83 protein-coding genes and 2 pseudogenes (1 of these 85 running past the window's edge) are annotated in these 94698 nt (G+C 43.0%); 9 read left to right on the top strand and 76 right to left on the bottom strand.

Features of this window, described 5'->3' with window-relative positions:
* The 7 genes from mutS to gatC all read right to left on the bottom strand — a co-directional run.
* Positions 1 to 1630: the 5' portion of a DNA mismatch repair protein MutS gene (mutS, locus tag FT12353_RS01700; protein WP_203617587.1), read on the bottom strand. The gene continues 1106 nt to the left of window position 1, outside the view; only the first 1630 of its 2736 coding nucleotides appear in the window; its start codon is at positions 1628 to 1630; its stop codon lies beyond the left edge, outside the window.
* A 93-nt stretch (positions 1631 to 1723) separates the two neighbouring features.
* Positions 1724 to 2320, bottom strand: coding sequence for a GNAT family N-acetyltransferase (locus FT12353_RS01705; protein WP_203617589.1), 597 nt, complete (start codon positions 2318 to 2320; stop codon positions 1724 to 1726).
* 66 nt (positions 2321 to 2386) lie between these two features.
* Positions 2387 to 3772 (bottom strand): 23S rRNA (uracil(1939)-C(5))-methyltransferase RlmD, encoded by a 1386-nt coding sequence (gene rlmD, locus FT12353_RS01710; protein WP_203617591.1) that lies wholly within the window; start codon positions 3770 to 3772, stop codon positions 2387 to 2389.
* 2 nt (positions 3773 to 3774) lie between these two features.
* Positions 3775 to 4839 (bottom strand): diacylglycerol kinase family lipid kinase, encoded by a 1065-nt coding sequence (locus tag FT12353_RS01715; protein WP_203617593.1) that lies wholly within the window; start codon positions 4837 to 4839, stop codon positions 3775 to 3777.
* A 153-nt stretch (positions 4840 to 4992) separates the two neighbouring features.
* On the bottom strand, positions 4993 to 6444 hold the full coding sequence (gene gatB / locus FT12353_RS01720; protein WP_203617595.1) for an Asp-tRNA(Asn)/Glu-tRNA(Gln) amidotransferase subunit GatB: 1452 nt from the start codon (positions 6442 to 6444) through the stop codon (positions 4993 to 4995).
* A gap of 11 nt (positions 6445 to 6455) precedes the next feature.
* The gene (gene gatA, locus FT12353_RS01725) at positions 6456 to 7919 is read right to left on the bottom strand and encodes an Asp-tRNA(Asn)/Glu-tRNA(Gln) amidotransferase subunit GatA (RefSeq protein ID WP_203617597.1); all 1464 of its coding nucleotides are present in this window, start codon (positions 7917 to 7919) and stop codon (positions 6456 to 6458) included.
* A complete protein-coding gene (gatC, locus tag FT12353_RS01730; RefSeq protein WP_047974212.1) occupies positions 7919 to 8227 on the bottom strand; it encodes an Asp-tRNA(Asn)/Glu-tRNA(Gln) amidotransferase subunit GatC in 309 nt (102 codons plus the stop codon). The genes gatA and gatC overlap by 1 nt, the downstream gene beginning before the upstream one ends.
* A 299-nt stretch (positions 8228 to 8526) precedes the next feature.
* Here gatC and rpsO point away from each other — a divergent pair, with 299 nt between their 5' ends.
* Both rpsO and rpsT read left to right on the top strand, forming a co-directional pair.
* A complete protein-coding gene (rpsO, locus tag FT12353_RS01735) occupies positions 8527 to 8796 on the top strand; it encodes a 30S ribosomal protein S15 (RefSeq protein WP_047974261.1) in 270 nt (89 codons plus the stop codon).
* 46 nt (positions 8797 to 8842) lie between these two features.
* The gene (gene rpsT, locus FT12353_RS01740; RefSeq protein ID WP_047974211.1) at positions 8843 to 9094 is read left to right on the top strand and encodes a 30S ribosomal protein S20; all 252 of its coding nucleotides are present in this window, start codon (positions 8843 to 8845) and stop codon (positions 9092 to 9094) included.
* Positions 9095 to 9236: 142 nt separating this feature from the next.
* Here the strand turns inward: rpsT and FT12353_RS01745 are convergent, their stop codons facing one another.
* The 7 genes and pseudogenes from FT12353_RS01745 to FT12353_RS01775 form a co-directional block, all read right to left on the bottom strand.
* The gene (locus tag FT12353_RS01745) at positions 9237 to 10160 is read right to left on the bottom strand and encodes an aldo/keto reductase (protein WP_203617599.1); all 924 of its coding nucleotides are present in this window, start codon (positions 10158 to 10160) and stop codon (positions 9237 to 9239) included.
* 179 nt (positions 10161 to 10339) lie between these two features.
* On the bottom strand, positions 10340 to 10567 hold the full coding sequence (locus FT12353_RS01750; RefSeq protein ID WP_203617601.1) for a hypothetical protein: 228 nt from the start codon (positions 10565 to 10567) through the stop codon (positions 10340 to 10342).
* Between the two features lie 131 nt (positions 10568 to 10698).
* Positions 10699 to 11055 (bottom strand): glycoside hydrolase family 68 protein, encoded by a 357-nt coding sequence (locus FT12353_RS01755; protein ID WP_203617603.1) that lies wholly within the window; start codon positions 11053 to 11055, stop codon positions 10699 to 10701.
* Positions 11039 to 12244, bottom strand: coding sequence for a glycoside hydrolase family 68 protein (locus tag FT12353_RS01760; RefSeq protein ID WP_203617605.1), 1206 nt, complete (start codon positions 12242 to 12244; stop codon positions 11039 to 11041). Before FT12353_RS01760 ends, FT12353_RS01755 begins: the two co-directional genes overlap by 17 nt.
* A 251-nt stretch (positions 12245 to 12495) precedes the next feature.
* The gene (locus FT12353_RS01765; RefSeq protein WP_203617608.1) at positions 12496 to 13224 is read right to left on the bottom strand and encodes a hypothetical protein; all 729 of its coding nucleotides are present in this window, start codon (positions 13222 to 13224) and stop codon (positions 12496 to 12498) included.
* Between the two features lie 384 nt (positions 13225 to 13608).
* Positions 13609 to 14527 (bottom strand): annotated as a pseudogene (locus tag FT12353_RS01770) (IS30 family transposase).
* Between the two features lie 182 nt (positions 14528 to 14709).
* On the bottom strand, positions 14710 to 19530 hold the full coding sequence (locus tag FT12353_RS01775) for a glycoside hydrolase family 70 protein (RefSeq protein ID WP_203617611.1): 4821 nt from the start codon (positions 19528 to 19530) through the stop codon (positions 14710 to 14712).
* A 228-nt stretch (positions 19531 to 19758) separates the two neighbouring features.
* Between FT12353_RS01775 and FT12353_RS01780 the strand changes: the two are divergent.
* Positions 19759 to 20683 (top strand): annotated as a pseudogene (locus FT12353_RS01780) (IS30 family transposase).
* A 77-nt stretch (positions 20684 to 20760) separates the two neighbouring features.
* On the opposite strand, the gene FT12353_RS01785 reads toward FT12353_RS01780, so the two are convergent.
* A complete protein-coding gene (locus FT12353_RS01785; protein WP_203617613.1) occupies positions 20761 to 25770 on the bottom strand; it encodes a glycoside hydrolase family 70 protein in 5010 nt (1669 codons plus the stop codon).
* A gap of 731 nt (positions 25771 to 26501) precedes the next feature.
* Here FT12353_RS01785 and FT12353_RS01790 point away from each other — a divergent pair.
* Positions 26502 to 27992 carry a putative glycosyltransferase family protein gene (locus tag FT12353_RS01790; RefSeq protein WP_203617616.1) on the top strand — a complete coding sequence of 497 codons (1491 nt, stop codon included), beginning with the start codon at positions 26502 to 26504 and terminating at the stop codon, positions 27990 to 27992.
* A 271-nt stretch (positions 27993 to 28263) separates the two neighbouring features.
* Positions 28264 to 29418: a DUF6056 family protein gene (locus tag FT12353_RS01795; RefSeq protein WP_275403532.1), complete on the top strand. Its 1155-nt coding sequence runs from the start codon at positions 28264 to 28266 to the stop codon at positions 29416 to 29418.
* A 36-nt stretch (positions 29419 to 29454) separates the two neighbouring features.
* Here FT12353_RS01795 and FT12353_RS01800 read toward each other — a convergent pair whose 3' ends face one another.
* From FT12353_RS01800 to recX, 27 genes are all read right to left on the bottom strand, one after another.
* Positions 29455 to 29877, bottom strand: coding sequence for a GtrA family protein (locus tag FT12353_RS01800; RefSeq protein ID WP_239061157.1), 423 nt, complete (start codon positions 29875 to 29877; stop codon positions 29455 to 29457).
* Between the two features lie 101 nt (positions 29878 to 29978).
* Positions 29979 to 30872 (bottom strand): glycosyltransferase family 2 protein, encoded by an 894-nt coding sequence (locus FT12353_RS01805; RefSeq protein ID WP_203617623.1) that lies wholly within the window; start codon positions 30870 to 30872, stop codon positions 29979 to 29981.
* Between the two features lie 148 nt (positions 30873 to 31020).
* On the bottom strand, positions 31021 to 32568 hold the full coding sequence (locus tag FT12353_RS01810; protein WP_203617625.1) for a glycosyltransferase-like membrane protein: 1548 nt from the start codon (positions 32566 to 32568) through the stop codon (positions 31021 to 31023).
* Positions 32569 to 32631: 63 nt separating this feature from the next.
* Positions 32632 to 34740, bottom strand: coding sequence for a hypothetical protein (locus FT12353_RS01815; RefSeq protein WP_203617627.1), 2109 nt, complete (start codon positions 34738 to 34740; stop codon positions 32632 to 32634).
* Positions 34741 to 34754: 14 nt separating this feature from the next.
* Entirely contained in the window at positions 34755 to 35696 is a 942-nt protein-coding gene (locus tag FT12353_RS01820) for a glycosyltransferase family 2 protein (protein ID WP_203617629.1), read from the bottom strand.
* 58 nt (positions 35697 to 35754) lie between these two features.
* Positions 35755 to 36945: a UDP-galactopyranose mutase gene (glf, locus tag FT12353_RS01825; RefSeq protein ID WP_203617637.1), complete on the bottom strand. Its 1191-nt coding sequence runs from the start codon at positions 36943 to 36945 to the stop codon at positions 35755 to 35757.
* Entirely contained in the window at positions 36945 to 37715 is a 771-nt protein-coding gene (locus FT12353_RS01830) for a DUF4422 domain-containing protein (RefSeq protein WP_203617639.1), read from the bottom strand. Before FT12353_RS01830 ends, glf begins: the two co-directional genes overlap by 1 nt.
* Positions 37712 to 39103, bottom strand: coding sequence for an O-antigen ligase family protein (locus FT12353_RS01835; protein ID WP_203617640.1), 1392 nt, complete (start codon positions 39101 to 39103; stop codon positions 37712 to 37714). The genes FT12353_RS01830 and FT12353_RS01835 overlap by 4 nt, the downstream gene beginning before the upstream one ends.
* A gap of 11 nt (positions 39104 to 39114) precedes the next feature.
* Positions 39115 to 39738, bottom strand: a complete 624-nt coding sequence (locus FT12353_RS01840) for a YveK family protein (protein ID WP_059393529.1) — start codon at positions 39736 to 39738, stop codon at positions 39115 to 39117.
* Between the two features lie 34 nt (positions 39739 to 39772).
* Positions 39773 to 40405, bottom strand: coding sequence for a sugar transferase (locus FT12353_RS01845; protein WP_203617642.1), 633 nt, complete (start codon positions 40403 to 40405; stop codon positions 39773 to 39775).
* Between the two features lie 64 nt (positions 40406 to 40469).
* Positions 40470 to 41912: a flippase gene (locus tag FT12353_RS01850; RefSeq protein WP_203617644.1), complete on the bottom strand. Its 1443-nt coding sequence runs from the start codon at positions 41910 to 41912 to the stop codon at positions 40470 to 40472.
* A 33-nt stretch (positions 41913 to 41945) separates the two neighbouring features.
* A complete protein-coding gene (locus FT12353_RS01855) occupies positions 41946 to 42986 on the bottom strand; it encodes an acyltransferase (RefSeq protein WP_203617646.1) in 1041 nt (346 codons plus the stop codon).
* Between the two features lie 175 nt (positions 42987 to 43161).
* Positions 43162 to 45888 (bottom strand): GDSL-type esterase/lipase family protein, encoded by a 2727-nt coding sequence (locus FT12353_RS01860; RefSeq protein ID WP_203617654.1) that lies wholly within the window; start codon positions 45886 to 45888, stop codon positions 43162 to 43164.
* Positions 45889 to 45982: 94 nt separating this feature from the next.
* Positions 45983 to 47029, bottom strand: a complete 1047-nt coding sequence (locus FT12353_RS01865; protein WP_203617656.1) for an N-acetylmuramoyl-L-alanine amidase family protein — start codon at positions 47027 to 47029, stop codon at positions 45983 to 45985.
* 38 nt (positions 47030 to 47067) lie between these two features.
* On the bottom strand, positions 47068 to 47484 hold the full coding sequence (locus FT12353_RS01870; RefSeq protein WP_203617664.1) for a GH25 family lysozyme: 417 nt from the start codon (positions 47482 to 47484) through the stop codon (positions 47068 to 47070).
* A gap of 471 nt (positions 47485 to 47955) precedes the next feature.
* On the bottom strand, positions 47956 to 49428 hold the full coding sequence (locus FT12353_RS01875; protein WP_203617666.1) for a GH25 family lysozyme: 1473 nt from the start codon (positions 49426 to 49428) through the stop codon (positions 47956 to 47958).
* Between the two features lie 15 nt (positions 49429 to 49443).
* On the bottom strand, positions 49444 to 49905 hold the full coding sequence (locus tag FT12353_RS01880) for a hypothetical protein (protein WP_168778151.1): 462 nt from the start codon (positions 49903 to 49905) through the stop codon (positions 49444 to 49446).
* Positions 49906 to 50093: 188 nt separating this feature from the next.
* Positions 50094 to 51461 (bottom strand): magnesium transporter, encoded by a 1368-nt coding sequence (gene mgtE / locus FT12353_RS01885; RefSeq protein WP_203617672.1) that lies wholly within the window; start codon positions 51459 to 51461, stop codon positions 50094 to 50096.
* Positions 51462 to 51543: 82 nt separating this feature from the next.
* Positions 51544 to 52449: an RluA family pseudouridine synthase gene (locus tag FT12353_RS01890; protein WP_203617673.1), complete on the bottom strand. Its 906-nt coding sequence runs from the start codon at positions 52447 to 52449 to the stop codon at positions 51544 to 51546.
* A gap of 89 nt (positions 52450 to 52538) precedes the next feature.
* Complete coding sequence (locus FT12353_RS01895) at positions 52539 to 53348, bottom strand: NAD kinase (protein WP_203617678.1); 810 nt, start codon at positions 53346 to 53348, stop codon at positions 52539 to 52541.
* 63 nt (positions 53349 to 53411) lie between these two features.
* Complete coding sequence (locus FT12353_RS01900) at positions 53412 to 53987, bottom strand: GTP pyrophosphokinase (RefSeq protein WP_203617680.1); 576 nt, start codon at positions 53985 to 53987, stop codon at positions 53412 to 53414.
* Positions 53988 to 54127: 140 nt separating this feature from the next.
* Positions 54128 to 55108, bottom strand: coding sequence for an ROK family glucokinase (locus FT12353_RS01905; protein WP_203617688.1), 981 nt, complete (start codon positions 55106 to 55108; stop codon positions 54128 to 54130).
* 190 nt (positions 55109 to 55298) lie between these two features.
* Positions 55299 to 55544: a YqgQ family protein gene (locus FT12353_RS01910; RefSeq protein ID WP_203617690.1), complete on the bottom strand. Its 246-nt coding sequence runs from the start codon at positions 55542 to 55544 to the stop codon at positions 55299 to 55301.
* Positions 55545 to 55641: 97 nt separating this feature from the next.
* Positions 55642 to 59652, bottom strand: coding sequence for a helicase-exonuclease AddAB subunit AddA (addA, locus tag FT12353_RS01915; protein WP_203617699.1), 4011 nt, complete (start codon positions 59650 to 59652; stop codon positions 55642 to 55644).
* Positions 59645 to 63232, bottom strand: a complete 3588-nt coding sequence (locus tag FT12353_RS01920; RefSeq protein ID WP_203617706.1) for a PD-(D/E)XK nuclease family protein — start codon at positions 63230 to 63232, stop codon at positions 59645 to 59647. The genes addA and FT12353_RS01920 overlap by 8 nt, the downstream gene beginning before the upstream one ends.
* Positions 63233 to 63305: 73 nt before the next feature.
* Positions 63306 to 63875, bottom strand: a complete 570-nt coding sequence (ntdP, locus tag FT12353_RS01925) for a nucleoside tri-diphosphate phosphatase (RefSeq protein ID WP_047975116.1) — start codon at positions 63873 to 63875, stop codon at positions 63306 to 63308.
* A gap of 241 nt (positions 63876 to 64116) precedes the next feature.
* Positions 64117 to 64917, bottom strand: a complete 801-nt coding sequence (gene recX, locus FT12353_RS01930; protein WP_203617708.1) for a recombination regulator RecX — start codon at positions 64915 to 64917, stop codon at positions 64117 to 64119.
* A gap of 217 nt (positions 64918 to 65134) precedes the next feature.
* On the opposite strand from recX, the gene FT12353_RS01935 reads away from it, so the two are divergent.
* Positions 65135 to 66094 carry a Dyp-type peroxidase gene (locus FT12353_RS01935; protein ID WP_168778144.1) on the top strand — a complete coding sequence of 320 codons (960 nt, stop codon included), beginning with the start codon at positions 65135 to 65137 and terminating at the stop codon, positions 66092 to 66094.
* A 51-nt stretch (positions 66095 to 66145) separates the two neighbouring features.
* On the opposite strand, the gene holA is transcribed toward FT12353_RS01935, so the two are convergent.
* The 14 genes from holA to FT12353_RS02005 form a co-directional block, all read right to left on the bottom strand.
* Positions 66146 to 67144 carry a DNA polymerase III subunit delta gene (gene holA / locus FT12353_RS01940; protein WP_203617710.1) on the bottom strand — a complete coding sequence of 333 codons (999 nt, stop codon included), beginning with the start codon at positions 67142 to 67144 and terminating at the stop codon, positions 66146 to 66148.
* Complete coding sequence (locus FT12353_RS01945) at positions 67113 to 67784, bottom strand: ComEC/Rec2 family competence protein (RefSeq protein ID WP_203617712.1); 672 nt, start codon at positions 67782 to 67784, stop codon at positions 67113 to 67115. Before FT12353_RS01945 ends, holA begins: the two co-directional genes overlap by 32 nt.
* A 69-nt stretch (positions 67785 to 67853) precedes the next feature.
* Positions 67854 to 68075, bottom strand: coding sequence for a hypothetical protein (locus tag FT12353_RS01950; protein WP_203617713.1), 222 nt, complete (start codon positions 68073 to 68075; stop codon positions 67854 to 67856).
* A 100-nt stretch (positions 68076 to 68175) separates the two neighbouring features.
* The gene (locus FT12353_RS08630; protein WP_373299304.1) at positions 68176 to 68337 is read right to left on the bottom strand and encodes a ComEC/Rec2 family competence protein; all 162 of its coding nucleotides are present in this window, start codon (positions 68335 to 68337) and stop codon (positions 68176 to 68178) included.
* A gap of 14 nt (positions 68338 to 68351) precedes the next feature.
* The gene (locus FT12353_RS01960; RefSeq protein WP_203617729.1) at positions 68352 to 69263 is read right to left on the bottom strand and encodes a ComEC/Rec2 family competence protein; all 912 of its coding nucleotides are present in this window, start codon (positions 69261 to 69263) and stop codon (positions 68352 to 68354) included.
* Complete coding sequence (locus tag FT12353_RS01965) at positions 69263 to 69733, bottom strand: helix-hairpin-helix domain-containing protein (RefSeq protein ID WP_203617731.1); 471 nt, start codon at positions 69731 to 69733, stop codon at positions 69263 to 69265. The genes FT12353_RS01960 and FT12353_RS01965 overlap by 1 nt, the downstream gene beginning before the upstream one ends.
* Positions 69734 to 69743: 10 nt before the next feature.
* Positions 69744 to 69980, bottom strand: coding sequence for a hypothetical protein (locus tag FT12353_RS01970; RefSeq protein ID WP_203617733.1), 237 nt, complete (start codon positions 69978 to 69980; stop codon positions 69744 to 69746).
* Positions 69981 to 70089: 109 nt separating this feature from the next.
* The gene (gene coaD / locus FT12353_RS01975) at positions 70090 to 70566 is read right to left on the bottom strand and encodes a pantetheine-phosphate adenylyltransferase (RefSeq protein WP_203617735.1); all 477 of its coding nucleotides are present in this window, start codon (positions 70564 to 70566) and stop codon (positions 70090 to 70092) included.
* 8 nt (positions 70567 to 70574) lie between these two features.
* The gene (gene rsmD / locus FT12353_RS01980) at positions 70575 to 71141 is read right to left on the bottom strand and encodes a 16S rRNA (guanine(966)-N(2))-methyltransferase RsmD (RefSeq protein ID WP_203617744.1); all 567 of its coding nucleotides are present in this window, start codon (positions 71139 to 71141) and stop codon (positions 70575 to 70577) included.
* Complete coding sequence (locus tag FT12353_RS01985) at positions 71141 to 71653, bottom strand: YlbG family protein (RefSeq protein ID WP_239061158.1); 513 nt, start codon at positions 71651 to 71653, stop codon at positions 71141 to 71143. The genes rsmD and FT12353_RS01985 overlap by 1 nt, the downstream gene beginning before the upstream one ends.
* A 10-nt stretch (positions 71654 to 71663) precedes the next feature.
* The gene (locus FT12353_RS01990; RefSeq protein ID WP_203617748.1) at positions 71664 to 72848 is read right to left on the bottom strand and encodes an FtsW/RodA/SpoVE family cell cycle protein; all 1185 of its coding nucleotides are present in this window, start codon (positions 72846 to 72848) and stop codon (positions 71664 to 71666) included.
* Positions 72848 to 73921: a glutamyl aminopeptidase gene (gene pepA / locus FT12353_RS01995; RefSeq protein WP_203617750.1), complete on the bottom strand. Its 1074-nt coding sequence runs from the start codon at positions 73919 to 73921 to the stop codon at positions 72848 to 72850. Before pepA ends, FT12353_RS01990 begins: the two co-directional genes overlap by 1 nt.
* A gap of 177 nt (positions 73922 to 74098) precedes the next feature.
* The gene (locus FT12353_RS02000) at positions 74099 to 74263 is read right to left on the bottom strand and encodes a hypothetical protein (RefSeq protein WP_203617752.1); all 165 of its coding nucleotides are present in this window, start codon (positions 74261 to 74263) and stop codon (positions 74099 to 74101) included.
* A gap of 18 nt (positions 74264 to 74281) precedes the next feature.
* The gene (locus tag FT12353_RS02005) at positions 74282 to 75358 is read right to left on the bottom strand and encodes a collagen binding domain-containing protein (protein ID WP_203617754.1); all 1077 of its coding nucleotides are present in this window, start codon (positions 75356 to 75358) and stop codon (positions 74282 to 74284) included.
* A 273-nt stretch (positions 75359 to 75631) separates the two neighbouring features.
* On the opposite strand from FT12353_RS02005, the gene FT12353_RS02010 reads away from it, so the two are divergent.
* Positions 75632 to 76153 (top strand): HdeD family acid-resistance protein, encoded by a 522-nt coding sequence (locus FT12353_RS02010; protein WP_059393553.1) that lies wholly within the window; start codon positions 75632 to 75634, stop codon positions 76151 to 76153.
* 262 nt (positions 76154 to 76415) lie between these two features.
* The gene (locus FT12353_RS02015; RefSeq protein WP_203617756.1) at positions 76416 to 77723 is read left to right on the top strand and encodes an NCS2 family permease; all 1308 of its coding nucleotides are present in this window, start codon (positions 76416 to 76418) and stop codon (positions 77721 to 77723) included.
* A 77-nt stretch (positions 77724 to 77800) separates the two neighbouring features.
* Here FT12353_RS02015 and recN read toward each other — a convergent pair whose 3' ends face one another.
* The 5 genes from recN to xseA are packed head-to-tail and all read right to left on the bottom strand — an operon-like array spanning position 77801 to position 82705.
* Entirely contained in the window at positions 77801 to 79483 is a 1683-nt protein-coding gene (gene recN / locus FT12353_RS02020; protein WP_203617758.1) for a DNA repair protein RecN, read from the bottom strand.
* Between the two features lie 25 nt (positions 79484 to 79508).
* Positions 79509 to 80339: a TlyA family RNA methyltransferase gene (locus tag FT12353_RS02025; RefSeq protein ID WP_203617839.1), complete on the bottom strand. Its 831-nt coding sequence runs from the start codon at positions 80337 to 80339 to the stop codon at positions 79509 to 79511.
* Entirely contained in the window at positions 80340 to 81218 is an 879-nt protein-coding gene (locus FT12353_RS02030) for a polyprenyl synthetase family protein (protein ID WP_203617760.1), read from the bottom strand. It lies immediately after the preceding gene.
* Positions 81211 to 81435, bottom strand: coding sequence for an exodeoxyribonuclease VII small subunit (locus FT12353_RS02035; RefSeq protein ID WP_203617762.1), 225 nt, complete (start codon positions 81433 to 81435; stop codon positions 81211 to 81213). Before FT12353_RS02035 ends, FT12353_RS02030 begins: the two co-directional genes overlap by 8 nt.
* 1 nt (position 81436) lies before the next feature.
* Positions 81437 to 82705 carry an exodeoxyribonuclease VII large subunit gene (xseA, locus tag FT12353_RS02040; RefSeq protein ID WP_203617764.1) on the bottom strand — a complete coding sequence of 423 codons (1269 nt, stop codon included), beginning with the start codon at positions 82703 to 82705 and terminating at the stop codon, positions 81437 to 81439.
* 375 nt (positions 82706 to 83080) lie between these two features.
* Between xseA and FT12353_RS02045 the strand changes: the two genes are divergently transcribed.
* A complete protein-coding gene (locus FT12353_RS02045; protein WP_203617766.1) occupies positions 83081 to 83332 on the top strand; it encodes a hypothetical protein in 252 nt (83 codons plus the stop codon).
* Between the two features lie 26 nt (positions 83333 to 83358).
* Here FT12353_RS02045 and FT12353_RS02050 read toward each other — a convergent pair whose 3' ends face one another.
* The 15 genes from FT12353_RS02050 to efp all read right to left on the bottom strand — a co-directional run bounded on the left by FT12353_RS02050 (position 83359) and on the right by efp (position 94393).
* The gene (locus FT12353_RS02050; protein ID WP_203617768.1) at positions 83359 to 83547 is read right to left on the bottom strand and encodes a hypothetical protein; all 189 of its coding nucleotides are present in this window, start codon (positions 83545 to 83547) and stop codon (positions 83359 to 83361) included.
* Complete coding sequence (locus FT12353_RS02055) at positions 83544 to 84062, bottom strand: hypothetical protein (RefSeq protein ID WP_203617770.1); 519 nt, start codon at positions 84060 to 84062, stop codon at positions 83544 to 83546. Before FT12353_RS02055 ends, FT12353_RS02050 begins: the two co-directional genes overlap by 4 nt.
* A gap of 76 nt (positions 84063 to 84138) precedes the next feature.
* Entirely contained in the window at positions 84139 to 85482 is a 1344-nt protein-coding gene (locus FT12353_RS02060; protein WP_203617772.1) for a dihydrolipoyl dehydrogenase family protein, read from the bottom strand.
* A 27-nt stretch (positions 85483 to 85509) separates the two neighbouring features.
* Positions 85510 to 86115: a YdhK family protein gene (locus tag FT12353_RS02065; protein WP_203617774.1), complete on the bottom strand. Its 606-nt coding sequence runs from the start codon at positions 86113 to 86115 to the stop codon at positions 85510 to 85512.
* A gap of 123 nt (positions 86116 to 86238) precedes the next feature.
* The gene (glmU, locus tag FT12353_RS02070; protein WP_203617776.1) at positions 86239 to 87615 is read right to left on the bottom strand and encodes a bifunctional UDP-N-acetylglucosamine diphosphorylase/glucosamine-1-phosphate N-acetyltransferase GlmU; all 1377 of its coding nucleotides are present in this window, start codon (positions 87613 to 87615) and stop codon (positions 86239 to 86241) included.
* A 6-nt stretch (positions 87616 to 87621) separates the two neighbouring features.
* On the bottom strand, positions 87622 to 88455 hold the full coding sequence (gene purR / locus FT12353_RS02075) for a pur operon repressor (protein WP_203617778.1): 834 nt from the start codon (positions 88453 to 88455) through the stop codon (positions 87622 to 87624).
* Positions 88456 to 88610: 155 nt separating this feature from the next.
* The gene (locus FT12353_RS02080) at positions 88611 to 89396 is read right to left on the bottom strand and encodes a metal ABC transporter permease (RefSeq protein WP_203617780.1); all 786 of its coding nucleotides are present in this window, start codon (positions 89394 to 89396) and stop codon (positions 88611 to 88613) included.
* Positions 89389 to 90111 carry a metal ABC transporter ATP-binding protein gene (locus FT12353_RS02085; RefSeq protein ID WP_203617793.1) on the bottom strand — a complete coding sequence of 241 codons (723 nt, stop codon included), beginning with the start codon at positions 90109 to 90111 and terminating at the stop codon, positions 89389 to 89391. Before FT12353_RS02085 ends, FT12353_RS02080 begins: the two co-directional genes overlap by 8 nt.
* 69 nt (positions 90112 to 90180) lie before the next feature.
* Positions 90181 to 90411 (bottom strand): Veg family protein, encoded by a 231-nt coding sequence (locus FT12353_RS02090; protein WP_047975277.1) that lies wholly within the window; start codon positions 90409 to 90411, stop codon positions 90181 to 90183.
* A gap of 94 nt (positions 90412 to 90505) precedes the next feature.
* Complete coding sequence (gene rsmA / locus FT12353_RS02095; protein WP_203617795.1) at positions 90506 to 91396, bottom strand: 16S rRNA (adenine(1518)-N(6)/adenine(1519)-N(6))-dimethyltransferase RsmA; 891 nt, start codon at positions 91394 to 91396, stop codon at positions 90506 to 90508.
* Positions 91380 to 91964: a ribonuclease M5 gene (gene rnmV / locus FT12353_RS02100; protein WP_203617804.1), complete on the bottom strand. Its 585-nt coding sequence runs from the start codon at positions 91962 to 91964 to the stop codon at positions 91380 to 91382. Before rnmV ends, rsmA begins: the two co-directional genes overlap by 17 nt.
* On the bottom strand, positions 91957 to 92751 hold the full coding sequence (locus FT12353_RS02105) for a TatD family hydrolase (protein WP_203617806.1): 795 nt from the start codon (positions 92749 to 92751) through the stop codon (positions 91957 to 91959). Before FT12353_RS02105 ends, rnmV begins: the two co-directional genes overlap by 8 nt.
* Before the next feature lie 143 nt (positions 92752 to 92894).
* A complete protein-coding gene (gene nusB, locus FT12353_RS02110; RefSeq protein WP_203617808.1) occupies positions 92895 to 93305 on the bottom strand; it encodes a transcription antitermination factor NusB in 411 nt (136 codons plus the stop codon).
* On the bottom strand, positions 93305 to 93754 hold the full coding sequence (locus FT12353_RS02115; RefSeq protein ID WP_203617810.1) for an Asp23/Gls24 family envelope stress response protein: 450 nt from the start codon (positions 93752 to 93754) through the stop codon (positions 93305 to 93307). Before FT12353_RS02115 ends, nusB begins: the two co-directional genes overlap by 1 nt.
* Positions 93755 to 93832: 78 nt before the next feature.
* Positions 93833 to 94393: an elongation factor P gene (gene efp / locus FT12353_RS02120; RefSeq protein WP_047975283.1), complete on the bottom strand. Its 561-nt coding sequence runs from the start codon at positions 94391 to 94393 to the stop codon at positions 93833 to 93835.
* Positions 94394 to 94698: the final 305 nt, after the last annotated feature.

Here is a 94698-nt window from a genome sequence, read left to right on the forward strand (position 1 = left end):
GACTGATTTCTTCCTTGACCTTGGCGCGGATAGCCAAGAACAAGTCATATTCACGGTCAAAGCGTTTGGTCTGCGCCGCAAAAATTAGGTCCTCGTGTTCCTTCAATTCAGGCGTTGTAAATCGCTCAGCATTCGTCAATGTCTGTTTGCGATGGTAACGTCCCTCTTCTAATTTATCGAGGTTCACCTTAGTCACTTCGATAAAGTAACCAAAATTTTTGTTGTACTTGACCTTTAAAGTCGAAATGCCAGTCGCTTCTTGTTCTTGCTTTTGATAAGCTGCTAGCCAATCTTGGTTATCGGCCAAGGCCTGGTTGTAAGAATCAACCAAATCATCATAACCCGGCTTAATTAAATCACCATCACGAACTGAAATTGGTGGTTCAGGAACAATGGCTTGGTCAATCAGGCTCGCCAAATCAAGTAATGGGTCGATTTCTTCCCCAGCAGCCTGCAAGATTGGGTTAACATGGTCAGCCTTCAAGGCAGCCTGCATGTCCGGTACCGCCTGAAGCGAGCGCTTTAGTTGCACCAAATCACGGGCATTAATCGTCCCTAAAGCAGCCTTAGCGGCTAAACGTTCCAAATCATAAACGTACTTTAATTGGTCCTGGACTGTTCCTCGGGTGAAAAAGTCATCCTTAAAAGCAGCCACGGCATCCTGGCGGGCCTGGATTTTCTCCAAATCCTTCAAGGGCTTAATCAGCCACTGCTTCAATAGCCGACCACCCATGGCCGTCTTCGTTTGGTCTAAGAGCGCAAAAAGAGAGCCAGTCTTTTGCTTGGTGCGCGCATTTTCAACCAAATCCAGGTTGACCCGTGTCACCTGGTTAAACACCAAATAGGCCTGGCGCTCATATGTTTGAACCGGCATAATGTGGTCCAAAGACCGCTTTTGCGTATCAAATAAGTACTGAAGGAGCAGCCTAGTAACCGTCTGCTTGGCAGTATTTTTTAAATCTTTCGTTAAATAAGTAATTGTAGCGGAAGGCTGAACGGGTCCCTGATAGGAAACGACCAGTCCCTTTTCGCCAATGGCATCCGCCAATGCTGGAGTTGAAAAATCGCCCTCTTTTGCTAAGACGACTTCCTTCACCTCCAAAGCGCCTAATTCATCTAAAACGGCGCTCTCATCCATCAATTCCGTTGCCTTCAGTTCACCGGTTGAAAGGTCGATATAAGACAAGGCAAAAGCTGCCTGGTCGGCATCCCCCGGACGTGATCCGGTTGCCACCACAGCAGCCAAAAAGTTATTATCCTTGCCATCCCCATTCTTTGAGGAGAGCTTCGTCCCCGGCGTAATTAACTGGACAACATCCCTTTTAACCATCCCCTTAGCCGTTGCCGGATCTTCCATTTGCTCAACAATGGCCACCTTATGGCCCGCATCGACCAAGATGTCGATATAGGCTGACACAGCATGGTGAGGAATTCCGGCCATTGGAATTGGTTCAGCCGAATTTTTATTCCGTGCCGTTAAAGTTAACTCGAGAATTTTGGCCCCTTTAATCGCATCATCTTCAAAGAGCTCATAAAAATCGCCCATTCGGTAAAACACGAAGGCGTCGGGGTATTGGTCCTTAATTTGATGGTACTGCACCATCATCGGGGTTGGTTCTTTTGTCGCCATGAATGGCCCTCCTCTTAACAGTTTTTAAACGATGTTACCGTTGTTCTTGCCTTTCACTGCCATTTGACGAGTCAGATTGACAAAAGACTTTTTTTATTCACTAATTTGATAACCATCTTTTAATAAATCAGCAAAGCTCACCACCGGCTTTGGCTCTGCTGGATAATCCAAAACCGCTTTTTGCATCCAGACCAAATCGTACCAAGTATCAAACTTATAGCCAATCTGGTCAAAGACGCCAACATAGCGGTAGCCCATGTGCTCATGAAAATCACGACTATTTGATGTCAGATGTTCATCATCGACCTTTGGCACGGCGATGCAGGCATTCACATTGATAATGTTTTGATCACGAGAAATTTGCTCAATAATTTTGTACAGGCGCTTACCTAAACCATGGTGACGCTCGTCCTGGCGAATATAAATTGAGGTTTCAACCGACCAGGCATAGGCTTGGCGTGAGCCCATCGGACTCGTATAAGCATAGCCCAAAATCACGCCATCCAAAACGGCCACGATGTATGGATGCGTCTTTAACGTTGTTTCAATCCGTGCTTGAAACTCAGCAACCGTCGGTACATCGTACTCAAAGGTGATGGCTGTTTCTCGAATGTAGGGCGCATAAATCGCTAATAATTCGGCCGCATCGGCTACTATTGCTGGACGGAAAATAATTTGATCTGTTGCCATGGTGATACCTCATCCTAAAAAGTATTTGAAATAAGAAAAGCCTACTTGTCAAACTGACAACTAGGCTTATTTTGTCAGCACTGCCACTGCTTCCACATGAGTTGTTTGTGGGAACTGATCAACCGGTTGGATAGCACCCTCAAGGGCATAGCCATGGTCCACCAAATCCTTAATATCACGTACCATCGTCGCTGGGTTACATGAGACATAAACCAAGCGCTTTGGGCTGATTTCACTAACGGCTTCAATAAAATCAGCTGTTAAGCCCTTGCGAGGCGGATCAACAAAGACAACATCCGCCTTGAGGCCTTCTTCAGCCCACTTGAGCATCTGACTTGGCGCATCGGCCGCAACAAAGTGGCTATTGGTGACCTGGTTAATGCGTGCGTTTTCCTCGGCATCGTTAATGGCTGCTTCGACCAATTCGACCCCATAGACTTCGGCCACATCGTTCGCCACAGTCAAGGCAATCGTTCCGATTCCACAGTAGGCATCAATCACGATATCGATTTTCTTCAATTCAGCCTTTTCCTTCGCCAACTGGTAAAGCTTAGCAGTCGTTTCGGGATTGACCTGGTAGAAAGAATTAGGGCCAATCAGGTACTTCTTGCCCAGCAAGATATCCTCAATGGCTGGCTTTCCCCACAAGACCTGATTTTGATAGCCCATAATCACGTTTGTTTGGGCCTTATTGACATTTTGAATCACCGATTCAAGCTTTGGCAAACGCGCCCTTAGTTCTGCTGCAATGGCCTCTGCTTCTGGTAACTTCTTGGTTTTCGTCACCAAAACAACCATTAATTCACCGGTTGCTTTACCAATTCGAGCCATGACATGGCGGATAACACCGCGGTCCTCTTCTTCATCGTAGGCAGAAATGCCAAACTCTTGTAAGACATCCCGTGTCACGCGGATTGCTTCATCCACGGCCGGGTCTTGGATATAGAAAGAATCGGTCGGAATCAACTTGTGCGATCCACGCCGGAAAAAGCCGGTTTCTAGGCGACCGTTAATCATTCGCGCCGGTACTTGCGCCTTATTTCGGTAGTGGATTGGGTCCGCCATCCCAATTGTATCGGCCACCTCAACGTCGAGGCGGGCCTTCTTAAATAATTCCTGTACCTGGGACTTTTTCCAGGCCAACTGGGCCGGATAAGCCAAATTTGCTAGCGGGGCAATTCCAGTCGTTAAGGCCAACTGATCCGTTAATTCAACTCGGTCTGCTGATTTTTCCAACAAACGTTGTACACGGGCAAAGCCGTAATTTTTTAGGACCTTTGTCACCAAAATTTCGGCCTTTTCACCAGGAAGAGCATCAGTTACAAAGAGCGGAAAACCATCCACCTTCGCCACGCCAAGGCCTTGATAAGTCAAATCGGTCACTGAAGCAGTGATGACTTCATTTTTATGGACCGGAGCGGCCTGTTTAATTGTGCGGTTGGCTTTAGCCATGCTTAGTTATTTTCCTTCTCATCTGCTTTTGGTTCGTGCTGGGTCGCCTCCAGGGCTTCAACCTGTTCCACGAACTCTTCTTGAATCTTAGCATTCGTTGCATCCACGTCAATAGCTGACAAATCAGCAACGAATTCAATGTGCTGTTTTAAGTTCTCAAAGGTCATCGGCGCATCCCCACCATACTCACCATCAAGGTTCACCTTGATTGGGTGGTCATCTGATAGTGGTGTGATTTTAACCTTTGACGTCTTCTTATAAATCAGCTGTGGGTTATTCACGTGTGAACCGTTCAAAACCTGAGCGGCCAACTGCGTAATCTGCCACAAGTTAGCGGCCTTAACAATCAATAGCGTAAATTGACCGTCATCTAATTTGGCATCGGGCACGATGGATTCAAAGCCACCAACCGAATTGGTCAGGGCCAAGAAAATCATCGAGATGTCGCCATCATACTCGCCGTCATCATAAACAACCTTGGCCTTCACTGGTTCCAACCGGGTCAATAACTCGGCCCCCTTAACCAAGTAGGCCAAGTAACCATAAAGTGACTTCATCACGGACGGTACGGCATAAGTTACTTCGGAAAGCGTCCCCAAGGCAGCAATATTCATAAAGTAGCGGGCATCGGCGGGGGCCGAAATTTGCCCTTCCTCTTCCACTAAGCCACCTCGAGTCGAAATCCGACCGATATCCATCTTAATCGTCTGCCCTTTCAAAATCACCTTGGCAGCTTCCAATGGATCATCACGAGAAACCTTCAGGGCTCGGGCGTAGTCGTTGGTTGTCCCAGCCGGAATAATCGCGATTTTAGGCCGACGCTTCAAGGGCGCAATCCCGTTGACAACCTCGTTGATTGTCCCGTCACCACCAGCAGCTACGATTAAATCAAATCCCTCGAAGGCGGCTCGGGTCGCTTCCTTTTGTGCTGAAAAAGGTTCCGGAGTGGTGGCATAGGTCGATGTTTCGTACCCCGCCTCTTCATACACTCGGATAATGCCTAACATTTCCCTTTTCGCTGTTTCCCGACCCGAACTGGGGTTATAGATAATTCGTGCTCGTTTCATGACTCACCTGCAAAGCTTCCCGACCATTCCTACAATCAGTAAAGCCTCGACTTCCTCCTAAAATATATGTACAAAAGCCCGCAATGCGGTGCTTTTATGACAGTAACAAGGCCAACCACTTTGGTCAACCGACAATTACTGCTTGATTATTGGTTAGCGCTTGTTCAACTCGGCTAACAAAAGCCTGTTCAAGACACCAGGGTTGGCCTGACCCTTGGACTTCTTCATCAACTGGCCAATCAAGAAGCCAGTTGCCCGGTCCTTACCACCCTTAAAGTCTTCAATTGACTGTGGGTTGTCATCCAAGACCTCATTGATCATTGGTGTCAAAACGGCTGGGTCAGAAATCTGAACCAAACCTTGTGCCTTAGCGTAGGCTTCGGGCTCTTCACCTTCCATGATGGCCTCAAAGACCTTCTTGGCTTGCTTAGTTGAGATGGTACCGTCTTCAATTAACTTCACCATGCCGGCCAAGTTTTCAGGAGTCAAATCAGTATCCTGCAATTCAACCTGGTTCTTGTTCAAGTAGGCGTTCACGTCGCCGATTAAGTAGTTGGCAACACGCTTTGCAGCTGATTTTGAATCGGCTCCAGCATTGACAGCGGCGTCAAAGAAGTTCGCCATTGCCAACGTTTGCGTCAAAACTTCGGCATCGTATTGTTCCAAACCAAGGTCTTGTACATAGGCCACTTGTCGGTCCCCTGCTGACTTTGGCAATTCAGCTTGAACACGGTCAATCCAGGCTTGATCAATGTGGATTGGTGACAAATCAGGTTCTGGGAAGTAACGGTAATCATCCGCTACTTCCTTAACCCGCATCAAAAGCGTTGACTTGGTTGGCTCATCGTAACGACGAGTTTCCTGGCGAACCTTGCCACCAGAACGAATAACCTGTGCCTGACGACGTTCTTCGAATTCCAAAGCAGATTGGACATAGTGGAAGGAGTTAATGTTCTTCATTTCCACTCGTGTTCCATAGGTCTTTGACCCTCGTGGACGCAATGACACGTTGACATCAGCTCGCATCTGTCCTTCTTGCATCTTGGCTTCCGAAACACCCGTAAACAAGACAACTCGACGCAATTGTTCCAGGTAAGCGTAGGCTTCCTCTGGTGAAGACAAATCAGGCTTGGACACGATTTCAACCAACGGTGTTCCCTGACGGTTCAAATCAACGTATGAATAACCATCGGTACCGTGGGTGTTCTTTCCAGCATCTTCTTCAACGTGGAGTTCTTCAATCCCAATTCGCTTTACGCTACCATCAGGCATGTTAACGTCTAGGTAGCCGTGACGACCCAATGGTGTTCGCATTTGGGTTGTCTGGTATGACTTTGGGTTATCCGGATAAACGTAGTTCTTCCGGTCCCAACGAATGTCTTCTGTGATTTCAGCATGCAAAGCCAAAGCTACACGCATACCGTACTCAATAGCACCCTTGTTGGCAACAGGCAAGACCCCTGGGTAACCCCAGTCGATTACGTTAGTGTTTTCGTTAGGCGCATCCCCATAGTGAACGGGTGAAGGTGACAGCAGCTTAGAATTTGTCTGCATTTCAACGTGGACTTCAAGCCCAATGGTTGTTTCAAAATTTTCGTTTGCCATTTGTCCCCTCCTTATTTCCCTTCGACAACCGGATGTTGGTCGTAGAAGTGGTTTACTTGTTCAAAGGCATAAGCAACTTGGTAAAGGGTTGCTTCATCAAATGGCTTACCAATCAACTGCATACCGACTGGCATGCCACCATTAAAGCCAGCATTGATGGACAGTCCTGGCAAACCAGCCAAGTTCACTGGAATCGTCAAAACATCGCCCAAGTACATGGTCTTTGGATCACCGATTTCTTCACCAATACCGTAAGGTTGGGTTGGTGTCGTTGGGCCAACAATCAAATCATAGTCAGCAAAGACCTTATTAAAGTCTTCGATAATCAATGTTCGAATTTGAGCGGCCTTCTTGAAGAAGGCATCGTAGGCACCAGCTGAAAGGGAGAATGTTCCCAACATAATCCGGCGCTTAACTTCGTCTCCGAAACCTTCCGTTCGAGTGTTCTTATAAACTTCTTCCAATGACTTAGCATCTGGTGCACGGAAACCGTAACGGATACCGTCGTAACGCTGCAAGTTTGAAGAAGCTTCTGATGACATCAAGATGTAGTAAGCAGCAACCCCGTATTGCGTGTGTGGTAATGAAACCTTATCAACGGTTGCTCCCATGGCTTCTAATTGGACAATGGCAGCCTTAACCTGTGTGGCCACTTCATCTGAAATTCCTTCTTGGAAGTATTCTTCAGGAACGGCAATCTTCATGCCCTTGATGTCTTGACCAATCTTTTCGGCAAAATCAGGAACTTCCAATTCAACAGAAGTTGAGTCCTTCTTGTCAAAACCAGAAATGGCATTCAAAACCAAGGCGTTGTCCTTGACCGTCCGGGTCAATGGACCGATTTGGTCCAAAGATGAAGCCATGGCAAAGAGTCCAAAACGTGATACTCGACCATAAGTCGGCTTCATCCCCACCAAACCGTTGAAGGCGGCTGGCTGACGAATCGATCCACCAGTATCAGAACCAAGCGCATAAGGAACCTGACCAGCAGCAACAGCCGCAGCCGATCCACCAGATGAACCACCGGGAACCTTCGTGTGATCCCAGGCATTCTTCGTCTTCTTGTAGTAAGAAGTTTCGGTTGACCCACCCATGGCGAATTCATCCATGTTGGCCTTACCAACGATAACGGCACCGGCATCGTTCAACTTGGTTGTGACCGTTGCATCATAAACTGGCTTGAACCCTGACAAAATGTGGGAAGCACCCGTTGTTTCCAAACCGTTTGTGGCGATATTGTCCTTGATAGCCATTGGAATTCCAGCCAAAGGATTTGAGAAATCACCCTTTTCATCGACGGCACGAGCCTTGGCTAAGGCTTCGTCTTCGTGCATCCGGACGAAGGATTGCAAGTCTTCATCAGTTGCCTGAATGTTGGCCAAAGTTTCCTTGGTCAATTCTTCGGCCGTGATTTTGCCAGCTTTCAAATCAGCATTCAAGTCGGCTAAGGTCTTGTCAAAATAATTAAAAGTCATTAAGCTTCGTCCTCCCCGTTCAAAATAGCGGGCACCTTAATTAAGTCGGCTGCCTCGTCTGGTGCTTGGGCCAACAAAGCCTTCTTTTCATGCCAATTGTCCGCAACATCTTCTCGTAAATGGTTCACATTCGGTGTTACTGAGAAAGTTGGCTCGACATTGGTTGTATCCACCTCTGCCATCTTCTCGCACATTGCCACGATTTCCTGAAGTTGTCCAGTGAAGTGCTCAAGTTCCTGGTCGGAAAAGCTCAGCTTGGCCAAGTCAGCAACGTGAGCGACTTCTTCTTTTGAAATTGATGTTGCCATGGGGTCACCTGCCTGAAAAAGCGGATTTCTCCGTCTTTTTCAAGGCTATCCTTTCTGATGTAATTACTGTTCTATTCTACCATAAAAGCCCATAGTTGCCCCTGCTAAATGGCAGAATGCTTGCCAATTAAGAAAAGGATGAAGCTGATTTTCCCTTGAATGTCAAGGCATCCTTGATTTTTTTTGAAAAACCCGTATAATTAGTCATGTTGTCAAAACAACTGTCCAAGTCCTTAGATTAACGTCTCACCGTCGTTTCTCTCAGCACTTGGAGACATTTAAGAAAGGTGGAAATGATTATGGCCCTTACACAAGAACGTAAGAACGAAATCATGAAGGAATATGCCCGCCATGAAGGCGATACTGGTTCAGTGGAAGTTCAAGTTGCAGTTTTGACTGCTGACATCAACGAATTGAACGGTCACATGGAAACGCACAAGCATGATTTTCATTCACAACGTGGTCTTTTGAAGAAGATCGGTCGCCGTCGTAACTTGCTCCGTTACCTCCGTGGTACTGACGTTACGCGTTACCGTGAATTGATCAAGCGCTTAGGTTTGCGTCGTTAAGCTTTTGCTTACAAATAACCAGAATCAAATTTAAGGAGACGGACATATGCCAATTATTGAATCATCAATTCAACGAGTTCGTTTGAGTGCTAAGCAGCACGATCGTAACGAACCACAAAAGTCAGCTTACCGCACTGCCGTTAAGCGCTTCTTGAAGGCTGCCAAGGCCGGATCTGCTGATACTGCTGAAATGTACAAGCAAGTATCATCAGCTATCGATCACGCCCAATCAAAGGGATTGATCAAGAAGAACAAGGCTTCACGTCAAAAGTCACGTTTGGCTAAGTACGTAAAGTAATCAATTAATATTGATAAACGAAATCCCCCAACTCATAAAGAGTTGGGGGATTTTTTGTTGAGATCATTTATTTGCTAGCAAGTTGTCAACTATCGCTCATGACTTACACAATCATGACCAGCTGCTGATCTTCTAATCGTGATTACTTAAAAGCCGCAAACGCCTGATCAATTTGCTCATATTCGTCTTGCGTTAAATCAACATCCAAGGCCTTAACGTTTGCTTCCACCTGATCAGCATTACGTGCACCAGGAATCACGGCGCCAATGGCAGGGTTAGCAATGTACCAAGCCAAGATTGTTTGGGCAACAGTCACACCATGGCCACCAGCAATCGCCTTCACCTTGTCCGAGGCAGACAAAATGGTATTAAATTGGTCCTGGCTATATTGCTTTTCAAACTTAGCGTAATCGTCCTTCATGTACTTACCCGTCAAAAGGCCAGATGCCAATGGAAAATATGGAACAAAGGAAATCTGATTTTCATTTAAGTAAGCCCACTCATCCTTTTCGGCCCCACGGTAAACCAAGCTGTAGTGATCTTCGACAATATCAACTTGGTTATTCTTATTGGCCTCTTTAATCTGCTCAAGGCTAAAGTTTGACACCCCAATTGCCCGAATCTTACCGGCTTCCTTCAATTCGTTCAATGCCGCAACGGCCTCGTCTTTTGGCGTTGCTTCATCTGGAAAGTGGATGTAAAAGATATCGATATAATTGGTCTTCAAACGCTTCAAGGAGTCCTCGACGGCTTGCTTCAAAAATGCTGGACTGTTGTTAGGCTTATTACCGTTGCTGGCATCCTGAGCCCCCTTGGTCGCAATCACAATCTTTGATCGGTCATAATTTTGAATCACATCACCAATAATTTCCTCGGACCGACCTTCCCCGTACATATAGGCGGTATCAATCAAAACCACCCCTGCATCCAGGGCTTCTTTGACCAAGGCATAGCCGTCTTCATCTTTCAAACCAGGAAAAAAGTTGTGACCACCGACCTTGTTGGTCCCCAAACCAAGCTTAGTTGTCTTCACATCAGTCTTGCCAATTGTTACTTCTTTTGCCATGCGTTTCTTCCTCCTGAATCCGTTACGTGTGTTGTTTTAAAAAATCATTCATAAGTATTGTAAACTAACAAACCAGTTGTGGAAAAGGTAGGATTTAAAATATCTTCTTTTAAAATCAGCAAGATTATCGTTTTCTCGACATAAATCCAACTTTTCTGTGAAAATTCACGAAACAGCTTTCAGTGCCTTATTCTATCTTTCTGAATGTCTTTTGTCCGTCTCATCGACAAATAATCGCTAATGACATTCACGATTAATTTCAAAATTAAGAAAATAACTGTCAATGCGAAATATCCTACCACAAGTGTTACATACATAAAAATCCCAATTGCAAAAACCAGTATCATTATTAGTAATAGCATACTTCGCTCTCCCTTTTGTTGCATCATTTTCTCTTTAACTTTCATAAGATACCACCTAGGTGGTATTTTACGTGTTTATTGGGGTGATAGGTAATAAAATAGTGCCATCTATCATTAACTCAGCACCAAAAAACCAGTTACCGATTCGCTATCGGCAACTGGTTCAGTCTAAATCTTTATTTTAACTTTTGCGACCTAGCACTAAAGTACTTACCATTATCAGTCAAAACACCCTGACCCAAGATTTTGTTAGTAATCATCGAAGTTTTGTTGCCATTGATATTCAACAAATAGCTTGGCGCGAAGGTACTATTCTTTTCAAACGAGGTCACAACAAAGCGATTGCTTTTATCATTGCCATTCGGAATAACTAGGTAAGAATAAGTAAAGCTTGTCGGATTAGTGCCCTCACCTTGTCCGGCAATCACTAACCCATTGGAATTCAATGGTTTGTAGGTACCGTTAATGCCCTCATCAGAGCTAAATCCTAGCAAGTAAGAATTTTTCGTAATGGCTTCATTGTCGGTTGCCATATGGAAGCCCCAAGTCGATGTGAAGACGTACCCAGCGCCCATTGTGCTTAAAGAGGTTAATTCGTTCTAATTCATCATTGGTTGCGTTCCCAGTGACCATTGGTTTCATCACCATTTTAACAGAAAAGTCTTTATTCAATTCGACCTTTCCAATGGCGCCATTAGCAAAATAAGTCTTTTCATATTCTGCTGTATTCTTATTGGACAGTAAACGTGCTGAATCACTCTTAAAGAAAGCTGATTTTCCATAGTACGCTTGGTTAGTAAAATTGTTGACGCCTTGGTAGTTATACTCGGGCCCGGTATTGCCTTCAAAGGCAAGATAGTACTTATCACCGTCTTGAACAAAGTGTGGGTCGCGCAACGTGATGTCGTCGCTAAAATAATTTCCCTTTCCTTCACCTTGGTCAGCGGTTTGATAAATTTTACCGTCACCCGAAAAGACTGTTTTTCGATCGGTTGTCTTTGTATGGTCAATGCTCAATCCTGACGACCAGTTTTTGCTATCTTTTGGATTCACCGTAATTTGAGCTGTTGTCAAAACCTGAGCTGATATGCCACTTTCCTTATATGCGTTTGCATAGAAGAATCGGAGGGTATTATCCTTGGTTTTCATCAAAACGGTTGATCCAGACCATTCACCAATAGAGTTCTGCAAATACTTGTCGTAATCTTTGTCCGCAACCCCCTCAGTTTTTGAGCTAAAGACGTAACCCACAAAGTGCCAAGTACTCAAATCATCCTGCTTGGCATTATTTTTCTGCAAGAACATTCCCATCTTCGTGGGCGCTCCTGAATAACGACCATTCTTAGCCGTTAAACCAACAACTAGTCCATAGCCATGGAATTTAGCCACTGTCCCATCGGGGTTGGTTACTGGCCAAGAGTCCCAGACATCCATCCTCACCGTTTTACCAGTTGTTTCATCATAAACGTTAGCGCCCGGAATCTCTTGCTGCAAGGATTCATGGTCGATTGTTGGGGCTAAATACTGTTTATTTGATAATAATTCTGGAATCTTATTCATTTCAGCTCGCGTATAGTGAGCCACTTGCCCGATTTTATCACTCAAATTCGTCGTTTTTTTCGATTCATGTTTAGTTTGAAAATGGCTAAAGGTTCCTAATCCAATACCAATGATTAGGAGGCAGAAGCTTAGCAGAATCAATACTTTTTTTCTTTTAGTCATTATTAATTATCCCATTCCTAAGGGGGCTTTCGTAAAATTAGCACAATAACTATATTAGCAGAAATTAAAGATAATCATCTCTAAACATTCACCCCAACCTGGAAAATATAACCTATCATTCTGCATTTAGTTTTTTAATTTTTAACGAAACATTTCTTGCCTTCCCATATCAATAAAGTACAGCTTTAAATCTTTATTCAAAAAGCACGTGATAAAAATTATCACGTGCTTTTAACACAGTTTAATAAAATTTAGTTTGAAGTTTCAACCAACTGAAACTTCATTTTCTGTACTGCTTGACGACCACCAATTGAGTTCACATAGTTCAAAACATCAGTAATTGATGCTCGATAGTCAGTAGTGCTATTCTGACTAAATGACATCGGCTTTGTCCCGTTTTGGCTTGCCGTACTTGTATCATTCATCAAGTACTTATAATAAGCAATGTCGCTATCGGTACCATCAACAACTTTAGCTACGAATGCTGGATTCGACTGATTGGCAACCTTTGTTAAAATAATTCCTTTTGACTGCATCAAACTCAACTTCTGCCATTGATTATCCCCATAGGCCAAACCATAGAGGACAATCATACGATAAGCTAAATCATCACTAGAACGAAAATCGTCTTGAGTAAGAATATTGCTTACCGATGGAATCGAAGTAGACGAAGTTGAAGATGAATTTGTGCTAGAACTAGTACCCATATTGGAGCTAGAATTAACACCCTGTTTACCAGTATTAGAACTTGTCACAGCTGCACTCTGACTGCTACTAGTTGCCGACTGCGCTTTTTGACTAATCGAAGAAACACTTTTCTCACTAGAAGATTGGGCCGAACTACTTTTCTTTTTCGCTATAAATCCTTGTTCTTGATCAGTTGGATTCGTAACAGCATTAACAATAAAAGTAGTGGCCCCCAGTGTTAAAACGACAGTCACCGCTGTCATAGTTAGCAAGATTTTCTTGTTTCTAAACATCTTGCAGACTCCTTATATTTATATTATCCCTGCACCCTAGCATCGTCATTCAACACTAACGTAACTTGACGTTTCAAGTATATATGCAATATTACTTAGCGTCAATATACTTTCTTCACATTAGAACATTCTTATGTTAAATCTGCTTTAAATGAAGGTTGCTATCTCAGCTAAATCTATCCAATTAACGCAAGCAATAAATATTATTATCACAAAGATAACAGAACTCTTACTTTTAATCCTTTTAGGGCCTAAATCATAAACTATCTATATCAGACCAACAACTTACCTCATCCAACTAACTAACTAACTAACGCCAAGTTTAATTTTAAAAAAATTTTATCTGCTCCAAAAATTATCTTTTATAGTAGGCAGATTACAAGTTTAATTCGAACAACCCCGAAAAACTTCTAGTGGCGTCTGGTAGTTATGTAACTTCATGGGTCGATTGTTGATCAACTCAATTGCCTCATAAAGCCGCTGCTCATCAACATCTCGAAAGTTAGACTTCTTCGGAAAGAAGTATCGTAATTTACGGTTGAATAGTTCATTACTGGCTCGTTCCCATGGGGAGTACGCATGGCAGAAATATACCGATATCTTGTACGTATCTCTTAACTCACGATATCCTGAGAACTCTTTTCCATGATCAACAGTGATACTTTTTACAGTGCTGCCAAACGAGTTCATGAAACGTTGAAAGGCAGTTGCCATGACCTCCTTAGTTCGATTGTGTACCTTGATTACCCAATAGACACGACTTTGGCGCTCTAAAAAGGTAACCACACATGTTCGATTTTGACCTCGACTAGAGAGAACAGTATCAACTTCCCAGTGCCCAAATTCTTTCTGTTCATTCACTTTTTCAGGACGTTTTTCAATGGTTTGTTCTACTTTGAAAGTTCCACGTGTTTCTTTCTTGCGACGTTGGTAGACATTCCGATGTGGCAAGTCTGATAACGAGAAATTTAAGCGACCATTGTTCAACCAGTTGTACACAGTTGAAGTCGCCAATTTCAACTTGTAAGCAACTATTTCAGGCGACCAAGTCAGTCGAAGATGGTTTTTCGATTAGGCGCTTCTTGTCAGGAGTCAGAGTCGATTTTCGTCCACACTAACCACGCTTTCTGTCGGCATCTTTTTGTGCTAATTGGGCATTGTAGGGTTGAACACGATGGAGTTCGTAGTGAATCGTTGATTTTGCAAAACCAAGAGTATCTGCAATCAATTGCATAGAATATCCTAATTTGTGTAATTTCTCAATCGCACCACGGTCATAAGATGATAAAATTAAATGGCTCAAAGAAATTCTCCTTTTGGTTGGTCTAATCAACTACCATTGTAAAGAAATTCTTTGGGTTTTTATTTTAAATTTTCTCGTTCGAATTAATTATAGAATCTGCCAAGTTAATATCATTTTTTGTAAAAAAGCCAAGCTCTTTCGAGCTTGGCTTTTTACCTATTAAACATCAAAACATTATCTTATTACCGCAAGTAGTAAGTACCATCATTACCAAAGTAATAATTCTTACCATCAATACTTTGGTTGCCTTGTACTGCTCGGCCATCGGCATCTGTCCAGTATGTCAGACCCCACGCTTGACGCCATCCCTGATTTTGACGAACACCATCAACGAACCAGTAATACGTTCCCATATAGTAACGGAAGCCGGTATACAATTGACCGTCTTCATACCAACGATAGCCACCGTTTGCTGGTGAGCCATCCCAGATGTAGCCTTCTTTTGGTGTCAAGCTACCATCCGCATTGGCATAGTAAATAGTACCATTGTCGTTTACTTCTTGGTTTGTTCGCATAAAGAATGTGCCGTCACTACCGAAGTAGTAAAGCTTACCGTTGATGTTTTGAACACCTTGAACTGCCCGTCCATCTGTACCTGTGTAGTATGTCAGACCCCAAGCTTCATGCCAGGCATTATCTTGACGCAAACCATTTTCGAACCAGTAATAAGTGCCCATGTAGTAGCGGAAGCCAGTATATGGGTTACCACCTTCATACCACATCCAGTTCTTGCCATCATTTAAGTAGCCACTAGCTGATCCCTTCACATTGAAAGTACCATCTGTTCCAAAGTCATATGCATGACCGTCGATAGCATGAATTCCTTCAACTGTTCGACCATCATCGCCAACATAATACTTCAATCCCCAAGCAGTTTCCCACTTGTTTTGTTGACGCACACCGTTAATAAAGTAGTAATAAGCACCCATGTAATTTTGGAAACCGGTATAAAGTTGGCCATTATCGAACCACATCCAACCTTGATTACTATTTAAGTAACCTGATGGACGAGATTTCAACGTGTAAGTGCTATCTTTTCCAAAATCATAAGCTTGGTTGTCAATAACTTGAATTCCCTGTACGGCCTTACCATCACTGCCAAAGTAGTATTGGTTACCGTTAACAGTTTCCCAGGTATTTTCAGCGCGAACACCACTATTGAAGTAATAGTAACCACCTTGATATGCCTTGATTCCAGTGTATTTCACACCATTTTCAAACCACTTCCAACCTTGGACATCCTTATAATAACCGGTTGGACGCAATTTCAAGTTATAAGTACCATCTGTTCCGAAGTCATAAGCTTGACCATCGATAATTTGGAATCCCTGTACAGCTTGTCCATCGTTTCCAACATAGAATTCGGCACCATCTGATCGAGTCCAGAAGTGGTTTCGCAATTCAATACCATTAGTAAGGAAAATATACTTTCCGCCGTTAATCGTTTGATCACCGGTTACCATATAGCCATTATTATCGAAGTAATACCAGTTACCCTTAGAATCTTGAACAAAGGCGTTCTTAGCTTCGTAACCGCTATATGAATAATACTTGATTCCCTTTGAATCTTGTTCAAATCCAGAAACTGAATCTTCATCCAACAGCTGCATCGGTAGGAACAAACCTGAACCATCTTGAATCAGGAAGTAATTACCCGTGGCTGAATCACGAAGAACAAAACCTATTCCACGGCCTAAAATATTCGTTCCATTTAAATATTTTGCGGACCATTGCGGAATTCGCGTATCACCATCAATTGGCTTACCCGTTGAAATTTGCTTGGTCTCAAATAGGCTTGGATACAATGCTTTCAGCTTTGCTAGGAATGCACCACCATACTTAGCTTGGTAATCCATTCCACTACTCATTGTATTCGCAATATAAACTAAGTTATTAAAGTTCGATCCCTGGACCGCATTACCTTCCCCGTCTGTACGAGTGACGGTTACTGCTTCTTGACCGGGCAAGTTATACAATTGATCTGGAACCCAATCAGCCATTGCTTGAATACCAACAGCATGAACAGCCTTAATCGCTTCACGTAATTGTTCATCAGTTCCATATTTTGTTGGATTGGGTGTGCCGTCTGCGTTGTTAAAGCCTAAATCATAACGGTCGGTAAATGAATAACCGTTCTTAATAATTGAATCCAAAAAAGTACTATCTGTACTTGAACGGTACTGTGGTGCAAATTGAAAACTTGTCACTCCCCATGACTTAAACAAATTAGCATTCTGTGCAATCTTAACGTTTGTATACTCACTTGTTTGTGTTGGCATTGCTTGAAAGTTTGAAAAACCTTCATAAATAACGTTTGAATCAAGTGCCGCATTCGAATGCAATGTCTTGCCATCAGTTGATGTTGCAGAATTTGAAGAATCCGTTAATGAACGAGAATCTTGATCAGCAGAAGCACCAACAGGTACCCAAACAGCTAAATAACCTGATACTTGCGGATTGCTTACACCGTATACCCAAGTTGAATCAAAAATCAGGTCACCGTTAGCGTCCGTCATCATAGTTGGCGCACCGCTATCTGATGAATAAACCTGCAAACCATTCTGCATTGAAAGCAAAGCGGCACGGAAAAGCTGGTTTTTGTGAGAAGCCCCCATGTGGAGGATAATCTTCTCATTGGCACCCAATTGTAAGTTTTGGTTATTACTTACAATGACACCAATTCCATCAGTTCGCTGTGTATTTCCGCTAGCATCAACATCAGTAGCGTTCATTAAATCTTTACCAAAGCGAACCGATGTCAAAATGTCAGTTCGATCAGTATTTTTATTGACTGCCCCATCCCATGAGCCCGTCGCCATTGTCTGTCCACCGGTAACGTATTTCACACGATCTTGGAGTAATGTACTAATAGCATCATAATATGGCGACTTATTTGCCATATACTGACCATCATCGGTATACAAGTCACCATAGTAAACACGAGGAATCGTATCCTTATTCGTCAACAACATTGCGTAAGCAGCGGGCACGTTGTACATTGTATACCGCTTATTGGTTGACTGTTGGTCGGCATCGTAAATCTTAAATGCCGTTGCTAATTGATCGGCAGTTGGACGGAATCCATCGGCACCCGGATAGTAATCATTAATAATTTGCGCAATGATTGTTTGAACTTGACTATCATGGGCCCGCAAAAATGAGTAATTGGGGACTGCCTGATTTTCAGTATTATCATTACTCCGGTCAACGTTATACCATTGTAAGAAGCGGGCCATGTTATCACGCTGTGTTGGGTTTTTAGTTAATGAAGCAACTAACTGAACTTGGGTTTTAAAGTCCATCGTCAATTGGTTAGCGCCAGTATCACCGCTGTACTGATAATCATTGTAATCCCAATCTTCCAAGATTGATAAATGTTGGTTGGCGTTGTCATTATTTTTATCAACACCGTAAGCAGCCTTCATATATTCAGCTGCAATTTGTAGCAAATCAGCATCAACATTATCAACCGCATCAACACGATAACCATCAAAGTTGGCACTTGGATCATTGGCCGTAATTGAACCAAAATTCAATAGGTAGTACAGCCAATTTAGTTGTTCTGCTTGAACAGTCGGATTTGAGTTATCAACATCATTAGCCAGTAAAAATTCATAACCGCCTAAATAGCTATCTGACCCAGTTTGGTTAGAAGGAGTGCGGTTCAAGTAGCGGTAATCTGAATTTGCCCAGGGAGTGTTAGTACTATTATTGTATGCTAACGTTCCACCTTGCAATCCGTCAGTGGCACGGGGAGATTCGCTGGTAATGTTCCACTGACTCTGAGTAGAAATGAACTGCGTCATTAATGTTTGCAGCCAAGTGGTTGAACCGCCTTGAGCCGTAATCTTTTTTTCAATCGCAGCTTGAATCTGATTAACAGCAGTATTCAAATCAGCTTGTGAGGTCAAAGAGCCATCTACCTTTGCGCCACTATATAGCTGCTGTGAAATCATAAAGTTTATATAAGCTGCCTGTGTCTGCTTATCCGGCCACCAAGTCATTAACAATGGGCGTCGATCAGTTGATTGTGAAGCTACCCATGTTTGTCCATTTTGCAAAATATCCTTAGGCTGGTACCAAGAAGTAGCCGTAATATAACCATCAACGTTATCAATAGCTGATTTAGAAACAAATGCTAATTGGTTATGGGCCGTATAATCATTTGATGTTGATGAAACACCAGTATTAAATTGCTGTTGGTTGGCAATTGTTGCGTGTCCATCATTATGGTCAAAGTAATATTGAACGCCATTAATGGTTGTTGGTCCGTCCCCCCCCTTCGTTACTTGGCCCTGATTATTAATTAAATAAATTTTACCATCAACTGTTTGAAGGCCAGTTGTAGTATTTCCATTAGCATCAAAGTAGTAAGTATTGTCATTAGCATCAGTGACAAAGCCGTTCTTTACTTGCTTAAAGTCATCACCGAAACCATAAACTTTACCATTAATCGTCTGGATGCCCTTAGCGGCATCACCAGACCCCGCTTCAAAGTAGTAGGTATCCGACCCAACGGTTTTGATACTACCTTTAACTTGATCAGCAGTATTTTCATCAAAATAGTGCAATGCACCATCAATCTGACGTAAGCCGGTCAATGGCTTTCCAGTGCTTTTTAAGATAAATTGGTAGCCACCATCTGACGAAGGATGATAACTACCATCCACACCACCAATATAATTCAAAATTTGTGGTGTTGTATCCCCACCAGTCGTAATAGTAGTTGTTGAACCAGTAGTGTTGGTAATAGTAGACGTTTTACCATCTGTTTTAACCGTCACCGAGTTATTATTGTTGTTGTTCGAATTTAACGGATTTGTTGACGGGGTTAATTGGTTATTTTGATTACCCGTTGGAGCAGTAACCGTTGTTGTGGTTGTATTTGTATTTGTAGTCGTTGAATCAGCAGATACGAGTGTCGTACCACCTACGGCAACGGCTGCCGCCGTAGTCGCGGCTGCCACCCACATTTTTCCTGCCTTGTACAATTTCTTTCTCATTCTAAAATCCAACTCTCCTAAATAAATTTAACATGTCTTGAAGTGAATAAAACATAACCATTATATGACGTTTTATGTAAAAATTCTATATTTTCATTTGATAAAACTGTAATACTTTATTTTTTATGGCAGATTCTATAATTAATTCGAACGAGAAAATTTAAAATAAAAACCCAAAGAATTTCTTTACAATGGTAGTTGATTAGACCAACCAAAAGGAGAATTTCTTTGAGCCATTTAATTTTATCATCTTATGACCGTGGTGCGATTGAGAAATTACACAAATTAGGATATTCTATGCAATTGATTGCAGATACTCTTGGTTTTGCAAAATCAACGATTCACTACGAACTCCATCGTGTTCAACCCTACAATGCCCAATTAGCACAAAAAGATGCCGACAGAAAGCGTGGTCAGTGTGGACGAAAATCGACTCTGACTCCTGACAAGAAGCGCCTAATCGAAAAACCATCTTCGACTGACTTGTTCGCCTGAAATAGTTGCTTACAAGTTGAAATTGGCGACTTCAACTGTGTACAACTGGTTGAACAATGGTCGCTTAAATTTCTCGTTATCAGACTTGCCACATCGGAATGTCTACCAACGTCGCAAGAAAGAAACACGTGGAACTTTCAAAGTAGAACAAACCATTGAAAAACGTCCTGAAAAAGTGAATGAACGGAAAGAATTTGGGCACTGGGAAGTTGATACTGTTCTCTCTAGTCGAGGTCAAAATCGAACATGTGTGGTTACCTTTTTAGAGCGCCAAAATCGTGTCTATTGGGTAATCAAGGTACACAATCGAACTAAGGAGGTCATGGCAACTGCCTTTCAACGTTTCATGAACTCGTTTGGCAGCACTGTAAAAAGTATCACTGTTGATCATGGAAAAGAGTTCTCAGGATATCGTAAGTTAAGAGATACGTACAAGATATCGGTATATTTCTGCCATGCGTACTCCCCATGGGAACGAGCCAGTAATGAACTATTCAACCGTAAATTACGATACTTCTTTCCGAAGAAGTCTAACTTTCGAGATCGAGATGTTGATGAGCAGCGACTTTATGAGGCAATTGAGTTGATCAACAATCGACCCATGAAGTTACATAACTACCAGACGCCACTAGAAGTTTTTCGGGGTTGTTCGAATTAAACTTGTAATCTGCCTTATAAAACAAAAAGGCTAAAACGACATGTCGTTTTAGCCTTCTTTAATACCTTTATTAGCTATTAACGCACAAAGTAAGTGCCATCATTACCGAAGTAATAGTTCTTACCATCAATGCTTTGGTTGCCTTGTACTGCTCGACCATCGGCATCTGTCCAATATGTCAGACCCCATGCTTGACGCCATCCTTGATTTTGACGAACGCCATCAACGAACCAGTAGTACGTTCCCATATAGTAACGGAATCCGGTATACAATTGACCGTCTTCATACCAACGATAGCCACCGTTTGCTGGTGAACCATCCCAGATGTAACCTTCCTTTGGTGTCAAGCTACCATCCGCATTGGCATAGTAAATAGTACCATTGTCGTTTACTTCTTGGTTTGTCCGCATAAAGAACGTGCCGTCATTACCGAAGTAGTAAAACTTACCATTGATGTTTTGCACACCTTGAACTGCTCGACCGTCTGCACCTGTGTAGTATGTCAGACCCCAGGCTTGATGCCAAGCATTATCTTGACGCAAACCATTTTCGAACCAGTAGTAAGTGCCCATGTAGTAGCGGAAGCCAGTATATGGGTTTCCACCTTCATACCACATCCAGTTTCTACCGTCATTCAAGTAGCCACTAGCTGGTCCCTTCACATTGAAAGTCCCATCGGTACCAAAGTCATAAGCGTGACCGTCGATAGCATGAATTCCTTCAACTGTTCGACCGTCATCACCAACATAATACTTCAATCCCCAAGCAGTTTCCCACTTGTTTTGTTGGCGAACACCACTGTCAAACCAATAGTAGGTACCCATGTAGTTTTGGAAACCGGTGTAAAGTTGACCATCATTAAACCACTTCCATGATGATCCATCATTCAAGTAGCCTTGTGCCCTCTTATTGGAATCATTCTTATATACATAAACACCATCACTATTTTTTGTGATATCTGTTGGCTGATTGGTTGTACTCTGTTCATTCGTAGTAGTTGTTGTTTGCTGTGGATTTACATTACTCATATCACTAGTTGAAGTCAGTTCCCCTGAGTTCGCATCATAATATGACCATGTACCATCAGCATTTTTACCCCAGCCACCTTTAATTTGGACGCCATGGTCATCAAACAACAATTGCTTGCCATCGATGGTTTGACTTCCAGTGACCTTTTGACCACTTTTTGCAGATAGATAAGACCAGGTTCCATCACTATTCTTAATCCAACCAGTAGTCTTATTTACAGCATTGCTGCTACTTGAAGTATTTTGAGTGGCTGAAGTACTTTCATTATTCGAGCTATTTACAGTGACCAAATGTCCGTCATTAGCATCATAATATGACCAAGTTCCATTGGCATTTTTCTGCCATGAGCCTTTAATCTGGATACTGTTACTATCAAATAGCAATTGCTTGCCGTCGATTACTTGCGCTCCTGTTACTCGATCACCGGTATCAGCATTGTAATATGACCATGTGCCATCAGCGTTTTCACCCCAACCGCCTTTAATTTGAATTCCTTGATTATCGAAAAGTAAATGTCTTCCCCCAATCAATTGGTTACCTGCTACTCGATTACCAGTATCGGCATCATAATATGACCATGTGCCATCAGCGTTTTCACCCCAACCGCCTTTAACTTGAATTCCTTGATCATTGAAAAGTAGAGTTTTCCCATCAATCACTTGTTTTCCTGTTACTCGATCATCAGTATCAGTGCTGTAGTATGACCACGTACCATCATCGTTTTGGTTCCATCCAGTTAAAGCAATCAATGATTGAGGGAGCGTTGTATTAGTTCCTGACAATTTGAAGTAAATACCACTATTCCAGTCCTTGAGAACGTACCCCATACCACGACCTAATAGATTAGTACCATTCATATATTTAGCTGACCATTGCTTAATCAATTCGTCAGAAGGAATTTCCGACATTGTTTTTTGTCCAATTGATCCGTCAACTTGATAATAATCATAAGTTTGTGACTTAAATAGGTCAGGATACTTTTCTTTTAGTTCGTTTAAGAATTCTCCGCCATACTTTTTCTGATATTCTCCTCCGCCGACTGTGTTGGTAACATAAAGTTGTGTTGCGAATGGCAAATCAACATTATTACCGTAAACATTTGTTCGAGAAGCAGATGTCACTTCTTCACCAGGTAAATTATAAATTTGGTTGTATACCATATCAGCCATTACCTGCATTCCAGATGCATGTAGTGCTTTAATAGCATTTCTCAAATCTTCATCAGTTCCATATTTAGTTGGTGTACCAAATCCCATATCATATCGATCAGAAAAGGCATAACCATTATCAATAGTTGAATCCAAAAATGTATGGTCACCAGATGATCGGTATTGAGGAGCCATTTCGAAGTCAGTTACTCCCCAGTCAACAAATTGTTGCGCATTTTTAGCAATCACCACATTTGTCATTTCATCATGATTGGTTGGTGCTGGTTGGAAATTAGAAAAGCCTTCATAAATCAAGTTTGAATAGAGAGCATCATTTCCATGAAAGACAGTATTATCAGTGTTTTCACTCGTTGAAGGGACAACTCGTACATCTTGATTTTCATCGGCACCAACAGGAACCCAAACAGCAAGGTAACCAGAAACCTGTGGATTCGAAGTTCCAACAATTTTTGTATTAGCTTGATCATTAATATCTTGATTTGAAAAAGTCAAGATTCCATTGTCATCTGTATATACAATTGGTGCATTTTCATCACTATCGTAAGTTTGAACGCCATCGCTTGTCGTCAAAATTAATGGACGATAAGCTTGGTTTTTATGAGCAGCACCCATGTCAAGTGTTACAGTATCACCATCATTCAACTTCAAAGATGGATCATTACCGACAATGACACCAATCCCCTGCTTTTTCATTTGAGGATTTCCTTGATCTTGCTCTGAATTTACTCCCTCACCAAAACGAACACTTTTCAAAAGGCCATGACTATCTACGCTCATCATTTGGCCACCAGAAACGGATTTCTTTCGAGCCTCCATCAAAGAAGTAATTGAATCATAATACATACTTTTATTTTGCATGTATTGACCGTCGTCTTGATACAAATCACCATAATAAACTCGAGGAACTGTTTGAGCATTCGTTAACATTAGAGCATATGCACTAGGAACGTTATATGCATTATACTTTTTGATGGTTGATTTTTGATCGTTATAGTATGTCTCTAAAGCAGTTTTATACTGATCCGCAGTGAAATTGGTCCAATCCGCACCAGTTGAATCCCTAAGTGCATTACGAATTTGGTCTTGTATTCCATTATCATGAGCGTGAACAAATGAATAATTAGGAATACTTGACTTAGTAGAATCTGAGTGATCGGATACTAAAACACCATGATCATACTCTTGAATTAAATTGGAAAGGGATTCATTTTGTCCTGGACCATTAAATAATGATGATTGAATGTTAGAAACAAATGGTGCTGTAATTAATCCATTACCGTCAATAGCTGTAGGACCACTAATATTGATTCCACCTTCTACAATTGACAAGTGTTTATCAGCGTTAGAATCACTCTTAGTCAAGTCATACAATGAACGTAAGTAATCAAACGTGCGCTTATTAATATCATTGCTAATATTCATAACCGCATCAATTCTAATTCCATCAAAATTGGCATCACCATCATTATTTGTGATGGTTCCAAAATTCAAAACATAATGTAACCAATTTAAATCTTCTGCCTGAACAGCGGGATTGGAATTATCGACATCATTGGCCAGCAAAAATTCGAAGACATTGTCAGCATTTCGATAATCTGAATTAGTTTGAGGAGTTAAAGTATTATTTCCATATTTTAAATAGCCATTTTGGAACCACTGATCTCCACCCTGCCCAGGATATTCAGAATCCGAATTCCAAATAAATTGTTGCTTAACAAATGACGGATGGCTATCATCGCCACCAAATAGCAACGTATTTAACCAATCTGTACTACCCTCTGACTTAATTCGCTTTTCAATTGCAATTTGAGCCTGATAGGCGGCTTGATTCAAAATAGCCTGATCCGTGAAAAGGTTGTATTGAACTGCACTTGATAGCAAATTATTATTTTGCATAAATTTCAGATAATTAACTTCAACGTCCTTGTTAGGCCACCAATTCATAATGAAAGGTCGATATTCCCCTTCGTTTGACGCGCGCCAATTTTCACCATTATCCAAAATATACTTTGGTCGATACCAGGTATCAGCCGTTAAGAAGCCATCAACAGTATTCGTATAATCCTTAGTATCAGTACTATTTACAGCATTGTGTTGTGAAACATCATTAGCCGGCGTGCTTTGTACATTGGTAAACAAATATGTTCCAACACCACTATCATTGAAATAATACGTCGCACCATTTGTAGCAACTTGCTTACCTTTTGCTTGTTCACCAGTTGTTGGGTCAAAATAATTTAACTGCCCATTAACAGTTGCCAATCCTCGAATATTAGCATTTTGAGCATCAGATACTTGATCAATTGTTGTTGTAAGTGTTCCTTGGCTTGGTTCAAAATAATAACTCTTATTACCAATAATAGCCGAACCACCCTTAACTTGGTTACCGGTATTTTCATCAAAATACTTAAGCTGACCATCAATATTTTGGATTCCCTTAACAGATTCCCCGTTGCTATTTTGATAGCCCCAAACACTAGTATTGCCAATTTCAATATAATGACCATTACTTTGAGATGGGACCAAATGACCCTCGCCACTATTTTGATCAAAATAATAATAAGTACCATTAATACTTAAAAATTCACCCTTAACTTGGGTGCCATCAGTAAAGTTGAAATAACGCAACTGGCCTTGACCATCTTGGTATAACCCTTTAATTGCAACACCATTGACTAGATACTTCCAGCTTTGCCCACCATCTGTAGTTGAATATTGTCCACCAGCCGGCAATGCAGTTGTCACTTGCGTTGATTGAGTCTGAGCTGACTGTTGTTGTGAATTATCAGCTTTAGCATTATTACCCAAGCTAATGGATACCACGGAAAAGGAAATTGCCATTGAAGCGGCAACCCAAATTTTTCCTGACTTATACAATTTCTTTCTCATGTGAATACATACTCCATCTCAATTTCATCACAAAAATATATACCCCATAAGTTTAACTGAAAATTAAATGGACAGCAACTTTATTAGTATTCTGAATTATAAAAAAATAAATTTAATTAGAAAATCATCCAAATAATAGAATAATAAATTCAGTAAATAAAAAAAGTATAAATTTTTTATCTTTTAATAAAAATAATGAAAAAAATCAAGATATCTATATCTTACATAAGTTTTATATATAATCACTAATTGATTGTTCTTTGCTTTTTTATAATTCAATTTCTCGTTTTAAATAATGTCACACTATGTTAAAACTGTACAAATATAAACTATTAAGTTTAAAAATTATTATTGGCAAAATGATATAATATTACTTTGAAAAAAGAAAAACTTTTAGCCAAGAGTTATAGTTAAAAGGTTATTTATCAAATTTTATTGTTAGCCAACTTACTTAAAAAAATCAACTAATTTAACTCTAATATCGGAGAACCCTAACCATGCATTTTTTTAACAAAGCACTTTATCCAAAGACTCTTAAACAGATTTACCAATAAGTGACACCGTTTTTGATAATGTTCATTCTGGTTGTATTATTTTTGAACACCATTTTATTCAACCCGATTAAATTTCCTTTAGATAGTTATTATCATTTTTCTCGAATACACAATTTATCTGGAAATTTTTTGCAATTCCTTTATCCACAAAATTTCCTTTCATTGGGACAAATCGGTGTGGCAAGTAATGTATTTTATCCCTCACTTGGATTGCAGCTAATTGTCAATTTTTTCCCTTTTATCCATAACTCGCTTCTTTTATATAAGGTAGTCTTGCTAATGATTAACTTTTTATTAGCTGCCACCTTTTATAGCGTTCTACATTTCAAACTTCGAGCACAACCAACCATTGCGGCCATTTTATCCTTACTATGGTCAGGATCCGTTTTTTCTCTTTTTAACATTGCGGAAGCCACTGCGGCCATCGGAATTCCCTTAATTGTTTATGGGTTATTTAATCACAACGAAAAAAACTCGTACAAATACATTGCTATTGGCCTTTCAATATCATGGTCCTCACACATATTATTAAGTACGATTATTTCTTTATTTGTCTTTATCTACTTACTGATTTGCTTTTTCACCAATAAGACATCGAAAAAATTTGTCTTCCTATCTTCATTCAAAGCAGTATTTTTTACTTTTCTACTAACGCTAGGAACTTTACTTCCCTTAATTTACATTAGCGCGACAAACAAAATTAAAATGCCAAACATGGGTTATTACCAATTCCAGACCTGGTATATTACCGTTCAATCTTTCTTCACTGAAACGAAATTGATTGTTACCTTTCTTGTCTTGCTTTTCATCATTGCAACCATTATCCTAATTCGGGATATTTTTCTGGGCCAAATTTTATCTCTGATACTAGCCGTTTTCGGAACTAGTGCCGTTACCTGGGAACCCTTTTTCAAACATACATCACTCATTAGCATTCAAATCCCTTACAGGCTCTTCTATTATTTTTTGATTATTTGTCTTGGTTTCACCATTGTTGTGTTTGCCACCTTCCGAAAAAGTTCAACAAATTCCTTTAAAAAAATACTAGCAACCTTTACCTTCCTTGCCATGACAGTTATCAGCATGACTTTGCAGAAAGATAATTATGCCGATATTGATATCCCCGGTAATTTCGTTGTTGCTACGCCAAGTAAAATTCATCATCACTATATGACCGGTCAGGATGGTTATGGCCTTGGCTCTCTCGGGGCTTTCGATCGCGCCTCTGTTCATTCATCCGACACCTGGTATCTAATGAATTATTCAGACTATGTCCCCCAACAGGCACTAGCAAATCAGAATTCCAGCTTTATGCTAAGTGATACTAAGGGTAAACACTTCATCAAACACCAGCTAAAGACAAGCACTGGCCAGTATATTGACACCCACTCGTTCAAAGCAAGCTATAACCAATTATCGTTTGTTTCAACTAAGGACATTGATAGCGATACCATTTATTTGCCTGTTTTAGGTTATCAGCATACGAATATTAGTGTCTTTATCAACCACACTAAAGTTTCATCTTCTATTGAAAATGGACAAATCGTCGTACATCAGCGAATCAACAGTAGTGATCAAATCATGATTAAGCAATATATGCCTATATGGGAAATTTTGCCATTCATAGTTGTTTTAGCAACATTGGTATTCCTCTTCTTGCTTCGCTGAATTTAATCACTATATTCAGCATTATTAATGATTTTATTGCTATATTATAATAGCTACGTATTTATAAACAGTTTTAGGAGAACTATTGCACATGACCAAAAAAAGTAAAATAATCAGTATTATCAGCCTTTCTTTACTATTTATGTTCTTTTACCTATTGAATTTCCACACCCCTCTTTTTGATGACGATCTCTATATTGGGCATCATCAAACTTTAATCACTTTGTGGAATCAAGCCTACGCGGATTATTTTCGCTAGAACGGCCGAGCTATCGGGCAAACACTTTGGCGAATTTTGGTTTCAAGTAATATTTATATCACAAGCTTGATTATCTCTTTGGGGTCCATCACCACAATTTTCCTCTTAAATCACTTTGGTAAACCCAATCAAAGCTCCTCTTACAGTGCCCTTCGCATCATTTATAGCTTTTCCTTAGTACTACTTTTTGCACCCGTTATTGGTCAAACAATGTTTTGGCGAGCAGGTGCAGGAAACTATCTATTAACAACGACCTTGATTTTATTGTTTATTTTTCCCTATTATCAGTGGTTCCACCAAGGCCAACATCATTTGACCAAATTATCCGCCTTACTCCCTCTATTAGCATTTTTAGCTGGCTGGTCAAATGAAAACACATCAGGGGGTGGTTTATTAATTGTCCTGAGCTACCTATTAGCTGGTCGTTACTTCAAAAAATTATCCTGGTCAAAAATCCAAATTTCAAGCGTTATCACCTACCTCATTGGTTACCTATTTTTGATCTTAGCACCAGGAAATGCAATTCGTACAAAAGCGACCATGCCGCCTTCATGGTTTGAACAATCGACTTTCACGCATTTTAAAAATGGGTTTAAATTAGTAAGTAAGACACTTTTCCACGATTATAAAATGCTTATTACTTTAATTCTGATTTTTGCTCTTGTGGTGATTTTCCAACGTCAGTTAGAAAATGCGATTGAAGGATTACTATGGTTTGCTGCCGGGCTGGCAGTCCTTTATGCCCTATCCATTTCGCCACTAGGACAAGATGGTGGCCGTTCCTTCTTCGGTGGTATCATCTTTATGATTGTCGCCCTATTAAAGCTAAGCACAAGCGCAATCAACCATTATCAAAAGAAGACCCTGGCCTACCTCACAGGTGCAACGTTCCTAGTTTTGCTCACGATGCTTGGCCTATTAAAGGGAGCTATGGGAACACTTGATGCTATAAAAGCTAATCAAGCATTGCAAACACGTTATCAAGAACTTGAAAAGCATCAAGGCAGTGATAAATTAGTTAAAGTTAAGCCTTTAAGTTACTATCCTAAAAAGAGTTTTGCCATCAATTACGGTCTTGAAGAGCTTAGCAATTCGGATCCACACGCATTTCCAAATGAAGGTTACAACTGGCACTATAACCTTAAAAAAGGCATCATTATGAAGTAAAGAAAAAGCACAGCGATTTTCAATCACTGTGCTTTTTTATTCTTCAATTTTCTTAAAAATATACAGCTTACTCAACACATAATTTGAAATAATCACAAAAATATTTTGAATACCATTCCAAAGCAAATCGTTTTGATGCAAGACCTGAACACCAAACGCTAAAATGAACCACCCGATAATGCCTGTCACAATTCGAGCCAGATAGAATTGCCAAATTTCACGAAACAACCCCTTAGCATCCGTCACCTTCGATTGAAATACCCAAATACGATTAGTGAGGTAAGCAAACAAAACTGCCAAAAACCATGATAAAACATACGATACTGTATATGTCCAATGTAGGTAAGCGGAAAAAATCGAATAGGTGACAACGGAAACTACGAATGTAGCGCCACCAAAGAACAAGTACAGAATCGATTCTCGATATCGATCAAAAATTTTTTTAAAATCAGTTAACACAGTCATTTCCTCAATTATTACTTTCTATTATTAAATCATCAAAAAATAAAGTTAATATAAAAGAACCGTCTAACAATAAAACGGTTCATTACGAATATCATTTATTTCTTATTAGCAAATTCAATGGTTGGGTTAAAGGTCTTACCGGCCTTCATTCCCTTTTTCATGACCGCCAACTTTTCAGCCTTACGCTCCGTATGAGACAACTTAATCTGCCAATATTCGGCTAATGTACGCAACCGAGCGCGATTCTTTCGATACCAGTCACGCTTACGGATGTAATAGCCTTTATTGCGATATGAATAGAAATAACGTGGTGTCCGTGCCGGGCCATCATTTAATAAACTTGACCCAACATTGGCACCCATTTTATGAGTTACCTTTGCGGATGGTACAAAGTAACCAGGAGCAACACGACCTGCGCGTTCCGTATACTCGATATCATCACCCCAGATGAAGAAGTCAGTAATAGGCAAGCCAATTTCTGCAACAACTGCGCGACGTACCAGTAAAGAAACAAACGTTGCATTCTGCAATTGAACAGGTTCAACCTGGTCTTCTGGAATGACCTTTAAACGGTTCATTGGTGCTGGTTGGTTCATCTTGGCACGGTGACCATCAGTCCAACGAACATCTGAAGCCAAAAAGCCAAAATTAGGTTCTTGATCAGCAAAGGCCAATAAGTTTTGTAGTGTATCAGGGTGAACAACAGTATCGTCATCCATTACCCAAACAAAGTCATCATCCGTCTTTTCCATAAAATGACGAATACCGCGATTAAAACCACCGGCACCACCAAGGTTTTCCTCTAGACGAACATAATCAATTTGATCACCTAATGATTCCAAATATTCCTTTGTATCATTTTCACTAGCATTATCAACAATGATAATGTGGCTTACGGGAACAATTTGTTTTTGTAAACTATCAATTACTTCTTTCAACAATGCAAGTCGGTTGTAAGTAACAACGACTGCTGAAACATTTTGAGCCATGATTTTTCCTTAGTACAATAGATTTCCATTAAAAATTATATCATAGCTAGTTCTCCTGATGAATTAAATTTCACTAAGAGGCTACCTATAACGCTAAAAACAGTTTTCAAATTAATTTTAATTAGAGCATCAATTGAACCTATCGATACTATCCTTGCTTATTCCTTCGAATCTGGGCAACATAGTTTATTCCCCTTTGCATCCCTAAACTAGCTAGTAGGAACAAAACAGGCAAAAATTGAATTAAGTATCGTGTTCGACCGCCCTCAAAAATTAGCAAAAAGGCAAAGAAGCCAACTGCACTGAATTTAAGGAACAGTCCCCAGAGTGATTGATCAAAAATACTGCCCAATATCAAAACAAGGGCTATAATCCAAAAAATTTGTTGAACGGTCCTAAAATCGAACTTTCCTTCCGTTGCAATACCATTTTTTTCCAAGAAATAACGCCTTGGGAAAGTTTTTTCTAGTTGCTCATTGTTTGGATGAAATGCCTTTAAGTAATACACCTCATGGCCCCATGCCATTGACCCGTCAGCTGAATTTTTAATTTGCTTATGAATTAAAAACTTTTCATAGCCAAGAATGCCCCCCTGGTTAATAAAACGTTCCTTAATCAATCGCAATGAAGCTTTGTTTCGCGCTTCTGGATCCTTAATATTAGCTGAATTAAACATGTCGGTGACATTATAATCACCATCACCAGTAATCCCCATCGCCGCGAAATGCGACATTGGCAGTGCTTGCCGTGTATCAACCTTAACAATGCCATTATGGTGATACAAATACTCTTTCATCAAAACAGAACCAATACCTAAAAAGGCAATTGAAATCGCAAGCATTATACCGGCAGATTTAAGCTTGATTTGCCCATTCCTTGTTAATATTAAAAGGACAAGAACGAATAAGACGGCAATCAACAGAACCATTAATGACGGCTTTAGTAAATATGACAGTAGTAACTCAAAGCCCAATAAAAGTCCAAAGAGATAGAATTGCTTCTTTTGCTGAAAGTCAATTGCCCGGACTACGGTATACAGTATGGCAGCTGTTAAGAAAAACGATAAAGTATCAGAATACGGAATAACAAAAAACGGAACACACGTAAACAGCACAAGTGTGAGCACGAAAGTTAGCTTTGCCACTAGTGGGCTGGTAAATTTTTTAGCTAATTTCCAAATTAAATACGTACCAAAATCGACAATAGCAACGTTAGCGATATTCAGTGAATACATAAAATGTTCAAACGACGGACGCCCTAATAAGTGGAAATAAATACTTTCGAGCTTAAGCAACATCGTGTTATTGGGATTAACTGACAAGTAATTTGGCCAGGGCCATCCTAATTTGGCCGTTGTCGCACGTTGAACTAAAAACATCCAATCCCAGGTACTGGTCCCTGACAATAGGAACACACATACTAATTGCCACAATAGGACAAGCGCAATAATGACGACCCAAGTTATTTTATGTGAAAATATGGCCTTACAGAAATTGACACTTTTTTGCCAAGCATTATGGAAAAAATGACGCAGAATCAGTAGCAAAACTAGCAGTAGGATTAAGAAATTAACCGCCTTTACAAAGCTTAAACTAACCCCATTAATATTTTCAGGTAATAGCGCGATTGCGCCTACTAAGCTAATAGTAATTAAAACGGAAAAAATGATATTGATAAATGTTTTTGTTATTTTCATAATTTAATTATATATTACTAATAAAAACCGTGTTGAAAAATTCACAACACGGTTTTTAAAATGTTAATTAATCCGTTGACGTCGCTTGATTGCTAGCGCAATCAAAAGCAAAGCAACAAAAATTAAGTGTAAGAAGATATAAACATATCGGTTAATCCAAGTAGTATCATGATGATCAGTAAAGCTAAAGATTGCATTTAATCCCTTAACATTTTTCTGATTCATTTTGACATTTGGTCCCTGTAAATTAGTCGTTTTCAAATTTTGAAGGACATCTGTTTTAACCGGATAAGTGCTAATATTTTCAATTTTCAAACGATAGTCACCAACTGGATATTGACCAGGATAACTACTCCAAGACTGCTTTAAGTTTAAGGTCAATGATTGGTGCTTATCAGTTCGAATCAGTGTAACTTTCAATTGGTCAAGTTGTTCTTTACTCAACTTTGAAAAATCGATATTCAAATTATTAGATGGACTCTTTAAACTAAAGGTTTCTGTCTCAACAGTTGTTTTTCCAGGAATCGTAACAAGTTCATCACCATTTTCCGTATATAGAGAAAATCCGGAATTATAAACAAAACCATCACGACTAACCCTATCATTGGCACGCGAGAATGAAACCAAGAAACTTGCCATGAGCAAGACCAGACTTAATAATACGAATTTATTAGTAACCCGTTGAACGGTTTCCTGCCGCTTTTTAAGCAATCCAAACAACAATTGCATGCCGATTGCTGCTAATAGCAAAAGGAATGGCAACATTGGTAAAGCATAACGGTCGCGGACTTCCCATAGCAAAATATGGAAAGTAAAAATACCAACAATGCTAAATGCAGAAAAAATCGTTAAATTCAAAATTCTTGAATCAATTGTTTTTCTGTTTTTCAAAACATTGATAACGACCAACATTGCTAAAGCTAATAACAAGATATAAATTGGTTGGAATAAATTACCGATAAATTCTAAAAATGGTGTTGATTCCCACTCATATTTCAACAATGGTCGATTTATCTGTAATCCGCCCATATCTTCATTTGAATAGGCCAATGAGAACATAAATGCAATTTTTTTGATTGCATGCTTTGGTACTCCCAAAACGCCCAATTCTTTAATACGATGCTTTAATTCATCTGTGATGAGTTTTGCACGTTCCTTTTTAGGGAAATTACTATACAAGAATGAATCAGGGCCGTCAATTTGACCTGCCGTATGTGGATTCCACGACATGTTCACGTAGCGAACAGAAGGCGTGACCATTGTTGGCTTCGATTGAAAACCTTCAACCTTTTGAAAATGATGAAACGATACTGTTCCCAAAAGTGAAAAGAACACACCCAGAATGATTAAGCCACTTTTTAATTTAAAATTGAATTGCTTACTAAATAAAATCGTCAATAATAACGCAATTAAAATAATGACCGAATTTTGCCGGATAGTCACTGCTATCCCAAGCATCAACATCAAGGCGGTGCCGTGAAGCCACTTTGATTTAGCGGACTCATTCGATAGCAATCGAATCAAACTGCCAATAACACCCATCATTAATGCGATTGCCACAACATCATTATAGGGAAAGACCGCATACATGAACCATGGAATATAAAATAGTGCAATAAACATAAAAATTGTGCTTAATACACGATTTACTAATCTAAGTGAACGACTTAGATAGATAATTCCTAAGTCAAGCATTAACATCTGAATCCATGGCAATATTGGCGCATAATGCGTAACACCAAGCCAGCGGAACGGTGTTAACAAATAGCTCCACCACAACGTAACGTTGACATTATTCGGATAGGTATAAAAGTAGTTATACCATTGATGGTTGCCTTCAATTAAACGGGCAGCCATTGTCGTAACATAGCCTGTGTCCGTATAAACTGGACGTACAAATGTCAATAAAAAGACCAATTGGGCAAGTATGGCCAAGGCCAAGAAAAGAATATAATAAATTTTTCTTTGCTTAACACTAACCTTTCGAGCTGCATAAAAGCCAAAAAACAAAATAGCTAAGCTCGCTCCGAGACGATAAAACCCGCTTAAAAAACCACCGGTACTACCATCTACTAAATTGAGTGGATATAGAAAAATTGCACTCGCTGTAATTAGTGCAATCGCAATTAATGCAAACGATAGTATAAGATTATGAACGCTTAACTTACGCATAGTTACCCTTAAATTTATTTTTCTTCTTTGGCAATATAAATTGGACGGTTCTTTGTTTCCATAAAGATAGCTGCAATATAACGGCCGATAATACCAAGGCTCAACATTTGAATACCGCCGATGAAGAGGATAATAGTTACCATCGATGGCCAGCCAGCAACAGAGCTATTTGAAATCAAAGCTCGAATGACAATAAAGATTCCTGCTACGATTGAAGCACCAAAGGACAGTAAACCTAGGAAGGTCACGATTGTCAATGGCATCGTTGAAAAAGAAACAATTCCTTCGATAGCATATTTTGTTAGCTTCCAAAATGACCAAGAAGTTGTTCCAGCAACACGCTCTCGATTTTCATATGGAATGTACTTTGTTCTAAAGCCAACCCAGGTAAAAATTCCCTTTGAAAAACGCTGATTTTCAGACAGCGACAGGATGGCATTGACCATTTGTCTGGTCATTACCCGATAATCACGGGCACCATCAACCAAATGAGTCTGTGATACTTTGTTCATCCACTTATAAAACTGTGCGGAGAACCATGACCGCAGCTTAGCCTCTCCCTTACGATCAGCACGCCGAGTACCGACGGCATCATATTCTCCACTTTGAACTTCTGCTAACATCTGTGGCAACAACTCAGGCGGATCCTGCAGGTCAACATCCATTACCGCGACATAGTCCCCCTTTGCTTGTTGCAAACCAGCGTAAAGTCCCGCCTCTTTGCCAAAATTGCGCGAAAAAGAAACATAGTGAACATTGCTATCCTGGTTGGCTAAATCGCGCAAGATTGTCAATGTTTTATCGGTTGAACCATCGTCAATAAAATGAAAATCAATCGTTGCTTCAACTTCTGGCTTAATTTTTTGAATGGCATCGTAAAAAATTTGAATTGTATCTTCTTCGTTATGAACCGGCACAATAAGTGATAATACCGCTGGTTGGTCCTTGATGTCCATCGTGCTCTCCCTTTTAAAACAAATATGTATGGTTGCCAAAACTAAGGCAACCTCTTTTTTACTTTACTTCGTCGTGCGCAAAGTTAAAGTCATCTGCCACACCAAATTCTTGACGAACAGTGTTAAAGGCATCATTGAAGACCTGGTCCATATCAAAGTAACGATACTTACCCAAACGACCACCAAAGAGTACTTCAGGTGCTTCTTCACGAGCAGCCTTCACGTATTGCTTGTACAATTCAGTGTTCTTATCATCGTTAACTGGGTAGTAAGCTTCCTTCGTGCGATCCCAGTCTTGTGGGTATTCACGCGTAATAATCGTCTTACCTTCGTCTGCCAAACCATCAAAGTGACGCCATTCCATTTGACGCGTATATGGTATTTCAGCATCCGTATAGTTAATAACGGCATTTCCTTGATAGTTATCAGAGTCAATCGTTTCGCTTTCAAAGCGCAATGAACGGTATTCCAATTCACCAAACTTGTAATCGAAGAACTGATCAATCATTCCCGTGTAAAGAACACGTGGGAATTCTGCCATAAATTCATCCTTGTGATCGAAGAAATCAGTATCAGTCAAAACATCGATCAAGCCGTTTGAACGTTCAACCATGTTCTCAAAAATTTGAGTATAACCACCAACAGGAATTCCTTGGTAACGATGGTTAAAGTAGTTGTTATCGTAAATAAAGCGAACTGGCAAACGCTTGATAATGAACGCTGGTAATTCGGTTGCCTTACGACCCCACTGCTTTTCGGTATAACCCTTAATCAAAGCTTGGTAAATGTCTGTTCCAATCAATGAAATAGCTTGTTCTTCCAAGTTACGTGGTTGACGATCGCCCAATTCCTTCAAAGCAGCAGACTTTTGTTCTTCAATCTTAGCCTTCGCTTCGTCAGGTGTCTTTGTTCCCCACATCTGGTAGAAAGTATTCATGTTAAATGGCAAGTTAAAGAGCTTACCATTATAATTGGCAACAACTTGGTTTTGGAAGTTGTTAAATTCCGCGAAGTTCTGCACGTAATCCCAAACTTCCTTGTTATCAGTGTGGAAGATATGAGCGCCGAAATCGTGAACAGTGATGCCGTTTTCAACGTGTGTATGTGTGTTTCCCCCAATAAATGAACGCTTTTCAACAACTAAAGAGCGCTTACCACGCTTTGCCGCTTCGTAAGCGAAAGTCATCCCGAAGGGACCAGCACCAACGATTAAATAATCATAATTCTTTGTATTAAACTTATTTGCCATTAGAAATGTACCTTTTTCTTAGAATTTGGAAGAAACTTCCGTTTCAAAAACTGCGTGCCCTTATCAAGCCAATTTGTCTTTTCAAGACTAATCACAGGAACTTCCGTAAAGGAATAGTTCCGAGTATTCAGCCAAGTATCCATTAGCCGTTCTGACAAGAAACCAAAAACGCGGGCATCTTGGCCATGTAATGTGGATAAGTCCACTTTTTCTTGCACTTTTCCCAAAACACCAAAAACAAACTTTGCATAATCATCAAAAGCTTCTTTTTTCATGATAAACATGTTAAATAGATGAGCCTTTGTCGATTGCTCCATCCGTTGGAAGCCAGGATAGAAGTCTGAGTAATCCTCTTGAATGACCTTTTCCATTATCTCATAAGGCTCGTGTGCATGGGCGTGAAGATAATGATTACGCTGATTTTCAATGTAGTAATTTCGCTCTTTGGGTAAAATCACATCATGTTGGCGCAACAAGTCTTCAATATCATGTTGATTTAGTCGTTTAGCGTAGTCATGTCCACCTTTTTGTCCCAAATAACGGCGGTAGTGAACCAAGCCAACTGCATCTTCTTCAGAATTTTTCCACATCCAATAAATTCCAGTTAATTCATTGAAATTCGGATTTTTATCAGAAATGTTTTCGCCCTGGTCATCGCGTTGATAGCCAGCTGGAATTTCTTCTCTCAAAGATGAACCAACCATCAAAGGTTGATAAAGGCTATCCTGAGGCATTTCATATGGTTTATGTGTTGCAATATAGACTTTCATTGCTGGAGTTCCTCCTCCAAACGCATAATATGTTTCCGATAAAAGAAGAACATAAGCAAATATGGCCACAGAAAGACCTGAATAACGAAAATAGATGAAAAAGCTGCCAAAACAACCATGGTGATGAACGAAATAATCAAGCCACGGTGCCAGGCCATCTGTTCTTCATTCAAATTCAGCCGTGGTAGTCGATACTTCACCAAAAAAGTTCGAGCTAACAAGCGGAACAACAGCCAGATGGCCGGAACCATAATAATGAGTCCAAAAGAAGCAAACCATCCTAGAAAATCAGAAAGATTTGGGTAACCAAACTGTGAATAAACATGTTGGAACTCGAAATTATCTGTCGTCGACAATGGAACATTTTGAAGTATGAAGTATGAAGTAAATCCATAACCAACTCCAAAAATTGGATGCGTTAAGAATGTTAATGCCAAAGCAATCGTACCGCCCAGTCGATTATCCGTTCCCTGCTTAGCAAAGAGGAACTGATTTAGCGTATTGTGAATGACACCAACCTTTAAATAGGCCACTGCTAGCAAAATAACACCCATCACTGCTAACCAGACTAAAGTCCAACGCAGCTTCTTGTTTGCCCAAAATGCCCACAAAAGGTAAGCAATCCCCGCAGTTAAAATTCCAGTGGTTGTCTTCGCTAAAAAGAGAATCATAATGATAACAAAGGCAAAGACAACATTTAAAAATTGATCCGTTCCTTTTTTCTTTGTCCAAGACCAAAACTTTTGACCCGTTGCTGTTAATCCAATCAAAATTGGTAAGTAGACAACACCAAGTAGGTTAGCCAAGAAGGCTGCTTCCGGTTCAAAACCGTTTACTCGGCCTTCCGTCGTAACGTAAGAGCCGTTGGCATAGAAGTTATAACCAGCATGGGTCCGCCAATGCCGCTCAAAAAGATGAGCAATTTCATTAACGTAATGATGAAAAAAGGAAATATTGAAAGTTACGGTAATTTGTGGAAGAACAGTTAGTAATAAATAAAAAATCAAACCAATTAAGCCTGATTTTAAAAATGCTCGTTCATCTTGTTCCGTGATAATCGTTAACTGAATGATGGCCCAAGCAACATAAACCGTTACCGTCCAACCTGCGAGGATAATACCCGAATGAATGATTCCAGTTGTTAGAATTGTTTCACCAGTTGTACCATACGACCAGGCCATCACAAGTAACTGAACTATCCAAAAAAAGCCAGTTAAGTAGATTGCTGTCCTTGAAGGAACAATTGACTTTAACCGGTTTGGATACCGATATAGCTGCAACAGAATCATTACCAGAAAGACTGGAAAGGCCACCATAGCAACTGTTTCAGCTAACGCATTCGTATAATTTTTAGAAAAAAATGTAATTGGTAAGAGAAAATTAACCATAATTCTTCAAATTATCCTTGTTTTTTTGCTTCATGATAATTCTTACGAATACCTGATACCATAATTGCAAATACAGAAAGTACCAGTCCAAAGACGGCACCGAAAACAGTTAACTTCTTTGCATTCTTCAAAGAAGAACGGGTTACATCTGATCCAGTCGCCTTTGACAATGTGTCAGGCTTTCCCATATCCGGGTACAACGTTGGTCCGACTTCTGCAAATGTTTCTGCATAGACATTTGCTAATGTCTTTGCCCGATACGTTGTCGATCCAGAAGCTTGGAATGACAACGTCAGAGTATCTGTTGGGTTCTGGACTTTAACAGCTTCATTGATATCGTCCTTACTCATTTGAAACGGCAATGCCTTTTGTACGGCAGAAACCACTGCATCATCTTGAGCGATTTTTTCATAAGTAGGCACCAGTGCCTTATCAGCTAAGAAGCGAGCGTTGGGGTCACGTACATCCGTATTATTCTTAGCAATCAAAACCGTACGGCTAGCAGAATAATTTGTAATAACCTTGCCAGACTTGGCATACACAAAGCCTGCACCAGCAAAAAGAACGACACACAAGACAATTAACCAAGCAAAATGCCAAAAGCGTTTAGCTAAATCAGTTAATGAAAATTCCATTTTTATTTCTCCTCGTTGGAAAATATTGTTTTATTTAAAAGGCTCCATCGCCCTTGAAAATCGCAACCACTGTTAAAAACATAATTTTAAAGTCCAACCCTAAGTTAGCACGGTCAACATAATCGAGCTCAATTTCAGCTCGTTCTGGGTAACCAATATTTGACCGTCCGGAAGCTTGCCAAAGGCCAAAAACACCCGGCTTTACAGACAAAAATTTTTGAATCCGTTGTTCGTCGCCGTATTCAACTAATTCACTTTCAACCACAGGCCGTGGACCAATGATTGACATATTCCCAATTAAAGTATTCCAGAATTGTGGCAATTCATCAAGTGATGTTTTACGCAAAACCGCTCCGATTTTTGTAATCCGAGGATCCTCTTTAGTTGGCAATTTATAACCATTATCAACAAATTTTTGATACAACTGGTTATCTGATTTAAGAATTTGATCAGCATTGTCAACCATGGATTGAAACTTATAAATTTTAAAATGCTTACCACCCTGACCTACACGGTCTTGAGCATAAAAAACATGACTGGTTCCCTTGCTAAGCTTAATAATCACTGCAATTACCAAAAAAATCGGTGAAAAAACAATTAAAGCCACAAAGGAAACAACAATATCTAAAATTCGTTTGGGAAGGCGATAAAACAGGAACTGTTTCAAAACCCCATCCTCCAATATTTATAATTTAGTGCACAACAATACTTATTATACCAGAATCACCCTATTAGCGGAAGGAACGCCAATTCAATAACCGCTTCAAAATAGGTGCTCGAAGAATAATGAGTACTAGCAAGTAGACAAAGCCACCAATAACCGCTTCAATTAATGTGCTTTTGATGCCAATACCGTGATGGTCAACAAAGTATAGCACCGCAAAATACATCGCCAATCCGGCCAACAGATAGCGCCAGAGTCCAACAAAATGAGCCCGGACCTTCATATCGTTTCTTGTCACAAATAACTGATAGGCAATAACGGCAAATTCCGAAATAGCTGTCGCTAATGCCGCCCCTTCAACACCCCAAATAAAAATCAGGAAGAAATTCAGAAAAACGTTTAAAACAGCGCCGAAGGTTACTGACCAAGTATAATCACTCAGGCGTTTCGTAGGAATTAAAAATTGATTACCGATAACATTCGACCAACCAATGAAAACGATGATTGGTGTCAGTAAAACAAGAGCAGAGCCAACATCACCCCATGACTTTCCTAAAAACCAAAGCATTGCTGTTGGTCCAACTGCCGCAATTCCAAAGGCAAGTGGCACGGCAATCGCTGAAACGAAATCCATCGAAGCATGAATCGCCTTTTTCATTTTGGCGTGTTCTCCCGCTGCATAGTGTGCCGACATGCGAGGCAACATCACCATACCAACGGAAGTAACAAGGGCTAAACAGACCTTAATAATTTTATCGGCATTATCATAAATTCCAGACGATGCCGTTGCGCCAGTGATAAATGGCAACATTGTCTTATTCAACTGCAAATAAATTTGGGTAGCAATCGTTGGCAAGAACATCATAAAGACTGGATGCCAGTGCGATTTTAGGTCCAGATCTTTCAATTTTGGCCAACGGAACTTTCCAATCAAATAGAACCACATCGAAAGATTGCCAAAAACCTGTGACAATGCTAACAACAGAATATAAGCGCCAATATCAGTTGGTTTTTTGACCAAAACAAAAATCAAAACAGTCATCGCCAACTTGATCATCATGTTTCGTAAAACAGTTTTTTTGAAATCCTCCAGGCCAATAAAATACCAAGAAATATCAAAAATACCGGAGAAAATCACCCAAATTTGGTACCAGAGAAATAATTCGTTTTGATGAATACGATTATTAAAAGCACCACCCGCATAAATAAAAGCCACATAGAGGACTAGTGCAATGATGCCAGCGATAAAATGGATAGTTTGAATTTCCCAGAATTTCTTTTGTCTGAGTGATTCATTTCCATGAACATAAGCAATTTCACGCGAACCATAAGTAACAATACCCAAACTAGCAATCAATAAAAAGTATGTGACCAATGAATTTGTCCATGAAGCGATTCCGACCCCATTTTTACCAAGCACACGGGCCAAGTACGGCAAAGTAATGATTGGAGCAATAATATTTAGCAACTGGTAGGCCGCATTATAGAGATAATTTTTTGCAACTTGCATAAGCTAAGAAACTCGCTTTCAGAACTGACCGTCTTAAACAGTTCGACGGAGATATGGGATTTTTTGAATAGCCTTCACTAAAAGTGTAACTACTAACCAAACGACAATAGGCATTACTAACAAATGCCAAAAGGAATCTTGTGCTAAATGAAATTGTACTTCAAGTGTTTCAACGAAAAAATAATGAAGAACATAGACTCCTAACGAAGCTGATGAACCAGCTCGTAACCATCTTTGAACTTTTGGACTAGGGTTCCACTGGCTGAAATGATGTTGAAAAAAAACAAAGACCGTAGCAGACCAGGTCATTCCAAAAATCCCCCAAATACTGTATGTTTGTCGCTGAAACTCACCAAAATGTTTCGACAACACCAAAGCCAATCCAATCATGATTAAAATAGATAGCATTCCTGCCAAATATAGCAAATGCCGTTGTCGATCAGCTAAGGGATAATGTTGGAGGTACCAGCCTAAAACAAAGAGACCGATAGATCCGGCAACACCTACACTAATTCCACCCGAAAAAGAGGAATCATCCTGATTTCGCAACTGGTAATAGTAACCAATTAACCCAACCACAATAATATTTAAAACCAACAGGTACTGTACTAAAGCCTTCTGGTTGACAGTTACAATTTTAGTCAAAAGTGGCGCTGATAGATAGAAACCAATAATAATGTAAAAGTACCAAAAGATGGGCTGAACGGTACCATGCATAAAGCCATTTAACAAACGTGCATATGTGTTAACATTCAACCACGAATAGTGGTTATATTGAACATTATTATAGATAAACCAAATAACTGTCCAAAAAACAAATGGAATAGCTACACGCCTGAAACGTTTTTTAAAAAAAGTACGTGTATCTTCCCGGTTGCGATAGTCTAAAATGTTTGCACCAGAAATCATAAAAAAAAGCGGTACAGCGAAAATAAAGAAAACTTGAATAAATACACTTAAATACCAACGGTCACCGCCATTATTTGTAAACGCAAAAGATGATCCATGTAACATTACCACCGCAAAAGTAGCTAAAATGTTTAACAAGTCCATATAAAAATAACGTCTTTTCATTAGTCAATCCTTACCATACTACATTATTCAAAGCCAATATTAAGTTAAATCTAAAATTCACCAATACTACCATTTTACCTCATTTCACCATAAAGCAAAGAAAAAGCTCTTCGAAAAATGAATTTCAAAGAACTTTTTCATCATTTTGTTATGGATGTCATGAGAATCACTCAATTTATCCGCGTAAGAAATATGTGCCGTCATTGCCGAAGTTATAACTGTGACCATCAATGATTTGCAGGCCTTGAACCGCACGTCCATTAGCGTCCGTCCAGTACTTATAGCCCCATGCACTTCGCCAACCTTCATTTTGGCGCACACCATCAACAAACCAATAATAGGTTCCCATGTAGTAGCGGAATCCGGTATAAAGTTGACCATTTTCATACCAACGATAACCACCATTATAGGATGAAGCATCATAAACATAGCCAGACCATGGTTGCAAAATTCCATCACCATTGGCCTTATACTCTTGATTCCCTAGCATAATCATTTGGTTTTCACGAGCATAGTACGTCCCGTCGTCACCAAAATAATATTGCTTTCCGTCAATGATCTGCAAGCCTTGAACCGCACGTCCATTAGCGTCCGTCCAATACTTGTAACCCCAGGCAGTCCGCCAACCTTCATTTTGGCGCACGCCATCAACAAACCAATAGTACGTACCCATATAAAAACGGAAGCCGGTATACAGCTGACCATTTTCATACCAACGGTATCCACCATTGTACTCTGAGCCATCGTACAGATAACCAGTTCCAGTCATTACAACCTTCACAATTCCTCGATCATCGGCGAAATAATTTAACCCATTCACGGAGAACGCCTGATTCATTCTTAAGGTAAATGAGCCGTCATTACCGAAATAATAAAGATTACCATCGATTGTTTGGAAACCTTGAACTGATCGGCCATCACCACCTACGTAGTAAGTATTTCCCCACGCTTGATGCCAAGAATTCTCATCACGAACCCCATTGTTAAACCAATAATAGGCACCATAGTACTTTTGGAAACCAGTATAAACCTGGCCATTTTCTAGCCACTCATACCCTGCCAAAGTATTATAATAGCCGCTCACAGTTCCTAAGGAATAGTTTTGATAGTTGGCCTGATATGTGTTGTTTGGATTAGCCTGCATGGCTTGAGCAATTTTAGTCCCAATTGCTTGGTAAGTTGCGTTCGTTGGGTGAACACCATCTGGTAATGTGGTCGCATGATTTTCATCTGTAACGACCCCAGCGTTAATGACAGTAATACCTAAATTATTACCAACTTGCGTTAAAGCAGCACGAAGTTGATTCATCGAAAAACCACCAGGACCAATCGTATCATTATTCTTACCGTTTAAGTAGTCCCCCTGGGGAAGCAAAATATAAATACGAATATTCGGGTTAGCTTCGTGCAAGCGACGAATGCTATCTTGATAAATTTGAATAATAGTATTCAGAGGACTCGTTCCACCATAATTAATGTCATTAACACCCATACCAATGACAATATCAGTGGCTGTACTATAAGAAGCTGATTTAATCGCTTCATCTACCATCCATGACATATCATTACCGATTTGCGTTCCAGAATGAGCAGACGTATTTAAGTACAACTTATCTAAATCTTGGGCTGCATAACTATCATAAGATTGACTACCATCATTGTATGAGTTCCAACCTACGGTTGTTGAATCACCAAATCCCCAAATAACCCCATTCTTCGGAGTTAACCGACCGCTCTTATCTGCATGATAAGTAACATTGTTAATTTTCGTATCAAAGCTAACCTGTAACTGGTAACTTTGATTATCACCAAAGAAATACTGACTACCATTAATACTTTGCAACCCAGAAACTGCTTGACCATCCGAACCAAAATAGTATGTGCTTCCTTGGTTAACAACCCAAGTATTTTTTTGCAAAAGACCATTTTGATAATCAATCAAACCTTCAGCATTAGTAAAGACACCATTTTTTAATGACAAAGAGCCATCACTAGCTGAAGTATAGGTCGTATCAGCAAAAGTGATATCCATGTTTTTACGAACCGTGTAGGTCTGATCATCACCGAAGTAATATTGCTTACCGTTGATTGTTTGCAGGCCGGATACGGCCTGACCATCCGCACCAAAATAATGGGTATTCGTTTGGTCCCAAGCATTTGTCTGCTTTGTGCCATTAACATAATCAACATAGCCATTTTGATTCTTTTCCAAACCATTTTTAGCCGTTAAAATACCATTTTGGTCAGCGGTATAGGTTTGATTGTTAACTGTTACTTCTGTATTCTTACGAACCGTGTAAGTCTGATCATCGCCGAAGTAATATTGCTTGCCACCAATGGTTTGCAAACCGGATACAGCTTGGCCATCTGCACCAAAATAATAGGTATTCGTTTGGTCCCAAGCATTCGTTTGCTTAACACCGTTCACATAATCAACATAGCCATTTTGGTTCTTTTCCAAACCATTTTTGGCAGTTAAAACACCATTTTGATCGGCAGTATAGGTTTGATTATTAACCGTGACTTCAATGCTCTTGCGTACTGTGTAAGTCTGATCATCGCCGAAGTAATATTGCTTGCCTCCAATGGTTTGCAAACCGGATACAGCTTGACCATCTGCGCCAAAATAATAAGTGTTGGTTTGGTCCCAAGCATTCGTCTGCTTTGTGCCATCCACATAATTCACAAATCCTTGGTCATTTTTTGTAATCCCATTGGCAACTGTCGAGGGGTTATCCGCAACAACTGAAGCATTTGGGCTAGAACTAACCAAAGAACTGCTTGAGCCATTATCATCAGCTGATACATTGTTCGATTGAACAGCCAGCGCACCAAATAAGCCAGCAATCAATAAGGAACCGACTGCCCAGTACTTACCACTCTTGTACATTTTAAATCGCATTGTGAACTCTCTATCTATTTAACGTTGTAATAAAACATTTCTACTGTTACATTCTAACACAAAAAGACTATTTATTTAGTGATTATTTTAACTATTAACGCAAATAATATGTTCCATTATTACCAAAATAATAGTTTTTCCCATCAATTGTTTGCCATCCCTGCACGGCACGACCATCACTATCTGTCCAGTAAGTCAAACCCCAAGCGTTACGCCAACCCTGATTTTGGCGAACACCGTTAATAAACCAATAATAAGTCCCCATATAATAGCGGAATCCTGTGTATAGCTGACCGTCTTCGTACCAACGATAGCCACCATTCTGGGTTGACCCGTCATACGCATAACCGTTAATAGGCGTTAATATTCCTGCAGCGTCAGCCTCATACTGAGCATTGTCAATAGACACTGTTTGATTTTGGCGAACATAATAACTCCCATCATTACCGAAATAATACTGCTTACCATTAATCATTTGCAATCCTTGAACGGCGCGGCCACTCGTATCAGTCCAATAAGTCATTCCCCAAGCAGACCGCCAGCCTGCGTTTTGACGAACACCATCGATAAACCAGTAATACGTACCCATATAGTAACGGAAACCTGTGTATAGTTGACCATTCTCATACCAACGGAAACCACCATTTTGATTAGATCCATCATAAAGATAACCTTGCCATGGCTGTAAAACACCATCCTTATCCGCTTGATACATTTGATTATCATCAGCGACTGCTTGATTTTCGCGAAGATTGAAAGTATTATCATCGCCAAAATAATATCGTTTCCCAGCAATCGTCTGTAATCCTTGAACAGCACGTCCATCATTGCCAGTGTAATATCGCTTTCCCCAGGCATCATGCCACGCATTATCTGAACGGTAACCATTATCAAAGTAATAATAAGTCCCCATATAATAACGGAAGCCTGTATACGGCTGTCCATTTTCTAACCACCGATAGGTTTTAACAGAAGAATCCCAAACATATCCTGTCGACGATGTCGCCATTCCAACATAGTCCATGGAAACGTCAAAAGTGCCACTAATCCCATTAAAACCTGCATTTGAAGACCACTGCCACTTGCCATATTGTGTATTCCAAAGATCATTAGCAGATGGCGTATACGGATATTGGGCCATCCAAATCCGATTATTCCCAAGAAATGATGTGTCAAGATTCATACTTTTTTATAGTAGGCATAGGTATATAAAGCACCATTAGCAAAGCCTCGGCTTTTCAATTGATCATTGAAGGCTTGACTATTATTTGATACACCACTATTTTGTGTCGAAGTATCTTCTAAATCATTTACCAATAAATCACTACTAGTAAAACCTAGTTGCGTTGCATAATCAGCAAAATAATTTGCCTCAGCCCGTGCACTATTCTGATCAACATAAGTAGAATAATGATAAGCAGAAACCTTTAAACCAACTGATTTCGCATTAGCAATTTGACTGCTGGCGTACGGGTTATGATAGTAGGTTCCTTCGGTCAATTTAACGATAATTCCTTGAACGCCATTATTTTTCATGGTTTGAAAATCACTCGTTGAAAGATAGCCATTGTTTGATGAAATATCAACGACATCCATCCGGGGTATCCCACTTTGTCCACCCGTCACGCGGTCAATATCATCAGCATGAACCGTTAAATGATTTTGATTAGCAACGACTCCAAGCGCTGTAATAGCCGTTAACGCTAACCACGTTTTTTTTTAATTTCATTATTCTTAAACTCCTATTCAAAATGTCTCACTAAAATTATACGTACCAACCAGCTACTTTCCTCATTATCATATTAAAATAAATAATTATTTAGAATTTTTCTTTACTATTTCTTCTAACGTTACTTTCCATTTATTTTTAATCATTCTTATTTTTCTCGTCAAAATTAATTTTACAACATTAACTATTTATTGTCATACATCATTTCAATTTGTTATTTAATTCCACTTTAAGTGCATTCTTAATTGCTTTTTCAAGAGAATAATGCACTAATAGTGATAATCATTTTGTTCAATAAAAAAAGACAAAATTCTAATAAATTTTGTCTTTTTATTATATTATCGAAGGTAATACGTTCCATTACTGCCGAAGTAGTAGCTTTTACCATCAATTGTTTGCCAACCCTGAACGGCACGACCATCGTTATCCGTCCAATAGGTCAAGCCCCAAGCTGAACGCCAACCCTGGTTTTGGCGAACACCATTAACGAACCAATAGTAAGTCCCCATATAATACCGGAAACCAGTGTATAGCTGACCATTTTCATACCAACGATAACCACCATTTTGATCAGAGCCATCATAAGCATAACCCGTAATTGGTGTTAAAACACCATTTGCATCTGCCTGAAACTGAGCATTGTCAATAGACACTGTTTGATTAGTTCGGACAAAATACGTATCGTCATTTCCAAAATAGTATTGCTTACCATTAATTGTTTGTACACCTTGAACAGCGCGGCCATTGCTATCTGTCCAATACGTCATTCCCCAGGCCGATCGCCAGTCATCATTTTGACGTACGCCATTAACAAACCAGTAATAAGTCCCCATGTAATAACGGAAGCCTGTGTATGGTTGGCCGTTTTCATACCATCGGAAGCCACCATTTTGATCTGTACCATCGTAAAGGTAGCCTGAAGTCTTAGCAGCTTGGATTGCCTTCACTAATTTATCAGAAGCTGACTCGGTATCGGTTGTTGGTGTCGTTGTATTAGTTGATTGATTACTACCTGTATTTGTTGATTGACTATTATTCGTTGTACTACTGGTTTGAGTACCACTAGCCGCCCCATTTGTCGCCATTCCCGTATAATCCATGGAAACGTCAAACTTACCACTAATGCCATTAAAAGAAGCATTAGATGACCATTGCCACATGCCAAACCCTATGTTCCAAACATCACTACCAGATGGATTATAAGGATACTGTGCAATCCAGACCTTACTGTCGCCACCAAAAATTGAAGTATCAAGATTATTGGTCTTCTTATACGAAGCATAGGTATACAAGGTTGTATTAGTAAAACCACGAGCATGTAATTGATCATTAAAGGCCCGAGCGTTATCCGAAACGTTTCCACCAACCGTACTACTGTCTTCCAAGTCGTCAACTAACAAATCAGTACTCTTAAAACCAAGTTGTATTGCAAAATCTGCAAAGTAATTCGCCTCTGCGCGACCGCCATCTGGGGTATTAAAATCAGAATAGTGGTAGGCAGAAACAGTCAATCCCGCAGCGCGTGCATTATTAACTTGGTCTTGGGCATACGGATTTTTATAAGTAGTTCCTTCAGTCAACTTGACGATAATGCCCTTAACACCATTATTGTGCATCGTTACATAATCTTGGGCCGTCAAATAGCCTTGATAAGATGACACATCAACGACATCCATCCGCGGTAACCCCGTTTGACCGGCAGTGACAGCCGCAATACTATCAGCCTGAGCAACTAGGTGATGGCTAACATCTACAACAGCACCAAAAGCGGTTGCTGCTGCTAACGTTAGAAAAGTATTTTTTACATTCATGGTTTCTTTTAATCCTTACTGGTGAAAATTCTGCTTGGCATAAGTCACAGGAGATACCCCCTGTTGTGATGCTTGCGTGATAATTTGCTTAATATCGCTCGGTGCCCACTGATCAGCAGGCAAACCAGCAGCCTTCAATTGAGCCGTCACCTGTTGAATCATTGATGAATCAACTGTTTGACCGTTCAATGTTTTATTAGGGTCATAGCTAGCTGATGTTTGTGGGTTAGCACCCTTTTGACTCGTGGTACTTGTTGCAGACGATGTTGATGATGGTGCCATCGAACTACTTGAATTTGAACTAGTACTGTCACTGCTAATACTTTTAGTCGTTGACGACACGGCCGAAGAGGTTGAAACCGAACTTGATGAAGTCGTCGACTCTTTTGAGGTGTGATTAGTGCCAATAGCATAACCACCACCGGCAACAACCGCTGCCACCACAACGACCCCGATAATTGTCCCAATTTTTTTCACAAAAATTCTCCTTGATTAATCATTCTCTCAAAGGTGACCTGCGAAACTCGGCCAAGCCTATCATTGTTCATTTTACACTATCTGACCTACTTTTGCAGGCCCCAAGTCAAGGTTACTTTTGATTTCATCAGACAAAAGCGATTCAAAATGAAAAAGCAATGCCATTAAATAATGACATCGCTTATACGCTATTTTCCAATAAATTCATTCAACATGCCCGTGGCAATCCCAAAGTAAATCAGGATAGCCGCCCAATCGACCACTGTCTGCACCAATGGCCCATTCACCAATGCTGGATCCAAATTCACTTTACTCAATACCGCCGGCACCAAGTATGCCAGCAATGATGAAAGCAGAATCGCAACGATTGCAGACAAAGCAACTGCCAAGGCCAGGCCTTCATTATCTTGCCAAAGGGAAACAACGGCAAAAAGAACCACGCCCGCTAAGATGGCTAGTACAAAAGAAGACAGCAACTCAGAAATCAGATTTTTCCAAAAAGACCGGTCCGTGCTGGATCCAAAGTGCCGAACGGCCAGGGCCAAGGATTGTGTGCCGGCATTTCCGGCAACGCCGGCAATAACCGTAATAAAGGCAGCCAAAATCGGTGCCTGACGAATTGTATGCTCAAAGCTAGCGACTAAGGCGACGGAAACGAGGCCCAACACTAGCAGAGCCAAGAACCAAGGCATCCGCTTCAGTGCGGAATGCCAGGGACTGTCATCGGTATCAGAAACATCGACGGCAGCCAAACCAGAGTACTCCTCGACCGCTTCTTCATCAATTACGTCAACAATATCATCGACTGTAATGATTCCCAACAAATGTTGATCATCATCGGTAACCGGAATGGCAAAAAAGTTGTAATCGGCAACGACTTGGGCGACTTCTTTTTGGTCATCCCCCGCCTTCACCGAAATAACCCGGGTATTGGTAATTGACTCAATCGTCATCTCATCCGGATGGATCAGCAAATCCCGCAAGGAAACAATCCCCACCAGGCGATGGTTTTCGTCAACTACATAGACATAGATGATTGACTCGGCTTCTTCGGCCTGTTTCTTCACTTGGGCTAGAACGTCCTTCACTACTGAGCCTGCAGCTACTGCCAAGTATTCCGTGGCCATCAAAGCCCCGGCCGTCTGGTCCTCGTACTTAATCAAATTTCTGATTTCTTGAGCTTCTCGATGAGGCATCAATGCCAAATAAGTTGAAGCTAACCGGGCTGGCATGGCCTGGAACAAATCGGCTTCGTTATCAGCAAACATTTCAACCAGGATATTGGCCCCCTTTTGTGGTGGCATCTCCTGCAAAAGGTCAACGACCCCTTCGGCATCGATTTCCAAGTTATCAAAAACTGTCGCGAGCGTTTCATCATCCATGACCCGCCAGGCAACCTCTCGAATGTTCTTCGAAAAGCTAGCATAAACCTGCCCCTTTTCAAAATCGTGCAGGTTGGTAAATTCGGTCATAAAATCATCGTCTTGTCCGTTTTCGAGCAAGTCCGTTAAGGCATGGACAGCTTTTCGGACTTGCTGCTCATTGTCTAATTCCATGAAAGGATTCCTTTCCACTTCGTTTATCTTTCTTGAAAATACTACAAAATTAGATTGTCTTCAACCTCAGTCGTAAACGTTTTTACCCTTGAATGTCCTTTAACGCCTGCAAATCAGCCGGTAAATCCGTTTGCAGGTGACGGTTTTGTTCAATAAAAGGATCATAGAACGTCATCTGGTAGGCATGTAAAGCCTGCCGCTTCAAACCATACCATAATGGCCCGCCATACAGATCATCCCCCACCAACGGAAAACCGATGTGAGCAAAATGAACGCGGATCTGATGTGTCCGGCCGGTATGCAACTGGACCTTCACTCGGGTCATCGGCTGATTTTCATCATTGGTGTACCGATGTTCCACCCAATATTCCGTCTTTGATAACTTGCCATCGGGCGTCACCGTGCGCTTGATAAAGTCACCCGGCAAGCGGCCAATTGGTTCTTCAATCATGCCATGGTCATCTGGCAAGTGCCCAGAGACGTAGGCCGTGTAGAACTTTTCCACCGAATGGTCCTGCAATTGCTGGTCCAAAACGGCATGGGCAAAGCGATGCTTGGCTAACAAGACGATTCCAGAAGTGTCCCTGTCAAGACGGGTTACGACGTGGGGTACCAAGTCTTCGGCCCCCTCATCGAGTAAATGACCCTTAACCTGGTTAACCAGCGTATGGAGGCGATCGGCATGCCCTGGGACGGTGGTGACCCCGTATGGCTTATCAACAGCCAAAAAGTGCTCGTCTTCATAAATCACATCCAATGGGGTGAAATCAGGAACGACCAAGTCGTTCCCCGTTTCAACCGGCATCACGATGGTGACCAAGTCGCCATCCTTAATATAATCGGAGGTGTAAACCTGTTGGTCATTAACCAAAATGGCACCCCCGTTATGCTTCATTTGTGAGAACATTCGGTGCGAAACACCGTGACTTTGTAAGAAAGAGCGGACCTTCCGTTCTTCTGTTCCCTGATATGTCCAAGAAAATTTCATACTGATTTATCTGTGCCGGCTGACTGACCGGCTCCTTTCAATTCCATGCAAAAGCGGTGTCTTTGTTCGACCAGACACCGCCCTGCCACTTATTCAACGTCTTCTTCGCTACTATCAGCGATAAAGGCCTGCTTCACCCGACTCCAAAAATCTAAATGACGGAAGGAGGCAAAATGAACTTCCTTTTCGGCAACCTCAAATTCAACGGCCTCAATGCCCTCGGCCAATATCTCTAACTGGTCGCAGGTCAACAAAAAGGCCTTGGTTTTTGGCCGAATAGTAATCTTCTGCCCGGCTGAAACAACTAATGGCGAGCCCAACGTTCGAAAGACCCGGTTATTAATCGACGCAATTTCAGACATTTGGATTGCCTTTAATGACGGGTGTAAGACCGCCCCGCCGTTAGCCTTGTTATAGGCAGTCGATCCAGTCGGCGTTGCAATCGCCACACCGTCACCCCGAAAGCCTTCAAAGCGCCGGCCACTTAAGCAAATATCAGCAACCATTGTACCAACTGGCTGCTTAATCGTCCCCTCATTCAAGGCCAAGTACTCCTGCCTAGCGCCATCAGAAGTGACAGTCGTCATCTTCAGCAAGGGGTACGAAACGCGCTGACCTTTGTCATGAACTAGACTGTTCACCAGTTCCTTAACCTCGCTGCCCAGCCAATCGGTATAAAAGCCCAAATGGCCGGTATGTAAACCAACGAAACGTAAATCATCATTACCATCGATATATTCATGAAAGGCTCCCAAGAGGGTGCCATCACCACCAACGGAAATCACTAAATCGGGGTTCTCCCGGTCCAAGGCAATTCCCTGGGCTTTCAATTCTTTCTTCAGGTCGGCCACAATGGCAAGCGACTGGGCCTGATCATTATTGTATAAGGCGACTTTCATGCCTACTCCTCTAAGATCTTTTTTCTGCTTGCTAATCAAAAGGCCGGCCTAAGCCGGCACTTCTTAATCCTTTGCCTTAATCTCTGAAAATACTTGTTCCAGTGAAAAGGTCTGATTGGAAATTTCCGTTAATTCTTCAGCCATTTCCGGTGAAATTTCACCATGCTTATAGCGCAAATCGTGTTCGATTGTTGCCCAGAAGTTCATGGCCAAGGTCCTGATTTGAATTTCTGCTAAGACCTTGTGTTCCCCATCCAATAAGGAAACGGGGTACTCAATCACCATATGGTATGATCGGTAGCCCGAAGGCTTAGCATTCATTACATAATCACGTTCTTCCAAAATGGTAAAATCAGTCCGCTTGCGTAAAAGTTCCACAACCGCATAAATATCTTCAATATATTTGGTCATAATTCGCAAACCAGCAATATCTTGCAAATCGAGGGCCAGACGGTCTTCATGCAAGTGCCGACGCACAATTTTTTCTTCAATTGACGCCTGGGACTTTACCCGGCCCGTAACATATTCAACCGGCGTTGGCTCCCCGCCCTTTTGGTACTGTGCGCTGAGATAATTCAACTTCACTTTTAGCTCTGCGACGGCCTGGGTGTATGGTTCAAAAAAACTTTCCCACTCCACTACTCGGTCCTCCTTGAAACGTTGGCAATTTACTTGCCAAGATCACTTCCTATTCTACCATAAGTTTCACGGCCCCTTGAGATAATAAAAAACAAACAACCGGTCAGTTGTTTGTTTTCTGTTGGATATTTAATCATTAATTAAAGCAAAACATCTTGTCTGTTCTTGTTAGCCAATGAAGCAGCGCCAATAACACCAGCATCATTACCCAATTCAGCCAACTTAACAACTGTTGAAGTTCGAACAGTTGGGAAGGCAAACCTTGTCCAGTTCTTTTCAACACGTTCGCGCAAGAATTCACCTGCAGCGGCGACACCACCACCGATAACGATGGCTGATGGGTTTAAGATGTTTGAAATTGTAGCGGCTGCGTAGCCCAAGTAGTAAGCCAACTTATCAACCGTTTCGTTAGCTAAATAGTCGCCTTCTTTGGCCAAGTCAAAGATAATTTTTGAAGTAACTTCTTCACCGTTGTCAATCATGCGGTTCAACTTTGATTCACCAGCATATTGTTCAGCAAAGTCCTGTGCCAAATGAACAACACCAGTTGCAGAAGCATATTGCTCCAAGCAACCATGGTTACCACAAGTACACAAGTAACCATTTGGTTCAACGATGATGTGGCCAACTTCACCACCAGCACCGGCAATCCCATGAATCAATTCATGGTTGGCAACCAAACCACCACCAACACCAGTTCCCAAAGTAATGAAGGAAACATCGGCATCGTTGTTACCAGCACCCTTCCAAGCTTCACCTAGGGCAGCAACGTTAGCATCGTTATCAATTGTTAAGTCAAAACCAGTTCCAGCTTGGATTGGGTCCTTAACAGCTTGCTCTTGTGCCCAGTTCAAGTTGTAGGCACCCTTAACAGTTCCTTCTTCACGGTTAACTGTTCCAGGAGTTCCCATACCAATCCCAATCACGCGACTCTTGTCCAATTGGTACAAGTCCAAGTGATGGTTAATTGATTCAATAATATCAGGGACGATATGCTTACCATCTTCCAAAATGTTGGTCTGAATGGACCACTTTTGTTGGACTTCACCTTCGTCAGTCAAAATCGCAAACTTAATAGTAGTTCCACCGAGGTCAACCCCGATTAATTTATCTTTTGCCATGATTTACTGTAGCTCTGCCGCAGTGGCCTGACAGAACATTCCTCCTGTGTCTTAGATTACTCATTTATTTTAACAAAGGTTGTCTACTTTATGCAAGCGTTTACAAAAAACAGCATAAGTTATTTTTTAAACAATATTATTCTGATTGTCCAATCAATCCTACTAAGAAAAAATTAGACGGGTCCAAAGCTTATTGCACACTACTTGCGGCTAAAAAGTCCGGACCGGAATAATCACCGGTCAACGTTGCCTCTTGGTCATGCTCCTTGGCCAAGATAACTTTCATTTTTTTATAGTCCTCTTTTGAAATTACATCGGCCTTGTAGAGGTTATCGACTTCCAAGGCGGCCATTTCAATGTCCCAAAGGCGCTTCCCTAAATGAATAAAGACGTCATAAGTTTTTAAGTACTGTAAAATATCGTAAAAATTTTTCATCAAAATTCCCCGTTTCATGCAGACCTGATTTTTGGTCCTAACAAACAGTCGGCGAAACCCACCTGACTTGCCTGCCATTATACGCTGGCAAAGCCGATTACGAAAGTCCCGCCGGCCGACTAGCCGAAATTTCAAGCGTTCTATGACCAGCCAAAAGAATCAAAAGTCCATTTTGTACCTGGTAGCCCGGATATTCCTGCTGCAAAGCCGTCTGGTAGAGACGAATTTGCCCGGTATACTGGTGACGAATTTTGGCCAACCCCTCATTTTGCTTTGGTCCTGGCGTCTTCGCCACATAATCCGTCTTGTAATCAAAGAGCGTAATCGTTTTTTGCTGGTCATCAATAAAGTAACCGTCAATAATTCCGTGAATTAAAATTGGTTCCGTCTCGGTTAAATCAGGATAGACCTGGTTGGCGGGCACCAGCATTGAAAACGGATTTTCCCGGTGCAATGTCTTAGAATGGTGGGCAATCGTTTGCGCCATGTCTGTTTGTAAGAAATCTAAAATCTGGTCCAAGTCAACCAGGGTCGCCACTTGGTCCAAAACCTTTCCATCGGCCACCAAGCTAGCCAACAGTTCTTCAAGATCAGCCAGCGTATATGGCTGGTTAAAGTCAATCAACTGTAAAATCAGGTGAGTCGCCGTCCCAACAGCAGTTGGTGCCGGCTTGGCTTGACCGTCTTCCTCAAAGGCTGGTACCGGCAAGGTATCGGTCGTGAGCACATGAGCCGTCGGGTCCAGGACACGCTGGTCAGGACGGTGGCTGGCGCTAGCCTTGGTTGCTGGGTGAGCCGAGGAGTATGACTTGTCCTGACTGCTGTTATTGTTCGAGCCAGCACCGTCTTGAGCTTGTTGCCTACTATCAGCAGCCGGCTGGTGCGAATTTTCTCTACCTTCAGTTTCAACAGAATGACCCGACCACGACATTTGATGGCCAGCCTGGTCCAAGGTCAGTTTCGCCAATTGACTTTGGTCCGGATCCTCAAAAAGGCTCTTAATTTCAGATACCGATTGATAGGCAGCCGTTTGGGTCGCTGGCCAGTTAGGATATTGGTAATTCAAGCGGCCACGCAGGCGGTTGATGTCAATCGTTTGCTTTGACGTGACGGAGCCGGCCACTGGTTCTTCAACTAGTGTTGCAGCTGATTTCACCGTCAAAGGGCCAACTTCCTCTTCCGGAATAACTGTGACTTGAATCACGCCGGTCTGTGGCGTCTGAGTCGATGGCACCCGCGGCGTCTGAACCTCGCCCAACCACTCGGTCAGTGCTGGCACCTTCAATCGAGCCAGAGTAATCAACGTCCAATCCAAGTATGACTTAGACCGAAGACGCAAGTCGCGCCCTAAGAACTGCCCCACCGTTGACCGCGCCTCCAGATAAAGCGCCCGTGGCCGGGCACTTTCATCCTCTTGCTTAGCAACGGTACCGACCAGATAGAGTTGTTGCTTGGCCCGGGTCAAGGCCACGTAGTAAAGGCGCATTTCTTCCGACCAAGCCTGCCGCTGCAAGGCTTCCTTGACGGCATACTTTGCCATTGTCGCCACCTTAACTTTGGCATTTGGTTCCAAGTAATCAACACCGACACCGGCGTCCTTTTGCACTAAGAAATCGCCCTGCATGTCGCGGGCGTTCAAATCTTTTTCCAACTCCGGCAAGATGACGATTGGAAATTCCAGCCCTTTGGAAGCGTGAATGGTCATCAAGGCCACACTTTCCTCGGCCGATTCCTGGGCCACCTCACCCACTTCCTGACCATTCTTTTGAATCTCTTCGATATATTGAATGAAAGCGTACAGCCCTGATTGGCCATTTTCCTGAAAGGCACCGGCCTTTTCATACAGAGCATGCAAATTAGCCTGACGCTGGTTGCCGCCAGGCAGGCCGCCAGCATAATCCAGCCAACCCGTATCCTGATAAATCGCCAAAACTAAACCAACCAAATCATTTTGACGGGCCAACGATTGCCAGGCGCCAAGCATTTCTAAGAACCTTTGGCTACGGGCATGGTCCTTGGCATCCGCCACCACGGCGGTATAGAAGTCATGACGGCGGTCGGCCAAGCGAATTTCCGCCAAATCATTTTCATCAAAGGCAAAAATCGGTGACCGCAAGACGGCCGCAAGCGGTATGTCCTGATGGGGATTGTCGACAATTCGCAAGAGATCAAGGACTACGTACACTTCCATAACCTGGTAGTAGTTGCCAACCCCGTCCGATTGGACTGGGATGCCAGCCTGATTGAGCGTGCGGAGCAATTCGACATAGCCGGTCTTGGACCGGGTAAGAATCGCAATATCGGAAAACTTGACCGGGCGCATCAAACCCGCTTTTTGGTCATAGACTTCCCCCTTTTGAATCAGCCCCTGAATTTTTTGTGCTAAGTAGCGGTACTGGCTGGCCCTCTTTTCGTTATTATCGGCTTCTGCACCCGCCTGATTTTCACTACTTTCATTAGTCGCAAAGGCTGACTTTTCCTTATCCGCCTGTTCGATAATATCGAGATGAAAGACCGATGGCACCATCTCCGGATAAGACGCCGCCGCAATCAACTTGGCGGAATCCTGGTAGGGAATATCCCCCAGCTCTTCATCCATCAATTGGGTAAAAATCTGGTTAATCACCGTCGTCACGTTATTTTCTGACCGAAAATTTTCAGCCAATTCAATTCGTTCATCAGGGCTGTCCTCCCTGGCAAAGTCAAAGTATTTGCCGGTAAAGAGCGACGGATCCGCCTGACGGAAACCGTAAATACTCTGCTTGACATCCCCCACCATATACATATTTTCGCCGTTTGAAAGGCTTTTCAAGAAAGTTTCCTGGAGGCGGTTAATATCCTGATATTCATCGACCAGAATTTCTTGAAATTGGCTCTGTACCAAGTTCAACACGTCCTCCTGCTGCAAAATCAGCAAGGACAACTGCTCGGCATCCGAAAAGTCCAACAGGTTTTCTTCCCGCTTCTTAGCAGCAAAAGCATTCAAGAACGCCTGCGTCACTGTTACCAGCGTGCCTACCAACTGGTTCCCGGCCGCATTAACCTGCTGCCACTGGTTCTCCGTCAAAGCAAAAATGGTTTGATTCAAGTGGACGACCGCTCCAATCCGACCAGACTTGGCAAAGAAGGTGCTAAAGCCAGCCCGAGCGGCATCTAAGAGCGACGCCAAATCCGGGTCTTCCTTAAAAACCTTGGCCGTCTTCGCCTGTGGGATTTTACCCCAGTCGGAGGCAATCAAACCCCGCAAGGTATCAAAAGATTGGTGGTCGGTTAGCGCCTGCCGGACTTGATGGACTTTTTCCAAAGTTTCCTGGACAAAATTGGTCGTCTTGTTTAACTCGCTAACGCCCTCGATATCCTGCAAAATTCCGGTGAAAACCTGGTCCGCCTGGTTAAAGGTCGCCAAAATTTTTGGTGCTAAAAACTTTTGAAAATTATTCTGGTCAACTAGGGCTGACGTGGCCATCGCTTTCGAGTCTGTGTCAGTCATCGAGGCTGGCGCTTGTTCAGCCAAAGAAGCCAGCCACTCCGGACCATCAGGCCGGGCTAGGGCAAAATCTGCCAGTTTTAGGACTTTTTCCTTCAGATTCTGATCCTGATTTGGATTAGCAAAGTTATTGACTAAGGCGAGAAAGGCCTCATGGTCGGGATGACTTTGATCATAAAAGTCAGCAAAGACCGCCTCAATTACCCGGTCTTTTAGCAGGTTTAATTCCGCCTGGTCGGCTAGCAACCGGTAGCTGGGGTCAAGACCAATTTTATAGTAGTACGTATCAATTAATTTCAATGCAAAGGAGTCGATGGTCGACACATTTGCAACAGGCAAGAGTGCCAGCTGGTCCAGCAAGAAGCGTTTTTGCTTGTTATCTGTCGCCTGGCCAATCTGCTCCGTAATCGCCACTTCCAGCCGTTCCTTCATTTCCGCAGCAGCAGCGTTGGTAAAGGTCACGATTAGAAATTCATCTACACTGGCACCGGCTAAAATTTTGCGGACCAAGCGTTCAATCAGGACTGTCGTCTTCCCGGAACCGGCCGAAGCCGCCACTAGGATATTATGACCGCTATGGCTAATCGCCTTTTTTTGATTTTCGGTGTACTGTCTAGCCATTTTCACCATCCTCTTCTGCTTGTAACTGTTTGATGACTTCTTTCTTTCGGCCGGTATACTTTGGCACCTGGTAACGGTCGCCTAAGACCTTGTCAAAGCGCATGACGTCCTTATAGGCGGAATATTGCAGGGCACTTTCAACCGGTCGAATGGGGAACTGTCCGGCCTGAATCTTCTCGGCCGCTTCCTGCAGTAGTTCCTGATTTTTCTTAGCCAAGAGAGCAAAATCAGCATCGGTAATCGTTTCCGACGTTGCCGTTGGCTGCCCATCCTTTGACATCGTTAACTGATAGTAGCGCGCCTTTTCCTTTGGTGCCAGTCGTTCTAATTCATCTAGGTAATCGGGATTATCCAGTGCTAAGCCTCGGTACTGAAAGCTCTGACTAGTGGCTTTACCAGCCAATAACTCATCCACGTCACCGCGAAATTTAGCCAGTGGAATCACTTCTTGCTGGATTGGGGCAAAGAAGGCTCCACCAACGCTTTGCACTCCCAACTGCTTGGCGTTTTCCTGAACAGCCTGCCAGTATGTCAGCAACTGAAGCTGCAGGCCATTGGCCGCATCGCGATAACTAAAAGTTTTCCCGGATGTCTTGTAATCGACCAGAGTGGCAAAGACCCCTGCTGGGTCCTGGCGGTCTAACCGATCAATCTTTCCACGGACGATGACCTCCCGGTCACCCTCACCCAAACTCAAGGGCATCAAGTCGCCCTGAGGAAAGCCAAAGAGCGTTTCAACCCGGTCTGGGGCAGACTGGTTCGTTTGAGCCGCCTGCGTTAGGTGTTTGAGCAATTCCTGGGCAACCTGGTCCAAATACTGGGCCACCGTCTTGCCTTTACCATTCTCATTTAATTCAGCAAATTGTGGTTCCTGGACCAACTGAGCTAATTCATCTTGAACGACCGTCTTAATCTCTGCTGACGTGAGGTCACGGAGGGTTTCCTTCTTTTCAATCAAGTTGCCAACCGCCTTTTCAAAGAGGTCATGATAAATAATTCCCGTTGAAGCGGCATCTAGCTCGGCACTTGGCCGCTCCTGTAGACGCAGTCCGTACTTCAGGAAGTACTCATAGGGATTTCGATAGAAAGCTTCAATTTGTGAAATGGAGACCCGCAGTGGCCGCTGGAATAGCTCCTTGGCCAAATTAGGGGTCAAAATTCGAGCCTGATTTTGATAGTGGCGACTCGACAGCACTCTGTCCACCTGGCCGTCCAAGCCAGCATCTGCCAAGGCATCTCGGACCGCTTGAAAATCAGTTCCTTGATCAGCTAAATCGTTCATTTTAGCCAATTGCGACAGCGTTGCAGCTGGTGTTCCCAAGTAATGCGCTGTTAAATCAGCCAAGTTTTTAGCCTGTCCTGCCACCGGTTGAACCGGTACCAAGAAGAAATTCAACAAGCGGCTGTAGTAAGGCGACATCTCGTTTTGCTTGCCTTCCTGATTTAACAGTGGATAGGACAAAACAACCTTTGATGAAGCAGCCTGCAAAGCCCCATAAAAGACCAAGTTTTCTTCGGACATCTGTGCCGCTGCGGTTTGTCGCAAATAGCGCGGCGTCTCCTGCTCGGCCAATGCCGGCTGCACGAGCAGGCGGTCTTGGTCCGTCAAAACGGTATTATTCTTAACCTGCGCTGGCAAGGCCGACCGGGTTCCACCGATAAAGTACAAGACTCGGTACTTTTGGCTTTGCACAATTCCAGCTTCTGAAATGGTTAACTGGTCCAACTGGTTAGGGATACCCGTAAACTTACCTCCGGCAAACCCTGATTGTAGGGCCGCCAAAAAGACCTGGCGGTCAAAGTCTTGATTACCGGCCACTTGGACCACTTGGTCCAAAATATTAATAAAGAGTTGCCAAACTTCCATGACCTGTTGTGCCTTCACCAGGTCGCCAGCTTCCACCAGGGCATCTCGGTGGTTGATAATCGCTTTTTTAACCTGAAACTGGTCCAGGTAAGCCATCAAAAACCGGGCACCGTCGCTTAACGTTTTCGCCTGCTTTAACCCCTGGTTCATGGCATCAAGGGCTTCCACCACAAAACCCTTCAGAAGGTTCAGGCGGCGATTAACCCGCTGATCTTGGTCGAAGCCAGGCCGATCTGGTTCACCGTTATCCTCGAACAGGATAAACTGCGCCTGCCGGTCATGCCATTTTCGTGCAGAAGGGCGGTGGCCGGCCAAGTAATTATCAAGGTAGGCCACGGTTTCAAAATAAATATCATCATTAATCAACTGGCCGTCTTGGCTAGGCCGTAAGAAACCGGTTTTCAAAATTGTCAGAATATTTTCTGGATAAAATGCCTGGTTAGTAGGACCAAGCAGCTTCGTTACCAACTCCACCAAGGGATGGTTGCCCATCTTAATGTCATTATCCAAGAAGTAAGCCAGGTCAAACTGGTTCATCACCGCCGGTAAGTGCTTACTATAAGGACCAAGGTCACGGGCTAAGACTAAGATATCCCGTAGGCGAAGGTCGGGTTGATTCTGTAGGTCCTGGCGAATCCGCCGAGCTACCTCTTCTAATTCCGTCACGGTATTATCCGCCACAAAAGCTTGTAAATCAGGTTCGATTTGTTGGCCTTTTGGCTCTTGGTAGGAACCTAACTTGGCCCAGGCCGGTAATAGAATTTCCTTTGTGGTTTTATTTTGTTGTTTTAAATCAGTAGCAGGCTCATTTTTGTCAGCCGGCGCACTAATGGTCTCGAACGGGTGATCTTGTCGGCCGTCCAAAACAGTAACATCAGTTTCCTTGTATCGGGCCCGTTTGATAATGGTCAAGGCCGTTGTCAGCGGTTTGGCATAAACATCTCCCGATTCAAAAGTGGTCAACTGGTCTTTGTCACCCAAGATAGCCAAGGTCAAATCAGTTTTTTCAATCAAAAAGTTCACGACCGACCATTCACCAGCCGTAAAGCCTGTAAACCCTTCAAGGTAGATGACAGTATTACTTAAGTCCAAGTTCTCGCTTTGCTCAACAAAATAAGGCAGAGCTTCTTGGGCCAACAAATAGCGTTCCACCAAGGCCTCATTGAAGGCGTCCGCTACGACTGCCAAATCCCGGAGCTTCTGACTTAAAGTCTTGGTCTGCAGGGGATTTTTTTGCCCACTTTCCTGAACCTGATCCAAAATAGCCAACAAGTCCTGGGGGCTGATTTCTGCGCCGCGCAACTCAGCTAACTGACTAACCAAATTTTGTACAAAGCCTTTCTTAGCCTGCATTCTGGCAAAGGTTGGCAAAAGACTGGCATTTTCTTTTAAGATTTGGGAAACCAGCACAAAGAGGCCGGCCTCTCCCAACACAGGTGGCTGAACCTTTCCTTCGGCCTGCAAGAAACGCCAGGCTAACCGGGTCAACGAGTAAACCTGAACCTGTGATTGCGCAAAAACTTGGTCCGCCGAATAGCCCTGAGCCCGAGCCAACCGTTTTAAGACGTCAACTTCCGCATCAAACTTCACGTGATTAGGCACCACGTAGTAAATATCACGCCGGTCCTCATGGACCAGCTGGTTGTGAATTTGTTCAACCAGTTGTTGCCGACTGTCTACTTCACCTGGTGTTAATAAAATCGTAACCGCCATGTCATCCCCTAGTCTTTTTTAGTTATGTTTATTATACAAAAAAAGAACACGTTTCCGTGTCCTTCTAACTTAGTCAACGACGATCTTTTAACCGCTGTTGCATCAAATATTGGTAACGAGAATACCAAACATCGACGTACCCCTGCGAAAAAGGTCCTTTTTCGTTATTAATCCAGTCAACCAAAATCTTAACGTGTGCCTTTAAAATTTGATCAACTTCTTTAGGGTAATGCCATTGTTTACTGTGGGCCGCATACTCATCCGCATCTAAGAGATGTTTTTCCCCATCCGGGAAAACCTTAACGTCCAAATCATAATCGATATACTTGAGCGCTTCTTTATCCAAAGTGTATGGTGAGGCTAAATTACAGTAGTAAGATATCCCGTTATCGCGAATCATCGCGACGATGTTAAACCAGTACTTCTTATGGAAGTACAAGATAGCCGGTTCGCGTGTCACCCAGCGCCGACCGTTATCTTCTGTCACCAAAGTATGGTCATTTAGACCAATAATGGCATTTTCACTGGTTTTCAACACCATCGTGTCACGCCAGGTTCGATGCAGCGAGCCGTCATGCTTATAGCTTTTGATCGTGATGACATCCCCTTCGCGCGGTCCGCGACTTGGCTTATCAACAATCATGCTCGTCCCACTTTTCTGACAAAAATTCCTTTTCAATTATACCATAATTTTAAAATCAGTTGGCTAATATGGTCAATTTTCTCTAGAAAAGACGGACATCAAAGGAGCATAGCCGGTTTATTATGCCACGCTAAAATCAGTTGAAACGCATGCAGCTAGCCTAACATTTCACTTCAAAGATTTATTAAAACTTAGGACAGCTGGTTCTCCTCAAATCAATCAAAAGCACACAGCTGGCCAGTTATTCCTCGTCAAAATCAATTGTTTCTAAGGCCTGGTCAATGATCTCACCACGGTACCCCTTAGCATAGAGACCTTGTTTCACCTTATAAAATCGGTCTTTGGCAGCCAGACGCTGATGATGGCGAGCAAGTTTTTCTGCCTGCTTGTTAGCATTCTCTTGCTCATCGTCTTCATCATTTGCGATATCTAAATCATTGATGACCTGACTGGCCAGGTCATAGGAAAAGCCCTTTTGCACCAAGGCCTGCGCAACCTTTTGTTGGCGAATCACCGTTGAATCGCGTCGATGAGTCCGCGCTAATTTTTCCGCCATCTTTGTGGCAACTAAGACCTGGTCCTCTTCTGCAAAGCCTAAAATAGCATTTTCGATGATTTCTTCTTGGACACCGGCCTGCTTCAAGTCCTGTGCAATCCCCCGAGGTCCCTTGGGATTAAAGACTTGTTTCGTGGCGACATAGTGTTTAGCATAAACAGCATCATCTAACAGGCCCTGCTGGCGCAAATGGTTGATGACTTGGTCAATAACCCCCTCTTCCACCTTCTTTTGCTTCAGGCGGTCTTTGACCTGGCGAACGGTGCGTAAGGCGGGGCTTAAATAGTTCAGCGCAATTTTTAGACCCTGATCAACCTTCTCCGCCTGCTTTAGTTCTTCAATCATGGCGTCATCAAGTTGGCGGCCTTTCAAAAGACCAAACTTTGCCAAAACGTTTTCGGACACCCCAAAAGCAAAGTGCCCGTCCAATTCGATACTATAGCGGCCATCCCGCTTTTGTGTCGCAATTTTCGTAATTGTTTTCATAGGCCTATTTTACGAATTTTCAACTAAAAACGCCAGTTGTGTAAAACCAACTACCACCTACTTTAATATGAATAATAACAGCACAATGCCAAGTATTTTTAGCTGATTTTTTATTAGAAAATATCCAAATAAATTAGAACAAATCTTATTTATAGTATTTCAAGAAAAAGAGCGGTACAATGAAAAAAGTAAAATTAGGAAATGAGGAATTACGACAATGCCAATTAATCCGAAAGTCGCTCAAGATGTTTGGAAGGACATCGGACAAAGCGTTCAGTTTACCGTATTAAAATTTAAGGACCTGCCACAATCTGACCTGCATGATGCCATCGTCGATTTTGCGGATCGGTCACAAGCCATCATTCGTTCGCTACGAATCCGCGATGGTCAAAATGATGGTTCTCCTTCAACTTTGAAGGTTGCTATCGGCTTCTCCAACCATGCTTGGGAACTACTATTTCCAAAGTCTGCCAAGCCAAAGGAACTTGAAACCTTTACCGGTATGAAGGGACCAAAATATGGCATGCCCGCCACTGAAGGCGACATTTTCTTCCATATTCGTGCTAACAACCAGGCCATTGTCGTTGAAGCTCAAACTCAATTCATGAAGTTCTTAAAGGACTTTACCGAAGTTGTTGATTCAACTCAGGGCTTCCGCTACTTCGAGGGTCGTGCTATTATCGGCTTCATCGATGGCACCGAGGCACCTGCACCAGAAGATTCAGCCGACTACGCCCTTATCGGCGATGAAGATGCCGCCTTTGAAAATGGTTCTTACGCCTTTGCACAAAAGTGGCGTCACAACATGGACTTCTGGAACAAAATGAAGACCGAGCACCAGGAAAAGGCTGTTGGGCGCGAAAAGTTTTCTGATTTGGAATTAGAAGACGACGAGAAGTATGAAAATGCCCATAACGTTGCTTCTAAGTATGAGCCAAATGGCGTTGAGCAGAAGATTATCCGCATGAACGTTCCTTACTCTGACCCTGCTACTGGAAACACCGGAACCTACTTCATGGGTTACGCCCGTCATTGGGAAGTCACCAAGGGCATGTTACAAAACATGGTTGATAAATCCGACTTCCTGTTGACCTTCTCTGAACTTTTGTCCGGTCAACTTTTCTTCATCCCATCCCGCGATACATTAGCACAAATTGCCGATGGCGACTTTGACTAAATATAGCAATAATAAAAAGGCCCAACACCACAATAGTGTCGGGCCTTTTTATTAGCGAAAATTAACCATAAAGTTTTCAAACAGGAAGAGTGGGTCAACCATTTCGGACTTCATCTTAATTTCCATTTGTAAAATCTGCAAGAATCCGGCCCGTACCTGTCCCAACCGGTAGTGACGTAATGATTGTCGTGCCAGCTTTACCCGATAAGGATGAACTTTTAAAGCAGTTCCAACGGACTGATCTGTTCCATTCGAACCAGCCACCTGTAACAATAAGCGGAACTGGCCGAGCAAAAGGGCATTCAGCCGTAATGGCGCTTCGCCGTTTTTAACGAGGTCATGGTACAAATGTAAGGCCTCAGCTTTTTTCTGCTTCAAAACTAAATCAGCCAAATCAAAGGCTTGCGCCATTGATTCCTTTGGAACCAAACCGGTTACCCCGGTCAAATCAATCGTTTTCGTTTGACTAGCATAAGCCAAGAGCTTAGGTAATTCAGCCAAGACCTTCGAGTAAGAGGCTTGGGTTCTCAGAAGTAACTCAGCCTCTGCTTCTTGGCTGATTTCTACCCGTCGCTGGTCTAAGAACTGGTGCAGGGCCTGGCGTGTCTGGCGTTCATCCAATGCCGGTAAGTCGAGAAGCTCTGCTTGACTCAAAACAGACTTGGTGACCTTCTTACGTTTGTCCAAAGAAGCCTCATTAGCAAACAAAACCAAGAGGTTTCCTGGCACTGGATGGTCCAATGCTTCTTGCAAAGCCTTTTCCTGATTAGCCGTTAACTTCGATCCGGCCGTTAAGAAGGTCGGATTTTCAACCAAAACCAAACGGTGATCACCGAAAAAAGGAGCACTCAAATAATCGTCCAGGATTGGGCCCAGGCCAACCTCGGCGAAATCATATGTCGACTGGTTCATTTCTTGCTCGGCCGGGTCAATAATAGACGCAAATAGTCGGTGAGCTTTTTGAACTAAAGCGGGCTCGTTACCAGTCACCAGGTACAGGCTTGGCAACGCACTCTGATCAATTTGTTGTTTTACTGTTTGTAAGGTCATTGGTGCTTTTTACCTGGAAATGTCCTTTTTTGTAATTTTCATATACATATCTTAGCATACCTTGACGCCTCGTATCGTAGACAATCATTTTCTGCTTAGCAGCAACCTCTACCACCTCCTGATTTGGGTGACCGTAGCGATTTTTTCGACCAGCAGAAATCAGACCATAGGTCGGCTGCCACTCCGCCATCACCGCTGGATTTGTCGCTGTCTTAGACCCATGATGGCCAAACTTAACCAAATTTGGACGAAAATTTGGATACCTGGCCAAAACTTTTTTCTCCCCAGCTTGGTCAAAGTCACCAGCGGTAAACAAGACCAAGGGGCCAACCTGACCACCAAGAGCAATTGAGTCTTCATTTTCCCCAATACCAGGTTGAAACGGGTGTAAAACACGCAATGGCAAGTTAGCTGGTTGCACCCGGTCGGTCACCGAAACAACCTTTGCCTTTCTGAGGTAAGGCTGGATTTTTTTCAAAAATGCTGGTTGATTGGTCATCCCTGCCGGTAACAAAACTTGGTCAACTTGAAACGTTGTTAAATTCACTCGAGCATCGCCAAGATGGTCTTGGTCCTGGTGAGATAACGATAACGTATTAATTCGACTAATTCCATGCGCATGTAGGTAAGGCACAATCACCGACCGTGCCTGCCCTTCCTGATTTTTCGGCCAACTCTGTTTTTCATAGGGTTTATTTTTAGTCGCTTCCTAGTCAGAAAAGCCCGATTTTTGAAAGGAAACCTTACCACCTGTATCAATTAAGGTGATTGTCTTATTGTATGGTTCACGAAGTAAGGAGGCATCACCCTGACCAATGTCAAAGGTTGTAAACTCGCCCGTTTTTGGAAAATGAACTAAAAAGAAACCAATTATCAAGGCGAGCAGCCACGTACCGACCACCCACCGACGACCGGCCTTCTCTGCTCCCAATAAAAACCAGGGCGCAAAACCCAGCACTAATAAAATTAGCCAAGGCAGTGCGCCAATAACAATTTGTCCCGGCAGGTTGCCTAACCAATAGACAGATTGGTCAAAACATCGTTACCAGCCAATTCGCTACCGTAGCCAAGCCCGACACCACCTGACCAAAAAATGCAACCAACACAACGGGTAAAATCACCAGCGAAAAGACTGGGATAGCAATCAAATTGACAAAACTTTGCCAAATATTCCAGGTGTACTGCTGGGCCACGATTAGTGGAAAGGTCAAAACTGATAAAAAAAGAGGCCCTTTTGCCAAGTTGACCAATCATCGGGCAAGAGCGCTAGGACCAATGTCAGAAAAAATGATAGTTGTCCACCCAGTGTTAGTAAAATTAGCGGGTGGATAATCAATCGCCCAATCCTACGGACGACAGCAAGTAAAAAAGCAACGTGGAAGCCTGATAACGAAAAGAGATGAATCAACCCTAATTCCTGAATTTTAGGGTTATCGTCATACAAGGTCTGATTCTTTGAACCTAGTAAGAGTGCCAAGGCATAGTTTCTTACTGGGTTAAGTAATGCCTTAGCATAGTCCGACAAAGCCGCGTGCCAATGGTGAAATTGAGCATTCATTCGGTCAAACCAGGTTCGCAAATGGTCCGCCCTTAACTCCACTTCTTGCAAGCGTACCTGATGAGTAATTTTCTTTGTTTTAGCAAATTCTTTAAAATCAAATCGATAAAAATTAGTCGCCGGCATAATCGGCGTCAAATCACCTCGGCCAGTTATTAAAGTTGAGCCAGCCGATGACCGCAATCGAGCCAAATCTTCCGGAGTCTTTGCCTGGTAATAGTAATAAACGCGGTCACCTGAACTTTTTAAGCGACCAATGCCAGCAACGCGGCCATCAGTATTAATCGTCCGTTCGTCTGGATAGGCGAGTATTGTATATAGCCGACCTTTTTCTTCAGGCAGATTTGCCTGACGGTCTAATGTTTTTTGGTCAACTAAAAAATACAACAAAAAAGCCAGCGACAAGGCAAGTACGACAAACAAGTCCCTACCACGTGTCGTTAAAAAGGCAAGTAAACTAAAAAATAGCGCCAAACAGATAGTCAACGAATTCGGCTGGTAAACCGCCAATGATAAGGCGCCCACCAGCCAGGCTGCCTTCAATGTTGCTTGCAGACCCATTAAACCGTCACCTGATTTTTTAATTGTTCAAAACGCTTAGGACCAATCCCGCCGACTTCTTTCAAGTCCTCAACTGACTGAAAGCGGTGTTTTCCCTCTCGAAAAGCCACAATTTGCTGCGCTTTCTTGGGGCCAATGCCATCCAGTGCCTCCAACTCCTTGGCGCTAGCCGTGTTCAAATTAACGAGCGTTCCCCCGCCACTTCGTCCAGATTCTGAAGTTGCACCTGCTCGAGCACCACCAACATTACCAGCGCCACTAGGAACGCCAACCGTTTGGTTAGACCCCTCTTCGCCAACTTTTTCAATATAAAGCGCCTGACCATCCACTAATAATTGAGCTAGATTAATACGGTTGCGGTCGGCTTGATCTGTTAGGCCACCAGCCTGTTGGATAGCGTCTTGGAGGCGACTACCTGTTGGCAAGTCGACCACTCCTTGGTGATTGACCGCCCCCTTAAGATCAATCACCACTCGACCACTAGCACTCAGCTTTCCCTTTGCGGCCCTTATCCGCTACCTTTTCCTGCTTTTCACTTAAGGCAGAGGATAGCCTCGGCACGGGGGCATCTTGTTTCGCTCCCTGCTCAGTGCCCAGGGGGTTCAATCGCCAGAACACAATAATTGCTGCCAGCAAACCTAGGCCAGCCACAACCCAATAACGCCAGTATTCAATCAAATGCTCCTTCATCCAAGTCAATAATTTTTTGTACATCATCTGCTCAACCTCCTGTCAAATCAGACGAAGTGCAAATAAAAAGCCAACACACTTTTTGGTACAAATATCCCGATTTTTGGATACGTACCAACGAGCTGTCGGCTATTTTTTATTGAAAATGTTTTTGTAAGGCGGTTACCACCACCGCTGGGACGAAAGCGTCGAGCTTGTCGGCACCAAATTTAGCAATTTCTTTGACCATCGATGATGAAACATTCTGATTTTCCGGTTTGGCCAAGAGCAAGACCGTTTCAACACCAGCCAAGACAGAATTGACTTCCGCAATATCGCGTTCGTACTCGAAATCCTTGGCATTCCGTAGACCACGGACCAAGTATTTCGCACCAATTTCGTTCATATAGTCAACGGTCAAGCCACCGACTTGTCCAACCTGAACATTTGGTAAATTAGCTACGGCTTCTTCCACCAACTCCAGTCGTTCGGCCGGTGTGAACAATCCTTTTTTATTCGTATTAATTCCCACAGCCACGACAACTTCATCAAAAATTTCAGAAGCGCGTTGAATAATATCCAAGTGGCCGTTGGTCAACGGGTCAAAAGACCCTGGAAAGACTGCTTTTTTCATTTTCCCACTCACTTTTCCTGTTGAGATTCGTACCTATAAAGGCTCACTCGAGTAATGCCGTAGTCCTTTTGCTTCAATAAATTTAAGTTAGGACCTGGCTCCGGTAAATCAGCGACCTGGTCGGATTCAATCATGATAATGGCGTCCGTTGCCAGCAGTCCGCCCTCTTCCATTGCTGTTAAATCAGCCTTTAGCTTTTCCTTAGCATACGGTGGATCAAGCAAAATCAAATCAAAGGACTTCCCCTGACTAGCTAAACGAGTTAGCGCAGCACTAGCTGGGACTTTCAAGACCATAAAGGCATCTTCAGCATGGGTCTTTTCGATATTTTTCTCGATGACTGCAATGGCAGCTCTCTGTCGGTCGACTAAGACTGCCTGATCCATCCCCCGCGAAACTGCCTCGATACCCAGGCCACCCGTTCCAGCATACAAATCTAGAACCTTGCCGCCATTGATATAGGGCATCAACATTGAAAAAATAGCTTCCTTAATTTTATCAGTTGTCGGCCGCGTTTCACGTCCCTTGACGGCATCCAAGCGAAGACCACCAAATCTTCCTGCAATCACACGCATTAGGACTTTCCTCCCTTTTCAGCCGGCACGTGGGCCTTATCCTTATCATCAGTTTGCAAGTCTTGTTGTCCATCATCCTGACGATTATTCTTTTTCGTCGGCTGATTTTGGCCCTGATCAGTTGGTTCTGCTAATTTTGTTTCGGATTGTCCTTTTGATTGGCCAGTTTGCTTAGCCAATTTTACCTGGGACTGTCCCTTTGGATCAGCTGATTTTTCGTCAGATTGGTCCTTTTTAGCATCTTCTTGTGCCTGATCGTAGGCCTCAAAAAAGACATCATCATGGACGTCATCCAAATCAGGATCAATATCTGGCCGAGGCGAAACCTTGACCGTCTTCACAAACCGGTACTGGTTCAGGTTATCAACTGTTTTTTCAACATCATTTTCATTCAGATAAAGTTCGACATAACCCATTCTCTTAGAAATATAGCTAATATCACCGAATTTCTTTAATTGTTCAACGTGCTTCAAACCGCGTAAGAAAACATACACGGCTCGGCGTTCTTTCATGGTAAACATCTTAACGTTTTAATTCCCTTCGTGCCGCATAATCTTGCGGGTTTGGTTGGATTAGTTCCTTGTCCTTGGCCGAAACGTTCAGGGCAATTCCGATAGCTGCCGAGAAAAAGACAAAGGATGAACCACCACCTGAGATAAAGGGGAAAACAACCCCAGTAATTGGCAGCAAGCCCAAGACACCGCCCAAATTAACAAAGGACTGCATCAATAAAAGACTAGCCAGCCCGTACAAAAAGAGGCGGTTATACTGTCCCTTTTGCTTGATTCCTAAGTAGACCAAGCGACCAATTAACATCAACACCATCAACAAAACAAGGCAGATGGCCAAGGCGCCTAATTCTTCTGCTGCGACAGCCATAATAAAATCAGTGTTCGATTCTGGCAGGTAAGGTTTCAGCAACGAATTTCCCAGTCCAACGCCAAACAAGCCACCATGCGAAATGGCGTAGTAAGAGTACAATAGCTGCCGACTTTGGTCAACATTATGCCAAGGATTGACAAAGTTCGTCAATCGTCTGATAGCGTAAGAAGACGAGTTTCCCAAATGGAAAAAACCAATAATATCTGGCAAAAAAAACAAAACGATAAAGAACAAAAGCAACCAGAAGGCGCAAGCCCGAGATGACATCCCCGACGCCATCATCATCATTAATAAGACCGCCAGGGTGATAAACATGTTTCCCAAATCGGGCATCAAAAGGTTCATCGACAGCATCACAGCAGGTAAAAAGAGCTTTTGCAACATACCCGGCGCCGTCCATTGGCGAATTTGGCGCCTGAGGCCTGCTCGAGGTAACCAGGGCTTTTTATCGAACCAGTGGGCAAAATACAAAATCAGCACAATCTTCGATAATTCAACCGGTTGTAAAGTCACCGGCCCCAGATTAATCCACCCGTGAGCACCGTTAATGGCCGGCGCTAAGCGAGCGACAATCAGTAAACCGGTGGTCCCAACCATTAAAAAATTGAGCACACTTTGTGATCGCAAAATGGAGCGATTCAATCGGAAGGCAACAAAGGCAACCGTCCAACCAACAATCACAAAAATAGCCTGCTTTGAAAAGGACATAATGGGTGATAAATAAGCATTTTGGGTCGCCGAAAAGACCATCACAATCCCGATGGCCGATAGCACGGCATAAGGCACCGCAATCCAGTAATCCAAACGTTCCAGCTTCTTAAACATTACCGCTCCAAAATATCTTGATAAACGCTTTCATCCAAAGACTTTGCAATCGCTACTACAAGGGCCTGTGCCGCTTCAAAATCAGGAATTGACCAAACCGTTTCATGGGTATGAATGTAGCGGGATGCCACACCCAAGGCAACAGCAGGAAGTCCAAATTCTTGGCCTTGAACGCCACCAGCATCAGTGCCACCCTTTGAAACAAAGTATTGATAAGGAATGTGATTATCCTCTGCTGTTTGCAAAATGAATTCCTTTAGACGAGGTGATGTGACAACCGTTGGATCAAAGACGCGAATCAACGTTCCCTGGTCCATGACTCCTTGACGACCAACTGTGCCATCAACATCATTTGCTGCCGAAGAATCAACCGCAAAGAAAACATCTGGCTTCAATTGGTTAACAGCAGGCTTAGATCCGCGGAGACCGACTTCTTCTTGAACGTTTGCCCCAGCAATCAAAGTGTTTGGCGTTTCTACTCCTTGCAATTCTTCCAGAGCAGACAAAATCGTCACCACCCCAAAGCGGTTGTCGTAGGCCTTGGAAACTGCTCGATTAGGGTTAGCAAGGCGGGCTGTCTTGGTTGCTGGCACAATAAAGTCCCCTGGACGAACACCAAAAGTCTGAGCCTGGTCAGCCGATTCAAAGCCAGCGTCAAAAAAAATATCATCAATGGTCAACTGGCTTTGACCACCGGTCTTACCACGCAACAGGTGTGGTGAAACAGAAGATGATACAACCGGATATTGCCCATCTTTTGTAAAGAGTGTAAAACGGTGAGCAGAAACGGTCATAGGATTCCACCCTCCCAAGGCAACCACTTGTAAGGCCCCCGTTGGCAAAATACCAGAAACCATGAAGCCAACTTCATCCATGTGAGCTGCAAACATCACACGGGGACCATTTGACTGCTGATTTTTCACACCAAAAACACCACCAAGGTTGTTTTGGTAAACTTCGTCAACTAAGGGCGTTAAGTCCTGTTTGAATGCTTGACGCACCTGATTTTCCTGCCCAGATGTCCCCTGCAATTCCGTATATTTGACGAGTTGTTCCCAAGTATGTTGATCCATAACGCCCTCCTCAAGGTTTTTAATATAAAAGTTACTTTATTATAGCCTAGTTGAGGGGGACTGGCAAAGTCTTCAGGCTCGTTGGAAAAGCTGACATCTACTTGGCAGATCACTTTTTCAAGGGCACTCAAAAATCCCCGATAAGAGCCTTATCGAGGATTAATACAATTAACAAAATTATGAACGCTTCTTATTCTTCAAAATCAGCGTAAAACCGGTCAAAAGAACAGCAATGGCAGTAAAAATGAGAACTTGCCAATGACTGGATTCAAAGCGAGCAGTCTTTGGCAATGCAACCTCGGCAACCGGTTGCGCCGCAATTTCAGCTGGTGCAAAAGCCAAAAGCAGGTACAGTTGTATTTACTTTCGATTCGCTTGGTTAGCTGTTGCTACCGGTTGCGCCATGTTGACTACTGGAGTAGGAGCCACTGTTTTAGTGATTGGCGTTGTACTTGGTCCAACAGAAGCATTACCACCACCATCAATCTTTTCAACCATCATAGTCTTAGATTGTGTTGATAAATTATCACCAGTCAAATTAACGACATTGCCATACGAACTGGCCTGAGATCCAGATTTCAAACGACTCTCGTACGTCAATACATAAGTTTGATTGATATCTCCAAAATCAATGTGGAACTTAGAATCAGAATCCATCGTTAACTTAGACAAGTCAACGGGCACCGCCTCGCCATCAGATGAGTCAATCGTCGAACCAAAGCTGTCCGGAACAAAGGTTGAGTTGCCATCAAACTGATCAACAACCACCGCGTTTTGAATATTTTGCTTGCGATAGTTAATTCGGACTTTCCAATGTAGAAATGTTGGATCTTTCAAATCAAACCAACCAAATTTTGATAGAACTTCAGTTTTATCAGGCGCATTTCCCTGATTAATGTAAACATCGGTGCTAGCTCCGGGAATGATACTGTGGTCCAATTGCCAGTTAATCGTATTTTTCGTATTAAAGGAAATCTTAGACAAATCCAAGTTAGCGTTAATTTCGAAATAGCCAGATAAAGCACGGTTAACATCAGGGGCAGCACTATCACTGGTAAAATGGACCGTAATTTCTCGGGTATTTTTATCCAGATGAGCATTAGCAATCACATCTCCATTTTGCTCATGAATTTGAAAATCAAGCGAATTTGGTACCTGAAAAACATCGGGAACCACTACCGTAATTGGTTGATCGACCGCAATACCAGCACCCTTAGGAATTGCGAAATTCCATCGAACTGTCAAATCATCATAAGGGTCAAAATTATCTGTTTGATGATTACTGGTTTTATAAACAGAAGCACTGGTAATGTAGGCCGAAGAAACATCTCCAGCGGAAACTTTCGACATTGCTGTCCCAGCTCCAATTCCTAGCATTAACAAGAGATTGGCAAAAAAGACTAGCAACGGCCGATTTTTAAAATCAATCGTTTTCATAGTTCTCCTCATTTCAGTTATATCACGACTTATTCGTCATATAAGCAACAACAATCAACGAGATCGTAACACTTAGACCTTAAATATGATACTTTCAATCCAAATAAGTTTGTTTTCGGAATTAAAAATTGATTTTACTATTTTATACTAAATACCCATTATCATCATTTTTATCCTAGAACCAGCTTTTTTACTAAAAAACTTTTTCTGATTTCAAATACTACACAATAACGTTATAATAGTCATATAAGAAATAAAAAAGAGGAGGAAATTATGTCGAGTCATTCATTGCGCTATTTTATGGGGATTGATGGTCTTCTAGCCATCGTCTTTGGTCTTTTGGTTGTGATTCTACCCACCGACACGGCAGCCATTGCTGCGGCTATCATTGGTGTCATGATGGTTGCTTCTGGTTTATTTAAGATTGTTCATGCCATCAAAAACACCGCACTAACTGGTTGGAACAGGACAGGTGCTAGCCTGCTGGGCTTTATTTATATTTTGGCTGGTTTAATCATCTTTATTAATATGCACATTGCCTCAGTTTCGCTCTTTATGGTTGTTGGTCTAATGGTGGGAATTGCCTGGTTGTTTGAGGGGGTTATCCAACTTTCGGTCGTTAGCCGTCTCGCTGATCACCAAGCTTGGCTAACCTTTTCAGCTGTCCTGCATATTGTTGCCGGCATTTTGTTGATGGCTAGTCCCCTCTTTGGTGGGGCCTTACTTTGGATGTGGTTAGGAGTTAGTCTTATCGTTCTTGGTGTCTACCGCCTCTTAATGTTTTTCCGTTTTTAAATCTTTTACTGCATCACCAGGTGCAATGAAAAATCAGCTTTGATTCCGCTTTTAAAAAGAAAGTGCCATATATAAGCGTTGTGCTACATTTTCTGAGATTTAAATGATTATCATTAAAATTTAAAATTATAAAAAGTGAACAATTAGTTTTACTTTTATTTAATGTTCGTCTTTATTAAGTCATTTTGTTCATTTCACTCAGACAAAGCAAACATTTCTTGCTAAAATATTCAGGTAGGAAAAATATTATAAGGAGTCACTTATGTCCTTTCTCTCATCATACTTCCAGTTTGAAAAACTGGGCACTTCTTTTCGAAAAGAAGTCGTTGCCGGCTTGACTACTTTCGTAGCCATGTCATACATCTTATTCTTGAATCCAACTGTCCTTGGTGACGCTGGCATGAACAAGGGGGCCGTCTTTACGGCCACTGCCTTGGCCTCTGGAATCGCCACAATCTTCATGGGTCTGGTTGCACGTTACCCAATCGCGATTGCCCCAGGTTTGGGTGTTAATGCTTTCTTCGCCTATTCCGTTGTTATCGGTATGGGTGTCAAGTGGCAAACTGCAATGGCCGGTATCTTAGTTGCCGCCGTTATCTTTTTGCTCTTAACAATGTTTAAGATTCGTGAAAAAATCATCGATGCGATTCCTTCTGATTTGAAGATTGCTATCGCTGCTGGAATTGGCCTTTTCATCGCCTTCATTGGTTTGCACAACGCCGGTTTGGTTGTGGCAAACAAGGATACAATGGTTGCCATGGGCTCATTGACAAACGCCAACACGCTCTTAGCTATTTTTGGTATCGTCTTGACTTTGGTTTTGTTGGCCGTGAACACACCAGCTGCCATCTTCGTTGGAATGATTGGCACAACAATCGTTGGCTTCATCTTCGGCTTGATTAAGATGCCAAGCTCAATCATCGGTTCTGTTCCTTCTTTGGAGCCAACCTTTGGAGAATCAATCAACTACCTTGGTCACATTGATACCTTCCAAATGTGGGTTGTTGTCTTGACCTTCTTGATTGTCACTTTCTTCGATACGGCTGGAACTTTGATTGGTTTGGCCGAACAAGCTGGCTTCATGGAAAACAACAAGATGCCACGTGCCGGTAAGGCCTTGATGGCCGACGCCGTTGGAATGACTGCCGGAGCCGTTTTGGGAACTTCACCAACTTCAGCTTACGTTGAATCATCATCAGGAATCGCCGTTGGTGGCCGTTCTGGTTTGACTTCTGTTGTGACTGGTTTGCTCTTCTTTGCTGCCTTGATCTTCTCACCATTGTTGTCAGTGGTTACGGATGCCGTGACCGCCCCTGCCTTGGTGATTGTTGGAATCATGATGGCCAAAAACTTACAGAAGATTAAGTGGGACGACTTGGCTGTTGCTGCCCCTGCCTTCTTGGTTGTTGTTGGTATGCCATTAACTTATTCAATCTCAGACGGTATCGCCCTTGGCTTTATCGTTTACCCAATCACGATGATTGCTACAAAGCGTGCAAAGGAAGTTAACTGGTTGATGTACCTTTTGGCCGTTATCTTCGTCTTGTTCTTGTACTCAACACATAGCTAAATCAGCTTGATGATTACTACACAAAAAGCGTTGGAAATTTAATTTTCCAACGCTTTTTTTAGTATTTATTTTTATTTTTATCCCTGTGCCTTTACCCGCAAATCCTTGGCGTTTGCCAAAGCCGCATCAGTTACCTGATTGCCAGAAAGCATCATCGCAATCGCTTCATCACGCTGATTTTCTGGTAGGTCCTTAACCTGCGTCACCGTTCGATCATTTTGATTGAACTTCTCAATCAAGAAATGGTGGGTGGCCGCAGCGGCCACTTGAGGCAAATGGGTAATGGCCATGACCTGCGTTTTCTCAGCAATGGTTTGCATCTTCTTGGCAATAGCGGAACCAACCCGACCGGAAACGCCAGTATCAATTTCGTCAAAGACAACCGTTGGTAGGCCGTGTTGGGCAATGAAAATTGTTTTCAAGGCCAGCATCAGTCGTGAGGCCTCCCCACCGGATGCGGCCTTTTCTAGGGGCTTAGTGCCCTCACCCTGGTTGGTTTGAACAAAGAAAGCAACCTTATCCGCCCCACTAGGCAAAAAGCCCGTCACGGGCGTAAATTGAACCTCAAAGTAGGCCTGTTCCATCAACAAGTCCGCCAATTCACGATTAACTGCCTTCTCCAACTTCTTAGCTACCTTTTGCCGGCTTTGTGTTAGCGCTTGAGCAGCAGCCACAATCTTACCCTTAATGGTTTCTTTTTCCTTCGTCAGTGATTCCAAATCGAAGGACCCACCGTCCAAGTCGGCCAACTCGCGGTCAACCTTTTGCTGGAAGACTAAAATTTCATCAACGGAATCGCCGTACTTTCGCTTCAGGTTATGAATCACCTGCAAGCGGTCGTCGATTTCAACGAGGGCTCCTTCGTCAAAGGTCAAATCAGAAACCGCCTCGTCTAAATCACGGCCGGCATCCTGAGCAGCATAGTAAGCCTCCGACAACGATTGAGCCAAGTTTTCAAAGTCTGAATCATAAGTAGCAGCCTGGATCATCGCTTGATGAGCGGCAGCCAACAGATCAATCGCACCACCATCCAAACCTGGATTCAAGGCCTGCTGCGCCTGTTCCAAAGCATCCGCAATCTTTTTATAATTTGCTAGCTTGCTCCGATCAGCCAACAGCTGGTCTTCTTCTCCTGGTTGCAGGTTGGCTTCTTTCAACTCCTCTTGCTGAAAAGAAAGCAAGTCCAACCGCTGGTTAATATCCTGCCGCCGATTTTTCAATTGATCAATTTGGCGGGTAATATCACGGTAGCGGTAAAAAAGCTGCTGATACTCATCCTTAGCCTGGCTTAAATCAGCCTCAGCAAACTGGTCCAACAGGTCTAAATGATGGTCCTGATTTAACAGCAGGGAGGTATCATGCTGGCCCTGAATTTCAACCAGCTGCGACCCGAATTCGGACAGCACCTTGAGGGGCACAATTATACCGTTAATGCGCACAATTGACCGCCCTTTGTGATTAAACTCGCGGTAAATAACCACCTGGTCATCACTAAGTTCAATTCCAGCAGCACTCAATTGTTCCCGCAAGCCGGCAGCTCGGTCACCCACAAGGGAAAAAACAGCCTGCAAGACAGCCTTGTCAGCCCCCTTACGAATCATTTCCGTACTGGCCCGTCCACCGGTGACCATGGCCAAAGCATCAATAATGATTGATTTTCCGGCACCGGTCTCACCCGTTAAAACGGTTAATTGGTCGTCAAATGACAAGTCCACTTGGTCAATAATCGCAAAATTTTGTATGGTTAATTGTTCAAGCATCCTGCATCCTTTCTACCAGTCAGTTTTAGTTGCCAGCCTGGTCTAACTGACTGTGTGCCGCATCAACCACTTCGTCAATTGCGACACTTGGATCAATTTGGGCCCCATCAGACCGCTTAAGCCAGGCTAAAAATTCAATATTTCCCTGCCCACCTTTAATTGGTGAGTAGGTCAAGCCAGCCACGGTAAAGCCATTTTCCACCATCATTGGCAAAGTTGCAGCCAAGACCTGGCGGTGAACAGCCGGGTCTTTGATGATGCCGTGCTTACCAACCGCTTCCCGCCCCGCCTCAAATTGGGGCTTGATCAATGCTGCTACTTCCCCACCCTGGGCAATAATGTCCTTTAAGGTTGGTAAAATCAGCGACAGTGAGATAAAGGAAACATCAATGGTTGTCCGAGTTGGCTGGCCTTCCATAAAGTCGGCCAACTTGGAATAGCGGAAATTAGTGTTTTCCATCACCGTTACGCGGTCATCAATTCGTAGCTTCCAGGCTAACTGGTTGGTCCCCACATCCAAAGCATAGACATGGGCAGCACCATTTTGCAGTGACACATCCGTAAAGCCACCCGTGGAAGAACCGATGTCTAAGACAATCTGGTCGGTCATGGCCAAGCCAAAGGTTTCGATGGCCTTTACCAGTTTATAGCCACCACGCGAAACAAAGGGCAATGGTTCGCCCTTAAAGTGTAATTCAGTTGTGACCGGAATCTTTTCACCAGCCTTGTCCAGACGCTGCTCATTTTCGCCAAGAATTTGCCCGGCCATAATGGCTCGCTTTGCCTGTTCTCGAGAGGTAAAGAGTCCCTGTTGGACGAGTAAGACGTCCACACGTTCTTTTGCTACTGCCACGATTTACGCTCCAATTTTAGCCAAAAGGCTCGTTAATAATTCTGAATCAAAGTTTGCATTTTCCTGTTTCAAATCAGCTAGAGCCTGATTTGCCCGCTTCGTCAACTGCACAACCAAGTCATGCGCCTGGTCGAGCCCAACCAAGTGAACCAGTGAGGCAACGCCTTCTTCTTGATCTTGGTCATAGTCGTCCAAGTCATCTTGGATTTGGAAGAGTAGGCCAAATGCACCGGCAAAAGCAGCCAAACGGTCTAAGTCTTTGACTGAAAGATTGGCATAATGACCGCCAATCAAAGCGGCCGCTTGCAACAAATCAGCCGTCTTCTTTTGGTAAACCTGGTCCAAAACGGCCGCGAGCGCCACCTGGTCCTCATTGATATCATGATTTTGCATGTCTAAGACCTGCCCCAAAACCATGCCATTGGCACCCGCCTTTTCGGCTAGCGTTGCGACCATGGCGACCTTTTGCTCGGCATTAACGCCCGTCAATGCAGCCAAGAGAGAAAAGGCACCCGCCTGCAAAGCATCTCCAACCAAAACAGCACTCGCTGGGCCATAAAGCGCATGGACAGATAACTGTCCCCGACGGTAAGCATCGTTATCCATTACCGGCAAGTCATCGTGGACCAAGGAATAGGCATGAACCCATTCGAGAGCCGTAGCGGCTTGAATGGCATCGGCCGTGATTTCTTGACCAAAGGAATCAACAACGGCCAAAGCTAACAGCGGCCGCAGGCGCTTGCCAGGCGTTAGGAGCGCATAGGTCAGCATCTGCCCCCAGTCACTAGCGAACTGATTAGAGACCTGCTGAGCCACCTCGGCTTTTAAAGCCGCGTTAACTTGTGGCTGATATTTTTCTGAAAAATCGTTAAATTTAGTCATTGTTGGTTAATTCCAAATCCGTCAAATTGCCATCATCCATGACCTTAGCCAAGGTTTTTTCGGCATCCTGCAAGGTCTTCTGCAAATCCTTAGCCAGTGCGACCCCCGTCTGAAAGTCCGTTAAAGCCGTTTCCAAGGGACGGTCGCCCTTTTCCAAAGCCGACACGATGACTTCGAGTTGTTTTAACTTATCTTCAAATGATACTTTTTCAGCCATTTTATTCTCCTGTAATTTGAGCGGGCACTTCGCCGTCCGCAAAGGTTAAGTGAACCTGGTCCCCAACTTGTAAATCAGCTTTTTTCTTGATGACCTGATTTTTTGGTCCCTTCACAATCGTGTAACCAGCCGCTAAGATTTTCAGTGGTGACACTAAGTCCAACTTCGTGCTGGCCAAAGCGAGGCCCTCCTGGTAAGGTCGTAGCAATTGCTGTTGTTCCTTAACTAGGCTATTTTTGGCCTGTTGGAAGCGGTATTGTTTTTGTTCAAGCTGACGACTAAAGCCGCGACCAAGCCGACTCGTCAACTGATCAACTTCCTGCTGATAAGCGGCGTATAGCCGGTCTGGTTGCTGCATGATTGGTCGATTAACAATTTGATCTAAGACCTGCTGGCGTTGGACAACAATTTGCCGGCCAGCAACCACCAAGCGTGCCTTCAATTCAAACAAGCGATCAAGAATATTTTGCCGAGTAACCGGTGTTGCGAGTTCAGCGGCAGCCGTTGGTGTCGCTGCTCGGCGATCGGCCACCAAGTCGACCAAAGTATTGTCGGTTTCATGACCAACCGAGGCAATCACCGGCGTCTTTAAAGCTGCTACCTTGCGCACGAGGGCTTCATCGTTAAAGGCCCAGAGGTCCTCAATCGACCCACCACCTCGACCAATAATGACCGTGTCAAAGCCAAGGTCGTCGATTCGGTTCAGTTGTTTCAGTAACGACGGCACTGCCCCTTCACCCTGGACAACGGCCGGTAACAAGATTACCTGAGCATCCGGCAAGCGCCGCTCAACCGTCTTGGCAACGTCTTCAACCACGGCCCCTGTCGGTGAAGTAATCACGGCAATCTTTTTGGGAAGGAGTGGCAAAGCCTTCTTTTCTTGGTCAAAGAGTCCCTCTTGGCTCAACTTTTCCTTTAACTGATTTAAAGCTAAGAAGAGGTCCCCAATCCCATCGGGTGTCATTTGTTCTAAAATAATCGAGTACGAACCGGATGGTTCATAAACCTGCACGCGACCAATGGCGAGGACCTTCATCCCCTCCTTGGGTTCAAACTTCAGTCGTGATGCATAGGAAAACATCGTTGCGCGGATGACTGATTTACCATCTGGATCCTTCAAAGAAAAATACAGGTGACGGCCCTTTCGATTACCTAAGTTCGAAATTTCTCCCGTTAGATAGACCTTTGCCAAGTATGGATCACGGTCAAATTTTGCTTTCAAATAGCCGGTTAACGCACCGACTGTCAGGTACTGTGACGAATCTGCCATTAAGGCCTCCTAGAACGCATTCTTAGTACATATTATACCAGAGAAATCAGCCAATAAAAAAGCAGCTAACCGAAGTTAGCTGCTTAGTTTGGCATGCCAGATACGCTCTGACGGGCGACTTGAACAAAGTTCAAGTAAGTCTACGTCACCTCAGTCAAAGACTGATAGTCATGGTGAGATAATGGAATTCCACAATACCATTATCACCTACGCCAAATCCGTGGCTGGTAACTTAATACAGTAGGCCGCGTGTGCGTTCTAAAAACGCATTCGACTCATCGCATACCTTTATTATGCCAGATTCCCAAGCAAAAATCAAGCATGCCTCACGAAACCAGTCTTTACACTCAAACTGCCAGACCGTATAATAGGCACATGATTATCATTGAACAGATTAAGACAAAAGAACTGGTCCAAATGGGCCCAGCAAAAGACCGTGACTGGGAAGACCTGGCCCTACCCGACATGGGGCAAAGTCCAAAAGAACTAGTCAAGGCTGTCATTGAGGCTTATGACCTCGGCGAGCTCATCTCTCAAGCCCATACCGCCAACCCAAAGGTCTTAAAGGCCACCGTGGAAAAGGACCATGCTTCCTACCACTTGTCGGCTAAAATAAAATTTGACTAAAAAAGCAGCCATACTCGGCTGCTTTTTTACTGACGATTTTTACCCTTTTCAAGATGTGTAAAGAGTGCTTTTAAAGCTTGCATTTCCACAATCGATATCACAATCAATAGTATCTGAATTGGTAAAGACGTCCAGTGCAGTATTTGAAATGTCAACACAATTATCGCCCAAATCAAACCATTAATGGCCGCTTTGGTTGGTTTTGGTAACGTCATTTTTTCTCCTCTGCAGCCTTCTCTTCATCAGCTTTTTGGGCAGCCTCCGCAGCATCTTGTTCGGCTTGCTGCTGATTTTCCAAGATAACCTGCAGCTGGTCATCGAACCAAGCAGCAGCCTTAGCAAAGACACCATCACTGTCATCTAGCAGGGCCGCTAACGAAGACAATTTGGCAATCTTTAACCGTGACTTGGAGACATTGGGGTTATCAACGATTGTATAAACCTGCAGCTCGTATTCCTGATTGGCATAAACCAATTTTTTCTCCTGATTGGCATAGCGCAACGGTAAGTTAATCACGTTGACTTCCAAAGAAAAAGTTGTGCCCCCTTCTTCGATGCCACCGTCGATATCCGCCTTGGTCAATGCCAGGTTTTCCTTTTGGGCTAAAGGCAAAAAGGCTGAAAAAAGGACATCCAAATCAACGCTCTGGCCATCCTTGACTGCTAAGGTTTCTTGAGCATAATTTTGCTCTTCAATTTGATCGATAATGGCTTGGCCATTGATTGACATAGTCTGTCACTCCCCTTGTTTCTAATAAAAAAAGTATAGCATAATCCGCTACACTCATTAAACACTTTTATCAAAATCAGACCAGTGGTAAACGCCGTTGCAAAGTGTACTCGATTGATGGGAAAACATAAACTAAGTCGTTCAACTGTTCCTTGGTCATCTTCATTTGGATGTAAGGCACAATCGTGTTAATGGTATTGTCAGCATTATTCGACTTTTCCGCTGCACCAACCAAGGCCTTGCTATTCTTATCAAAAATCAGTGAGAGCTTAGCCCCCTGCTCATTTTCAACCTGACGATACCAGTCACCATCATAAGAGGCTTCCGTGACTTCATAACGGTCAGGTTCTGCCAAGGCCTGGTCAAGGTGTACCCCAACCTGGGCAATCCGTGGCGACGTGAAGACCACTTCCGAAATAGCTGGATAGACGATTGGGCCATCATTATCACCCTTAAATCGAGCAGTCAAATAACGGGATTCAAAGGCCGCGGTTGGCGTCAACTTTGGCACCTGCTTGTCGATGGCGTCACCGGCTGCATAAATGTTTTCAACGGATGTTTGTAGGTATTCGTTAACCACAATCCCACGCTGGTTAGCTTCAACCCCGATGGCCTCCAGGTTCAATTGGTCATGGTTTGGCACACGACCGGTCGCGTCCAAGACATAATCGGTTGTCAATTGGAATTCATGGTCACCGGTCAAGGCAATCTGGCCAGCCGCAGTCTTTTCAGCGCTCTTGATGTTCATATCAGGAATAAAACGAACACCATGGGCCTTCAAATCAGCCTGGACTTCTGCCACATACTGAGCTGGGAACTGACGCAATAAGCGGTTTGACCGAGTAATCACATCAACCTGGGCCCCGACGGCGTTGGCAATTGTCGCAAATTCAATGGCAACGAAACCGCCGCCCAAAATCGTCACATGCTTGGGCATGTGTGGCAACGAAAGAAAATCAGTCGAATTTTCAAAAAGTTCATGACCCGGAACATCCAGAACGTGAGGACGCAAGCCAGTTGCAATCACAATCTTATCAGCTGTATAAGTCTTGCCGTCGACAGCCACCGTATGGGTATCAACAAACTCAGCATGGCCGGTGATAGTTGTAATGCCAACATTATCCAACCGTTCCTTGCCGTGGGCATCCTGTGGCACAATTAATTCGTGCTTGTGAGCCATCAAGTCTTCCCAGTTAACAGTTGGGACACCATCAATGCCCCGTCCCTGGAGGTCTTTGACTCGGTTGATCAATTCCAAAGGTTTATCCAAGATAATCTTGGCATTGCAACCCTTATTTGAGCAAACACCACCGTATTGGCTTTCTTCAATCACGGCCACCTTAGCACCAGACTTAGCCAGTGGGACAGCCCCGTTCCAACTTGCCTGACCGCTACCAATGTATAGTACTGAAAAATCCATCGCGTTCCATCCTTTCATTTCTCTCCATTATCGAGACTTGATTTCACTTTCAACCAAGTACTTGTGATGCATGACTATCTTACCACCATTGGTTGGCTGATAGCTAACCGCATAAGCAGGACCATTGACTACCTTCGTAATGGTTGCTTTTGCTCCCTTCATCCCGGCCATATGAGTGCTTGTCAACGTGACCGTATCACCTTCTTGGTGGTCCATCATATCAGAAAAGTCTTCCTTGGTTAACCATTTGTGGCCGCTAACCTTTTTACCACCATTAGTTGGCTGATAATCGACCTCATATAGTTTAACGTCGTAAGCGGCTGCAACCGTTCCCTTGGCGCCCTTCATTCCGGTCATATGGTCAGCCTCTAAGGTAATCATTGAGCCAACCGGATACTTTGGTTGAGTAGCATTTGGTAAATCAGTTGGCAAGCTTTCATCCATGTCCATGCCAGACATCGAAGACGACATGGCCATCGATGATGAGGACGAAGACATCTGCATCTGACTACTGGACATGGTCATCTTCTTGGAATGGTGTTTATCCTGATCCTTTAATCCCAAAACCAGTACCACACCCAAGATGAACACTAGTAAAAGGGCCAGTAGCCAACCGATTGTTTTCTTCTTCATTTTCTTCTCCTTCTCTAATTTTTATATTGGTATAGTTTAAATAACCATATTTTTATTATAAACAAAGTCGATTAGATAGGCAAGTTATCTCTTTTTGGTCAAAATAAAAAAGAATAGGTTTCCCTATCCTTTTTTATGGGGCATTCTGTCCCAAAAATCATCTTTATTTGTTTGACGACTACGAGCGATGCCCATTTGATGAAAGTCAACATCATCCGTAATCGTTGACCCCGCTGCCGTGATGCTTTCATCGGCCAAAGTTACGGGGGCGATAATCTTCGTATTCGAACCGATAAAGACCCGGTCACCAACCGTCGTATCAAACTTGTTCACGCCGTCATAGTTGACGAAAATCGTTCCGGCCCCGACGTTCACATCCGCTCCTAACGTCGCATTCCCAACATAAGAAAGGTGACCAACCTTAGAACTAAGGCCAACCGTTGCCTTTTTGACTTCCACAAAGTTCCCCAAATGTGCTCGGTCTTTGATTTCAGCCAGTGGCCGCAGATGGGCATAGGGACCAATTGTTGTTTGGTTCTCAACTAGCGCTTCTTCAAGGTGTGAAGAAGTGATGACGTTTTCATCTCCAATGGTTGAATCCTCAATTCGAGTACCGGCTGTCAAAACGTTGTCTTGACCAATCACCGTCTTTCCCTTCAACGTCACATTGCCTTCAATCACCGTATCTTTGCCAATTTGAACACCAGCATCGATATAGGTATTATCGGGGTCAATTAATTCAACACCATTTTGCATGTGCCCGCGATTAATTCGCGTCCGCATAATCTTGTTGGCCGCAGCCAGAGCAACACGATCGTTAACTCCCATTGACTCGGAAAAGTCCATCGTCTGGTAGGCACCAATCTGTTGCCCCATCTCCCGCAAAATATCGAGCGTATCAGGCAGGTAATATTCAGCTTGCACGTTATCGTTACCGACCTGTGAAAGAGCCTCAAACAAGAGCTGGTTATCAAAAATGTACACACCAGTATTGATTTCTTGGATCCGGCGTTCCGTAACGGACGCATCCTTTTCCTCAACAATCTTCAAGACCATTTCATCCTCACCACGGACAATTCGGCCATAACCCGTTGGGTTTTCGGCAAAGGCCGTCAAAACCGTGACGGCATTCTTTGTCCGAGCGTGCTCATCCAAAAGAGCTTGAAGCGTTTCCGTTGTAAAGAGTGGCGTATCCCCTGATAAAATCAGCGTCGCACCCTCATTATCAGCTAATGCCTGCTTGGTCTGCAAGACAGCGTGACCTGTTCCTAATTGCTGTTCCTGAACAACGAAGTCGGACTTCCCAGCTAAGTGGTCTTGAACCTGCTTAGCCCCAACACCGGTAACCGTTAAAATTTTATTTGGCTTCAATGGCGCCACGGCGGCAACCACCCAATCAACCATTGCCCGACCGGCAACTTGGTGTAAGACCTTTGGTAGGTCTGATTTCATCCGCGAACCGTTCCCGGCCGCCAAAATGACAACGTTTGTGGCTTGCATCGTTTCTTATTCCTTACCTTGATAAATTTCTTCAAAATAGTTTCCTGGTTGCACATTAATAGACTGGCCAGAGTCTAAGTTTGTTTCAACGTGCAACAAGGAAGTATAATCCTCTAACAAACGGACATTTGACCGACCTTCAGCAAAGACAGCAGTCCCAACAACAGTACCACCGAATTCACGAACCAACGTTTGCATTCCCTGAATGGTTCCGCCAGCCTTCATAAAGTCATCGACAATCAAGACGCGGGCGCCGGCCTTCAAAGACCGCTTTGACAAGGCCATCTTTTCAACGCGCTTTGATGATCCAGTTAAGTAATTAACCGAGATCATTGAACCTTCCGTCACCTTTGCATCATCACGAACGATCACAAAAGGCACATTTAATTGATCAGCAACTGCTTGGGCTAAGGGAATCCCCTTGGTTGCAGCGGTCATCACGGCATCAATTTCTTCTCCAACATACTGAGTCGTAACCAATCGTCCGGTTTGGCGTAGGACATTTGGCTGTCCTAACAAATCAGATAAGTAAACATAGCCGCCCGGCAAAACGCGGGATTCATCGTTCACAATTTGGCAAATGCCATCCACAAAGTCTTTAGCCTCACCAGCCGCCATCAATGGCGTGTAATAAACCCCACCGGCTGCACCTGGATAGGTTTTCACTTCACCCGTACCACGGGCTTTATAGGTCCGACGAATGATTGACAAATCTTCGGAAATTGACGATTTTGCCGCTTCATAGCGATCGGCAAAAAAGTTCAGTGAAATCAGTTGGCGCGGGTGGTCCAATAGATAGTGCGACATATCGACCAAACGGTCAGCTCGACGTGTTTTCATAGGTATTTTTGTGGGCAAAAATACTGCCCTTTCCTCCTCAGAGTAATAATTTCCATCCCGACTATTATAGCATAAAACCGGAGTTAAAAACGAACATTCGTTTTTAACTCCGGCGTTTTTTAATATTTGTTACAAAAAAGCTGACCTAATGCACTTTATTCCTTAGCTAACCATATTGATAGCAGATAAATCAGCACTTCAATCCCAGCAATAAAGGCAGAGGTTGGCAGATTCGTGACATAAGCCAAAGCCAATCCTGCCCAAGTTCCGAACAAAGCGAAGAAGACCGATAGAGTCATCAAACGGCCAACAGAACCCTGATAATAGCGGGCAGATGCTGCCGGCAAAGTGACCAAGACAAAGATTAACAAGGAGCCAACTAGTTGTGATGAAATGGCCACGGACAGTGCCATCACCACCAAGAAAAGGATTTTCAACCAGGTCTTTTGCCCTCGTGAAAGTAATAGTCCCGCCTCATCAAAAGCCAGTAAGCGCAATGGCTTGTAAAACAAGAAAATCACGATGAAGACACCCAGGGCCATCCCCGCCAAGATTAACAAATCAGTATGTGAAATCCCAAGAACGGAACCGAATAAAATGCCGGTTGCTGCCGAATTGGCAGTGTGCCCCAGCGCCAAGAAAAGAATTCCTAAGGCAATGGCAAAGGCTGATACGGCAGAAGTCACGTTATCCTGGCGGACCTTGGCGTTCTCCAATCCCCCGATTGATAGCGCAGCGAGGATTGTAAAAGTAACCATCCCCAAAAGTGGTGGCCAGCCAATAAAGAAACCAAAGGCTGCCCCGGCAAAAGCAATTTCACTTAAAGAATGACTCAAAAAGTTATATGAACGAGCGACCACAAAAGTTCCCACTATTCCAGCAACAATTGAAATCACTGTGCCGGCAATAAAAGCGTTTTGCATAAAAACTTGATCAAGCATGGTTTACCTCCTGGCGGTGTTGTGAAGCAGCCGTGTCTGACAAATCAGCTGCCTGGCCACCCTGAATCTGGCCGTCATGTAGCCAAAGGTAACCATCAGCATACTCTTTAACCCAAGAAGTATCATGCGAAATCCACAAAACACCAATTTGCCGACTTTGTTGTAGAGCCCGGACGCTCTTAACGAGTGCCAAAGCGTGATTAGCATCCAAAGCAGCCGTTGGTTCATCTAGAATCAACAAATCAGGTTCTTGGACTAGAGCCTGGGCAATATAAGCCCGTTGCTTTTGCCCACCAGAGGCATCCGATAGCCGTAATTCGGCTAAATCGGCTAAGTCAACTTGCTTCAAGGCCTGGTCGATAGCTGATTTTTCATGGGTATTCAGCCAGGGACGCAAGCCCGACTTCAACCCTAAAGCAATAAAGGAGCGAATCGTCAGCGGGTAATCGTCTCCCAGGTCACGAAACTGTGGTACGTAGGCCAAGCTCTTACTGTTGACCTCAATCGTCCCCTTCTGTTTCTTGTTTTCATGGCCAAGATGTTTTTGACCAATGACCTCTTGGATTAAGGCCTTAATTAAAGTTGTCTTGCCAGTCCCATTTTCACCAACAATGACGGTAAAGCGGTGTTCATCAATTTTAAAGGAAACGTCCTTTAAAATCACGCGATCACCAAAGGCAGCGGTAAAGTTTTTAACAACAATCTGCGCACTCATGGCATTCTCCTTTTTCATTTTAAAACCAGCCCAACAAAAAAAGCCCTGACGGGCTTTTTATGTATTTCCTTAATCGGCAAACGTGATGTCCACGTTATTCGTTAAGACGTCTGTGTAACTGTATGAAGCACGCTCAAAATCAGCTTCTTCATCCAGTTCAACCACAAACAGTGATGGGAAAGTAGAACGCAAGATTCCGGAACGCTCCGTAAACTTCTTACGACCTGCCTGAGAAACTACAGTGACTGTTTCGCCTATGTGCGCGTCCAAGCGCGACTTAATATCTTCCAAAGTTGACATTTTCGACCGCCTTTCTCATTAAACAAGAATTATTATAACACATTAGTAACAAAAGTTCAATATTAGCAAAAAATGCGGTTTTCAGCGTTAACAGTTAACCTGCGTAGAATCCCTGTTCCATCAAGGCTAAATACAAGTCCGTTAATTGATTGAGGGTTAATTTTTCAGCTCGAACCCCCGGTTGAATATTCGATTGGTCTAGAGCTTTTGTTAACCGCCCCTTGATTTTTTCCTCTTTGCCGAAACGTTGCAAGAGGTTATTCCAAAGCGACTTCCGTCGATGGGCAAAGGCCGCCTTGACCAGTGAGAACAGCTGCTCAGGGTGATCAACCGATTGGTCAGGTTCTCTTGGTGCGAGAGAAACCACAGCTGAATCCACATTTGGTGCCGGATTAAAGGCAGTTCGTGGCACTTTCAACGCAGTCTGAACATTAGCGTAGTAAGACAGAGTAATGGACAAAACACCATATTCCTTCGTCCCTGGTTCAGCCGTTAAGCGGTCAGCCACTTCCTTTTGCATCATCACTACTAGGCGGGACCAGTTAATCTGTGCCTGCAATAAGCCTAAAAGAATTGGTGTCGTGATGTAATATGGCAAATTAGCGACCACCTTGACAGAACGCTCCGACCCAAAATGTTCAGCTAACGTTTGCTTTAGATTAACCTCTAAGACATCATCGTTTTGAACCGTGACATTATCATAAGGCGCCAAGGTTTCACTTAAGACCTTGACCATGTCCCAATCAATTTCAAAGGCTAAGACTTTGTCGGCAGCCAAGGCCAAATATTCGGTTAAACCACCAATGCCGGGGCCAATCTCGACAACGGCATCTTCCTTACTCAAATCTGCCGCATCCACAATCCCAGTCAGAATGTTTTGGTCAGTGAGAAAATTTTGACCAAACTTTTTTTTGGCCCGCAGGCCATACTGATTTAAAATTGCTTGAGTTCGCATTGGATTGGCAATTTTAATTGACTTTTCCATTAATGTTTCCTTTCAAGGCTGCCACAACCTGCTCTTGCATAATGCCATAGGCTAAAAGACGGTGATACAGTTGTTTCCCATTGGCATAACCAATTTGTAGGCTTTGACCGAGCAAAATCCGTTTCTCCTTGGCGGTTGGTCCACCAACTAGGCCCAAATCGACCAGAAAGTTCCGATCGATATCAGAAGCCGATCGAGACTGGCCAACTTGCTGGTCAGCTTCCACAAGGCAGGTAGCCAAAACATCCAGGGGTGCATGCTCTACACCCAAGGATTTGTGCGGATTGTCCTTTTGCGCCCGGCCCTGGTCCTGGCTAATTGTTGCCTGGGCAACTGCTGGGACTGCTTCTGTAATTAGACGCCGGAGCCGGTTCCCATTAAAATCAGGATCGGTCAGTACGATGGCACCCCGCTTCGCGGCTGCCTTTTGAATACGCAGAATAACTTCTTCACCCAGAGCCGAACCCCTGGTTTCGATCGTGTCACAATCAACCGCTTGTCTTAAGCGCTTTGTATCCGCCTCCCCTTCCACGACAACCATCGCCTTAATTTTTCGTCGGTCAGTCATGGTTCAAAAAAACCCGTTCAGCGTTTTGCTTAGTTCGTGTTGCCAGGTCATCAGCTGACATTGAAAGTGTTTTGGCCAAATCATCAATCACAAACTTAGTCCAACCAGGTTCGTTGCGTTTACCACGATTTGGACTTGGCGCTAGGTATGGCGCATCTGTTTCCACCAAAATTTGGTCCAATGGAATAACCTTGGCTGCTTCTCGAACTTCTTCTGCTTTTTTGAAGGTCACCACACCAGAGAAGGAAATATAATAACCTAAATCAGCGAACGCCTTGGCCTGTTCTTTGGTCCCGGAGAAGGAGTGAATGATCGCTTTTTTGACCTGCTGTTCCTTCAAGACCCGGTAAACATCATCGAAGGCTTCTCGGTTATGGATAACAACCGGTAAATCCTTTTCTTTTGCCAAACCAATTTGTGCTAAAAAGGCCTTCATTTGAACATCTTTATCGGTATCAAAGTGATAATCCAAGCCGGTTTCACCTACGGCAACAACCTTATCTTGGTCCAACTGTTCGGTAAGCGTTGCAAGAGCGGCCTCATCAAAATCAGGTGTATCTTCAGGCTGATAGCCTAAGATAGCGTAAACGCCGTCTTTTTCTTTTGCAATGGCTAAAGCCCGTTCATTGCCAACCGCGTTATAGCCGACAATATTCATCTCAACTACTTGAAATTCATGTGCCCGCGCTAAGTATGCTGGCACATCAAAGTACAGTTCATCGTCATTCAAATGTGTATGACTGTCATATGATGGTGCTGGTTGTTCATTTGGATGGTAAATCGCCATGATGGCCTCCTTTTTACTTCCTCTATTTTAGCACAGGATGGCATTTTTCTTTTGAATTCGTGAGGAAGCGCCTGTTGATAAAAAAAAGACTCCCCAGTAACTTATCCCCCAAAAGCTAGGTTTTAAGCTGAGCAGTCCTCATTTTAAGCACCAACTGGTGCATAATTCTTCAAGACACCGTTAACAAACTGTGCATCTTGCTGGCTAGCAAATTCCTTGGCAAGTTCAACCGCTTCGTCCACTACAACCTTGTAGGGCGCTGGTTCTGGCATCTGCAATTCATAAACTGCGATGCGCAAAATAACGAGGTTAACCCGTGCAATTCGGTCAACCTTCCAGCCTAAGGATAAGTGTTTTGCGATATCAGCATCCAATTGTGTTTTTCGCGCTAAAACACCGTTAACCAGTTGGGGCAAAAAAGCATAATAGTCTTGATTACCGACAACTAAGTCATAGACCAAATCCATTTCAGCTTCATCTGGCGTCTTGTTGACGCAAGCAAAGAGAATCTGGACGGCCGCTTGCCGTTCTTCATGTCGTGATAATTGAGTCATTAGCTGGGCTCCTTTGCCAGGTCATGATCAAACAAATGGTCTGGTTCCAGGGTATCGTTTGTCTCATCGGGGACCAAACCGGCAATGTTCACGTTCACTTCCGTGACCGTCAAGCCAGTCAAATCAGCCAAGTTTTTCTTGATTGATTGTTGGATGGCAAAAGCCACCTTTGGTACGACAACACCATAATGCAAAACAACAGAGACGTCAAAATTCAAACCATCTTCATCGTTTTCCAGTAAAACACCCTTTGCTTTGGCAATATTGGTGAAAGATTTTGGAAAGTGGTCATAGATATTTGTTTGCATGGCCGCGACACCATCAACCTCAAGGGTTGCTGCCTGTGCAATCAATTCCAAGGCGTGCCGAGCAACCATTGTTTGCCCGTCTTCCATTTTTTCAGCGGACAGTAAAAAGTTCTTATTCGTTAAGTTGGCTTGCTTGACCATCGTTCCTCCAATCAACCGATAAATCCGGTACCAATAAATACAAAAGACTGCTTCATAAAGAAAGCAGCCCAAGCAACCTTAGGCCCGACCTTTGTAGGACCCATCCTCAGTATTAACAATGATGGTTTCACCTTCGTTAACAAAATCTGGCACTGTAATAGTGGCACCAGTTTCAACAGTAGCCGGCTTGCCTGAGCCAGTAGCTGTTGCGCCCTTGATACCAGGTTGCGTCTCCGTTACCTTTAAAGTAACAGTTGATGGCAACTCTGCCCCCAAGACTTCTGAACCATACATCGTAATCTTAACTTCCATTCCTTCAAGCATGAACTTCAAGGCTTCTTGCAAGTTATCATCTGAAATGTTGATTTGTTCGTAAGTTTCAGTGTCCATAAAGACACGGCCATCGTTTTCAGCGTACAAGTATGACATTGGGCGCGTTGTAATTTCGGCCTGTTCAAACTTATCACCAGGACGGAAGGTTACTTCGTTAACAGCACCCGTCCTCAAGTTTTTCAACTTAGAGCGCACAAAGGCAGCTCCTTTACCAGGTTTCACGTGTTGGAATTCTAATACACGCCAGATTGAATTTGAATATTCAATCGTCAAACCTGTCTTCAAATCATTCATGCCAATTGCCATGATTATGTCCCTCGTTCATAAATTTATTTCTACTACATTATAACAAATTTTTAACTATCACGCACTTTTCATTCACAAAAGTTTAGAAGTTAATACGAGTTCTTCACTTTTTAAATCCTCCCCTTGAATTACTTCCTGTCAATGCGCACTACTTGCTTAATTTCACACAAATACCAATTTTTTTATTCAATCAATATAAATAATTAATATTTATGGCAAACAATTAAAACTATTTGAATTCATTAAAAAAAGAGCGACCATTTAATTGGCCGCCCCTTAAAAAATATTCTCAAACATTTAATTCA

The sequence above is a fragment of the Fructobacillus tropaeoli genome (assembly GCF_016860625.1).
In the GTDB taxonomy this organism is placed as follows: domain Bacteria; phylum Bacillota; class Bacilli; order Lactobacillales; family Lactobacillaceae; genus Fructobacillus; species Fructobacillus tropaeoli.

Coding starts and splice junctions, on each gene's coding strand:
- FT12353_RS01705 (WP_203617589.1), bottom strand. CDS start 2,320: ATGGCAACAGATCAAATTATTTTCCGTCCAGCAATAGTAGCCGATGCG.
- rlmD (WP_203617591.1), bottom strand. CDS start 3,772: ATGGCTAAAGCCAACCGCACAATTAAACAGGCCGCTCCGGTCCATAAA.
- FT12353_RS01715 (WP_203617593.1), bottom strand. CDS start 4,839: ATGAAACGAGCACGAATTATCTATAACCCCAGTTCGGGTCGGGAAACA.
- gatB (WP_203617595.1), bottom strand. CDS start 6,444: ATGGCAAACGAAAATTTTGAAACAACCATTGGGCTTGAAGTCCACGTT.
- gatA (WP_203617597.1), bottom strand. CDS start 7,919: ATGACTTTTAATTATTTTGACAAGACCTTAGCCGACTTGAATGCTGAT.
- gatC (WP_047974212.1), bottom strand. CDS start 8,227: ATGGCAACATCAATTTCAAAAGAAGAAGTCGCTCACGTTGCTGACTTG.
- rpsO (WP_047974261.1), top strand. CDS start 8,527: ATGGCCCTTACACAAGAACGTAAGAACGAAATCATGAAGGAATATGCC.
- rpsT (WP_047974211.1), top strand. CDS start 8,843: ATGCCAATTATTGAATCATCAATTCAACGAGTTCGTTTGAGTGCTAAG.
- FT12353_RS01745 (WP_203617599.1), bottom strand. CDS start 10,160: ATGGCAAAAGAAGTAACAATTGGCAAGACTGATGTGAAGACAACTAAG.
- FT12353_RS01750 (WP_203617601.1), bottom strand. CDS start 10,567: ATGAAAGTTAAAGAGAAAATGATGCAACAAAAGGGAGAGCGAAGTATG.
- FT12353_RS01755 (WP_203617603.1), bottom strand. CDS start 11,055: ATGGCAACCGACAATGAAGCCATTACGAAAAATTCTTACTTGCTAGGA.
- FT12353_RS01760 (WP_203617605.1), bottom strand. CDS start 12,244: ATGACTAAAAGAAAAAAAGTATTGATTCTGCTAAGCTTCTGCCTCCTA.
- FT12353_RS01765 (WP_203617608.1), bottom strand. CDS start 13,224: ATGTTTAGAAACAAGAAAATCTTGCTAACTATGACAGCGGTGACTGTC.
- FT12353_RS01775 (WP_203617611.1), bottom strand. CDS start 19,530: ATGAGAAAGAAATTGTACAAGGCAGGAAAAATGTGGGTGGCAGCCGCG.
- FT12353_RS01785 (WP_203617613.1), bottom strand. CDS start 25,770: ATGAGAAAGAAATTGTATAAGTCAGGAAAAATTTGGGTTGCCGCTTCA.
- FT12353_RS01805 (WP_203617623.1), bottom strand. CDS start 30,872: ATGGCTCAAAATGTTTCAGCAGTCGTTGTTACTTACAACCGACTTGCA.
- FT12353_RS01810 (WP_203617625.1), bottom strand. CDS start 32,568: ATGAAAATAACAAAAACATTTATCAATATCATTTTTTCCGTTTTAATT.
- FT12353_RS01815 (WP_203617627.1), bottom strand. CDS start 34,740: ATGCGTAAGTTAAGCGTTCATAATCTTATACTATCGTTTGCATTAATT.
- FT12353_RS01820 (WP_203617629.1), bottom strand. CDS start 35,696: ATGGACATCAAGGACCAACCAGCGGTATTATCACTTATTGTGCCGGTT.
- glf (WP_203617637.1), bottom strand. CDS start 36,945: ATGGCAAATAAGTTTAATACAAAGAATTATGATTATTTAATCGTTGGT.
- FT12353_RS01830 (WP_203617639.1), bottom strand. CDS start 37,715: ATGAAAGTCTATATTGCAACACATAAACCATATGAAATGCCTCAGGAT.
- FT12353_RS01835 (WP_203617640.1), bottom strand. CDS start 39,103: ATGGTTAATTTTCTCTTACCAATTACATTTTTTTCTAAAAATTATACG.
- FT12353_RS01840 (WP_059393529.1), bottom strand. CDS start 39,738: ATGGAATTTTCATTAACTGATTTAGCTAAACGCTTTTGGCATTTTGCT.
- FT12353_RS01850 (WP_203617644.1), bottom strand. CDS start 41,912: ATGCAAGTTGCAAAAAATTATCTCTATAATGCGGCCTACCAGTTGCTA.
- FT12353_RS01855 (WP_203617646.1), bottom strand. CDS start 42,986: ATGAAAAGACGTTATTTTTATATGGACTTGTTAAACATTTTAGCTACT.
- FT12353_RS01860 (WP_203617654.1), bottom strand. CDS start 45,888: ATGCGATTTAAAATGTACAAGAGTGGTAAGTACTGGGCAGTCGGTTCC.
- FT12353_RS01865 (WP_203617656.1), bottom strand. CDS start 47,029: ATGGCCCAATATCCGTATACGCCATCTGCTAATGATCTTTGGAATACA.
- FT12353_RS01870 (WP_203617664.1), bottom strand. CDS start 47,484: ATGGATGTCGTTGATATTTCATCAAACAATGGCTATCTTTCAACGAGT.
- FT12353_RS01875 (WP_203617666.1), bottom strand. CDS start 49,428: ATGAATGTAAAAAATACTTTTCTAACGTTAGCAGCAGCAACCGCTTTT.
- mgtE (WP_203617672.1), bottom strand. CDS start 51,461: ATGGAATTAGACAATGAGCAGCAAGTCCGAAAAGCTGTCCATGCCTTA.
- FT12353_RS01890 (WP_203617673.1), bottom strand. CDS start 52,449: ATGAAATTTTCTTGGACATATCAGGGAACAGAAGAACGGAAGGTCCGC.
- FT12353_RS01895 (WP_203617678.1), bottom strand. CDS start 53,348: ATGAAAGTCGCCTTATACAATAATGATCAGGCCCAGTCGCTTGCCATT.
- FT12353_RS01905 (WP_203617688.1), bottom strand. CDS start 55,108: ATGGCAAAAGATAAATTAATCGGGGTTGACCTCGGTGGAACTACTATT.
- FT12353_RS01910 (WP_203617690.1), bottom strand. CDS start 55,544: ATGAAAAATTTTTACGATATTTTACAGTACTTAAAAACTTATGACGTC.
- addA (WP_203617699.1), bottom strand. CDS start 59,652: ATGGCTAGACAGTACACCGAAAATCAAAAAAAGGCGATTAGCCATAGC.
- FT12353_RS01920 (WP_203617706.1), bottom strand. CDS start 63,232: ATGGCGGTTACGATTTTATTAACACCAGGTGAAGTAGACAGTCGGCAA.
- ntdP (WP_047975116.1), bottom strand. CDS start 63,875: ATGATTGTTGATAAGCCAAGTCGCGGACCGCGCGAAGGGGATGTCATC.
- recX (WP_203617708.1), bottom strand. CDS start 64,917: ATGAAAACAATTACGAAAATTGCGACACAAAAGCGGGATGGCCGCTAT.
- FT12353_RS01935 (WP_168778144.1), top strand. CDS start 65,135: ATGCCAATTAATCCGAAAGTCGCTCAAGATGTTTGGAAGGACATCGGA.
- holA (WP_203617710.1), bottom strand. CDS start 67,144: ATGACCTTACAAACAGTAAAACAACAAATTGATCAGAGTGCGTTGCCA.
- FT12353_RS01960 (WP_203617729.1), bottom strand. CDS start 69,263: ATGGGTCTGCAAGCAACATTGAAGGCAGCCTGGCTGGTGGGCGCCTTA.
- FT12353_RS01970 (WP_203617733.1), bottom strand. CDS start 69,980: ATGATGTACAAAAAATTATTGACTTGGATGAAGGAGCATTTGATTGAA.
- coaD (WP_203617735.1), bottom strand. CDS start 70,566: ATGAAAAAAGCAGTCTTTCCAGGGTCTTTTGACCCGTTGACCAACGGC.
- rsmD (WP_203617744.1), bottom strand. CDS start 71,141: ATGCGTGTGATTGCAGGAAGATTTGGTGGTCTTCGCTTGGATGCCGTC.
- FT12353_RS01985 (WP_239061158.1), bottom strand. CDS start 71,653: ATGAAAGAACGCCGAGCCGTGTATGTTTTCTTACGCGGTTTGAAGCAC.
- FT12353_RS01990 (WP_203617748.1), bottom strand. CDS start 72,848: ATGTTTAAGAAGCTGGAACGTTTGGATTACTGGATTGCGGTGCCTTAT.
- pepA (WP_203617750.1), bottom strand. CDS start 73,921: ATGGATCAACATACTTGGGAACAACTCGTCAAATATACGGAATTGCAG.
- FT12353_RS02005 (WP_203617754.1), bottom strand. CDS start 75,358: ATGAAAACGATTGATTTTAAAAATCGGCCGTTGCTAGTCTTTTTTGCC.
- FT12353_RS02010 (WP_059393553.1), top strand. CDS start 75,632: ATGTCGAGTCATTCATTGCGCTATTTTATGGGGATTGATGGTCTTCTA.
- FT12353_RS02015 (WP_203617756.1), top strand. CDS start 76,416: ATGTCCTTTCTCTCATCATACTTCCAGTTTGAAAAACTGGGCACTTCT.
- recN (WP_203617758.1), bottom strand. CDS start 79,483: ATGCTTGAACAATTAACCATACAAAATTTTGCGATTATTGACCAAGTG.
- FT12353_RS02030 (WP_203617760.1), bottom strand. CDS start 81,218: ATGACTAAATTTAACGATTTTTCAGAAAAATATCAGCCACAAGTTAAC.
- FT12353_RS02035 (WP_203617762.1), bottom strand. CDS start 81,435: ATGGCTGAAAAAGTATCATTTGAAGATAAGTTAAAACAACTCGAAGTC.
- xseA (WP_203617764.1), bottom strand. CDS start 82,705: ATGGCAGATTCGTCACAGTACCTGACAGTCGGTGCGTTAACCGGCTAT.
- FT12353_RS02045 (WP_203617766.1), top strand. CDS start 83,081: ATGATTATCATTGAACAGATTAAGACAAAAGAACTGGTCCAAATGGGC.
- FT12353_RS02050 (WP_203617768.1), bottom strand. CDS start 83,547: ATGACGTTACCAAAACCAACCAAAGCGGCCATTAATGGTTTGATTTGG.
- FT12353_RS02055 (WP_203617770.1), bottom strand. CDS start 84,062: ATGTCAATCAATGGCCAAGCCATTATCGATCAAATTGAAGAGCAAAAT.
- FT12353_RS02060 (WP_203617772.1), bottom strand. CDS start 85,482: ATGGATTTTTCAGTACTATACATTGGTAGCGGTCAGGCAAGTTGGAAC.
- FT12353_RS02065 (WP_203617774.1), bottom strand. CDS start 86,115: ATGAAGAAGAAAACAATCGGTTGGCTACTGGCCCTTTTACTAGTGTTC.
- glmU (WP_203617776.1), bottom strand. CDS start 87,615: ATGCAAGCCACAAACGTTGTCATTTTGGCGGCCGGGAACGGTTCGCGG.
- purR (WP_203617778.1), bottom strand. CDS start 88,455: ATGAAAACACGTCGAGCTGACCGTTTGGTCGATATGTCGCACTATCTA.
- FT12353_RS02080 (WP_203617780.1), bottom strand. CDS start 89,396: ATGCTTGATCAAGTTTTTATGCAAAACGCTTTTATTGCCGGCACAGTG.
- FT12353_RS02085 (WP_203617793.1), bottom strand. CDS start 90,111: ATGAGTGCGCAGATTGTTGTTAAAAACTTTACCGCTGCCTTTGGTGAT.
- FT12353_RS02090 (WP_047975277.1), bottom strand. CDS start 90,411: ATGTCAACTTTGGAAGATATTAAGTCGCGCTTGGACGCGCACATAGGC.
- rsmA (WP_203617795.1), bottom strand. CDS start 91,396: ATGGAAAAGTCAATTAAAATTGCCAATCCAATGCGAACTCAAGCAATT.
- rnmV (WP_203617804.1), bottom strand. CDS start 91,964: ATGACTGACCGACGAAAAATTAAGGCGATGGTTGTCGTGGAAGGGGAG.
- FT12353_RS02105 (WP_203617806.1), bottom strand. CDS start 92,751: ATGGCGATTTACCATCCAAATGAACAACCAGCACCATCATATGACAGT.
- nusB (WP_203617808.1), bottom strand. CDS start 93,305: ATGACTCAATTATCACGACATGAAGAACGGCAAGCGGCCGTCCAGATT.
- FT12353_RS02115 (WP_203617810.1), bottom strand. CDS start 93,754: ATGGTCAAGCAAGCCAACTTAACGAATAAGAACTTTTTACTGTCCGCT.
- efp (WP_047975283.1), bottom strand. CDS start 94,393: ATGGCAATTGGCATGAATGATTTGAAGACAGGTTTGACGATTGAATAT.